Here is a 115,343-nt window from a genome sequence, read left to right as displayed (position 1 = left end):
TGAACTCGTTTATTCATAATGTACTCTTTAAACCCGATACCGAAGTGTTCCTTAAACATTCGGCTATAGTGGCATCGACTAACGAATATGTTTGCAGCAACCGTTTCTAGACAAAGATCGTTCTCGCATATGTTTTCCTCAATATATTCAATCGATTTGTACAAGAGAGGGGGCGGCTGCGAATTATCTGAGCCTGCTGCCGCCGGTTTAGAGAGGAGACCTACTGAATCGAGGAATGAATAGAATAAGAAAAGATCTAGCTTGCTAACCTTAAGCAAAATCATGATAGGGTTATCTAGCTTCAGATCATCGACTTTCCAAGACTGGGGGAGTGTATCTTCAAAGCTTAGCAGAACTATAAACTTATATTTGTTTGAGCGAATATGCTCGACTACTGCAGTAAAGTCATGTTGTGGCATAATAACCATGTTCGTGAACATGCGCTGAACGCGACGGTATTCATCTTCTTTCAACATATGACTGATAACCAGCAGTACATCCATTTGATACCAACCTCCCAGTTTTTTTATTCCAGGTAAGTTAATGGTACCAACGTCCTCTGTATTTCGATCTGTATCCGTTGTGCTTCAATAGGAGTTATTTGCTCATTTTACGAACATAAGTTCTTATGTTCCTATTTCTATAACTTAACTACTCAACGTCAGGCATTATAATTCAAGATCAGGGAAGCAGTCAGGCACTCTTCTCTGTTTCTTAGCTGTTTTATATCCCTCTCGATTCCTTTAAGGCCGTAATCTGTTACTTGTATCATTTGTAATTTCAAATATTTATTGCGAATCATTGCAGCTTGTCTTGCCACTTCGTTGAACTGTTGAATGAATGAGTAGTCCCGAATGTGACCTTCCTTCCATAGATAATGAACCCTTCGTGCCATTAAATTCTTATGATCGTACACGATATGCAGTGATCGGGCTACTTCAAATGATTCCTTGGATTCCATCACATATTCGGCCAACATGTCGTAGATGGGCATGCCGAATATGTACCGCTTATTTACATCCTTAATCAACTTATAATGGCGAGATGTATCTATCCCGTGCAAATACTCAGCAAGCAGCTCGAAACAATAGTCTGCATCGAACGTATATTGCCCCTTCTCATCACTACTGACACGCAGTAACTGCAGACCTTGAAAATCAGCATTATCATCCGAATAGGAGCTATAAAACCCCTGCTCCACTTGTGTAAACGGGATTTCATGATGTGCATAACGACCCTTTTGATAAAAATCAGCAGCATGAAACACACCTTTATGTTCGTCATATCCGAATATGAACATGTCATGAGGGAAGTGCGTCCGTTGATATACCTCGTACGGAGCTAGATAATAAACATCAATCGACAAATATACGTAGCTGCCGGTAGCTATGCTATTCATTATTAATTGGATGAGATCTATCCGATTATTAATTACTGTTCCTTTCGAAAATGTTTCTGTATCTATCAATGGATAGAGCCGGCGAGATACCGGCTCATAGAAACATAACCAAAGTGTATGGCTGTCATCATAATCGGCGTGCAATTGGATATGATTGTTGTACAACCAGGTTTCGTAACAAGAATGGTTAACGAGAATGGAGTTAACATTGGCGTGTTTGGGATAAGAGGTAATGATCGGAGAATGCATCGGCAAGATTATTGTCATCGCGGACTCCCTTGCTTGCCAGATAGCCGTAGATACTCACTCATATGACGGCAATCATGGATATTTTGGAGGGCATGTCATAGTTGGACTGCAATGCTAAAGCATCCTTCTTGGCATAACAATGCGAGGATAATCTTTCTTCGGAAGCGACCGGTAATATGCCAGTTCTTCTTCGGATAAATAATATGTTTTGACTTCCCCATTAGGAGAAGTCTTATCCTTATTATGATTTGGGATAACCGTACGTTTCATAACATGCATTTTGGCCATTGGACACCTCCTCTATTACACTTTCAAATCCTCAATGAGATAGCGCATATTTAGCGGTGTGCCGCTCACTTCATTAAGCAAAGCCGCCCAGTCTCTTAACGACCCTGGTTTAGCTAGCCTGTTACGCAGCCAGTCAAGCGAACACTTTGAGAATTCCGACTGGAATTGATCCTGCAAGGAATGCTGCAATTGCGAAGCCGCCGCTTCGCCCCACAGATAGTTGTAATAATAGACTGGCAGCGTCGTGAGATGCGCATTGGCAGCCCAATACGGGTAATCCCAGTTGTCTGGGCGGCGGATACGCTGAACATTTTCCAGAATGTACCACCACGTATCGTTTAGATGGGAAGTGGGGTTATGGTAGAGCTCCTTCTCGAACTCGACGATTGCAATTGTCGCGTACAATTTCATTAACAAATTCCGTCGCAGTTCTGCCTTCTGTAACGAATCATCGACTAGATCTGGGCTAACGACCCCGATCTCTTTCAACCATTCCGTTTCTACGGACATTCGCTCGAATAACAAAGCTACCGCTTCACTCAAAAAAGGATGCGCCGGCTGGCGCAAAATAAACGGCAACGACTCATCAAGCCCACATTCATAAAAGGCATGTCCAAGCTCATGCAGCAGCAGTCTTAGTCCTTCCGTATCACCCGACAAATTACACATTAATCGAATGTCCTTCTTGCGATCTACGTTCAAACAGCAGTTTGCCTGGCTTTTTCCGACCCTTCCTAGCAAGTCCGCTTTCGATATCAGTTGGTCGATTCCATCGCAGCTTGGCCGGAGCCAATTTACAATTCCAGTAATTATTTTATTTATATCCCAATTACACGCCGATTGCCGGGCAGGATATCTCTGCAGCATTAGGGCCTGATAGTGCCATGCCTCTATTTTCGATGAGGAAATGGTAAGCTTTTTCGCAACATTGGCATCCAGCTCGTCTTTCAATTGACGGTAACTCGGATCAAGTCCTTCTCTAAGCTTGACTATGCTCTCATCGAGTTCTTCCATTGCTATTCCTTGCAACTCCAGCTTCATCAGAAAATAGTTATCGAAGCCTTGTGCTCTTGCAACTTGATTGCGCAGGTTTACTAGCTCAAGAAGACCTGGCGCTATCTCTTCTCCTAACCGCATGCCCGCTTCCCAGATCCGTTTACGATAGGCTGAATCCCTCTGTGTATTCAGCAATGTCGAAATTTGTCTGTTCGAGAGGCTGGCACCGTCTATCGGGGCACGAAACGTTGAGATCCGATAATGAAGTCTATTCCATAGCTCTAATATTTGTTGTTCCAGAATAGGATCATTCCCGTACTCGCGCATCTCACGATTAAGAATGGTTAACTGACGGTGGATAATCTCGTCACTGGCTGCGGAATGCAGACCTTGAATTACATATTCCGTAAGCAAAGGTGTGGTAAGCCGATTTAAATATGTCTGTTCCCGTTCGGCATGTTCGTCCGCCCAATGCGCGTCACCCGTTATCATTACTTGCCATAAGGCATCCATCATTGAGGAAAAGTCTGTCGCTAATGCATTATTGATGATTTCTATATTAAGTTCGGTAAATCTAATATCATCATTGTGGTTCATGGGCCTTTCGCCGCCTCGGATTGCAGATCAATTATTACTTGCCCGATATGCTCCCTTGCATTCTCAACATCATAACAGCGGGCAATGTGACCATCGGGACGTATAATAAAGGTTTTACGCAATAGAGTATCTCCCGATCTAACGGCATTTTTAGTGTGTTCATTTATTGCGCCATACAGTTGAGCAGCTAAAAGCTCAGGATCAGATAATAAAAGAAACGGAAGACGGTTTTTAAGGGAGAAGAGCCGATGGGAGTCCATACGGTCAGGACTAATGCCGAGGATAATAACCTTATCGAGTTGATGACTATTCAGTTGAAAATCATCGTATCGATCGCGGAACTCACAGTTCTGCAAGGTGCATAACGGAGAGAAATTATAAGGATAAAAAAACAATACGACATACTGTCCAATAAATTCAGATAAGCGAACCAATCTCCTTCGCCCTAGCTCGATACCTTCCAACTCAAAGGAGGGCGCTGCATCTCCGGGCTGAAGTTGTATCATTTTAACCACCTCCTACCCCAATGATTACGTATGTTTATTTACCGACAATTGCACATACAACACCATTGACCATGAACGCAAGTTCTTCCCTCGTTGCACTCAGCGGCGGATAAAGAATTAATATTCCGTTAAACCAGTTGCCTAGTATGCCCTGATTATGCAATCTTGCGGATAATTGCTGCCCGAATTCATAATCTACAGGGGTCTTACTTATTCGATCGGCTACGAATTCGATTGCAAACATCATACCCTTGCCTCGAACATTGCCTACATTAGGATGATCGTTGAGCGAATTCAGAAGTGAAGAGATGACATAATCGCCTTTAGACCTAACACCCTCAACCAACTGGTTCAGTTCGAGATATTGGATGACAGCAAGAGCAGCGGAACAGCCTATAGGATGGCCACTCTGTGTTGATCCGTGCAAAAATATGCCTCCGCTATCAAATAACTGCGTTGAAATTGCTGATGAAACGACTGTAGCTCCCATTGGAAAATATCCACCTGTGAGTCCTTTGGATAACGCCAATAGATCAGGTTGAACCTCCAGTTCGTGGGATAAAATCCACCCGCCCGTTCGTCCGACTCCAGTGGCTACTTCATCCATGATAAGCAGTATTCCGTACCGAGAAGCCAAGCGCCGCACTTCTTGAACATAAAATTTGGGGATTTCTATAATCCCGTTAACGCCTTGAACTGGTTCAATCAGAATAGCTGCAATCTCATCCGGACCATTCTCAAAAATCGTCTCCTCCAGTAGGTCTAGACAATACTGAATGATTTGCTCCGCCGTTCCATCGATTGGAGGGCGATACATATTGGGTGCAGGAACGGCAAAACAATTCATAAGGGCCGGTCCGAACGACTCCGCAATTCCCATGTGCGTCACAGAGCCAGTCCCAAAAGTCGTACCATGATAGCTTCCTTCTAAGCTAATAAACTTTGTTCGTTTCTTTTGCCCCAATGAAAGGTAGTATTGGCGAGCAAGCCGCATTGCCGTTTCAATCGCGCCAGAACCGTCATTACTATAGAATACTTGGCCGAACGGAGAACCACACAATTCAATCAGTCGTTGTGATAGCTGCTCTACCAGTGGATGTGTTTGGCCGCAGGTTGACGCAAAGTGCAGCGTTTCGTACTGCTTGGCGATCTTCTCTGTAACATACGGGTTACACAAGCCAACCGAGGGAACGGCAGTAGTGGCGTAAATATAGCGGTTATCATGCTGATCATATATCCAAACTCCTTCGCCCCTGGTCAAGTAGGTATTGAAATGATGAAAACCCTGTGGAGTAAGCGTGGAAAAACCCGGCATGTAGGTAAAGGGATGAAGCGTGGCATACGGATTTAAGGAGTTCAATTGTCTCGCCTCCTGGTATGTTCGATTATTATTGCAATTCCAATATTATCGCTGTTAATAGTGAATATTCATTATTTTTCAGTTCCAATAATCCCCTTTCAATCCCCACTAAACATCTTATATCTTTACTGACATAAAACTTTAACATCTTATTTCTCAACAATAAGAATCCGTTATACAGTTCTTCATACCTTTGGATGTAATGAGCTATTTTTTTGCCGGAAAATGAAACAATATACTCTAAGCATTCAATTAATAACTCTTTATGTTCAACTAATAAATGAATAGAAATCATTAAATTATTAAAAATAATACTATCGTCACCATTCGTGAATTGTGCCAAATAACTTGCCACTGAATCGTAAGTATTTAATCCAAAAGAAATTTCAATCTTGGACTTTTTCTGCTGAAAAATATTATTATCCGGCGGTAGAGAATCACGATAAATATATAAACTCCGTATATACGTACTCAAATCAAAAGTGAAATTGATCTCTTCACGTTGAAGTTTCAAAAATTGCATTCTACTTTCAGTATTTTCGTAATCATACTCATTATCAAAATAGGAGGCAGAGAATTTGGAGAACGGAACTTCTCCGCGATGGAATGACCTATCTTTATTGAAGCTTGAATATAAAAATATCTCTTTACTAGTATCATATCCATGAATCATAATCATATGGTTGAAGTTCTCGTTGTTCAAATTGGCATATGAACCAAGAATATACTTTTCATTCACATAGGAAACAATGTACCGACCAGAGTTTAGTTCGTTTCTAATCATTTCAATCAAATCAATATTATTATCGAGAATAAACCTTCTTGATATCACTTCTCTTTCTATAAAAGGGTTTTTAATACCCCAGTTATCCCCATCTTGATCCGGCATATAAAATTGCAGGAAATAGTACTCACAGACTAAGTGTATATAATTCATATAAAACCACGACGCTTTTGTTTTTTGATCCTTTCCCGTAATTGCAAATTGGTATGCATGATGTAAATATGACTTTACTTTCGGTTCATATAAAGGTAATTCTATTATTTGCTTCATAACTCCCCCATTTCCCCTTCGTGACCTTAAGGAGTTGATGACAATAATGAACGACACTACATGACATTAATGATAACGTTGGATGAGCCGTTAAGGTGGACTTGTATCTATTTCATGGGTCTTGACAGACTTCACGTAGATATCAATGTTATAGAAAATAGAAGATCATACTAGATTACTTAAAAGAGTCTTCAACATTTCTGTCTCCTGAAGTGCTAAACTGGCTATTTTTGAGTTAATCCGTTGAAGTAACTTGATGTCCTTGGATACATTATATTTCATAGACATATTCCTTATTATTAGCACATTATTAACAAGCTCATCACAAGCATCTGCAAGTGAACTCTGATGAACCAACCCGTTCTCCATAAAGTACAAAATTCGGTCTTTCATTAGCTTTTTATGCTCCCATAATAAGTGGTAAATCCGAACATCCATTTCAAATTCAGGATGGTTTCCGATCCTTTCATTTTTTGTGATGATTTTATAATAAATATCAAGCCCATACACATCAATCGTTTTATAGAGATGCATCGTATAAGTCGGTTTTGAGAATAAGTATCTTTGAATAGACTCTATTACATAGTCCAAATTGATTGAATATCTATATTCTCTTTTGCGAAGCAAATTTATACTTGTAAGATGCGGGTTGTCACTATTCATCGACCAAAAAGCCTCTTCCATCTCGTCCAATCCGCACTCCGTATGAGTAAACTTGGCAAATTTTCCATCGGATAAATAATCCGCAAAATGAACCTTATTCTGGTCAACATCATACCCGAATATCAATAGCTCATGATCGTGATGCCTATTGTGATAAGCACTAGATGGCGGAAGATAGTATCGGTCCACATGACACCAAATATAATAATCATGAGAAATTGCATCAATAATAAAATCTTTAAATGTTCTCCATTTCACACTCATGAATTCACGACTTAATCCATGACTCTCAATCCAAGGGCATGTTGCAAATAGTACGTGGTGATTATCGAAAAATAAAACATCCCAATCCTCTACATATCTCAATTGTATAAAGTGGGTCATAATCCATGGTTGGATCTTCTTCAGATCATCCGAGATTATTGATAGTACACTCGCGTAAACACTCGATGTATTCAACATCGGTTCGGCCATGAACAACATTTTATTATTCAAATCTAACCCCCCCATTATCATGTTGATTCCTGCACTCATCTATACTCTTCTTCAAACCATATTTCCTGTGTCATCTTGTCCTTAATACTTGTAGCCCGTTTTTGCTTGTGATCTAATGTCACTTTAATCGAAAAGGCCCCTTTAATAATCGATACTATTTCTTCAGCAAGCTTCTGGTAGACAAATCTTTGGTAATGCGAGATATCATCCGTAAGATCATGGGGTGATTGTACATACTGGTTCACATCAACCGTAAATGTATTGCATACTGAGTTCGTGAATTGTTTTAACGTATTATTCATCAGTGTATGTCTCTGCACCCTCGTCTCCATTGGTACGTTATGCGGGGCTACTTCAGCACCATTCAACAAAATAAGCAACGTACTGGACGGGAGCTTCTCTCTTAACCAATATAGATTATTCATAAAATCCCTTTGGCTCGTTGGACCCAAAAAAACTGCCTTCTGATTAAACCATTCTAAAAATTGCGGATTTCTAGTTAACTGCGTGGAAGCATACTCTGGCAAAAATTTATGCTTGCTTAAGTCCGTAATAGGCAATTCGTTAGATCCATATACGACTCTTAATTGCTTGTCGCGATCATCATTTACAAACTCATATACCCCTAAACCATAATCAGAAATGACGCTATATACAACAACATCAATCTGTTTGTCAAACATATTTGTGTCATGCATATATTTATCGTAAAACGGAAGATGCTCATATAACCATTCCTTCTCTTCCTTAGGCAGACTCATTGTCTGCTTCACAATTTCTAGATGATCTCTTCGGATTTCACCTTTTTCGAAACTGTAGAAACAAAGCTCTCTAATTACGTTTATATTTTCGTAATAAAGATAATGAGATAGCTGCTCCAAGTCACATCCACCTCTAATAACGCAGTTAATGACAGACTTCATATTTGTCGCTGGATTCAAAGAATCCGTATCCGCTTCCTCGTTAACCCAATACGGACAGTATCCATCTGATAATTGAACCGCGACTTCCCCCGCTTCGGTTACCACAATTGGAGGAAACCCTAACTGTGCATATACCCACTGTTCTACTCCCATATTTAACAATCTGCAAGAGAAAACGAAATGCTCAAGTTTCCCGTCCCTTTTTGCATAAAAACCCGTGGTTCCATAGTCTCCATAACGATCCGTTACGGTAATGTATCTTGATTCTATATTAGGGTCAATTAATAAAAGCTGTAGTTGATCTATTGTTATTCTCTTCTTCGTAAAGTTAAGTTGGTTTGTGCGCTTAATTAGATCACTTATCTCACTAATACGATTTTCACAATCCGATGCTATTGAGACACAAATCTGGCTCTGCTTCAAAAAATCTTCGTTCGACTCCATCTTTACTTTTACTTCTTGTTTTTGCTCCAGAATTTTATATTGGTTTAATCGTTTATGAGCATGATCGCTCTTGCCCTGCATACAAGGAAGCGATAACAATGTGGGGAGTTCATTAACTGTAGCTGATTGAATAGCGGGGTTATAAAACGTTACTTCTCTGATATTATTGAAATCATCATCAATAAAGAGAATATTAGGAGGACGGAGATTTGAAAGTTCAACTATACTTTTAACTAGCATCCCTTTCGGCATCCATTTAATTTGGGGGAATATAAAATAGCCCCACATACCGAAATCTTCTAGAACACTCTTAACTTGCTGGAAATTGTTCTTTGAACATATGGAATTCATAATGCCTCTACTAACCAGGTCAATAACAATTTTACTATTGGATTGATTCCACTCCCAATCTCCCTCTGTCAGGGTACCATTCCAAAACGTATTGTCCAAATCCCATATAACAAGTTTAATGTCTTCTACAGCTTGACATCCATTAGTGTCCATATATAGCCCCCTCTCACTATTCCCATCATTATTGCAAATGCAGGATTTAAGCGCTCAGGTTTTGTTATGTCTTTATGAATAAACCTCCAACAAGCTAAACCGAGCTTAAACCTCTGATTAGAAATAGAATCAAAGTATTAGCCGCTTACTATTTATGTAAAGGACGCAACGAAATGAAAAGAAAACTATCAATAGAAGCAAACCCTGGATTCGCATTGGAGTGTTATCACAACTTTCGATTAAGTGTCGTTTTGTCAGTGAAAAGTAACATCTACTGGCTGCACAGTCATTTTATTAATTTAATGGTCACTCAGGTTGATAGCGACTTCCCAACTCTTCGATTTGAAGACCATCTTGATGTCTATTCTAATGTCATTGAGGAGGAATTGCATGTAGATACCGGAGATATCATACCCTTTATAAAATGCCAGCTAAACAAAGGGCATTATGTTCTTCTATATTTAGACTGGGCTTTAATACCAGATTCTCATTTCTACAATAAAAAACCAATGATTCATGAATGCCTTGTATATGGTTACAACGACGAAACGAATAAACTGAGCATACTTGCGTTCGAGGTCTCCAATACCACATTCGGAAGCATCGAGGTAGATTATCACACATGCACCCATGCATTTCATCAAGTATTGAAAAGGGAAAACTATGCACAAAAATGGTTTGCCTTTTATGGTTTCCCTCTTTCGGTTATTAAAGGGCTTCAAAATCATGATACTCGGCTGAATCGGCAAAAAATCTTCTTTGCTCTCGAAAAGGGGATGGCTTGTTCGAGCCATGTCAAATCCGGCTACTCATTAGGATATGGTGTGCCCCACATCTTGTCCTCTTTTTTCAAGGAGCGCATCAATGAAAATACAATAGATCCCTTCTATTTTCCTTATTGGAACATCATCAATCAAAAATTATTGTTACATAACAACATCGCACTTACTCGATTACAGCTTATTGAGCATGAAGACGGGCACAGTACTATGTTGCAAAAAATCCTCTCCATTTTCCAAGAGATTCGATCCATGTTAAAAAGCAATAAATTGAATTCGATTAACTTTCAAAAGAAACCTGAGACAGCATTATGCATAGAAATATCTAATGGCCTAAGAAAGATAGGCGAGAAAGAACGAAGAGCTAACACAATGTTACTTGAGTATTTTGTCTCTCAGCATATTGGCAAGTACATCCCACAATAAGAAAGAAGGTATTCCAGTGAACGCATTAGAACGCTACCAAGTTATTCAACAGTGTCTGCTACAAATCATGACCACTTCCCAGAACGAGCTTCCTGGCGACTATAACTTATTATCTATCGGGATGGATTCCATGCTCTATATAAGACTAGTTGTGGAATTGGAGGACCTTTTTAATATTGAGATTCATGATGATGATCTATTGCTAGACAACTTCTCAACGCCTGCATCTATTTTCGAACTGATTAATAAGTACTTCCCAGAATCCTAAGGGGGGCCGCTGATGAACCATTTGCCAAGCCATCCCACTCTTCTCTTCAATGACATTCTTCATTCCCCAACTGCTATTAATTGGCGCTATCAGGATCAGGCAGGTTTAAGCGACCGCTCGCTTGATTGTCTCCAACTTTGTACCAAAGAAGTACTACTCCGCCAGCATGTCGCAGCGAACGAACTCCTTCCCGTATTCCTTAATCCATTTGACTGCCATCTACTCGGAGAGTTTCATCTTAGGCGCAGTTTGCCGACATTGAACCACGGTTGGAAAGTAGGCAAGTACCCCTTGAACGATAAATCCGATATACGATCCTTCATAAAGTTAATACTTGAAGCTCATCGTTATGCGCTCATTTTTTATCAAGCAGATAAAGCTGCATTCTCAACCTATTACAAAAAACACTCTATCATTCATTGGGCGATAGTAGCTGATGTCACCGATTCTTCGCTGATACTAATAGACGACACACTTGTTAAAGATTTTTTAATCAATGGACAAGTTGGCATAATCCCTTGGTCACATTTGGATCAATGCCTTCGTTATTCCAATGAATTTGGTGTTGCGATTCTGGAGCGTCTCCCTGACTCATCCAATGAAACATGGGAAACTACCTTTCATCGAATTATAAGAGATTCCGTCCATGCCATGCTCCATTGTGGAGGACTAGCGCGTCTACAAACATTTATCAATCATTTATACAGTCTTTCGCACGAACAGTTAAACATATATTTGGAGCACTTGGAGTTTGATATTAACTACTATAGAAAGCTGCGTGAATTATGGCTGCTTGCTGTAGTTAAGAGACAAATACCACGCAGTCTCTTGCATGCCGACTGGGCGGAAGAACTCATCCCACTATGTAAAAGCTGGTCGCTAGTCATGGGCATACTTATGAAGTGGAAAAAGCAACCCGAACGTGACTACCGTTCAAAACTGAATGAATATCTCATTTATATGTATGATCTCGAAACTAAACTAATGAGAGGGCTCGAGCCCTTAACAGGAGACCTATGCCATTAAACACCAAAAAACTTGCCGATGCGATCGTCTCCAAGTCGTTGGCTGTCGCACCCCTGCAACGTGTCTTCATTGATGTTGTAGGTGAAGCTGACTCTTTAATAGATGAGCTTATTACGTCAATTTATTCATCCGGAGGCATTCCATTTTTACACACCGTAATGACAAAACACTTAAAAAGACTGTTGCAAGGCAGTCACCCACAACAAATTAAGCTAATGGCCAAGCAGCGTATCTACCAAATGAAAACAATGAATGCTTATATCGGAATACGATCAACACCTAACCTTTATGAGATGAATGACGTCGATGAAGAACGGTATAAACTATATATTAACGAGTACCTTCAGCCGATTCAGGCCACGATGGCATCTCTTGATCATTGGATACTTCTTCAATGGCCAACTGAAGGCGCTGCGCAGCTTGCCGGTATGAGTTTGGAGTCTTTTAAATCATTTTATTTTCAAGCGAGCAGTCTAGATTATGAGCAACTCCGTGAGAAGGCTGAACCGTTACAACACTTATTAGATCACACAGATAAGGTCAGAATCACGTCGCCCGGCACAGATCTAACGTTCTCGATTAACAATATCCCGAGTTTCCTTTGCATGGGAAAGTATAACTTGCCCGACGGCGAAATTTTCACCGCACCCGTACTGCACTCGACAGAAGGTTATATTCAGTTCAATATTCCTGGATATTATATGGGGAAGTTATTTCACAATGTATCCTTAGAGTTTCGTAAAGGCCGAGTCGTAAACGCCTCAAGCGATAATATGACCATGCTCAATTCCATACTGAATACAGATAATGGCGCCTGTTACCTGGGCGAATTTGGTATAGGGCTTAACCCCGCCATTATAAAACCTACAAATAGTTTAATTTTCGATGAGAAGATGAATGGAAGCATCCACCTAGCACTAGGGCAAGCCTATCCAATGGCTGATAACGGAAACAATTCCAGTATTCACTGGGACTTGGTCTTAATGCAAAGTAAGAATTACGGCGGCGGAGCACTTTATTTTGATGGGATCCTCATTCGAGAAGACGGACTCTTTATATTGCCGGAACTGAAACATTTGAATGAAGAATGAGATGGTGATGTCATGGCTCGAATTGCAATTGTTACTCAACGTCTTCAAGGTCATGTTCTACCTATTATTCAAATAGGCGTTCAACTGACCCGTCTCGGGCATGAGGTATGGCTATTGAGCCATCATTCTGTAAAATTTCTGGCGATTCAAAACCTTCTCCACTTCCATGCCATTGGGTGGGACCGTTTTCCCGAATATTTCATTGAAGAGATGCTGGAGGATGTTTCGCAATTTATCAACCTACAACCAATTGATCTGATAATTAATGATTCCTCTCTCTCTGCCCCTGCCATTGCCGCAGAGTTGTACTGCATCCCTTCCGTTAGTATTCAGACATCGCTTCCACTATCCGATAAGGCAGTTCCAGGAAGTCAGTCAGTGAACTTACGGTTAATGGCACGCTATCAAAGAAAGCTCGATCAAATCAGAGCCAATAACCATCTGCCACCTACTGTCCATCCGTTTCATTCTCGAGGTGATTTAGCTGGCCTTTCTTCCTTGCTTCACCTAGTTCTTGTCTATCCCGAACTAATCGATCTAGACTTCGTCATTAACCATCCTACTTTTCGATATGTAGGATCATGTCCTATGGCGGTTCCACCACAAAGTAATCATCTTTCAAAACCTAAACGGAAAGATGATAAGTTTGTCATTGTAGTATGCACTTCCTCAGTACCACGCGTAGAGCTTAAAGAAATAACTAATTTATATGTGAATACTTGCTCCACAGTATTTCGTCGCCCTGTTTTTGAAGTAATTATTAGCGGGAATCCACGACTCGCTTCCATCACTACACAGGAGCCCAGCATATCCTTCCCTACCCATCATGAAATTTTCCCTCAAGCGGACCTCGTAATTACACACGGTGGATGCGGAACTTTGCAAAGTTGTCTTCTGTATGGAATCCCCATGATTATTATTCCGCTTGGAGCAGACCATTCCATTCTGGCTGATCAATGCAGTAAGCTAGGCGTATCCAAAACACTAAACCCGGATGAAATACTTGAGTCAACTCTATACAACCATTTTCTGGAAATCCAGAGCGATCCGACATATCGGCTTAACGCTTTAGCGATTAGCAACAAAGTGAGAACCTATAATGCTCAACTGCAAAGCGCGAAACTAATAACAGAACTTTTAGAAGGGATGAAAAATGATGATTAGCATTGAAGAAATAATTTCGATTATTAAAAGACTTAATAATATTGGTGAGATTCTTGAGGACACTTTATTCGCCGAATTAGAACTTGATTCCACTCACATCGTGGAGTTGTTAGTTGAGATCGAAATAATGTTGAATATTGACGTACTTGACGATCAATTGAATCTCGATGAGCTGCTGACCATTAGAGATGTACACGAATACATATTGAGGTTTGCTTCGAACGATTCCGTACGATGATGAACAAAGATATGTTCTCAAGTAAAATTAAGCTTTTCCTTACCTATATTAAACCCTATAAGATCAGTTTCTCAATCATGTCGTTACTGTTGCTTGCGAACATAGTCATTCAAATCATACAACCTCAAATCACACGGTTCATTATCGACTCGGCGCTAAGTAACCAATCCTTTCGTTCCATTATTACCGCAGCTATGCTGTTCCTTCTCATTGTGCTTTTTAATCTTCTCATTAATGTGGTAATAGGCACTCTCGCAGAGACCATCGGATGGTCCACTACGAATGATATGAGGGTTTCTCTCTTTCGAATATGCCTAGGACAGGATATGGTATATCAGCAGAAAAGGACGCCCGGGGAGATGATAGAGCGTCTTGATGGGGATGTCAGTACTCTAGCTCGTTTTTTCTCCAACCTTTCTATTCAATTTATAGGAAACGCTCTGCTGCTAATTGGCATTCTTAGTATGATATTTATTGAGAATTGGCTGGTTGGTTTATGTTTTACTTGCTTTACGGTTGTGTTATTCGCGATATTCCGCAAGCTACGCTCCATATCTTCTCTACACTGGTTCAATTACATCCAAAGTTCTGCCAATTTCTCCGGATTTATTGGCGAAGCTGTTGCAGCAAAAGAAAATGTCACGGGAAATGCATCATTAAAATATATCATCATTAAATACACATTGCTTACAAGAAACTTGATTCGTAATCAAATGAAAGCCATGCTCATGGCAAACGGAATGTGGATGAGCAACATCCTTTTTACAGGGCTCGGCACTGCATTGATGTTTTTTTTGTCTCTCTTTCTCTGGAGGCAGGGAGCAACAACAGTCGGCGGCATTTACCTACTCATACATTACCAACAAATGCTCATGAATCCAATAAACACTTTGCGTAGTCAAATCGAGGAACTACAGCAAGTAGATGCTTCTTTCGCCAGGCTTTCCAGCCTAATTATCCCCTCAGCGTCGATAGTGGACGGCAATCGAAAACTTCCCGCAGGCGCATTGGATGTAAAATTCGATCAAGTAGACTTTGCGTACAATGATGAGAAAATGGTACTTAACCATATTTCTTTCCACTTACGTGCCGGAGAGACACTATGTGTACTTGGCCGAACAGGCAGCGGAAAATCCACCTTATCTAAGCTACTCCTTAGATTGTATGATCCTCTAAAAGGCAACATCTTTATCAACGATCTAGACATCGGGCTATACCAGATTGACTCCATACGCAGTCGTATTGGATACTTCAACCAGGATATCAAACTTTTCAACGCTTCGCTACGTGACAATATTACGCTATATGATCCCAGTATCACTGACGATCAACTTCTAACAATAATCGATCAATTGCAACTAGATTCATGGTTCCGTTCCCTCCCCCATGGTTTCGACACAATTATCTCCCAGAATGCGGGGCTGTCCGCCGGAGAAGAACAGCTTATTGCATTGGCTAGAATGTTTCTAAGAGATCCTGGAATGATAGTTTTGGATGAAGCTACCTCCAGACTTGATGATGCTACTGAATACGGGCTACAAAATATTCTGAAGGGACTTATTAATAAGCGTACAGCGATTATCGTTTCACACAAGTTATCTTCAATTCGATTAGCTAAATATGTAGCCATTATCGATAATCATACCATTGTGGAGTATGGAGAACGTGAAATACTCGAAAACGATAACAAGTCGCTCCTATATGAATTCATTCATTCTCAGGAAGGAGTGACTTTACAGTGACCCTAAAAGCATTCATAACAAGCATGATCAATTATAAAAGAAACACTTATTTTGCTAACATATTTTTTTGGGGCACTGTATATATCCTTCCTGCACTAACCGGCATCATTAACAAATCATTGTTCGACTTCCTCACAGGGACGCATTACAACGGAAATAGCACCACCTTACTTACCATTCTCATATTAACTTCTTTCGTGCAAATTCTTTGTATTTTTGCTGGGCTATTGCTCCATGTGTATCAGGATTTTTCATTCAGCTGCCTTATCCGTAAAAATCTACTGATTAGTTACCTCAAAAAACCCAATGTCCAAGGACGTAATCCATCAGTAGGTGAATTTATAAACAATCTGCAAGACGATGTCGGACAAGCTGTCGGTGTTCTTGGAATGCTGCAAGAGATTCCTGGCTATGCTTTATTCTCTGTATTCTCTTTCACCATACTATTTTATTTAGATCCTGTTATCACACTGACCATTATTGTTCCACTACTATTCATTCTTATCCTCAATAACTACTTAAAGTCCTATGTAACCTCCTATCATAAGACGAGTCGAGAAAAGACGTCGCTTGTCACTACTTTTATCGCAGAGATATTCAATTCGGTTCTTACCGTTAAATCTCTGCATGCAGAAAAAGATGTTACAGAGAAATTTAAACTTCTAGGCATTGAACGAAAAAAAGCAATGATTAAAGAGCGCATATTCCTGCTAATAATCGATTCTATATCCAATGGTACCGTTCAAATTGGAACTGGATTGATACTAATTGTTGCTAGTGCGGCCCTAGCAAAGGGGGATTTTACAGTTGGTGAATTTTCTATTTTTGTTTACTACATTCCATTCATTAACGAGTTTTTTTATAAAATCGGAAGATACTACGTCCAAACCAAGCAGGCGAAGATCTCAATAGAACGACTTGAGCAATTAAACTTGGATTGTGTATCATCTTTTACTGAACCAACTCCTCTTTACTTGCGGCACTCTTTCGACCCTCTACATCTCTCATTCAAGGAGCTTTCAATAGATACGCTTGGCTCATTAAAAACATTGGAACTTCAAAACTTAGGGTATTCCTTCAGTGATAACCGATGGGCGATCCGGCATATAAACTTCAGCATTGAGCCTGGCACCATTACCGTAATCGTAGGAAGAATTGGTTCAGGTAAATCCACTTTATTAAAATGTGTAGCAGGCCTGCTCCATTCCACGGAAGGTAATATAAATTGGAATGGTACCCCCGTTGTCTCTTCTGCGCTTCTTAACAGCAATAAGATTTCATATACGCCACAAACGCCCCAATTCTTTAATACAACGATTGAAGAAAACATTAAGTTGTTTCGAGAAGGCCCCCCCTCTGCAATAGACAGAGCGTTATATCTATCTCGATTGGACAGTGACATACCAAAATTTGAACAAGGACTACAAACATACATCGGTAATAACGGATCAGTAATTTCGGGAGGACAAAAGCAACGACTTGCTGCAGCGAGAATGTTCTTTGAAAACACCGATTTGTATATTATGGATGATATTTCTAACGGACTTGATAATCAGACCAAACAAGTGTTTTGGTCACGGATATCAGATTCGAACCATACGTTTCTAATATCCTCTAATCAGAAAGAAATACTATTACGCGCACATCAGATCGTTGTGCTTAAAAACGGTAGTATGGAAGCGGTAGGCCAACTGGAGGAACTATTAGTTACATCACCAGAAATGCGATTATTATGGTTGGAACAATTTAACGAGTAGAGGTGAGCGCTCCATGCATATTCTTGGACTTGGTGGAACAGGACATAGTTTTTCTGCGTGCATAGTAACGGACGGCACTATTCAAATTGCAGTAGAGGAAGAGCGATTGAATAAAGTTAAGCACTCCTTGCTGGATGAGAATGATAGAAAACTCGCTCGTTGTAAAGCGGGAGAGTATTGTTTAAACGAGCTAGGTATTCCTTTTAATCAAATTGAACTGGTAGTGACAAGCAATATAATAAACAAACTTTACTATTCAAGGTATGCTACTAAAACTATACTAATGCCTCATCATCTATCTCACGCAAGCAGCACTTATTACACATCACCTTATAGCGAGGCGGCCATCCTCGTCGTCGATGGTTGTGGAGGTATAATAGGAAGCAGTGGATTTCAAAAGCCGCTCGAAGTGGAAACCATTTCCACATTTTATGGACAAGACAAGTATATTACTGATGTGTCGAAGATCACCGGATCGTGGATGTCCAGCAGGTTTCCATACCATTCCATCGGTGAGTTTTACTTTTCTGTAACAGCGGCATTGGGTTTTTCTTTCTTAGAAGAAGGGAAAACAATGGGGCTTGCTCCTTACGGAACAGATGAGTATGTGAAAACATTTGAAGGCTTCTATTCTATCTCTGATGATGGGCAATTCATTAGAAATCAGGATCATGTGAATAGAATGGATCGATTCATGACTGAACAGCTACACTGGGCAAAGTTGAATGACGAACTATTCAAAGTTAAAGCAAATCTTGCCTATGCAGCGCAATTCCATATTGAGAATGTTCTCATCCAAGCCTGCAATACACTATATAAGAAAACACATTCTAAGAATTTATGCTTAGCTGGAGGAGTATTCTTAAACAGTTCAGCCAATTATCGAATACTTAAAGAAACACCTTTCGAAAATGTATATGTATTTCCGCAATCGGGGGACACAGGAATTGCCATTGGCAGTGCACTCTACGGATATCATATATATAAAGATAAACCATTGATCAAAACAAATCAGCCATTCTCACCCTACCTAGGAAGGAACGCAGCGCCATACGAGCTGGAACAAGCTATCCAAGAATATGAGGGGAAGCTGAAAGTTGAAACACCAACCAATATCTATAAGGAGGTTGCTAGACACATTGCTAAGGGTGCAATTATAGGCTGGTCAAATGGTAGATCGGAGGTTGGACCAAGGGCTTTAGGGAATCGAAGTATTCTTGCTGATCCTCGCTCCGAGAAAATGAAAGAAATTATTAACTCCAGAATTAAACATCGCGAATGGTTTCGTCCATTTGCACCTGTCGTACTAGCAGAAAGACAGCAAGAATACTTTGCCTTAGCTGAGCCCTCATACTATATGTTATTTGTTGCTCCTATACATGAGGAAAAACAAAAATATATTCCAGCGGTTACTCATGTTGACGGCACGGGACGAGTACAAACTGTTAGCAAAGAAAGCAATAAAGAGCTATATAACCTTCTACAGCATTTCTATGAATTAACTGGAGTTCCTGTACTTTTAAATACAAGCTTTAATGATAACGGTAAGCCTATTGTTGAAACACCTCATGATTCGATTAAAGCCTTTATGGAAATGGATCTGGATTATCTCGTTATTAATAATCAAATCTTAAGTAAAATACTCTAGTAATAATAAAAGCAAGGACCTTATCATTTTAGGTCTCTTGCTTTTATAGTTAACCCCGATTAGTCGATGACAGCAATTGCATCCATCTGGAGATAGAAGCCCAAGTCGCTTCCAAATATAGTTCTTGCCGGAAATCTCTTATTGAAGTACTCGGCATATATTTCATTAAATGTGTCGAAATCTGCACCGTGACCTAATATTACAGTGACTTTCACAACGTCATCAAAATCTGCTCCCGCTTCTTCAAGAATAGCTTTTAAATTCTCAAATGTTTTTCTAGTCTGCTCCTCTAGTGTACTGCCAACCAGCCCCCCTGTTATCGAATCGAATGGGCCTTGTCCAGCAACATAAACCGTATTATTCACTTTAATGGCTTGTGAATAAGGCATTACTCCTGGCTGCTGCGCATTTTCAGTCAAAACTACAGTCTTCATTATTAAGCCTCCCCAAAATAATTGATACACAATGTAATTTCGCCATTTATACAAAAAAGCCTTTTTTTTCAATTGTTTTTTCCTTCTATTTATAAAATGAAAGACAGAGGGGTTGTATCCTTGTCAATAATAAAACAGTTCGAAAGCATCGCTCAGCTACATCCGGAGAAAACAGCTATAATTTATGGTACGGAGCATATCACATATAAAAAACTGAATGAAAAAGCGAATCAAATCGCCGCTAATCTCATAAATACTGGAGTTCAGCCTGGAGAAGTTATCGGATTACTAATGGATCGCTCTATCGAAATAGTTGTCGGTCTATTGGGTATTTTAAAGTCGGGCAGTGCATTCTGCCCACTTGAACCATCCTTGCCTAAAAGCAGAATAAACTTAATGATCCAAGATTGTAAGATTCGAATCATTCTTACCACTTCAAGACAAGCATATAGTGAGTTTATAGGACATTTCATCCCGATTGATTTTATGTCTCTGCTTCGCGAATCCTCGCATAACCCTGATCTGCAGATTAATCAAAATTCTCTGGTATATGTTATTTATACATCCGGTACAACCGGCAAGCCAAAAGGCGTAATGATTGAACACCAATCTCTACAAAACTTATTTGATGGTCTGATTGAAAGCATAGATTTCGCCTCTGCAACTAATTTTCTTGCCTCAACATCCTTTTCGTTTGATATTTTTATGGTCGAAGTTTTATTTCCTCTTTACATAGGACGAACCGTTATACTCGCTGATGACAGGAGTATAAGAAATACACGTCTTTTATCTAAGTTAATTTCCACGCAAGCTGTTGATTTTGCACAATTTACACCTTCAAAATTATTTTGGCTATTAAGTGACCGAACAGCAGGTGCGGCAATTGATCATATTAAAATACTATTTGTTGGAGGAGAACCCTTTCCTCCACTATTACTAGAAACAACACTCGGTTGTACAAAGGCTAACATCTACAATATGTATGGACCGACCGAAACTACAATATGGTCCTCATACAAACGACTATCTAACCCCAGCGAAGCTATTACGATCGGTACCCCAATAAAAAACACAACGTTTATTGCTCTCAATACGGATGGTGAACCAATTATTACCGCCGGAAATGTCGGAGAACTCTGTATTTTGGGGAGAGGCGTAGCAAAGGGTTATATGAACGACCCCTCTCTTACAGCCAGCAAGTTCTCCAACGTCTCTGACGATCGAATGTATGTAACTGGTGATGTTGTTAAAATAATGGATAATGGCGAGTATCAGATAATAGGAAGAAAAGACCTAGAAGTTAAAATTAAAGGCCACCGTATTAATATACATGAAATAGAAGAAGCTATTGTACGGCTTACCCCTGCAACAGCAACCGTTGTCATACCTCATTTAGATATGGACGGTTTTAACCGATTGCATGCCTTCATAGTTGCAAATGTTGATGTGCATCATGTGTCATGGAGAACTCTACTTTCCCCTTATCTTCCGGATTATTTAATACCAAACTATTTTCATGTTATTAATAACATTCCCCTCCTGAGTAATGGAAAAACGGACCGCAAGCAACTCATTCAATTATTGTCTCTTTCCAATTAGTGCTCTCCAATAATAAAGACGAGGCGATTTGTTCGCCTCGTCTTTATTATTGGCCTTCTTTCTTATTTACTAAGCTGATTATTTCAGCCACACACTCCTTCTTTAGTCGTTCAAACTCATAAATCCGTTCTTTCTTATTTTTAATTGAATGCATGAGTGCATCAACGCTACTTTTTAATGAATTGGGGGATACATGTTCAAGGCTAATTATGCTGGCCCTTCCCGTTCTTTTACTATGCTCAGCATTTACAAAATGATCAAAGCCAAGAGGGATGACAAGTTGTGGGACTCCATAAGCAATCGCTCTTTGAATAGTCCCTAATCCACCATGCGTAATAATCACATCTGCAATCTGCATCAGCTTATGATGCATGGGATAATCGGTTACTATTAGCACACTCGGGGGCAAATTATTGAACACTGTGCTTGATTTCGCCATCGAAGGATCGATTGATATAATAACAAGGCATTCATCTTGTGCAAATGCCTGGAGGCTAGCTTCCACATATCGTAGCGAATCCGGCTTTAAGCTATCCAACGAAGGCGTACATACTAGTACTATCGGAACGTTTGGTGGCATATCTTCTAAGAATGCAATCTGCCGGTTGTCTACTGTCTCAAGATAGCAAGGTCCCGCTATTAAAGTTTTTGACGGAAAAACAGTATCCTCATCAATCATTTCAGGCATAATCATAACTAAATGTAACAAGGGTGACGTGACTTCTAAACTATCATGCTCCGACAACGAACGTAATCCGATTGCTTTGCGCGATTTATTAATACTTTGAATATATCCTCGTTTCATTTGCTCGTTAGAAAACGGCTCCTTACTTGAAATGAAAGTCTGATAGCTTACCCACGGAATGCCGCTTGCTTCAGCTACAAGAGCTGCCCCGGTACTTGCTTCACAGACTAATAGATCCAGTTGGTCACGCTGATATTGTACGGTTTCATATAATGCCTTTAACTCCTTCTCGAATTCGAAAAGCCTTCCTGTAAACCAAGGGAAGGAAAGGAACCGTAGTCCAATGCTTTCTATTAACGATTGATGTGCAGGATCCGTAGCAACCCATACTTCTACGCCTTGACTATTAAGTTCTTGTCCAAGTGATAGTATCGGATCAATATGTCCATATGCGGGGGAAGAAATGAATAGTATTCGCACGAGACACCTCTCATTATAAATGATGGCCGCTATATAAAATTGGGTTGAACTCGGTTATAGCATCGTTTCCCCACGTCAAATTTACAAAATAGCGTGATAGACTCTCCTGCCGATGTGAATTTGAACTGAACTCTATAATCTTCTCTGGGCTTTTAAAATAAGTAATCGCTAGCACCTCGCGTGTGCCATCAGTCGGATTTGGAGGAGCACCGTGTATGGTCCACCCACTATGAAAAGTAACATCCCCTGCTTTCATAGCACCATAAGTAACGAGGGGTAACTGCTTGCGATATGCGTCGCTAACTAACCGTTCGATGGATCGATTTATTGTCCCCATTAAATGAGAGCCTGTCATAAAGTGCAGTGATCCCACTTCATTGGGTATGTCTGTAAGTGGCATCCACATGGTAATTACTTTACTGGCGTCAACTACGAAAGGATCGATATGAATAGGAGTATGTCCGCCGCCAGACTGTTTGAATAGGACACAATCGTAATATAACCGAACTTCTTCAGTCCCAAGTAACCTTGCTGCCAAATACGCAAACCGTTTTGTAAATACAAAGCGTTTAACCAGATCACTACATCGCCATACATTCATGATTTGCAAAAAAGCCTTCCCATAGACGTCATTTCGGGTAGAGCGTATACGCATTTCCTTTTCTATAATCTTTAATAATTCAGCTCTTACTTCTAAAATTTCATCCTCCATTGCGACTTTAGGTAAGTAGAAGTGCCCATTTTTAATATATGAGCAAACGTCCGCTTCCGAGATTCTGTCCCGAATAGAATCCATTATGATTCCATGTAGACTAATGGAGTAAGTTCGCTTGCTGCAATGTCACCAGGTTTTAGACCCGGGAAGTATCTCTCTAAACCTTGTTGTGCGAAGCGATTGTCACCAGGATCTGATATTCGCGTATTATCTGCGAAATAACTCATAGCGATTACTTCTCTCATTCTCTTTGAGCGGTTTGGCGGAGCACTGTGCATGGTCCAACCATTATGGATGGTAACATCACCCAGTTCCAACACCCCGTAATTAACCTCTTTAACGCCACTTTTCATTTTTTTAAGTACTTCCTGTGTAGAAAGCCTGCTAATATCTCCCCATTTATGCGTTCCTGAATAGAATGTCATGGACCCTATGTCCTCCGTTAAATCTATCAATGGCATCCACATCCCTATTACTTTATCAGTTTCAAGCGACCATGACATTTGGTCTTGATGCATAGGCGTTGGTCCTCCCCCCGGTTCCTTAAAAATGGCCGTGTCTGCTCGTAAACGTACTCCATTCGCATCCAACAAATCACTTGCAATCCTGGCGAATCTTTTTGCCAAAACAAATTTTCTAACGACCATACTTTTACTCCATAAATTGGTAACTTCTATAAATGCTTTAGAGTAGGGGCTGCTCCTATCCTCGGATTCAACATAATGTGACCACATCGTATCCAGAATATAGGGCCTAAAATACTGTACTTCTTCTCGAGACGCGACCCCTTTCAAATGAATATGACCGTGTTCTTGAAAATACTTTTTCTGCTCATTTGATATAACATATTGCTCACTCAATGAGGGGAGTTCTGGAATATATATGTCATGTAACAAGCTATCATCTCCGACTTTTAAGATGGCCATACCAATGGATTTAATTCGGTAATCGCGAGATCTCCAGCTTTCAGTCCAGGGAGATAACGACGAAGATGTGTTTCTCTGATCAAATCACCTTTGCAATCAATTACTTCTACATGATCAGCCATATAAACAATGGTCATTACTTCTCTTGTTGTATCTGTAAAATTTGCAGGTGCTCCATGGAGTAACCAGCCAGCATGAAAAGTAGCATCTCCGACTTTCATGGGACCATAATTAACCACATTGCTTCGTGCTCGAACGGTCTTAATAGCCACTTTCTCAGTCATAGTACCAATATCACCCCAAAGATGAGTTCCTGAATAGAATGACATTGACCCCATTTTCTCAGAAAGATCAATAAGAGGCATCCACATGGTGATTGTTTTACTGGTACTGATTGGCCATACTCGTTGGTCCTGATGAAGTGGAGTATGTGGAGCTCCGGGCTCTTTGAACAATGCACAATCGTGTTTAATGTATACTTTATTCGCTCCTAGCAAGCGTGCGGCAACATTGGCAAATCTTCTTGCGAAGACAAATTTGCATATATCCGGGTGCCTTCTCCAAAGATTCATCCCCTGCAGAAGAGCATTGTCATAAACATAGCGCTCACTTTTGGGACGCCCCTCTTTGCTCAATCTATCCATCACTGATTTAATAGGCACGCGATATGCATTAACTTCTTCTTTTGTTGCCAATGAACGAACCATAACATGCCCTTCATTTCTATATTGCTTGATATCCTCATTACTAATGTCGTAAAGAGCTGATAAACTAGGAAGTTCGTTACTATCTCGCACGGTATCCCCCTCCTACGAATTTTTATTTCGCTTCTCGAATAAAACAATTCGATTATATAGCCTTCTTAATGAAGCAAGGTCGACATTTCCTGCTAACACCTTGTTTATTTCATCCCGAAAATTAACATACCTTTCATTATTTGAAGCAAGTATTTTTAGCAATGAAGTTGTGAATAGGTTTACGTCATTTTCTGAATAGGTTGGAGATACGTTGGTTTGATGTTTAATAAACTTCAACAAATGCTGCATTCCGTTATCCAGCCAATAGTTCCTACCTAGCGATTCAATTTGCATGTTACGCGAATACGGCGTAAATAATAATTTTAGTGGATGTTCTGCGCCATTAATGGTAGCCCGAATGACCTCAGCAATAATCGGTGCCATTAATATTCCGTTACGATATGTTCCTGTAGCCACCAACAACCCCTCTACTTCTGTTTCTCCAACGATAGGAAACCGGTCCAGCGTCGCTGGCCGGTAACCGTAATAACTATTTAAAATTACCGAACCCCTTAATTCGCTGCTTAACTGTTGTGTAGCGCCTTGGATTAAATAGTTAATTTCATCTAACGTGATATTTTCAGTATGACGGACAGACGATTTTGAGAGGATATTTCGATGAGTAGCACCAATGTAGATTTGACCATTATTACGAGGCACTAAATGTAGGCCACATGATTCTCTGTTAGGGGTACGAAGCGTGTACTGGATTGGTTTTGTAGTGGAAACTAATAAACTACTTCCTTTAATAGCCATAACTTCTGGAAGTCTCATTTTGTCTGTATGCTCAATTATATTTTGAGTACCCACACCAGCGCATAAAATGACGCGAGGAGCAAATAACTTTCTCTCATCAGAGAGCATAATTCCCTCTATCTTGCCGCTGGAAACAATCAAAGATTCTGTCTTACCCACTATCGAAACGATTCCCCTATTACGATTTGCCTGAATAAGAGACTCCATTAGATCGGTTGTATCTACAGCCCCCTCATTCCCTATAAGCAGAGCCTTATAAGCTATATAATCTTTATCTGGTTTATAATCAGCAAGTTGTTCAGGATCCACCCACTCGTACTTTTCGTTATGCCTTTCAAGTGCTACAGCAATTTTTTTTATTGAAGCTAAATCATTAACACCAGCACGATTTGCTACGATGAGTGTTCCTTGGCTATGAAAAATCGATCGATCTGCTGCCTCCTCAATATCCTTAAGCCAATTCGGATATTTCTTTGCTGCATGTATTCGATATTCCAACTCCACTTCATCCATCTCCGTGTCACGATCATAGGATACTTCCCCGAACGCCCCTAGCATTCCACCAGCGGCAGTAGAGGCCTTACCGTTTCCAGAACATTGGTCGTCGACTAAACCCACTCTGAGGCCATCTTCTGAGAAACTATAGGCAATCGCTTGTCCTATAACCCCTCCTCCAACAATAATGATGTCCATGCTCGTCATACGGTATCGCTCCTTTTCAAAAGATGTTGGTTTTGTATAATCTGTTCCAAATAAGTCTTGGAGCCACTCATAGTCTGATATAATTTAGTAGCATGATTCTCCATTTCAATCGTTACCCAACCAGCGTAATCGTTCAAAGCCAATAAATTAATTATGCCTGCATAGTCCAACTCTCCACTGCCTATTCTACAAAAATTAAAGCATCGCACACTTCCACCGTTAGAGTGATCCTGCATGCCTTTAATATTTGTTAAGACATCTTTCATATGAAAATTACTAATCCGACTTTTATATTTATCAATAAACTGCAATAAGCTTACTTGTGCTTCCGACAAGTGACCAATATCCACTACTAACTTTATGTCCTCTGCAATAGAATCAAACACTTCATCGATCTCTTTTTCCGTAAATATACTTGATCCAAAGTGTGGATGGATGCCCATTACAACATCATTATGGCGATAACGGCTTGCTATCTCATTAATCATGGTAATCATTTGAGAATAATATACCCGTCTATCTACTACGTTCATTCGAATGCCCGGCCCTATCACCACCTCCTTAATTCCGAAGTCACGGAGCAATCTTCCAATTCGATCGTGGTGAAAATACACCTCTCTCCTTCTTCTCCATTGATTGAAATGCCCCACCTCAAAAACAGCTGATATCTCCAATCTGAATTTTTGCATGATTTCAATATATTTGTTCTTTGCAGATTCAAATGAAGTTATAAAATTACTTCCAACTTCAATATGGCCAAAACCCATGGTGGAAAGCTCGCTTAATCCAATTTCAAATTGCTTTCCCCACGCTGATAAATGCCCAGCGATCTTCATATCTATTTCCATCCGTTTTTTTCATAATAATTAGCCTCTTTAAATGAAAATATAGACTTCTGGTTCTCTGATATTTTTGGAACTGCGTTTAGTCTTCTTCTCACGCGTTCTCCCTGTGCATTCAACAAATGATTGAAGTTTAGCGTTACCCTATCGCTGCTTTCTTTCATATAATGAATAATCATTGATCTCCTAAACTTGCTATCTGTTCTATTATCAGTCGACCCATGAATAACGTCGCCATGAAAGATCACAGCATCGCCGGGTCTGGTAGATATATACTTAACCTTACAATCCTCTGGAAGAGCAACCTCTTGTCCATAATCAGAGAAGGCCTCACTCACATTATCAAAAGAGGATTGTGGTGGAAAAAGTCCTTTTTTATGACTTCCGCTTGCAAATTTCAAGCCACCGTTTTCAGGCTCAGAGTCTTCCAGGCATATCCACATAGCACATGAACTGCCTGGTGAAACTCCTATAGCTGTATTATCCTGGTGCCATGGCAGTCCTGTAACTGAAGGAGCTTTAAAATAGAAATTGGTTGCTACAATTAGTACATCTTCTCCTACGATTGCGCGCATTATTTCGAAGAATACCTTATTTAAAATAAAGTTTTTAATCTCTGTATTCGATTGATGTGAATTGATAAATCGAGGAAATATACTTTCAATAGGTGCATCTTTTCTCTGCTGTATTTTTCCGTTAACCAACAAGTGAATCCAATGCTTATTAATAACAGATAGAATACTATCTATACTCTCTCTATTAATGACGTTAGGAATAATACAGTACCCATCTGTTTCATAATCCCGTTTATGCTGTTCTTGCACATTCATGTCTTTGCCCCCCAATTTCCACTAATGAACTCAATAGTTGTAATTAACTGATCCATTCCCGACGGGTGTTCATGATAATACGTTACATTTCTCAATACGCTGACGCTGCAGTTATTGCAATTTTCCAGATAACAAAGCAGTTCAAGATCCTTTTGTCCCACTACGACGTGCACGTTTTCACATTTATCTATTAATTTATACAGGTTCAATTGATCAATCTCTTGAATCATCTTGTATGATATGGACTGACCGTGTATATACAACAAGTGGGCGCCCAATCGTGATAAATATTTTACCTGCTTTGAATCAAAATCACTTAGTGTGTAATAATCAAATCCTGGCACTAATATTTGCGAATCTAATTTTCCTTTTGTCTTCAATTCATCCAGTACTCCTGGAGGAAACACTTTTGAACTATGGGGGAGCGATAATGGAGGGGATATCAATATAGGAATACTTGGAACTCCCCATTCTTGTTGACAATGATAGGAGGCCATCAGGGCAACGGCTGCCCCAAGCCCATTACCTACGATATATATGTTCGAATTGCTGATTCTACGTTCAATAACACTTACTAGTACCTTTAAAGTATCTTTCAACATTGAATCGATTGAAGCATCTCCAAGTTCCCCCAGGCTATCGCCATGCCCCATATAATCGAATTGAATCACTTGGGCCTCAACTAATGCCATTCGTTTTCTAAAGTTGGAGAATAAATAATTTTTTTCACTCATTGCTTGGCCCAACCCGGCAAGAGTGATAAATAATGGTGCATCCTTTACGGTTTCGGTAGGTTCTTCTAATATACCGACAATTGACCGATCATCTCCGAATCGAACCTGCTTCCACATCCCCCTCACCTCCATCAAGTCATCATTTGGCTTTGAATCCAATGAATCGATTTACTCAATAGCTGTTCTTCTAGCTGTTGAGATGTGAACAAATGTCCTCCCCCTTCTATAATCTCCAGATGGTTTCGCTCAGAAGGACGAAATAAACGTGTTTCATTGGTTTTCATAACCTCAAATTCTTCTATAATCAACGGATCGTCATCTCCATAAATAACCATAGAATTCCCTCGGTACCTATCAAGTTCTTGTTCTATTGAGATGTTATTCAAATCTCGATAAAAATCCATCCCTACCCATAGCCCCGCCCAAGGCATTACATAAGCATCCTTGTCCATAGGGTGCCGAATAAATCTCGGTTTTTTGTTACCTGGAAAGTTACCTCCTATCTCGTACAATAAAGGACTCCAAAGCAGGAGCCTGCTTATATTAGAGCGATTCGCTGCCATTACTGCGATTCTAGCCCCGTCACTAAAACCTAAGTATAGAAGCCTTTCATTATTTACTTGCATCCACTCATGAACGAAACGCTGTGCGGTTAGAACGTTTGATACCTTGGAAGAAGTAGTCATTTGGTAAAATACACCGTCACTCAGCCCTAACCCGAAGTAATCAAATCTTAAAAACCCGACCCCTATCTTATTGAGCCTCCTTGCTAAATTGACCGCTAATCGATGGACTTCAAATCGCTCTCCATTCTTACCAGGGCAATAAATAACAATGGGACAATTTGTATTATTATCAGGCAAGTGCAAAACACTAGCTAGTTTGCCCTGATCCTGTAGCTGAAGCAGTATTTCATACACTGGCATTTTCCTTTCTAGCAAGTATTAGGTTGGATCGAATGACAATTTTCTCATTCACATAACCAACCGCATTTATTTTAAATTCGCTATTAGAAGGAAATGACACCACATTCAACTCGAACAGGACAGTATCCCCAGGAAGAACCGGCCTAGTAAATCGCGTACTATTTTTAACCATATTCCATTGAAAAAGGCTTTGATCACCCGTAATGTTAACTAACAAACGCTCCGCGCCTTGTCGAATACATTCCACTAATAAAAGCCCTGGGTATATACTATATTGCGGAAAATGGCCTTGTAAAAAGTAATCACTCTCTGTTATTAACTTAATTAAGGTTGCAGAAGAATAATTCTTCGTGCAACTAAAACCGTCCACCATAACCCAAGGTTTTGGAGTCTCTGTCATTCTCCTCCCCCTTTCTGAAGGGTTGCCACAGATAGGAATAATGATGCAATTATAGTGCCGTTTTTTTTACTTATATTTCCCCTCATTAACGCTTTACGACTAACAAATCTAATTCCCTTTATGTCGAATAGGAATTCATCCTCCCATTCCACGGGAGTATCAAATTGGCATAAGTCCATATAACCTAGTACTGGCAATTCATTATCCTCCAATGGAAGCGTCATTAATTGCGTCAATATAATTGAACTCTGTGCAATTCCTTCATATAAAATAATCATTGGAACTCGTTTTAGCTTGGGATGTAATTCCTTTACCTTTGAAGGCGAAAAGGTAGCGGTGAGATATCCATTACCATCAGTATTGTAATAAATAATCTCATCTACGAACCGAAAAGGGGGGTGTTGTGGAATAAGCGATAGGAGTTGATCGGAATTCATTTTAGAACCCCTTTTTTGCCACAATTACTAATCTTGTGCTCGATAAATCCAGACGCTCTCTATAAAGTGATCCATACATGTCAATCAATTGAAACCCAGCTTCCGTCATCATTCTTTTTAACTCTGTTGCCGCATACAGTCTGACATTTAATGTCGCCGTCCTCTCTTCTCCACCAGCCTGCCATTTCATTCGTTCCTCCCACCGTCCAGTAGAAGCATCGAAGTTTCGTTCTGTATTTATGACAGTGCCATTCATACTGCTGTCATAAGTTTCAATAAAGTTTCTAATTTTATTATCCCTATTTTCCGTATCCAAGATAAAGATGCCCCCTGGTTTCAAGGCTCTATAAATATTTTTTATGATAGCACAGTCATCACTTTCCTCCGGAACATAACCGAATGCAGTGCCAATATTAATAATTGCATCAAACGATTCAAATTGATCCATAACTCGCATGTCAACTAACTCATAGTTAATATCTACCTTGGCATCAATGGCACGTTTATGTGCCTCCTCCAGCAGCACTGCTGAAGCATCGTAACCGAAAATCTTATATCCCAGTTTGGCAAGCGGGACAGCGATACGTCCTTGTCCGCACCCTAGATCCAAAATAGTTGACGATAAAGGAAGGTTTAACAAACTGCCGATGCCTTCCACTTCATTTAAAGTTCGTTCTGCCGAAAGAATATTCTCAGAGAATTTAATATAATCTGTACCAAAGAAATCAATCCAAGTATCTTTCACTACTGCATTCACCTTCCCCATATTCATCCGTTTGATACAAGATAAATCTATTTGTTTAAATTTCTCATCTCATCTTTAATTATTTGTATAAGAAACCGAACAGTCTTCTCCATAGAGAGCTCTAGAAATTCATCCGGAAACTCTATCTGTGCTCTCTCTTCAAGTAAGATGATCAATTCCATGAAACGTAAAGAATCGATGCCCAATTCGTCTAACCTTAGGTTTTCGTGTATTTCCTCTAACGGGTATACATCACAACAATCGCTTAAAGCCAACAGGACTATGCTCGAAGCATCCACAGGAGTGATTTCCCCTCCTTTCTAAGGTATGCATCTACAGTAGCAAGAACTTGAATCATAGTACTCTGCTTTTATTAAGGAATGACTCCAACGATATAGTTCACTTTTACGATTGAGCTAGGAACAATCCCAAAATAACCCATCCAATTGAGTAGGAGGGAGCGGCAAGCTCCCGTTCTCTCACACCACCGTACGTACCGTTCGGTATACGGCGGTTCATGGCCTATTCCGCAATAGCTTGTATCGATCAGTCGAACTCTGTAGCCCATTGGTTTTCCAGTATTGGTTGTTCAATGTATGGCTAAGAATCGGGCTGAGCGCTATTCGCCAATACTTCTTCCCCGTGTTCCCCCACTCGTACGCTTTATGCTTCAGTACTCCAAACGAGATCAGTTCTCTCGTTTTCGTCTTCGGCAGCTTCCATTGCTTCCACTTACACATTCGCAGTCGTCTTTTCGTCCATGCATCCAGCTCTTGAACCGCACTCCTCGTTTCGGCCAATGTAGTAACCGCACCAGCCCATCAGGTATTGATTGAGCTCCCTTATCTGTATCTCCATTGGGGTTGAGCGGCTCCGCGATGTCAGCGTTCTAATCTTTGCTTTCACTCGTTGCATCGATTGTTTCAGCTATCTTGATTCGCGGATTCTCTTTGTCCCAACCGAACGTAAAACCAAGGAATTTCCGCTTACACGGTCGATCTACCGCACTCTTTGCTTGGTTAATCTTTAACCTCAGCTTCCGTTCGGCGAACGAACTTACGGAGCTCATCACTCGCTGACCTGCCTTCCACGTTTTCACGTAGATATTGCAGTCGTCGGCAAAACGAACAAAACAGAGCTTCCGCTTCTCCAGTTCTTATCCAGTTCGTCGAGGACGATGTTAGATAACAGAGGACTCAGCGGCCCGCACTGGGGCGTTCCTTCTTCCGTTACTCGAACAAGTCCGTCAGCCATCGCACCTGCTTGCAGATAGGCACGTATAAGCTTCAACAACACTTTATCCTCAATTCGCTCTGCTAGTCGTGCCATTAGACGGTCATGACGGACGCAGTCGAAGAATTTCTCAAGATCGATGTCGACTACGATTCGGTGTCCCTCTCGCATATAGCTTCTTGCCTTCCTCACGGCGTCGTGACCACGTCTTTGTGGTCAAAAGCCATAGCTGTGCTCGGAGAATGTTGGGTCAAGCACAGGCGTCAGCACTTGCGCGATCGCTTGTTGAATGAGGCGGTCTGTCACGGTTGGTATCCCTAATGACCTCGTTCCGCCGTTCGGCTTCGACATTTCGACCCGATGAACTGGACTCGGCTCGCAGGTTCCGTTTCGTATACGTTCACGAATGGTTGGCCAGTTTTGTACGAGGTGTCCGCGTAACGATTTTACCGACATGCCATCTACGCCATGGCTTCCTTTATTCGCCTCGACTCTCGCTAGAGCCGTTAGCATATTTGCTCGTGACAACACGTCCTCGATCATGTTTCGATACACTCCTTACGTGAATGGTTCTTCTCTTTGTGCCGCCGATGGAATATGGCCTTCTGAGTCACCGCTGCTTTCCTCCCTAGAGATAGCGCCCATGCTGGGCGTATTAAAAAAGCCTCTCGGCATTCGCCGAGAGGCCTCTCTACATCACAACTACCTTACAAATCCAACCCCAAATCAAGCACAATATTCAGCATCCGCATAATGATCGTCACCGACTCATTGCGGGTAGCGGTAGCGTTCGGTGCGAACTTGCCGTCGCTGACACCGTTTACGATGCCTGCTTCGCTAAGCTGCTCGATACTGTCTGCTGCCCAATGCCCGCTAATATCGGAGAAGTTCGATCCTCCGTTAGCTGCACTCATGCTCAGCATACGCGCTAGGATGGCAGCCATTTCGGCGCGAGTGATCTCTTGATTCGGATTAAAGGAGCCATTGCCTGTACCGTTCACGATGCCTGCGCGATGCAAGGCGCGGATATAGGCATCCGCCCAGTGACCATTCGTGTCGGAGAAGGAACCGTCCTCACCTGTCGTATCGATACCTAATGCACGAACGATCATCGCAGTGAATTGAGCACGCGTTACATTATTCGAGCCTTTGAACTCACCGTTAGGATCGCCTTCGACAATCCCAAGCTGCGAAGCATATTGAATTGCTTTAGCAGCCCAATATGTCTTCGGTACGTCAGAGAAGCTGACGGCCGGATTCGCCTGCAGCAATTGCTGCAAGTTAGCCTTTAACCGCTCTGCGCTGCCGATGTTACTGTTCAGTACCGGCTTCTCCGAAGCTGGTGTCTGCCCCTCGCTACCAGAGCCTGTTCCCGAATCTGTTCCGGAATCCGTTCCCGTTGTGGAGCCAGGATCCGTTGGAGTTACAACAATCGGTGATGAGCTATTCGACTGCTTTCTCGTCACCGTGATCTTCAGATTCGCAGCCTCGCCCGCGCTGAATACGAAGGTCAGGACATCCCCATTCGAGAGCGTTCCCAGGTAGCTCTTCTTGATTGTAACGACTTGCTTGCCGTCCGAAGTTGCAGCAGCGAGGCTGTAGTCGGTGTCGGCGAGTGCAGTATCGCCCTTCTTGATTCCCGTAAGCGTGTTACCGTTTAATGTCACTGTTACCGCGATATCCGCTTTAGCATTCGCATAGAACGTTGCCGTCGCTGCCGAGAGCGTAGAATTCGCCGCAGACGCAGGCGCATCCGTATAGTAGAGGTTTGGCACCGGAAGCTGCATAGCCTGTACTTCATCGCGGATGTCCTCACCCAGGTAGAAGCTCAAATGCTCCGGCTGGTTGTACATCGCGTTCTGCGAGTTAGCCGCCATCCGGTACTCCGGATCGTGCATCAGCGTGTAAATCACATTGTCTGTCGGAATATCTGTCGTGTAGATTCTTAAGGAGTTATTGTCGCTTGTGCGAACAAGAACCTCATCACGCCAGTCTCCGAAAATATCGGCGATCAAGCTTGGATTCGCCTTTGTTCCGTTGTTGGAATAGGTACCGGTCAACGTCTGAAGCGTTGTAAGCTCACTGTTCCCGGTTTCAACATCATAATTGAACTTCGTGATGGATGGCGCACCTGTTGTGGTCAGATTATCCGGCCCGTCGAAGAACTCGCTGAGCAGGTCTCCGTCCCAATACAGGATGAAGTTAACAGGAGCCTTGTTAGCTACGCCAATGTCTCCGACATCGGATGTAATAACCTTGCCGCTCATAATATTGTACATAGGCGTCCCTACTGCCCAAACCTCGAAGCCCGGCAAAGGTGTAACATTCGCCGCAATACCACGCCCGACATCGCCCAGGTTTGCCGAATAACTCCACACAGGCTCACCTGTGGAACCATGAACCAAGGTTACGTTGTTCGGAGGACTGGATTCATGTGGCTGGAACACATAGATCTCATCGCTGTCAGGCACCATGGCGCCTACGTGCAGTGCGTCGCCGTGGCCCGCAGCTATTGTGCCCCGGGTTCCGTTGGTGCTCCACAAAAGCGTTCCATCTTGGTCAAGCGTAACGCCACCAAGTACAACCTCGGAATATCCATCATGATCTACATCGGCAATCTGTACATTGTGATTGCCCTGATTGCTGCCTGCGTTCCAATCTGCTAGCTTGAATGTCCAAATTTCTTCGATTTTACCGTTGATAAACTGATAGGCAGCTGCAAAATGCGGTCCGTAGTGACCACGTACCTCAATAACCGTAGGATAAGGCTCAGCGCCATTCACGCCACCCTTCGGCATGTAGGCCACTGCTCCGTTGAACCGGTCGCTGCGGTTATTGTTGGTGTCGCCCCAGTTGTCGGTTATGCTGTACGGCGCAAAATATTTATGCGTATCAATCGGTGCGCCTGTTTCCCCGTTAAATACCGTAATGGTTTCCGGTCCGGACGCAACTCGGCCAAGTGCCGTATTGTTGACTTGATTGTCGTTTGCCGGGTTCTGAAGGCCGCCTACCCATACCGCATTCGCGTCTCCCAATACCCAAGCTGGTTCGTCTGTCAGATCATTGATTGTACCATCTTCTTTAGGAAGATACCCTCTAGTTCCGTCAGCTGTCTTCACCGTGAACTCGGCTTTGCCGTCCTGATCCAGATCATAGAAGTTGAACGGACTGTGATGCGCACTGGACACGATATTGATGCCCAGGTTGATTCTCCACAGCAGCTTGCCTTCAAGCGTATAAGCATCGAATATCGTCTCGCCCGTGTGCCGGTTTGCAAGGCCCGGGTCCTGAGCCTGAGACGGATACCATTTTACGAGAATTTCATACTGTCCATCACCATCAACATCCGCTACCGAGGTGTCGTTAGCGCTGTAGGTAATAGGCTCCGCATTGGATGTCGCGCCGTAAGCAAGCGCCGGGTTTGGACGATCCGCCGGCTTCTGCAATGGAATATCAATGTAATTATTAGCCCATGCAGTTGCAGCCTTGCTCATTGCGCCGGTACTTACCGTCTCTACTTCGTATTGGTCTCCGGCTTTACCGTCCGCGTCGATATAATCGAGCGTAGCAACCGGTGACGTGTTGACCTTAACGCCGTTTCTGTACACGTTAAAGGTTAAGCCTTTGTTATATTCCGAAGCGAGCAAACGCCAGGTTACAAGTATGCCGTCTCCGCTGTTCTCTGGAACGGCTACTACACCTCTATCCAGCCACTCCATGGAGTACGGCTCGGAAGTGGTTTTTTCTTTAATGCGGTTCTCAATATAAAGCTTTGCTTTTACTCCCATTCGGTTGACCGCTACGTCAGGAACACTCGTAAGCGTGCCCACATAAGAGAATACGCCTTGCTTATTTGGGTCATAGACCAAGTCCACGTTCGATGTAGACCATGGGGCTTCTGTTAATTCCCATGTTACGCCTACCGTTTCGGTAGTGCCGCCCGCCACCTTAACCTCAACGGTTTCCGGCAGGTTAAGCCCTGCTTCGTCAGCCACATCTCCGATGTAAACGGTCTTATACCAGCTCTGCCATGTGTTGCTGTCCGCCGTAGCAGGACGCTCCGGTAAGAAGTCATATGGCAGCACTTCTGTTATCGTGTCGTCTGATAGCTGCTTGGTAAAGAAGTACAAGTTATCAACGCCATTATCTACGATGCCGACGTTATTCCCGCCTGCGCGCTCGCCTGTCAGAACGAATGAGCTGATCTGGCTTCCTTCGAACGGAATCGTCAGCACCGACGGCACCGCTTCGGCATTATCCCGCGGAACAAGGGATACCGTAGCGATCATCGTATCAAAGTCAAACTCCACGCCTACCGTATACCAGATATTAACCTCGTTATATGTAAACGCATGGTATCGGTCCGTGCTCCAAAAATTAGTCGGGTCAGTGCCTGTCGGCCCTGGTAAAGTCCCCGCAAACGCGCCTATTGTCCTTACGCCGCTCCATGTGCCTGTTCTTAAACTAAGCAGAACATTGGCTCCATCTTGGAAGCTGAGGTTAAACGTATTTTGCGTGGTAGTAACCGCTGGAACTTTCCAGTCTAAATTAACATATACCTTACTGCCGGAAACGGCGTACGGTAAATCTCCCTTACCACCGCGGTTGCCTGAACCCGACGCGTCAAATCTGAAATAATTATTCGTTTGAGGAACGTCTTCTCTAGCAAGCGTATGGTAGGTGCCGCCAGCGAATATCCACAGCGGAGTTGCCGCATCACTGGCAAAATTGCTTCCGAACTCCTGCGTATATCCTTCCGCTAATAGAGCGGAGAAGTCCGGCGTAGGTTCAGTGGCCAATGGGACGTATTTGACATTAATCGGCACGCTTGCCGTAATGGAACCATCCATATTGGATACAGCGGTAAGCGTGGCATCGCCTGCGCCAACCCCGGTTACCGTCACGCTGTTATCTTCGTTTACAGCTATAGTCGCAATGCTGTCGTTACTGATCGACCATGTAAACGTTCTGTCTGTTGCATTGATAGGCATAACAACCGCGCTGAACGTGGCGGAATGTTTGTCCGCAAGCGAACCTGCTCCATATTCCAGATCAGCGGAGGTTGGCGTTACCGTTATTTCACTTGGGTTAATAATCGGTTTAACTGCGTCGGACGAAGCAGCCTTGAATGCGATATTATCAACACGCATACCATAGGTGTCTTCATCCCAATCAACGCCCGTAACCGCGTTAAATCGTGCCCAGTTCTGCCCGCTTGAACGGCTCGCGCCTATGCTCAGGCTAGTCAGCTTATCGGAGCCGAGTGCGATTGGCTGTGGCGTGCTGTATGCCAATGAGCCGCCATCGGTAACGCTGATTGATGCCTCCTGTGCCAGAAGATCAACGTTTAGGGTTGCCGAAAGTTTGGTCAGGCGCGGCACATTGGTTAGTGCGTTAGTGGCAGTTCCGATTGCCGGAACGTTAGCTGCGGTCATATTGCCAGCGTAATAGGAGATGGTCGCCGGTGAGTTTGCATTCGTCCCGCCGCCCGAAGTCCGAAGCGTTACGACTTGATCCGTACCGTCGTTAAGACGGACATCAAGCGAGTTTGCACTAGGGCGGGTAATGTCAACCCACCAGTCAAAGGTTACTTCAACCTTATCTTTGCCGGTGAGGTCATATTCGCCGCTATCAAGGGGAAGCGTCCACCAATAACTTGCTTGTTTGGCTGCACTCGAATCGGCATCGATACCCGGAGGCTGGATGCGAAGTACTTTGGAATCAAAATCCGCTACCGTAATTGAACCAGAGCCAGTAGTCGCCGGAGCGCCGGTTACTGTACCTACTAGTTCGCCATTCTCAAAATCCAATACTTCGCCCACTTGTGTCAAAGCAGTAGATGTCGTGCCTCCGTCATCAGCTGATACGGATTGTGGTATAACCGGAACAATAAGTGAAAGAGACAATAATAGGGTCATTACTTTGGTGCTTAACTTGTTCTTTGCTGTCCTCTGTGCACTAGCAGGCATAGAGATATAACCTCCCTCGAGATGCTGTGTCATACTGCATGTTACATGTCTGATGAAGCGCTTACATGAAGCAATAGACGAACGGCAACCTCCTTATTCCCAGGATGATTGAACGCAACTAGATACACTGTGATCGTAAACGCATTCCATTTGAGTAACAATAAGACATTCTTGATTCGGTACAGGATGATCATTAATAAATGATAAGATCAAAATTGATCGATTCGAACAGCAAAAAGGATAGCTGAACAAATGTAATCCACCTGCTCAACTATCCTTCACTTACTGCTAGAATAAGATCCTATTTTCGTTCACCGTGATTTCGGCTTTAACGTCAGTTAATAGATTTAGCTGTCCGTTTCATCTATTGGGACTTGTTTATTTAACGTATTTGCTATTTTGGACAATGACCCGATGCTTGAAAATACGTTTACCGCTTCAGTCGGAACGAACAGGGTTGTCGCCTGTCCCTTCGATAGTTCTCCCAAAGCCTCTAAAGACTTATAGGCAAGAAACTGAGGATCTGCATCCGCGCTCTTGATTTTCTCGATCCTCATTTTTTCAGCTTCCGCTATAGTCTCAATCTTAAGCTTATCCGCGCCGGCTATAATTTTGATAGCCGCTCCCTTACCCTTCGCGTCCAATTCCTGTGATAATTGATTGCCCTCCGCTATTCGAATATTCGACTCCTTCTGCCCCTCGGCTTGCAGAATCATCGCTTGTTTCGCACCTTCGGCACGTAAAATTTCGGCCTGCTTCTCTCCATCCGCACGCAATACCGCAGCTTGTCTTTCCCCTTCAGCCTGCAAAATACTAGCCCGTTTCTCCCGCTCTGCCTTCATTTGCTTTTCCATTGCGTTATGAATTTCGAGTGGGGGATGGATATCGATGATCTCCACTCGCTCGATGCTTACTCCCCACTTTTCAGTTGCCGTTTCCAAAGAGTGTCTAAGGTATAAACTGATCTTTTCTCTTCCTGCCAGCGTTTCATCCAATTCCATATTGCCTACGACTTGACGAATATTCGCGGCCGTAATGTTTTGTACCCCTTTGACAAAATCATGGATGCTGTAGGTTGCTGCCATGGCATCATGAACGAAATAGAAGAAAACCGTATCAATCTTAATTTGAACATTATCTTTCGTAATCACCATCTGAGAAGGGACGTCTGCTTGCTGAATCCGCAAATCGTGCAGATGTCTCACCTTGTCGACGAATGGAATGATGAGATGAAAGCCAGGATTCAACACGCGAAGGTATTTGCCCAACCTTTCAACAACTGCGATTTTTTGCTGCGGGATAATCCGAATAGCATTCATAATGGCGAAAACAATAAATACACAACATGCTACCAGCACGATCAATTCAAAGATTCGTAGAATTGTGTCCATCTTATTCACTCTCCATGTTATTTCTTATGATTTATTATGTTTAAGATAAGCTTGCTCAGCGTCTCTTCCCCCATATAAGGAACCAAGCTGGTTAGGAAATCCGAGTCGATCTGGCTCGCTTCCATACTGGCAATCAAGATCTGAATATGTTCTTTGCTCAAAAAGGGGGCTAGATTTATGACTCTGCTAGTTGAAATTTTGCCGTTAACCCCCCTATTTACTAACTCGCCAAAGGTTTCTTTACTAATAAAAGGAGCTAACTCCCCAATTGCATCCCAATGCAAGCTGCCTTCTTCCATTCGTAGAACCGTTCGCTCCAGTCGCTCACGATCGAGAAACGACGCAAACTCCATTAATTGCTGAAAACTCAGCTTATCCCTTATCGTTTTATCCAATAGTTGATTCAAACAATGCCTACTTATATATGGGGCCAGATTAAGAATAGCCTTCCACTGCCATTCATCCTCCGGGATCTGCAAAACTAATGAATCTAACGCTTCCATTCCGAGAAATGGCGCCAAATTTTCAACCACGTCCAGATGAATCTGAGTCTGGTTCACGTTCTTCGTAACTTGTTGAAGCGTACTGGCCTTGACCAACGGTGCCAATTGTACGAGATCATCCATATAAATCTCTCCGAGATTAATCATATCGGCGACTAGACTCGGCTTGTTCTCGGCGATTCGCTCCACCATTTCACCGATTGGCTGCCCGGGCTGCTCTTGCTCTTGCCCCCCATTCAGTAAGGTATCCGTTGTAATCTGGAACCGTTTAGCAAGTTCCATTATCGTCCCTATATCCGGAAGCGATTGCCCGCGCTCCCAATTCGATACGGCTTGATGACTCACGTTTAACTGATCGGCAAGCTCCATTTGAGTCATATCTTTAAACTTTCGCAGCTTCGATATATAGGCCCCTATTTTTTTGATATCCAGCATCTCTAATCCCCCCTATAAGGAACCGTGTACAGTGCGCACTGTTTAGTTTAGGATAGCATAGATACTGGAAACGCCCTATCAAGTATTAGTTGAACAGCACGACTAACGCCATTCAAGCACCGCTTGAATTCAAAAACGAGGCCTAAACAGCAAATATCCACTACCTTATACGGCAGTGGATTTACATATTCGAATAAATAGATCAAATTCACCCATTAACGAAGTTACCTTTACGCTCTGATGATATGGCTGCTTATTGCTGTTCCAGCTCTCGCAGCGTGTTGCCAAAATGGCCGTTGCAAGCTAATAACCTTTCGGTGATTTCCTCAAGAGGAAGGCCGAATTTATGAATCAGAATCGCAATGCGTGCATCGCCATTCGCTTGTTGAACTAGATCTTGAGCCGTCCCTTCATCAACCTCAATGGCTTGCATCACAATATTTACAACACGATTTCGCAGCTTCTCATTGGTTGCCTGCACATTGACCATCAGATTGCGGTATACCTTGCCTAAACGAATCATCACCGTCGAAGAAATCATATTGACGACCATCTTTTGACTAGTTCCTGCCTTGAGTCTTGTAGAGCCCGCAATGATTTCAGGTCCGACTTCTATTTCAATCGGATAATCGGCTTCCTCTCCGAGCGGCGTTCCCGCGTTGCATACAATCGCGACCGTAAGTGCACCCATTCGTTTCGCTTCACTAATCGCACCCAGCACGTAAGGCGTTGTTCCGCTGGCGGCCAGCCCAACGAGTACATCCTTGTCTGTGAGCCGTTTCCCTGCATCAAGCTTACCGGCTTCCACATCATCCTCGGCGTCTTCAACGGCTTGGAACATGGCCCCCTGACCACCTGCTATGACAGCATTGAACAGCTCCTTATCAACGCCGAACGTCGGGGGACATTCCGTAGCATCAAGACTGCCGATACGACCGCTAGATCCTGCACCGAAATAATACAATTTTCCACCATTCTCTAGTCTCGAAACAATTTGTTCAATCGCTCTCTCTATACTAGGAAGCGCCCTGCTCACGCTTAAAGCTACGGTCTGATCCTCCTCATTCATGAGGCGGATGATTTCGCCTACGTGCAGCTGGTCCAGATGCAGGGACTTTCCATTGCTCTGTTCAGTCAATAACGATGACGTTTCTTGCTGCATCTTGGTTCCTCCTAAAGGTTATGACAGCTTAACTTCAGTATAAAATCCATATGACGAATAAAACTCCACTCACGAGTAAGAAGCTACTCTCTCAGCGAGTTTTCGATTGTTTTCCCAGTTGTCGGGCTGGCTAGTCCCGCTCCATGCAGCGCCAAATAATAAGCGCCAACAGCGGGCGGCAGCGTCAGCAGACGGCACTCGCCTGTCTTCCCCACATGCTGCCGCCAGGCTGATTGGAATGTTGAATAGAAGTAGGGAGCCGAGAACAGACCTCCTGCTGTGATTACAGGAAGGTTGTCATCCCCCAGCCTCTTTCGAACAGCACGGACCTGTTCAGTGAGCTCACCAACAGCATCAGCAACGATGGTCTCGCCTACGTGATCGCCGTTCCCCGCGGCATCCATGACAATATCGGACAATGCCGCCAGCTCTCGGCGCATGGCAGGATGACCATATAGCCAATCAATCAATTCCTCTGGTTGATTGAGGCCAAGCCTTGCAAGAACAGCCTCGGTCATAACGGTTGCCGGACCACGCCCATCATAATGACGTAAGACGGCTTGCAGTGCCTTCCGCGAAAGCTCAAAGCCGCTGCCTTCATCGCCGAGCAAATAGCCCCAACCTCCCGCCCTTTCCTCTCTACCTTCAGGAGAGAGACGGCCATAGGCGATGGAGCCAGTTCCGGCTATTAAGACGATACCCGGCTGTCCCCATGTACCGGCGGCCCATGCGGCGGTAGCGTCACTCTGCACATCAATTCGAGTTTCAGGTGAGAAGTATGGGACCATGAATTGCTTCATCGCAGCTTTGTCGCTCGGCCGGTGTCCGCCCGCCAAACACAGCGATAGACCGCGCACATTCCCCATCGATGCACCGCAGCGAGCCAGCGTATCCTCTAGCAAATGAAGCAGTACATCTTCCGTCTCTGCACGGGAACTTGACTTAACATTGGTAGCCCCACCATAACCCGCATGAATGACTTGACCACTAGCATCCCCGACGACGCAGCAAGTTTTAGAACCGCCGCCGTCAATGCCAATATATAAACTCCGCTCCGGTCTTGCCATGTTCCTGCACCTCTTTGCCGTACCTTTATTTATTCCGCCGAACAGCCTGCTTGGTGCGGTCTAGAGAAGCGATGCTTTCCTCATAGCTGCCCGAAACCATGCCGACGTACAAGATATCGATCACATTCAACTGTGCGATGCGTGAAGCCATCGCGCCATTCCGGAAATTCTGATCCAGCGTACTCGTGAAGAGCTGAATATCCGACATATCCGCAATTGGGCTATTGCCGAATTGGGTCAAGGATATGACTGCGGCACCATTCGCCTTGGCGACCTGAAGTGCGTATAGCACCTCTTCTGTACGACCAGAATGAGATATGCCGAGCACAACATCCTGATCGATTAGATTAGCGGCGATTATGGCCTGGCTATCCCCGCTCGCTCCAAGCTCGCACCATTTGTTAATACGCGATGCTTTAAGTTGAAAATCTTCAGCCACGAGCGCTGTCGGACCAATCCCGAACACGCCAATCTTCCTCGCCTGCAGCAGCTTATCGACAGCTTGTTCAACAGCTTCCGGTAATAAGACCGTAAGTGAATCCTGTACAGACCTCAGATTGCTGCCGCTTACCGAGGAGATAAGTTCCTCCGTCGAGCTGCCGACCTGAAACTGCTGGTATTCTTCCTGCTTCGTATCGGATAAGGCTAGATCAGCTGCAATGCGCAGCTTCAATTCCTTGAATCCCTTACACTTCAACGAACGAGACAGTCTCACAATGGTCGCTTCGCCGACCTTTGTCTTTTGCGCTAAGCTTTGAACAGAAATATCAACAACCTCATTCGGATGATCCAATATATATTTGGCTGCCTGCTTTTCCATGGATGACAAGGAATCGTAAGCGCCCTCTATGCTCATCAAGATGCCTTTTAGCACAACTCTTCCCCCTTCCTCTCACTACAATCATTAGCTTTTCATACCCGTTAGAGCAATCCCCTCTATGAAAAAACGCTGCAACAGCAAGAAAAGAACGACAAGCGGCAATAACGCCATAAAGGCTGCCGCCATCATCAGCGGGTATTCAGTCGAGAATTCACCAACGAAGCTAGCCACCGCCAATGACAACACGCGCATCTCATCCGAATTCGTCAGGATGAGCGGCCAAATGAAGTCGTTCCAAGACGCGATCAGAACGAAGATGGCCAGCGCCGTAAGACCGGAACGAGACAAGGGTAAATACAAACTCCAATAAATTCGGAAGTAAGAGCTGCCGTCAATCTGCGCTGCCTCACCCAGCTCCCGGGGAATAGATAGGAAAAACTGACGAAGCAGAAAAATCCCAAACGCGCTCGCAAGCCCCGGAACAATAAGAGCGTTATACGAGTCCAGCCATCCGAATTCCTTCATCAATACAAATGTAGGAATGATGACGATCTGGCTTGGCACCATCATATTGGAAAGGATTATAAAAAACAATGTATTCTTACCTGGGAAGGACATCGTAGCAAACGCAAATGCCGCAAGTGAGCAGAAGAATAACTGCCCTACTGTCTTGGACAGCGCCACTGCGATTGTATTGAAATAATAACGAATATAGTCGGTCTTTACGAACACCTCAACAAAGTTTGACCACTGGATAACATCAGGCAATAGCTTCGGAGGCGTCAGCATGGACTCCTCGAACGTCTTCAGCGCAGTATCAAACATCCATAAGAACGGAACAAACATGAGGAATGCACCCGCGATCAATACAATATGGAGCGTGATCTTACTTGCCATTCGGCTCATCTTGTCGCCTCCTTTCTATTGATAGTGAACCCATTTCTTCTGAAGCGCAAACTGTACAAGTGTGAAGATTAAAATAGCAGTGAACAGTACGACTGCCTGAGCCGATGCATAACCCATTCGGAATAAAACAAATCCTTGATCATAAATCGTATACACGATCGAACGGGTCGAATTGAGCAGCATTGGATTCGGTCCCGAAGTTCCTGTCGTACCGCCTGTCATAACGAAAACAAGGTCGAACAGCTGCAGACTGTTTATCAAAGCAATTAGTAGGACAAAAAACAAGCTTGGCGTCAGCAGCGGCAGTGTGATACGGAATAACTGATACCACTTCGACGCTCCATCCATTTCAGCAGCTTCGTAATAAGTTGCGGAGATACCCTGCAGACCCGCAATTAAAATAATCATATAGTATCCCACCGTCGACCAAATCGATACGATGACGATAGACAACATGGTCATCGACGGATCGGACAGCCAGTTCGGCTGCGGCAGATGAAGCAGCCCCAATACATAATTGACAGGTCCAAACTCCGCATTAAGCAGCCATTTCCAGATGAGTCCCACAGCTGTAGACATCGTAACCACAGGAACAAAATAAAGGGTACGGTAAACCGACTTTCCCCTTATTCGCTGATTCAGCAGGATCGAAGCTATTGTCGCTAGTCCAATCGATACCGGCACACTAATTGAAGTAAAATAAACAGTGTTTCGAATCGACTGGATAAATTCCTTGTCATGAACCAGCGCTTTAAAATTATCTAAACCTACGAAGTCAGGCTTTGTTAAACCATTCCATTCCGTGAAAGACAACACCATGGATGCAATTGCCGGAAACAAGTGGAACAAGGACAGCCCGATCAGCGCGGGCGCGATGAACAGATACGCCCATCTCATTTCTAGTTTACGTTTCATCTGCTCACCAACCTGATCAGAAACCGAAGGGACATCGATGCTCCTTCGGCTCCTTCAAATTTCATTGCTATTTATCTTTACTCAATATTTCGTTCATCTGTTGTGCCGCCGTGGTCATCGCCTCTTTCACCGGAACGGCCCCGGTCAATGCTTCCGTAATGGAGGCTGCCATTACCTTTTGCCATTCGGACGTATTCTGCGACACCGGATAAGCTACCGCATCTGGGAGTGATACGACGAATGCTTTCATGTCCAACGATGGAATCGACTGCGCCCACAGATCAACGTAATCGGTATAAGCCGGGAAGTTAATGGCATTTTTCGCAAGAAGCTCCTGACCCGCTTTACCTGTCAGCAGATTCAATAGCTCCCACGCCTCTTGCTGGTGCTTGGACTGCTTATTAATAACCCAACTGGAGCCGTGAACATAGAAGCCGCTCTGCTCTCCTTTTGGAAGAACCGTTACCCCTAACTTGTCACCGAGCAGCTTCTGTAGATTAAAGGCGTCGAATGAGCCACCCGGATACATGGCCGCGTTGCCCGAGCCGAAGATTTGCAGCGCCTCCGTCTCCAATTGCTGCTGTGCTGAAGGGGAAATGCCCTGATCCATCAAATCCTTCATGAATTGAATCGCATTGATCGTACCTTCAGAATCAAGTCCCGACGTCTTCTTATCGGCACTAATCACACTGCCGCCAGCTTGATGGATGAGTGGGTAATAGCCAACTTGGTCTGCATTTACCGCAATATACCCGTATTGTTTAGCTTCCTTGTTGGTTAATAGCGCTGCTTTCTCCTTCAGCGTCTCCCACGTCCAGCTTTCATCCGGATAAGGAACGCCTGCTTTATCGAACAGCTCCTTGTTATAGTACAGTCCAAGCGAACCGAGGTAGAACGGAATGCCATAAGCATGTCCATCCAGCTTGTACAGTTCATTGATGCCTTGCGGATAGACAGAGGTGTCAACTCCGTCTTTCTCAATGAGCGGTTGCAGGTCGGAAAGCAAGCCGAGCGAAGCGAATTTATTGAAGTTTGGTCCATTCATCATGAACAGATCAGGGCCCTTACCACCGACGAGACTCGCTTGCGTTTTGGTCCAATAATCCTTGACTGGCGTTACCGTAACTTGCACATCTGCCTCGGGATGATCCTGCTTATAAATCTCAATGACTTGATTGACGGTATCCTTCAGTTTCTCGTCCCAGATGGCTAGGTTCAGCACAAATTTCTCTTTGCTGCCCGTGTTCTCTTGGATTGCTTGCGTACTTGCCGATTCCGACTGATTCTTCTGTTCCTCATCGTTACTGCTGCCCGTCCCTCCGCATCCCGCCAGAATCACGCTGAGCATAGAAACCAGGAATACGATTGCTAGTGTCTTCTTCACTTTCATTCCCTCCATTAAGGTTCAGTTTCTTCAAGATCAGCCTCCAGCGGTCTGGTCAGCAAGGTTTGTTTTTGTTCGTAATAATGTTTCAGTTTATAAAATCAATAAAGAAACATTATTTCATTTTGGGTTAAAAAAATAGAAACACTCGCTTAATGAGTTTTATTCTATTCACACTTTACCAACCTGTCAAGTGTGAATTAATCGAGACCAATCATCCCTATATTAGCTATTCCGCCAACCACAGGTATCAATGGCGACGATAAAAAAAGGATGACTCCTGTTCAATACAGGAATCATCTCTTGTCGGCTGCCTAACAACCTTATTATCTAAGTGCCTGACATGGGGGCCCGTTCACTGTTTATTTTAGGAGCAATTCTCCCCTTATTGTTCACAGCTTAATCTGGATAGGGCTAGTGTTTGCGACCACTGCCAGCATTTTTTCGCCTTTGACCATTTCGGATTGGCATAGAGAGCATACGGGAGCGACGGAGAACACAAAGTTATCTCTCATCCATCCGTGACAGTTTTCTTCTGTACAAGACCATATGGCGGTTGATACTTTGGGGATATCCTCAAGCGGTCTTTTTCGAGAATAATACAATTGTGCATCCCTCTTTCTCTCCTTGAAATAGATGTAGCGATAAAAAATGCCCCAAACGAAATTTTCGTTCGGGGCTTGAGATTCTAACCTACAGTTTTACAACATTCTCGGCTTGTGGTCCGCGGTTGCCTTGCGTGATATTAAATTCAACGCGTTGGCCTTCATCCAAAGATTTAAAGCCATCGCCAGTAATTGCGCTGAAATGCACGAAGACATCGCTTCCGCCCTCTACTTCAATAAAACCGAAACCTTTTTCTGCATTGAACCATTTAACTGTACCTTGTACCAAATGAATTACCACCTTTTTTATCGTCACATGACCTTCTTATTCAAAAAGAAATAAAAAATTCACATATCATACAAGGTTACAGTCTGAATGAAATAACCCTCTACGCTATGTGAATTCAGTCACGAGTTTTATATATCCATCATATCACGAATCACCTTAAATCGCTAATATGCCTACAAACCTGATCCTTAACAGTAAGCTTGTCCTTAATTTATTCTAGAGCGCATCATTCGCTGCCCAGGTAAATTCAAATTCCAGGAGCATAGGGTTTCGGCTCATTCTTACCAATGGATCAGATCTACGAGGCTTTCGCTGAGCTGCAACGAGGGAATACGTAGTTGCTTACAAGAATTGAGATGGACAACCAAGGTCGCAAGGAATAATATGGTATTTAATAACGATTTTGACAGAATCGTCACTTTACCTTCCTTTGTTGTCGCCTCCCGGCGTGATCGGACGCTTAGTTGAGTATGACTTGCTCCAACAATCAGGACGTTTGTAAACGGTTTCACGCCTTGCGAATGAAAGGAGGTGAGATACAGGCTTTATGCGATGCAGCTTGTTATAGAACAATGAGTAAAGGAGAGCGATTCGTAAAACTTCATTGCAGACGGACAAACAATAAGAAGCCTATCTAAGGAGGAATTCATGTGATGAGAAAAAGGAAAATGTTCGGAGCAACCACGGTACTTATTGCCGCCATGCTCGGGGTGTTTCCCGCTGCAAGCGCACAGGCCGCTACTTCCCTTACAGACACGAATTTCAATGGCACCTCCGCCGGCTCCCAGCCTTCGGGCTTTACGATTTCAGAGGCAGGCGGAACGGTGCGGGCGGCTAACGTGCCGAGTTCTTCGAACCGGAGCGTATTTTTAAATGATACGAGCACAACTGCCTATTCCAGCTTGAAAAAAACATTCACCGTCCAAACGGGCAAGATCGATGCGGAGTTCAAATTTATGCAGCCGTCGCTTGTGAACAGCACGAAAATATTCCGCCTGCTCAGCGGGACGACCGCAGCTGTCTCGATTGAGAGCTACGGCGGCAACATTTCGTACCGCAATGCCGACAGCACTTACGTGACGCTCGTCAGCAGCTACTCGGCCAACGTCTGGTACAGCATTCGCATCGTCGCTGATCCGTCGACCGACAAAGCGGATGTGTATGTCAATGGGGTGAAAAAGGCGAGCGGCGTTGCCTTCTACACGACCGTCTCCAATCTGGACGGTTTTGAATCCTATACGCCGAATTCGACGGCAGGCTCGCATTATTTGGATGATATTCTGATCAAGGACGTGCCTACTGCTATCCCGTCAGGGGCACTTGTCGTCAGCGCGAGCGGCGGCACAGGTGTATACACCACAATACAGGCAGCCATCGATGCGATTCCAGCCAACAATACGACGCCGAAGACGATTTATGTGAAGAACGGCACTTATAATGAGAAGCTGACATTTCCTGCGAACAAGCCCTATATAACGCTCATTGGTGAAAGCGCAGCCGGAACGATCCTTTCCTGCGCAGATACAGCTAGCTCGGCGGGCAGCACAACGAATAGCTCGTGCACGTTTGTACGAGGGAGCGATTTTACGGCTCAAGATATTACGTTCCGCAATACTGCAGGAGCCTCGGCAGGACAGGCTGTCGCATTGTACGTATCCGGTGATCGTGCAGCTTTCCGCAATGTGAGAGTCCTCGGCAACCAGGATTCACTTTATGCAAACAACGGCCGGCAGTATTACCGCGATTCGTACATTGAAGGAACCGTCGATTATATTTTTGGCGGAGCGACGGCTGTGTTCGAGAGCTGCGAAATTAAGAGTTTAGGCGGGGGCTATGTAACAGCGGCATCGACAGCGCAATCGACAGCTTATGGCTACGTGTTTATTACGTCCAGCTTGACCCGTTCCGGCTCGCTGGATGATACAACTGCACTTGGCCGTCCGTGGCAGCCGTACAGTTCTGTTACCTACTTGTATACGTCAATGGACACGCACATTAAGCCAGCTGGCTGGGACAATTGGGGCAATACAGCTAATGAAAGCACCGCCCGCTATTCCGAATACGGCAACACAGGAGCAGGTGCTGCGACGTCAAGCCGGGTTAGCTGGGCGCACCAACTGACCGCTTCGCAAGCGGCGGCGATCAACACGCAAGAGGTTCTGGCTGGTAGCGACAACTGGGATCCGGCACATTAATACCTGTTGTTATTGCAATATGTATCCCTTTATTGCATTGTAAATAAACCAAAGGCACCTCCTATTATTGGAGGTGCCTTTAGTCTCTATCGCTACTGCTGCTTAAACCTTACTCGGCAGGGTTAAATCGCGTTGCTTCCGGATCGGTTGTATCATAGCCGAAAGCGTCAAGCGCCGGCCATAACTCAGCAGGAATCGGATAGTTCGCGAGCTCGATTGTCTGCGCTACCCGTTCCGGTTTGGTCATGCCGATAACGGTGCTCGCAATTCGCGGATCTCGAAGGGAAAACTGAAGCGCCGCAGCCGCCAGAGGCACATCATACTCCTGGCAAACCTTCGCGAACGCCCGCGCTCGTTCGATAACGATTGGCGGAGCTTCGCTATAGGCATACCGGGCGTATGCATCCGGACCTTTAGCCAATATGCCGCTGCCGTAAGGAGCGCCGTTAACGACCGCAACTCCCATGCGACTCGCGATTTCAAGCAATGGCTCGGCACATCGATTGAGCAGCGTATAGCGATTGTGAGTCTCTACAGCGCTGAACGCTCCCGTCTCTACATATCGAATCAGCATATCAATCGGTCCGCCAGAAATACCAATGTTATCGATAACTCTTTGGTCCTGAAAACTCCGCAATACTTCCAAAGCGCCCCCGGGTCCCATGATGTTCTCAAAGGTGGTGTGTTCAGGATCGTGAATGTACACGTATTGCAGACGATCAAGGCCTAAGCGTTCGAGACTTCCTTCGATCGAACGTTTGATCTGCTCGCCGCTGAAGTCGCCGGTCGTCAAGTCGCGGTCAGCTTTAGTCGCCAATACGTAACCTGCCGGAAGTCCGCCGTTTGCTTGAATGGCTTTGCCGATCCGTCGCTCGCTCTCGCCATTGCCATATGCTGCAGCCGTATCCAAGAAGTTAATCGAGCTCTCGAAAGCGGTACGCAGCGTGGTCAAGGCCTGTTCTTCCGGCACACCATATTGAAAGGTTTCCGGCATATCGCCAAGCGGAGCGGCTCCAATGCATAGCGGCGTTACGAGCAGGCCAGTACTGCCAAGCGGTCGTTTCGATAATAAATGGTTCGACATCGTGTGGTCCTCGCTTTCACTAGTATCTAAATTATAACGATACGCCCAAGAAGCCGCGCGTCATTTGGAAATCGATATTACCTTTCTGATAGAGACGCGGCACATACGTGTGCTCCAGAATCTGCTTGCTGCGCTCCAGAATTTGACTCACCCATAAGTCCGGGCTGCCCGAGAGTACCAAATCGATATCTTCCTGATGTTTCCGCAGCACCGCTTGCTCTGCTGTCATTTGCAGCATCGGTACGAACGGATGCGTCTGCATCGGACGGTTGCCGACCAGCGCAATCACTAATTCCACGCCTGTAGCGGCGAGTCCCGTAATCGTCTCCACCCAATGCGTTGTAGGCGTCTCCATAATGTGGAGGCCGTTGCGGCGAACATGTTCCCCATAGGCAATGGACGGCCGAACTTGCGAATCTATAAATAGATGTTGGCCGAATGCAGCCGCGGCAAGCAATCCGCTGTTCTCAGGAACGACAACCACGCCACCTGCGCCAACAATCATCTTAGTCAGCTGTGCCAACTGCTCACCGGCTTCGTCGGTAATGGCGCCGTCGCTTACGATCCCAATACGTAGTCCTTCCAGACCGACCGTGACCTTCTCTGCAGGCTCACCTGCTGCCAATCGATCGGCAAACCAAGCTTCGACCTTCTCGCTCACCTTGGCGATTCCTCCGTCTAGCTGAATGCTGGCATAACCGAGGCGGCTTGCATCGACGCCATGGACTTCCATCTGATGACGCATATAGTCGTTGTGCGTTTTCTCGCAGCCATGCTCCAGCAGCAAGCAATGCTCGACCATCGGATGCGTGATATAACCGATCATCGTACGGGCAAATAGCGATTCGGCAGGTCCTCCCGATGTACCGCAGCCCTCCGTGTGTGCCAATGTAACAAAGCGCGAGAGATCCGACTGCCCTGCTCCTTGCTTGTTCAGACGCTGCGTGATCATATTGGCTACCTGTCCGGCACATAGACTCGTCGGTACAATCAAGCCGATATTGTCGCTGGACTGCCGATCGCGATGCCGAGTAAAAGCAAATGCAATCGGGTTAGCCGTCGTAACCGCATCATCCTGAATTTCAATCGGCGCTCCTGTCGGTACGGGAGCATGCAGCAAGGTTTCCAGCTGGCCCGCATCGTTCTGCTGCCAGTTGCGCCAAATTTGTACTTGGGCATGGCCTGCCTTCTCGCCCACGCTTCGCTGACCGGAAGCAATTTCAATCGCAAGATCGAATACCTCTTGGCCCAGCTCATCCATCGACTTGCCTTCCAGGTATTGTCCCGCATTCACATCCATATCATTCGACAGCAATTCGAAGCGACGAGTCGTAGTGACTACTTTAACCGTCGGCACGTACGGGAAATTAGTGATCGAACCGTTACCCGTCGTAAAGAAGATCATATTGCAGCCTGCGGCCACCTGACCGGCGATGCTCTCCAGGTCATTGCCGGGACTGTCCATGAAATAGTAGCCGCCGTCCTTCATGAGCTCCCCATATTCGGTTGCATAGTCAATCCGCGTTACAGGGTCTTTCTTCATGGCTGCGCCTATCGATTTCAGATAGATGTTGTACAAACCGCGATACATGTTACCGCCGGATGGGTTACCTTCCGCGCTAGTGCCGTGCCACGACGTGCGTTCCTTAAACCGGTCTACAAGCTCAAGGAATTTGCGCGCGGTTTCCACATTGCGTACTTTCGAGAGGATATAAGGCTCCGCGCCGATCAATTCATCGGTCTCAGCAAGACTAGCCGCACCGCCGTATCGCACCAATTGTTCCGACACCCAGCCGAGCAGCGGATTCGCGGATACGCCGGAGAATGCATCCGAACCGCCGCACTGCAATCCGATTCGCAAGTGACGAATGGATTCTGGCGTCCGCTGCATCGCATTAACGATTGGCAGCCACTCCCGAACTAACGCTTCACCTTTAACTAACTCCTCGTCGAAGCTGTCCGTGAGCGACACGAACTTATGGAGCACATCATCGATTGGGTAGCCGTTCTCGCGCGCATAAGCCTCCACCATCTTGTTCGTGACCGATTCATTGCCATAATCGGCAACCAATACCGCACCGACGTTAGGGTTAGCGATAAACCCAGCTAGCGTCCGAAGAAGCAATTCCGTGTTATTCGGCTTCTCCGTGCCGCCTTCCGTATGCGCAGCAGGAACAATCCCGTCGATATTCGCATAGTTCTTGCATTCATCTTGCAGTCGAGCGGCAAGCTTCTTCACATAGCTGCCCGTGTGCGAAGTGGTGCCAAGCAGTACAACGTAGTTCCGGGTACCAACCCCGCGATCCGCATGGCGGCGATACCCCATAAATGTGCGCGTCTCCGTATACACTGGCGATGCCGGAGCCGGCTGGAAGTTCTCCTCGTCAAGGACATATGGATGAACTTGATCCGCAAAATTGGGCACAGGCGGCAACGCGAATGCCAGATTACGCACACTGAGCGCTTGCAGCACGGTTTCGTTGATCACATAGTGGCCGGGCTCAATCGGCTTAAGTGCCGCGCCGAAAGGCAATTGCCACGAAAGCAGCTCTTCGCCTGGAGCAATTGCTTTCACCGCAAATCGATGGCCTTCCATAACCGTATAATCCAAAGTGAAGGACTGGCCCTCAAACTGAATAACGGTCCCGGAGTCCAATTGGCGAATCGCAACAGCGCAGTTATCCCCTGGCAAGGGCAGTCTGGCCACTTCTTCAAATTGATAAACAACGTTCATTTATCATTGGCTCCTTTGTTGTGAATTTGCAATTCATAAACTCCTGTAATTATCATAACACCTATTCGGCACGATGTGTCCGAGAATTATAGGGATCACTTCCCTGTTCGTGTTAATCGCCTATTAACAAATCAAATTTATACTAAACGTATCACAACAAACCATCTCTTTTTCACAGAAAGGAATCCACAACATGGGTATCCATACGTATTTTCAATCGCTAACCGATTTAGAGCGTATTATTCGCTGCCCAGGTAAATTCAAATTCCAGGAGCACAGCGTTTCGGCGCATTCTTGGAAGGTCATTCAATACGCAAAGACGTTGGCCGATATCGAAGAAAGCAACGGAGTTGTCGTGAATTGGAAAAAGCTATACGAAATCACAAGCAGTCATGATTACGGCGAAATTTTTATCGGAGATATCAAGACGCCCGTGAAGCACTATTCGCTGGAACTCCGCGCCATGCTGCAAAAAGTAGAAGAGGGAATGGTCGAGCATTTCATCGAAGAGCATATTCCTGAGGACTTCAAGCACATCTTCCGCAGACAACTGCGCGAAGGAAAAGACGATTCGGTGGAAGGGCAAATATTAGAAGTTGCCGATAAAATGGATCAAATCTACGAGGCCTTCGCAGAGCTGCAACGCGGGAATACGGAAAAAGAATTTATCGTGATGTACCGAAATGCCCTTATCAAAATAAAAGGAATCAAACTTCATTGCGTAGAGTACTTTATGCGTAATATTTTACCCGACTTAGTTCGCGAAGGATCCAGATCTCCCATTGATATCGAAAAGATTACGAATGAAGCGTTGGCTGCCTAGCTTTGTTTCCCTTCGTTCCAAGCCTGTCCCCCTGCTCCGTACTCGACCGCAAAGCTATGTCCCCCTTAACTCAAAACATCGTTCCCTCTCTACTAGTTCCGGCTCATAAAAATGAACGAACCCCATCGTATGAATCGCACGAGGAGGTTCGTTTTTCGCTTGAGGCGATTTAGTTAGTGAGCATTTGCGGTGCCGGCAGGAGTCAATGTTTCGTTTCCATCAGGTTTGTTATGCTTGAATGCTTTACGCAATATCGGCATCAGGTAGTAATCCAATCCATAGCGTCCTGCGTTGGTGCCTGCAAAGAGTACGATTCCTCCTAGAAGAACAAGCCATGGGTTCGTGTTGAGCGTTCCGGCGAACATGAACATGAAGTTCATTAAGAGTCCGAAGAAGGCTGCCGCTGCCGTCAATCCCCCGAGAATCAATCCGGCGCCCACGAGGAATTCGCCGATCGGAATGATGTAGTTAAAGAGCTTTACGTTTGGCATCGCGAAGTGCTCGATGAAGTATACAAAGTTCGGATAAACCAATTCATTAGTCGTTTTATCGGCTATCGGGTTATCGATTGCGTTTCTCAGGAATCCCGCGGCATCGAATCCGCCCGTCAATTTGTGCCAGCCCCCTTCGATCCATTGATAACCGAGGTAGACACGAACGAAGATCATAAGAATTGCAACGTATTTATTAGTTCTTAGCCATGCTAACATGACAATCATCTCCGATTTCTATTGTGAATTTTTTCACGTATTATTTTAAAAAGATATCTAAGCTTCCCTCTTACTCGATAAACTAGGGTTCACAGAAAGACAAGATCGCTTGAACCAGGATAACCTTCGAATGTGGTTGTTCATGATACTCTCTTCCTTTCTTCTTGTTGCTATGTATTGCTTTCTCCTTGCACCTTTAATATAGCATACTCTGACGGATATGAATGTGAAAAAAATCACAATTATGTGAACCCTCAAAAGGATCTCAAGAAGAATCAGTAATCCGTACAGTTGATAAATCCATCATTCACGGGGGGATTGAACTTGGACCCGTAAGACGAACACTTGAATAAGCAACCTCTTACGGGTCTTTGTTTCATTATTTCGTTGTAAATTCAAGCGTAAATCCATGATTGATATTTCCTACATCATCTCGAAACTCACCATCTCCAATGATGAGTTGATACTTCTGTCCTGATTCAATGACTTCATCTAAAGCATTCATGAGATCATAATCAGGGAAGTATATGAGCTTATTCCCCTTTATTTCAGCTGTCATTCCCACATGACCATCTTCCGATTCAATTGGCGCGTTCGCTTTAAATAGCATTGTATCGAGATTATTAGTAGTTGGTTTTATTTTTCTGCCAAAATCAATTTCTATTCCTTTCTGCAAATCAACCCCTGCAGCGCCATTCATAGGGGATAGGTGTATGGCTGTAAACTCACCAACCTTGTAATTAAAAACCGTTGTTCCTGTATCCAGAATGGGGATAAATCCCAATTCCTTCAAGTGTTCTACAAGAATTCGTACAATGAAGCCCTCTGCGAAGTAAAAGCTCTGATTTATAAACAGCCAGAACCCCGATCTCTTGCGGTCGGGGTTAATGATGGTGGGGGCGAAGCGTGGCTGTGTAAAACCACAACTCGCAGGACTGTTTGACCCCTCACAATGGAGAAGGTATCCTTTATTAGATGCCTATCTTACTAAGGATTTGAATGAAGTCATTATCCAATCATTCCCCTTCTTAGTCATCTCAGTTATAATTTCGTTTCTATTGTTACCCCACGAATCATAAAAAGAAGCTGTATATTGAGTATAGCTACTATTCCACTGAATCTCCTTATCCATGAGACCATGCAGGTTAATAAGGAATTTATTCCATTCTCTCTTCTGGGTACCGTGCATCTCATCAAGCGCTTTTGTAGCAAACTTTATTGCTTGTTCATCTGTTAATGGATAAGCCCGAACTTCAATGTGCTCAGAAGTTCCTGTCATAGTAGATTTATTCCATTTAATATAATCGTTCGGATAGAAGAAGTTACTCAAAGCTTTAAATTGAACATGCACTTTCCCACTGATCAGCAATGCTCCATTACCCACAGTAGCAGTTAAAGTTTTTCCATCTTTAGTTAGTGAAGCAGTATTAGTTTCCTGATTCCAGCTTACTTCTGCGCCAAGCTTCTCTCCTGTTATACGGAGAGGAGCATATAATCTCCCCTCAGAAAGGATACCCTTTAAACTTATTGTAGCGACATCATCATTTGCAGCATATGAACTCCCTGGACCAACCATTAAAGCAGCACTTATTAAACCTACTAATACTATTTTCTTCATTTTAACCCCCAATATTTTTGCCATTAAAGTGAAAGTTTAATTATTTTAAAAATATTAACGTCTATTCGTACACAATGTAAGTGAGAAAATTCTAACTTAATGACGCTTCAGGAGGCAAAACAGCTGTTCGCGTCATAGTAGCAGAGAGCTTCTCTCCTAGTCAAAGTTCGTTCATTCAATGCCCCCGCACCGCGCTTCCGTGTCCGGTCAATCTTTTTCAAAGAACTGCCCTGCTTCCAAAACAGCAAAAATCCACTACCTCATGCGGTAGTGGATTTACATGGTGGAGGCGAGGGGATTTGAACCCCTGTCCAGAGACAACGCCACACAGGCTTCTACGGGTGTAGTCACGGTATTGATGTCACCCGAGCGTCGTCCCGTAACCGACTACGCGTTGGGTCAGCCTGATTATCTTCTTCCGTCGACCCCAGGCGGAGACCGAACGGCGTATCCCACTACTTGTTAGCCCCTAGTCTAGTCACATGGGCGATGCTAGGTAGGAGCACGCTCACAGGTTATTAAGCTGCGAAAGCGTAAGTTTGTTGTTGTTTGCCATTTAATTGGCTTTAGCGTTGATGAAGCGGACGCTCCCCACTACCCGCGACCCATGCTCGAACTATCCCCGTCGAATCCATAAACGCCCCCAAAATATCGGCATAATCGGATCGTCACTTAAGCGAACCGTTAGCCCTGCAGGCGACTCGAATGGGTTGGCACATTGCTGCGCCTTCATCCAGAGCACGAATGCTTACTACTTGTCTTGCTGGTGAACTCAGTATAACATGTCTTCCACGTCGAATGTCTAGTTGGTTGCTGGCAGCAATAACGACTACCAACCAGTCTGTCCAATTATGCGTGTTAGAGTTTAATTGTAGCAATTCAGCTTGCGGAAAGCAAGCTATTGACGCTCGTCCTATGCGACACCGGAACCCTTAAGCTGATCTCGAGCAATTGAATTACTTCTATTGAGGGCACAGTTGCAAAGATCACCTATTAAAGCAATAATGAAAACAAATAAACACGGAGGTTCATATGCAAAAATTAGGAAGGAACGACTCTTGCCATTGCGGCAGCGGCTTGAAATATAAAAAATGCTGTTTAAACAAGGATGAGGATTTTCGAGTTACCCGGCTTGTCGCTTCACAGCCTCTATCTCTGACCGATACGATTGATCATGAGATGGAGTGGCCGAATGAGCTGCATCGATTGATTGCTCATCATTTTCTTAACCATACGATTGACGTTTATAAACAGGAACAAATCGCAGGCCTTATTCTGGCTTGGAATAGGTTCGCGAGCGACACCCAGCCGGTCTCGAAGAAGCTTGGCGTATACCCCGCGGCACTGGAATATGTTCTCTGTCTGATTTTCGCGCATCCCACAACCCAAAGCGAGCTCGCCAAGAAGTACGATGTTTCTGTTGCAACATTATCTCAACGAGCTAACCAGCTCTTCGATTACATCGAGGAGCATGACGATTTATCTAACGAGCTAGCCGCACGGCAGCTATCGGTTCCAGACGGCTCAAATTCGTCTATCGTGATGGAGCAGGAGATGGCTCGTCTACACGCTCTTCTTGATCAGCAAAATTTCAACTCCATTGATGAAATCAATGATTTCCTTGCGCACAATATGAACAACAAGCCCGTAAGAGGCAAGAAGGCTAACAAGGAGGAGCAGGCCTCCGAGCTCCTGTACGCAGCCTGGAATGAGCCGAACCCGCATCGCAAAATGCAGCTCGCCCAAGAAGCTCTTCAGCTCGACCCTCAAAGCGGTGACGCTTACAACATCCTTGCCGAGGGCGCAGCATCTCCTAAAGAAATGGCCTACTTTTACAAGCAAGGGATGCTCGTGGAAGAGAAGCGCTTAGGACAGGCCTGCTTCAAGGAGAACAAAGGACACTTCTGGATGTACCCGCCGACCAGGCCATATATGAGAGCTAAGAAAGGGTATGCGGAGATCTGCGCTCAATTAGATAAAATGCCCGAAGCGATTCAACATTATCGCGAGCTGCTCGAGCTTAATCCGAACGATAATCAAGGAGTTCGCGATCTGCTCCTCCCTGCTTACATTGAGACAAAGGATTGGCATGCCGCAGAGCAGCTCATTCGCCAATATGATGAGGACGGCAGTGCCTCCTTCAAATACGCCCGTGTAATAGTCGAGTACGGGATAAATGGACGATCCCCTAAGCTGCAATCGCTAATTAAGACAGCGGTCGAGCATAATCCTTTCGTCCCAACCTATTTGAAAGGGAAGAAACGGCTCCCTCGCACCATGCCTGATTACATGGGTTACGGCGATGACCGCGAGGCCATCGTCTATGCGCTGCTAAATCGTCATCTATGGCTGACTCATCCTGAATTGCTGCAGCTTCTTCCTGAGCAAAGAAAATAGTGCTGCTGCAGTGAATTGCGGACAAGCAACAGCTACTTGCAAGTGCGCAAGAAATAAACAAGCAGCTCAAGCTGAACAATCAGCGAGAGCTGCTTATCCATTAGATTTGTTCATACCATCGCAGCAATTCACGCATTTCATCCTGCGGTTGCGCATATTCCGCTTCCTCTTGCTTTATTTTCATACAATGAGCGGTCGTCTCTTCAGTCGTGCACGCGTGCGCCCGTTCGCAAGTATAACAGAATTGAACCAGATACTTCGTCGTCAGTTGGTCTTGGTCCTCTTTGTTTATGTTCATCATGAGTGATCACTCCTTGCGTCCCCTTGTTATGATTTAATTGTAATATAACGATTCAGCATTGTATGTGATTAATTTCACAATATTTACGCCATTTATGTCTCATACAAAAACCCTCCAGCAGACAGCGATTCAATCGCGTCTCTGGAGGGTTCTATCATTTCTATATTCGATTACCGTGCGACCTTCTGCTTCTCGCGCAGCGCCCGTTGTATGTCACGCTGAGCGTCGCGTTTGGCTGCCGTATCGCGTTTATCGTAGTTCTTCTTACCTTTGCCAAGACCGATCAGCAGCTTAGCATAACCGTTGCGCACATAAATCTTCAGCGGCACAATCGTGTAGCCTTCTTGCTTGGACAGCCCGAGCAGCTTATGAATCTGCACCTTGTGCAGCAGCAGCTTGCGCGCGCGTGTCGGATCGGTTGGGTTATATCGATTGCCCTGTTCAAAAGGGCTGATGTGCATGTTATTCACGAACATCTCGCCGTTGCGAATCGTCGCAAATGCGTCGTTAATGTTCGCCCGACCGTTGCGGACCGACTTGATCTCCGTACCTGTCAGCACGATGCCCGCTTCATACGTCTCCTCGATGAAGTAGTCATGCGATGCTTTTTTGTTCTGAGCAAGCGGCTTGTTTTCTTGATTTTTCTTCGGAGCCATACGCCTTCACCTTCTCCTCGTCTGAAACGTGTTCATCGCCCAATGGGCCAGTTAGACATTATTAGACATTAATTGTAGCAACATTCGGTTACCAATTCAAGGTGTAGTAAGCCAAGCTGCCAGCCACCGCATAATCGCCTGCCCGCAAGGACATACCAATATAGCTGAAGAACAACCACCAAGAGGAGGCATCACATCATCATGTCACGCAGAGACCAGAAAAACTCCCGTAGAGACAGCGCCAAGAAGCAGCAAGGCCACGGCAGTCAGAATACTCATTCCAAAACCGGCGATACAAAAGATTCAACCGGCGACTAACGCCAGCAGCCTGAATAGACAAATGCAGCAACATATAGCTTAAACTGCAGCCTCTCGCGAATCGATGGATGGACGTCCCGATTCGCCTGAGGCTTTGCGCATTTATGTACACCGCTCAGTTCCATTCGGGTTCGGCTGTGCAAAATAAGAAGGGCATGCAGCTTTCCACCATTTCGGCTGACAGCTGTATGCCCTTCTTTATCTAATGCTTATTTTCGATTCTTTCTTACGAAAGCAGCCGTTGCGTTACCGCCGCCGCCTTTTTTCTTCTTGCGCGGCTTACCGCCGCCACCTGGGTTACCACCCTCGCTGCCACTAGACAGACGGCTGCCACCGCCACCGTTGCCAGCGTTCATGCTGCCGCCCTGACCCGGACGCTTACGGCCGCTGGATGAGCGTCCGCCTTGTGCGCCAAATCCGCCACCGCCGCCTGGCGCTCCGCCTGATCGGCGATTGCCGCCGCTGCGTCGACCGTTGCCCGGCTGGTAGGTGCCATCGTCGCGCTCGCCGCCGTCATCTCGGCGTGGATTATTGCTTGTCGGAACCGGCAAGCCCCACATATCAAGCTTTGGCTTGCGCTCCTTACGTGGTGGGCGCGTGCTCCATACCGCACCTGCATCATGATCGATTGGTGCGTCGAACACTTCATTGCCTGCTGGCGCTTCCGTGCGGAGCGCTGCTCCGCCCTGCTCGCCGCCGTCGCCTCTACGGCCGCGACGTCCGCGGCCCGCTCCGCCGCTCACGGCTTCGCCTGCGCCCCACGTGCCGCGCTCGCCCGCGCCCAGCGCGTACTCGCCGCCGCCGCTTCGGCCGCCGCGCCGTCCGCGGCCTGCTCCTCCGCTCGCCGCTTCGCCAGCGCCATGCGCACCGCCGCGTCCGCCTGCGCTCGGCGCACCGCCGCCCGCTCCGCGCTTGCCGCGTCCCGGGCCGCCGCCTTGCGCGCCGCCACCGCCGCGTGCCGCCGGGCCGCGCCCTGGCCGCTCATCGCGGCCAAATCCGCCGCGTGCGCGCTTCGCCGCCGCACCGCTGCGTCCGCCATTGCCGCCGAAGTCGGCGAAGCCGCGGAAACCGCCGCTGCTGCGCGGCTTCATGTCGACCATCTCGAAGTCGATGGTCAGCTCATCCATGTTCACATCCGCGATGCGGATCTTCACTTCATCACCGATCCGGTATACCTTCGACGTCCGTTCCCCGATCAGCACCATGTGCAGCTCGTGGAAATGATAATAATCATCCGTCAGCTGGCTGAGTCGGATCAAGCCGTCAACCGTATTGTCCAGCTCCACGAACATACCAAAGCTCGTGATACTGCTGACGATGCCGTCGAACTCCTCGCCGACCTTATCGAGCATGTACTCGCACTTCTTCAGCTTGTCGGTATCCCGCTCCGCATCTACAGCGACGCGCTCTCGCTCCGACGACTGCTGAGCGATGTCCTGCATGCGTGGAGCCAGCGCTTCCACCCTCTCCTCCGGCATCGCCCCGCCGTTCTCGAGCACCTCGCGCATAACGCGGTGAATGACAAGGTCCGGATAACGCCGGATTGGCGACGTGAAGTGGGAGTAGAACTCCGCCGCAAGCCCGAAGTGACCCAAGCATTCCGCATCGTATTTCGCCTGCTTCATCGAGCGAAGCATCATCGTCGAGATGACCGTCTGCTCCTTCGTGCCTTGAATCTCCTCCAGCAGCGTCTGCAGGGCACGCGGATGAACCGAATTCCCTTTGCCTTTGACTACATAGCCGAAGTTCGAAACGATCTGCATGAAGTGCAGCAGCTTCTCACCGTCTGGATCTTCGTGGATCCGGTACAGGAACGGTACGCGCAGCCAGTGGAAATGCTCCGCGACCGTCTCGTTCGCCGCCAACATGAACTCCTCAATGATCATCTCTGCGATTGAGCGTTCACGCTTCACGATATCCACCGGTTTACCCTCTGAATCCACGATAACCTTCGACTCTTGGAAGTCGAAGTCGATCGCGCCGCGCTTCATCCGTTTGCGGCGAAGCTTCATCGCCAGCTCTTCCATCAGCGAGAACATGTCCAGCAGCCCCGCATAGCGTTCCTTGAGCTCCAGCTCCGGCTCTTCTTCCGTTGCCGTCAGAATACGCTTCACGTTCGTATACGTCATCCGTTCCGTCGTCCGGATTACGCTCGTGAACACCTCATGACGCACCCGCTTCATCGTGTTCGGATCAAATTCCATCTCGCACGACATCGTTAACCGATCTACCTGCGGGTTAAGCGAGCAAATGCCGTTCGACAGCCGATGCGGCAGCATCGGAATAACGCGGTCTACAAGGTAGACGCTGCAGCCGCGACGGTACGCTTCTTGATCAAGCGCCGAGCGCTCGCGTACATAGTAGCCAACGTCTGCAATATGAACGCCCAGCTTATAGTTGCCGTTCTCCAGACGTACGACATGGACCGCATCGTCCAAGTCCTTCGCATCTTCACCGTCGATCGTGACGATCGTCTCATTCCGCAGATCGCGGCGACCTTGCTTCACGATCTCTTCCTCGGTAATCGAATCCGGCGCTGCTTCCGCTTCCGCCATCACATCGTCCGGGAACCCTTCCGGTAATTGATGCTTGCGGATAATCGACAGAATATCGACGCCCGGATCATCCTTATGACCGAGCACCTCGATAACCTCGCCTTGCGCTGCAGCGCGTCCTTCTGGATAGGCGGTAATGCGCACGACGACCTTTTGCCCCGAGACCGCACCACCGAACTGCCCTCTAGGGACGAAAATATCGCGGTTAATCCGCTTGTCGTCCGGCAGTACGAACCCGTACGCCTCATGGTTGTCGAATGTGCCGACTACCTGCGTCACGGCGCGCGTCACAACGCGGACAACCTCGCCCTCCATACGTCCGCCGCCTTCGCTCTGGGACGTGATTCGAACGAGCACGATATCGCCATTCATCGCACTCTTCAGATCGTTCGCATGCAAATATACATCCGGCTGATCCTTCTCCTCCGGAATGAGGAAAGCGAATCCCTTCGCATGCGCCTGCACGCGGCCGCGCACGAGATTCATCCGTTCAATTACACCGTAGCGATCATTGCGCGTACGGACAATTTGGCCCGACTCTTCGAGCTCATTCAGCAGCTTGAGGAATGCGCGGAAATCCGACGCATCTTCGATTCCGAAGTGCTGCTCCAACTCCTGATAGGTCATCGGCTTATATGCCGTTTCTTTCATAAAATCAAGCAAGTCCTGCTCTAAGCTCATGATTCCTCCGCCCCCGACTCTACACTACCGGGTCCCTTGTAGTTCGACAAATAAGGATATATTTTCATATACCATTCAGTATACACGAAACAGCCGTCCTTCATCCGCTTCCTGATGAAAAATAGCGCCGTCTCCCCTCTCTTCTGCCGCACTGCTGAACCGTTCGACCCATGATTTATTGTATTCGCAGCCAGCCGATCTTGTCCGAGGCCTTTCGACTTACGCATTCGATTGATTTTCGAAACTAATTTCGCTCATTAATCTCTAACGTTCTATACGTCTTTCGCTCACGCTCTTTGCATTGATCGAAATATTAATAGGTGAACAATTCGAACGCTGCGAAGCATACCGCAATTGCTCCTGCAGCCCTCTATTTACGCGGCTCATCCACCCTTACAATAAAAATGTAAGCGTTATCCAGCTGCCCCCTCAGCTGAGAACTCGCTAATCCATTACTGTAAGGAGGACTATTATGTTTCGCTCTATGAGCACGACTTGGCACAAGCCGATGCGCAAGCTGATGACCGCGGCAATGGCCGCATTGATCGCCCTTCCGCTGCTTCCGCAGCACCCTGATTCCGCCTATGCCGCATCAGCGCGGCAAATGGAGTTTCTTAACCGCGGGCTAGTCGCTGTCAAAGTCAGCAACGGCGTCTACTTAAGCTGGCGCCTGCTCGGCACGGAAGCCGCCTCCACCAGTTTCAACGTTTACCGCAACGGCACCTTGATTACCTCAACACCGATCACGAATAGTACGAACTACGTCGATACAGCGGGCACAGCCAGCAACACCTACACCGTCGCAGCCGTGGTTAATAGTGCAGTGCAAGCACAATCCACCTCGGCTTCCGTGTGGAGTAACAATTACAAGGACATCCCGATTCAAAAGCCTGCCGGAGGCACGACGCCGGACGGCGTCAGCTACACGTACAGCGCGAACGACGCGAGCGTCGGCGACTTGGACGGCGATGGCGATTACGAAATTGTACTCAAATGGGACCCGTCCAATTCCAAGGACAATTCGCAATCCGGCTATACGGGCAACGTGTATCTCGATGCCTATGAACTGGATGGCACGCGGCTGTGGCGCATCGATCTTGGCAAAAACATTCGCGCTGGCGCACACTATACGCAATTCCTCGTCTATGATCTCGACGGTGACGGCAAAGCCGAAGTTGTCTGCAAGACAGCAGACGGAACGACGGACGGCACAGGCACGGTTATCGGCAGCTCGACGGCTGATTATCGCAACTCCAGCGGTTACGTTCTGAGCGGATCGGAGTACCTCACCGTGTTCGCAGGCAGCAATGGTAAAATCCTCAACACATCCAGTTACGAGCCCGCACGCGGAACAGTCTCCAGCTGGGGAGACAGCTATGGCAACCGGGTTGACCGCTTCCTCGCAGGCGTCGCCTACCTCGATGGCGTTCGTCCAAGCTTCATTATGGCACGCGGCTATTACACACGAACTGTTCTTGTCGCATATGACTGGCGCGATGGCACGCTGACGAAGCGCTGGACGTTCGATTCGAGCACTTCAGGCAACAGCTCCTACGCCGGCCAGGGCAACCATCAGCTGAGTATCGCGGATGTTGACAGCGATGGCAAAGATGAAATTATTTATGGCGCAATGGCACTTAATGACGACGGTTCTAAGCAGTATACGACGGGCCTTGGCCATGGTGATGCGCTGCATGTCGGAGATTTGAACCCGGATCGTCCAGGGCTCGAAGTATTCGATGTTCACGAGAGCACCAGTGCGACTTATGGGGCGGAAGTGCATGATGCGGCAACAGGCGAGATTTTGTGGGGGCAATATACAGGCACGGATACCGGCCGAGGCTTGTCTGCGGATATCGATCCACGCTATAAAGGCGAGGAACAGTGGGCGTCCGGCGTCGGCGTTCACTCCGTCACGGGCACAACCATTACATCCTCCACGCCTTCGATAAACTTCGCGATCTGGTGGGACGGCGATCTGCTGCGCGAGCTGCTTGACCATACGTACGACTCCAGCATCAGCGCTGGTGTTGGCAAGATCGATAAGTGGGATTACACGAACAGCAAATCCACGAACCTACTGACGGCAACAGGCACGCTTTCCAACAACACGACAAAGGGTACGCCAAGCCTGCAAGCGGACCTGCTCGGCGATTGGCGCGAGGAAGTCATCTGGCGCACAACGGACAGCAGTGCGCTTCGCCTCTACACGACGACTGCCGTTACGACATACAAGCTGCCTACGCTGATGCATGACGCCGTCTATCGTCTTGGCGTAGCATGGCAGAACGTCGCATACAACCAACCGCCGCATACGAGCTTCTACTTAGGCGATAGTATGGCGACACCAGCGCAGCCGAACATTTACACGGTCGGCGGAACGACAACACCCGTTGTGACCGTCCCTGGCTCCTTCACAGTAACCGGTACAGCAGGAACCGCACAGGCGACGCTGTCGTGGACAGCATCCTCTGATGCCGTGTCTTATAAGGTGCAGCGCTCGACGTCCAGCAGCAGCGGCTTCGCTGATCTAAGCGGAAGTTTAACGGCATTAACGTACACGGATACGACAGCGGCAGGTGGCACGACTTACTACTACCGTGTTGTTGCGACCAATACGTCAGGCACTACTACGTCGAATACAGTCTCCGTCACCCCTACTTCGGCTTCTACTGGCGGCGGTACGACGACGGGTCTTGCGGTCCAATATCGCCCTAACGACACGGATACAGCCAACAGCTCGGCAGCACCACAGTTCATGATTACGAACAGCGGAACAAGCGCCGTAGACATGAGCACGCTGAAGGTGCGCTACTACTTCACGAAGGACAATGCAACGGCCTTCAACTTCTTCTGCGACTGGGCGCAAATCGGCAGCGACAACGTCCAAGCACAATTCGTCTCCATGCCGACGGCAACAGCAACAGCCGATACGTATCTCGAATTGACGTTCAAGTCGGGAGCTGGCTCCATCGCCGCAGGCGGCAACAGCGGTCAGATTCAAACCCGCTTCAGCAAGACCGACTGGTCCAACTTCTCCGAGTCGAATGACTACTCGTTCAGCACGGCGAGCACCAGCTTCGTCAATAACAGCAAGGTTACGCTCTACGTCAACGGAACGCTCGCTTGGGGCGTCGAACCGTCCTAATAAGCAGCAGGAAGGGCCTGATCAACGTCAATCGACGCGGATCAGGCCCTTCCTGCTGCTCAGCGGCGCTATCCCTTTAGTATAGCTAGCTGCTCAATAAGCTCGGTTTCTTCTTCTCTCAAACTTCTCAAGCTTGTTTCAAGCTCCTTGATTTTTGAGAAACAATTTGCTGAAGACGAACTTCTAGCTGTTGAATACAGCTACTGTGACACATCCACCGTTCCACGTCTGCTTCCCTGCCCTGCACGCAGCATGGACAGAACCGTTGCGAACAACATAAGAACAGCCATGAACCAGAACACTTCATGCAAACCTGTAATGAACGGCTTCAACTCATCGGCCGATTCGCCCATACCGACCTGTGTACCGGAGAAAATAGCCAGCATCGCTTCATGCGGAATGCTGTGCGTAATGATCGGCATCGAGAAGGCGATGCTCAGCATCATGCCGACATTCGTTGTCAGCGAGCGAATGCCCGAAGCTTCGCCGCGGAATTTTGGCCCCGCAGCATTCATCAGGCTGCTTGAGTTCGGCGAGTTGAACAGGCCCGAGCCGATGCTGATCAACGTCATCCACAGTCCCATTTGCCAATAAGGCGTTGTGATGCCCGTATCGAGCGCCAGTCCGACCAGCCCCAGCATACTGATGAACAACCCTACAGTCGCTGGCATTGTCTCGCCGAAACGGTCGCCGAGCCAGCCTGCTACCGGCGAGAAAATCAGCATACCCGCTGCAAGCGGAATCGTCAGAATGCCCGCTTCCAATGCATCATACGACTGCGCACCTTGGAAGTAGAAGATGAGCATGAACATAACCGCCATACGCGCGATTGCATTCAGCGATGCGGAGAAGATACCGAGCGAGAAGATCCGATTGAAGAATAGCGGCAGATGCAGAATGGCCGCCGGGTGCTTTTTCTCAATCATCAAGAACACCGGGAAGCAGAGAACGAACACAATGCCAGATATCCATACGACCGGCGACGTCCAGCTCTGAATGGCCCCCCAGGTTAGCGCGATGAGCAGTCCCGTAACGGACAAGGAATACATGACGATACCGCCAAGATCGACCTTGCTGCTCTTAGCCTTCACCTTCTCGTCCTTCATCCCCATTGCCCACAAGCCCCACAGCACGGCGACGACACCGAACGGTACGTTGAACCAGAACGTCCACTGCCAGCCGTAATCGGTCGTGAGCCAACCGCCGAGCACTGGACCAATGATCTGACCGACAGCAACGACCATGATGTTGATACCAAGCGCGCGGCCCAGCTCCTCCTTCGGAAAAGCGTCGGCCACAATCGCCGTACTGTTCGCCATCACCATAGCGCCGCCGATGCCCTGTAGAATCCTTAAGATGATTAACCATGGCGCGTCCGCCGCGAAGCCTGAGATCAACGATACAATCGTAAACAGCACCATCCCCCAGATATACAACCGCTTGCGCCCGAACCGGTCTGCCAGACTGCCCGCCATCAGCACGACGACCGTCTGAGCCACCATGTACGAGAGCATGATCCACATCGCCTGCAGCAGCGTCGAATGGAGCCCTGTGATGAGATCCGGCAGTGCGATAATTAAGGTGCTGAAATTAAGTGCCGACAATAAAGAACCTAAACTCGTAACCGATAACACCCACCATTTGCGATTATGAGACGGCATGATGGTCCCTTCCTCCTCGAAATTGTCCGATTGGAAATAAATAGCTTACTCATTATAAACGATAACTTACGCTTACGTAATGTTATGTTATATAAATTTTTCCTGTTGAACGCCAAAAAGCCTCCCGCCTTTATTGTGTAGAATTAGGCATGAGGCTTGTTCATTATTTTTTATAGATAATAGCGTCTTGTGAGCCAGGTCAATGAATCTGCTAGCTGCCTTGCGGTGCGCCGGTTTCCTTCAGTTTCTTCACGCGATCAAGCCGTTGTTGGAACCCTTGGCGAAGCTGCTGAAGCTTATCGAGCCTTGAATCAATTTGGTCAATGAAGCGCTGCAGCTCTTGCTCGCCTCGATCGAGAATTTTCGTCTTCTCCTCGGCCTTGTCCTCTTGGCGATAGGCACCGCGGATCTGTTCCAGCTTGGCCTCCAGCTCTACGATCGTCTTCACCTCTTGGAGCGAGATGCCGAGCACTTCCTTCAGCCGAATAATTTGCTCCAGCTGGACAATAATTCGCTCATCGTAATACCGATGGCCGCCTTCGGTTCTCGGAACATCGTTTAATAGGCCGATTTCTTCATAGTAATGCAGCGTACGCGCGGTTACGCCATAACGCTCGCAGACCTCTTCAACCGAATATCTTTCCTTCATCGTTAACCTCCTACAATCCGGCGAACCAAAAATGGTTCGATAACCCATTATAATCGATATCCGATGGCGGCATAAGATGTACCGATCAATTTTTTACGATGTCTTAATGTTTCGTTCCGCTTGAGAAGCGCCCCTAGCGTGGTAATATATAGAAAATTCATGAGCGATGAGGTGTACCTAACTTGTACGGAATGGATATGGCCGTCATTGCTTCCGTCGTCGCAGCGCTGGTCGTCCTGACATGGAGGAGATTGTCCCAATCACGCTGGATCCAGACCGCTATTCCGGTCATACTGCTCGTCCTTAACCTCATTCGCCTGTTATCGAAGCCGTTCGTGTGGACGATACTGCCTGCTGTTATCGTGTCTAGCTGCATGATGCTTTACTGCCTTAACCTTATTCGCAAAAGCTATCGTTCCCCTCATGCGCACACGAATCTCAGACGCAGATTATCCTTCGTTCGTAAACTAGGCGTAGGCGTACTAGCGGTCCTTCTGATCGTCATTGCCGCTGCGCCGCCAATCCTGCTGCCCGTCTTCTCGCTGGAGGAGCCGGAAGGCAGCTATGCGATCGGGACGTCCTTATACCATTGGTCCGACGAGTCCCGCGCGGAGCCGATGACGGACGATCCTTCTGACCATCGGGAGCTTACGGTACAAATATGGTACCCCGCTGACTCCGAGGCCGTTGCCGGACTTCCGCATGCCTCTTATTTGCCGGAATGGGGCGCTATGGCACCTGCCCTTGCGAAACGGTATCATATCCCCTCGTTTCTGCTATCGCATTTGAAACAAATCCAATCGCATGGCTATGCGGATGCTCCTATCTCGTCCAGCCAAGCCCGTTATCCTGTCATCCTGTTCTCGCATGGACTTCCTGGCCTGTATGCCACAGATACATTCTTGTTCGAAGCGCTCGCCAGCAGCGGCTATATTGTCGTATCGATTAATCACACCTATTACTCCATCGCATCCGAGCTTGAGGACGGATCGGTGACGACGATGCACTCCGACTCCTTCCCATCGCCTGCCGACTGGGATTCCAACGATTCATTGATCGCGGATGTATGGGCCAAGGATGCTTCTTTCGTGCTTAATCATCTAGCGCAGCTGGACAGGACAGGAGCAGACTCAAGCTTCCTACTCGCCGGTCATCTAGATTTGGCGCATGTCGGTATGGCGGGCCATTCGTTCGGTGGAGCAAATGCGGTAGAAATGCTCTACACCGACGATCGCATACAGGCAGCCGTCAACATGGATGGCACGATGTTCGGCACAGGGGCAAGAAGCACCCCACTTGATAAACCGCTGCTGCTGCTTCAATCGAAACGTACAGAAACCGATGAGGAACCAAGCGATTCGGAGCTTCGGTCCGCCGGGCTCACGAGAGCCCAATACGATAAACTTACGACGGAGATTCCTATGCGGGAAGCTAACGCACTCGCCGCACCGGGCTCCCGTGCCGTTGTGATCCCTGGCGCTGATCACCTTGCTTTTACCGACCTGTACCGTGCATCTCCCCTGCTTCCGCTTATGAACGGGGTCAGCGATTTGAATGATATCCACCGTCGTATAGCAGCGGAGGTCGTTAATTTCTTCAACGTGCAGTTGAAATCATAGTTCAGCATAAGAGTAGGTAGGCATGGCTGCACACAAAAAAGAAGCAGGACGCAATGTCCTGCTTCTTCTCTGCGCTTTCGCGCTTATGTCGTTAGCTATCAACCTAGCTAATATTTAACGAGTTTAGTTCTTAATGAACTTAGTTCTTAACGAAGTAAGATACGACCAGCGCCAGAATGAAGAAGCTAGCTGCGAAGCCGATCGTCAGACGCTGCAAGAACAGGTCAAGACCACGTGCTTTTTGTTTGCCGAACAAGTGCTCCGCTCCGCCGGAGATGGCGCCGGACAAACCTGCACTCTTACCTTTCTGAAGAAGCACGACAGAGATCAAACCAAGTGCCGCAATGATAAGCAAGATTTTGAATAAAATGTCCACTTTCCCACCTCCTAACAGCAATTTTCTTACTTCCTGACACTACTGCCTGTAAGTAAATTGCTGCCTTCGTAAGCATACGCTAGTGTCAAAGCCTTGAACGGAACAAACGCCCGTTAGTTTCAGGCCAAGCCTAAAAACAGTAATTTTATTGTATCACAACAGCGATTGCCGCACAATACCGACTATTGCTGCCACTCTTTTCATTTGGACGCGGTGCTCGTATGATGGGAATGAATAACGCCAAGGAGGTGCATTCGCCATGAGGCGGATTTTATATATTGAAGATGATCTGGATATCGGCGGCATCGTTCAAAACCATCTGACCGGAAGAGGCTTCGCAGTCGATTGGCTGCGCTCCGGAGATGGCGCCACCCAGCGAGTGGCCGACGCCGATCTCGTAATTCTCGACGTGATGCTGCCCGGACTCGATGGTTTCACCGTCGGTCAGCGGCTGAAGCGCGTCGCGCCAGACAAACCGATTCTGATGCTCTCTGCCCGCTCCACAATCGACGATAAGCTGGAGGGGCTTCAATTCGCTGATGACTATATGACGAAGCCTTTCCACCCCGAAGAGCTTACCGCCAGGATCGAGGTGCTGCTGCGGCGCAATGGCAAGGCTGACAATCAAGGACAGCTCAAGCTCGGCCATCTGGCCATTGACCTATCGAAGCCGATGTTTATCGATGAGCGAAGCGGCGATGAAATCATTTTGACAGGCAAACAGCTTCACATCTTCCTCTACCTGCTGCGCCATCCGAATCAAATTCTGACCAAGGAGCAGATCTATGAGGCGGTCTGGGGCGAGCCCAGCTGGGACGGCGACAAAACGCTGAACGTTCATATTCGCTATCTTCGGGAAAAAATCGAAATCAATCCGAGCGTGCCTGCCATCATCGAGACGATTCGCGGCATCGGCTTCCGGGTGAAGCAATGAAGCGATTGTGGAACTGGCTGTCGGACGCCCGCCGTTCGCTCGTCTCTCGCTATGTGATCCTCATGTCCGTTGCGGTCATTCTTATCCCTCTGGCCCTTATCCTTGTCGTCACGATTCTGTTTCTGATTTATCCGCCTTACGAGAAGGAGCATGCGATATACGGCGGTGCCATCGAACTCGAGAACAAATGGCATAACGAAGCGAAGGCACTTGGAGGCAAATCGGAGGAAGCCATCCAGAAGAGGCTGGAGGAGCTCTACAAGCGTTATAGCAAAGCGACCATCTACTGGGTTGATCCAGCTGGCGACACTCGCCTGCAACTGCCTAAGGATGCAAAGATCCAGCAGCATTGGACCGCCGCCGATGCCATGCAGTTCATGAAGGAGCGGCGCAGCGGCGGCGATGAGCTGTTTACCATCGTTGCCTTCATTGGCGATCAACCGTCCAGTGGGTTCATTATTTTGGAAGTGCCGCGCTCGATTATTACACCCACTTTTAAAAATACAACGTTTGCGAAGTATTGGTCCTACGCCTTCCCCGCGCTGCTGCTGATCATTCTCTTCCTGTTCATTGGCGCTTCCTGGTTGTTCTTCTACCGGATCTCCCGCAGGCTGCTGCACATGCAGAAGGCGATGACTTCAAGCGCTGCCGCCTTCCCTGGCATTCCGGGGCGTATTACGGTCGGCAAGCAGGACGAGATTGGCCGACTGGAGTTCGCATTCAATACGATGATCGAACAACTGGAGCACGGCCGACTGCGCGAGACAGAAGAGGAGCAGCTGCGCAGACAGCTGATCGCCAACCTGTCCCACGATTTGCGTACACCGCTCACGGCCATTCGCGGCCATGCGTTTCAGCTTAACGAAGAGCCGCTCAGCAGTCGCGGACGTGAGTCGCTGCAGGTGATCGATCGAAAAGTCGACTTCCTCAGCCGATTGATCGACAACCTGCTCTCCTATACGCTGCTCTCCGCAGGCCGATACCCTTATCGCCCCGAGGTGATCGATATGAATCGACTGCTGCGCCAGCTGTGCGCGAACTGGTACGCTGCCTTCGAGCAGCAAGGTATCGAACTGGAGCTGGACGCGCCGGATCATGGCTTCCGATGGGAGATCGACCCGCAGTGGATGGAACGGATCGCGGATAATTTGTTCCAGAACATCCTTCGGCATGCCCGCGATGGCGGTTACGCACTCGTCCGGCTGTATGTGCGCAACGGCAGCGGCTATATCTCATTCGTCGATCAAGGTCCCGGGATGGACAGCGAATCTGGTGAGAGAGGCTCGGGCATCGGCCTAAGCATCGTCTCACTGATGGCGAAGGAAATGGGACTGCAGCTTACGATCGACAGCTCCACGGCAGGTACCCGCATTACACTGCAAGGTTTAAACCAAATTTAAACTTCACCCTCCCGTTTGTTTAACCTTCACGCGCTACAATGGGTTTCGAGGTGATCGAATCCTATGAAAACGAATAACGAATGGGTAATTGAAACTTCCGGTCTGACCAAAGCCATTGGGCGCAAGGCGCTCGTCCAAGATTTGAATTTGCGCGTGGGCCGTGGTGAAATATATGGCTTCCTCGGTCCGAACGGCGCCGGCAAAACAACTACGATCCGCATGCTGCTCGGATTAATTCGTCCAACTCGAGGCTCGGTTAAACTGTTCGGACAGGAGCTGAAGAGCAATCGCATCGAGGTGCTTCGCCGCGTCGGCTCGCTTGTCGAGTACCCGTCCTACTATGGCCATCTGACCGGACGCGAGAACCTAGAGGCTGTCCGCCGCATCCTCGGCGTCCCTGTAGGGCGTATTGACGAGGTATTGTCGATTGTAAGGCTGACGAAGGACGCTGGCCGCCCTGTCAAAGGCTATTCGCTTGGCATGAAGCAGCGGCTTGGCATCGCGACTGCGCTGCTCGGCAACCCCGAGCTGCTCATTCTCGATGAACCGACGAACGGCCTTGATCCATCCGGCATTCTTGAGATGCGCGAGCTGATCAAGAGCATGCCTCAGCAGCATGGCATTACAATCGTCGTGTCCAGCCACCTGCTCTCGGAGATCGAACAGATGGCGACGCAGGTCGGCATTATCGCGCAGGGCAGGCTTATCGCGCAAGAATCGATCGAGTCACTGAGAGGCCGTTCGAAGGGACGCTTATCACTGCGGGTTGGTGCTGTTCCTCAAGCGACTAAGGTACTCTCTGCTATTGGCGTTCGTGCCGAATCTGCGGCAGCAGCGGAGACGCCGCGAGCCGGGGCCGCGTACGATGAGGGCGCCAATCGCATTCTGGTCGATTCGGTGGATGACGAGATCGCCGCCTATTATGTTCGAACGCTGGTGGAGAGCGGCATTGAGGTGTACCGCGTCGAGGAAGTTCGGCAATCGCTTGAGGACTTATTCCTGAAGCTGACCGACGGAGAGGAGAGCTTATGATGCTGCTCCAGCTGCTTGCCGTCGAACGGCTCAAAATCCGCCGCAAGGCGATATGGCCGCTAATCGCAGCCGGAGGCTTCGGCGTCGTCCTGCTGCAAGCTGCCAACTATGCGCTTCGGTACGACTATCTGATGAAGCTCAATGCCGACAACCCTTGGGGCCATATGCTAAGCGAAATGCATTTTCTCGCGGTACCCTCGCTCATTATGGGCTTAGCCATTATCGCTTCGATGATCGCTGGCGTTGAGCATGCGACGAACTCGTGGAAACAGACGTTGGCGCTGCCGCTGTCCCGCCTATCCGTGTACGCCGCTAAGTTCGTGCTGCTTATGGGGCTAATGTTTGCCGCATGCACCATGCTGGCGGTTGGCACTGTCGTGCTCGGATTATGTTTATCCCTCGGGACTGACATCCCTTATACCGAGCTGCTGCGAGTCAGCTATCTCCCGCTGCTAGCAGCACTGCCGATCGGGGCCGTGCAGCTGTGGTTGTCCGTCTCGCTGGCGAATCAAGCGATTCCGCTTACGGTCGGCGTCCTGGGAACGGTCGTCTCCATGTTCGGCATGACGCTCGGAGACTTCGTCCCCTACAAATGGCCGATGCTCGACAATCAGTGGAATGAACCGCTCATCCCTGCTGCGCTCGGCTTGACTGTTGGACTCTTGATTTACGTTGCAGGAAGCGTCCATTTCGTTAGAAAGGACGTGAAATGACATGTGGGCTGTCTTACGTTCCGAATGGATCAAATGGCGCAAGTCGCCGATTCTGTGGTTAATATTCGTTAGTCCTGCTCTTTGTTCTCTAATTGGGTTGCTCGAAAGCGATGACATGAGCGGCGGCAATCAGTGGGATGAGCTGCTGCATACGATGGGCATCATGCATGCGCTGCTGCTGATGCCTCTGCTCGCAGGCGTGTTCTCCGCGTCAGTATGTCGCCTGGAGCACGCCGGCGGCGGTTGGAAGCAGCTGCTTGCGCTGCCGGTCAGCCGAGGTGCGGTGTACATCGGCAAGTTCGTTTCGGTCATGCTGCTCCTGCTTGCCACGCAGGCTGTGTTCCTCGGCGCGCTGCTTCTTGTTGGAACGATCAAGGGCTATACGGACCCGATTCAATGGCCGGGTCTGTTGTTCAGCTTGATCGGCAGCTGGCTCGCATGCATGCCGCTGGCCTCCCTGCAGATGGGCGTATCCGTCGCATGGGCCAGCTTCGCAGCGCCGCTCGCGATTAACGCGATCTTCACGCTGCCGAACATCATTATCGCGAACTCGGAGCGCTTTGCACCGTACTATCCGTGGGACCAGCCGGTGCTCGTCATGCTGTCTCAGCAGCTTGATGACGGACCTGATGCCTTCCATCTGTCGATGACGACACTGTGTTCGGTCATAAGTGTGAGTTTTGTTCTATTCTTTGTGGTGGGGCAAATGTATTTCCGGCGGAAACCGATTTGACCACCCTCCTGAGTCCTCCCTGCTAGGGAGGATTTCAGGGGCTACGCCCCTTGGACCCCGTTTGTACACCTGCAACTCTAGGGGCTCTGCCCCTGACCCCGATATTTCAACATTTCTACCCAACAACATTTCTACCCAACCAAACCCTCCCTGCTAGGGAGGGCCCCATGGGACTCCCGTCCCCTGGCCCCCGGAAGGGGTTGGTAGCGGGACAGAGACGCGGATGAGATGATGCGAGCTGGGTGTCGCATGCCCCTTTCGGGGCACAGCTTTTGTTCGAGCTTTCGTTTGAGTTACTCTGACTGCCAGTTTCTCGCCTGGCACTCACTCTATTGCTGTGACGGACATTGAGCCGCTAATGGACACAGCTATTGTTCGAGTTTCGTTCCAGTCTCTCCGCCTGCCTTGCTACTCGCTTGTTCCTCACTCTATTACTGTAACGGACCACAGAAGCGCTAATTACTGTTGAATAGCTCGTTTTGAGATGTAACGGACTACACAAGCTCTATTTGTGTGGAGTATGGGCTTCATACGAGAAAAACCATCATATAAGCGCACCTGAGTCCGCTAGAATCTGAAGTGTTTGATTTGGTGCAAATAGCGTCGGTTCAGTCCGTTAGAGCAGCGGGGACGACAGGTAGGTGCGCACTTGTCAGCTTCCCTGCCAGGGAGGCTCCTATGGGACTAGGTATGCTTCCGAAGTAGCTTCCTACGGAAACTTTATACCTGGACCCCGGAAGGTGGCGGTTGCGGACAGAGTCGCGAGTGGGATGCTGCGTGCTGAGAGTCGCGTGCCCCTTTGGGGGCACAGCTTTTGTTCGAACGGGGTGGTGTGTTGTGGTCGAACAGAAATAAGAGCTCTGCTAGTTTCGCGCTTATTTTTGTCCGGGCTATATAGTTGGAGGATTAAGTAATGTTAAGCATTACTTAATGGATTATGTGGTGTAGATATTCGTACTGAGAGCCGCATTAGGCGCGGTTTTACAGCACTTATTGGTTGTTGAAGATGCGATATCGTGGAATAAGTATAGTTTTACTACACTTATCCTATCAACGAGCATGAGGTTGACTACGGTCACGGCCACGTACCGTTCCGTCACGCTTCGCGCGGCTCCCTGCGTGAGACGCCGACAACAAAGGGCTGTTCGTGCTAGGACGAAGTCTGCTGCGACTTCGACTGCGCGAACAGCCCTTTTTGACAACTATGAATGGGATTGTTTCGCAGCCGCTAATCCGAGGGCTAGTGCGCCGCACAGACCGGCGTTGTCGCCGAGGCCTGGTTGGACGATATAGCTGTCGATGTCATCTGTCAGTTGGGAGGCACTTACGTAGCCGTTCAACAGACGTTTTACTTCGGCTCGGATGATTGGGAACAGCTGCTGTTGGTGCATAACGCCGCCGCCGAGAATGACCTTTTGCGGGGACAGCATAAGCACGCTATTGGCCACCGCTTGCCCAATGTAGAATGCCTCCATTGCCCATGCCGGATGGTCTACGGTCAGCTCGCTGCCTTTGATTCCCCATCGCTTCTCGATTGCAGGGCCAGCCGCCATTCCTTCCAAGCAGTCGCCGTGGTAAGGGCAGCAGCCTGCAAAGGTATCCTCAGGATGCCGGCGTGTCAACACATGGCCTCCCTCCGGATGAACAAGGCCGTGCACGAGACGACCTTCCGCATAGACGCCCACTCCGACGCCTGTGCCAATCGTGTAGTAGACGCAGCTGTTCAGCCCCTGCGCTGCTCCCCACACCGACTCGCCGTATGCCGCTGCATTCACATCCGTATCCCAGCCGTATGGGACATCGAAACGTTTCTTCATCGTACCGAGGAAATCGAATCCGGACCAGCCCGGCTTCGGAGTCGTCGTTACGTGCCCGTAATCTGCGCTCGCAGGGTTGACGCCGATCGGCCCGAATGAACCAATGCCAATGGCCTCTACGCCCTTCCCTTCAAAAAACGCCAACACTCGCTCCAATGTTACTTCTGGTTGATTCGTCGGAAAGCTTGTCCGCTCATGAATCGCCCCTGTCTCATCGCCGATGCCGCATACAAACTTCGTGCCGCCCGCTTCTATCGCGCCAATTCGCATGTTCGATACTCTCCTCGCTCTCATACAGCAAGAGGACGGCCGCTCATTCGCGAACCGTCCCACTTGTCATTGCTATTTATTATAGCGATTAATATCCACGTTGTCTGAAGTATTCCAAGCAAATCTTCGCGCTTTCCAGCGACGAGACTTGGAATTGCTCCTGCTCGACGATGAAGTATTCGATGCCTGCTTGCTCCGCAACCGCCAATACCGGCTCGAAATCTACAACGCCGCGGCCGATTTCCGTATCCTTCGTGCCATCGCCGAAGTCTTTGAAGTGCGCCAGCGGCACACGACCCGCATAACGGTTGATATAGTCTACCGGAACTGCGCCGCCCATGTGTACCCAACCGAGGTCGAACTCCGCGATCAACTCTTCTGGCGAAAGCTGCGTCAGCAGATGATCCATCACCGTCACGCCGTCTACTTGCTTCAGTTCAAAATCATGGTTGTGGTAGCCATAGATGAAACCAGCTTCACGCGCCAGCTCGGATGCACGCTTCAGCACTGCGGCCAGCTTGTTCACGTCTTCGATCGTTGGCACTTCCGGCATTGGCGCCCAAGGTGTAACGATATAAGTCAGACCGATTTCTTTCGCAAATACGAGTGCTTCTTCATAGGCTGCCCACATCTTGTCTTCTGGTTCGGACCATTGCATCGGCACGTGTGCCGAAGGCGCTTTCAAGCCTGTCTCATCCAATACCTTGCGGACCTCAGCTGCCGAGTGGCCGAAGAAGCCGGCGAATTCGACAGCCTCATAACCCAGTTCAGCTACCTTGCGAATGGTTCCGAGCAAATCTGTTTCCGTAACATCACGAAGTGTATACAATTGAATGCCGATAAGCGGTTTTGTCATATTAATAAGCACCACCTTGATTGGATTGGACAAGCTATGCTTCTACCTCTGATGATAAGCGCTGCGCTTCTCAGTTGCTATGTCGGTTTGTGCACGGATTATTTGTATTTTTGTCATTCATGCATACAAATCAATGATATTGTTCTGTTCATCTGTGCTAGAGGAGAACGAAAGTTAGGAGTGATCTCCCTTATGAAAAATGAAAAAAAGCTCTCCCTTAGCCTCGGACGCTAAGGGAGAGCTTCGATAACCGCTATGACGAGCGGTTATTATTATTATTTGTTGAAGTTTTTCAGGTTGTAGAACGCGCTTGCGCCTGCGTATTGAGCCGTAGCACCCAGTTGGTCCTCGATGCGGAGCAATTGGTTGTACTTCGCTACGCGGTCCGTACGGGAAGGAGCACCCGTTTTGATTTGGCCAGCGTTCGTTGCAACTGCGATGTCAGCGATCGTGCTGTCTTCGGACTCACCGGAACGGTGGGAGATAACAGCCGTGTAGCCAGCGCGTTTAGCCATTTCGATCGCGTCGAACGTTTCCGTCAGCGAGCCGATTTGGTTAACTTTAACGAGGATCGAGTTACCTACGCCTTGATCGATACCGTCTTTGAGGCGAACCGTGTTCGTTACGAACAGGTCGTCACCAACGAGCTGTACTTTGCCGCCGAGTTTGTCCGTGAGAAGTTTCCAACCTTCCCAGTCGTCTTCAGAGCAGCCGTCTTCGATCGTGATGATTGGGTATTTGTCAGCCCACGAAGCGAGCAGGTCCACGAACTCAGCGGACGTGTAGGACTTGCCTTCGCCTTCGAGGTGGTATTTGCCGTCTTTGTAGAACTCAGTCGATGCAACGTCCATACCGAGGAATACGTCAACGCCTGGCTTGTAGCCTGCGCGCTCGATAGCGGAGATGATCGTCGTGATTGCTTCTTCGTTCGTACCGAAGTTAGGTGCGAAGCCGCCTTCGTCGCCTACTGCCGTGTTCAGGCCTTTGTCATGCAGAACAGCTTTCAGGTTGTGGAAGATTTCAGCGCCTACGCGCAGAGCTTCTTTGAACGTTGGAGCGCCAACTGGCAGAACCATGAACTCTTGTACGTCAACGTTGTTGTCAGCGTGAGCGCCGCCGTTAACGATGTTCATCATTGGAACTGGCAGTACTTTCGCGTTGAAGCCGCCGAGGTACGTGTACAGGGAAACGTCGAGTGCGTCAGCAGCAGCGCGAGCTACAGCCATCGAAACAGCGAGGATCGCGTTAGCGCCCAGCTTGCCTTTGTTGTCCGTGCCGTCGAGCTCGATCATTTTGCGGTCGATCGCTACTTGATCAAGAGCGTCCAGACCGATGATTTCAGGCGCGATGATGGAGTTAACGTTGTCAACTGCTTTGATTACGCCTTTGCCCAGGTAACGGCTTTTGTCGCCGTCGCGCAGTTCTACTGCTTCGTACGCGCCAGTCGATGCGCCGGATGGTACGATTGCGCGGCCTTTACCGCCGGATTCAAGAGTTACTTCAACTTCAACAGTTGGGTTACCGCGGGAGTCGAGGACTTCGCGTGCATATACGTCAGCAATGATAGACATGGATGTAACACTCCTTCTTATTCATTAAGTTGTAATGGTTGCCAAACTCTTCGAAACCAACATTCCTATGGTATACGAAAATCGCTCCGAATGCACGTCCTAGCCGCGCAGTCTGACATTATTTTCGAAAAATTTAGAACGTCCCTGCGCTGGTCAGCAGTCTATCTAAACGAGTCTCTCCACCCGCCGCCGATCCATACGCATCTTGGACCTGTATCGTCTTACTTAACGATCGATTCGCCTGTCATTTCAGCTGGTTGTTTCAGCTCAAGGAACTTCAGGATCGTTGGTGCGATGTCAGCGAGAATACCGCCTTCACGCAGCTCAGCGCCTTGTTTCGTCACGATGAACGGAACCGGATTCGTCGTATGCGCCGTGAACGGACGACCGTTCTCGTCGATAACCATATCCGCGTTGCCGTGGTCAGCCGTGATGAGAGCTACGCCGCCTTTGGCCAGAACCGCTTCAACTACTTTGCCCAGGCACTCATCTGTCGCTTCTACTGCCTTGATCGTAGGCTCCAGCATACCGGAGTGGCCGACCATGTCAGGGTTTGCGAAGTTGAGGATGATCGCATCGTGTTTGTCTGCTTCGATCTCAGCGACCGCTGCAGCAGCTACTTCATAAGCGCTCATCTCAGGCTGCAGGTCATACGTTGCAACCTTCGGCGAGTTGATCAGGATACGCGTTTCGCCTTCCAGCTCAACATCGCGTCCGCCGCTGAAGAAGAATGTAACGTGCGGGTATTTCTCTGTCTCAGCAATACGCAGCTGCTTTTTGCCGTTCTGCACGAGCACTTCGCCCAGCGTATTGTCGAGGTTTTTCGGCGAGTAAGCCACGTAGCCGCCAACCGTCTCGCTGAACAGCGTCAGGCAGACGAAGTGCAGGTTGCGCGGGCATTTGTCGCCACGGTCGAAACCGCGGAAATCTTCGTTCGTGAACACTTGCGACAGCTGGATCGCACGGTCAGGACGGAAGTTGAAGAACACAACCGAATCTCCCGATTCAACGAGTCCTACAGGCTTGCCGTTCTCAACGATAACCGTCGGCATAACGAATTCGTCCATGACCGACTTCTCGTACGATTCCTTCACTGCTTGCAGCGCGTCCGTATATTGAGGACCATCGCCGTATACCATTGCGCGGTACGATTTCTCCGTACGCTCCCAACGCTTGTCGCGGTCCATTGCGTAGTAGCGGCCTTGAACAGTCGCGATTTTGCCTACGCCAACTTCTGCGATTTTCGCTTGGAGCTGCTCCAGATAACCAACTGCGCTGTCTGGCGATACGTCGCGGCCATCAAGGAATGCATGAATGAACACATCGTTCATTTCTTCCTTCTTCGCCAGCTCAAGCAGAGCGAACAGGTGCGCGATGTGGCTGTGTACGCCGCCGTCGGACAGCAGGCCGTACAGGTGAAGCTTCTTGCCGTTGTTCTTCGCGTTGCGCACCGCTGCTACGAGCGTTTCGTTATCGAAGAAATCACGGTCGCGGATCGACTTGCTGATGCGAGTCAAATCCTGGTATACGATACGGCCAGCGCCGATGTTCAAGTGGCCAACTTCGGAGTTGCCCATTTGACCCTCTGGCAGACCTACCGCTTCGCCGCATGCCGTCAGCGTCGTGTGGGGATACGTCGCCCAGTAGCGGTCGTAGTTCGGTTTGTTTGCTTGCGCAACTGCGTTACCAACAACGTCGTTGCGAAGACCAAAGCCGTCAAGGATGATCAGTGCTACAGGTTTAGGAGCCGTCATCTTACTTCGCTCCTTCAACCAGCGCGATGTACGATGCTGGCTCGAGGCTTGCGCCGCCTACCAGTGCGCCGTCGATGTTCGCTTGGCCGAGGTACTCCGTAACATTGTTTGGCTTAACGCTGCCGCCGTATTGGATGCGAACTGCGTTTGCCGTTGCTTCGCCGTACAGGCCAGCTACGATGCCGCGGATATAAGCGATAACGTCCTCAGCGTCAGCCGCTGTCGACGATTTGCCCGTTCCGATAGCCCAGATTGGCTCATATGCGATAACAACTTGTGCTGCTTGCTCAGCGGACAGGCCTTGGAAGGCAGCTTCTGTTTGTACTTTGCACACTTCTTTCGTTTGGTCAGCTTCACGCTCTTCGAGCTTCTCGCCTACGCAAACGATTGGCGTCAAGCCATGCTTGAATGCCGCGTGCGTTTTTTTGTTTACGATCTCGTCGGACTCAGCGAAGTACGCACGACGCTCGGAGTGGCCGATGATCACATATTTCACGCCGAGGTCAGCCAGCATTACGCCGCTGATTTCGCCTGTGAATGCACCGTTGTCTTCGAAGTGAAGGTTTTGTGCGCCGATCGCGATGTTCGTGCCTTTAGCAGCTTCAACGAGTGCTGGAAGCGCCGTGAACGGAGCGCAGATTACGCTCTCTACGCCTTCAACCTCCGCTTTGCCTTTCACTTCGGAGAAGAACGATTGTGCTTCGCTAACCGTTTTGAACATTTTCCAGTTGCCTGCAATGATTGGTTTTCTGCTCATGTCAGAAATCTCCCTTCTAATGCATTTATTTATTTAGAAACCCGCAAGCTATTCAGCACCGAGGATATTGCTTTTAGATTGAAGCCTCATATGTCTACGAAGCAGCTTTTAATGACGTAAAAGCTGGGAGCAGCGTCATGCAGTCGGACCTGCATGACGCTGCAAGGTTTCCGGAGAGACCTTCATCGCAAACCTCCATGCTTCTAATGACGTAGAAGCATGGAGCAGCTTAGCCCTAGAGCTAATGCAAGATTCGATGCCGAATATGCTTCAAAGCGTTACTTCGTGATCAACGGTCTGTAAGACCGTTCAGCACCGAGAAGGTTGCATTAGATCGAAGAGCGAGTAGCGGAATGTAGGCTAACCCTACATGAGCAACGGAGCTCGAGAGCTAATGCAAGATTCGATGCCGAATATGCTTCTAAGCGTTACTTCGTGATCAACGGTCTGTAAGACCGTTCAGCACCGAGAAGGTTGCATTAGATCGAAGAGCGAGTAGCGGAATGTAGGCTAACCCTACATGAGCAACGGAGCTCGAGAGCTAATGCAAGATTCGATGCCGAATATGCTTCTAAGCGTTACTTCGTGATCAACGGTCTTACTTGTCGTTGAGGGCTACTACGCCTGGAAGGGCCTTGCCTTCCATAAACTCGAGGGAAGCGCCGCCGCCCGTCGAGATATGGTCCATACGGTCAGCCAGGTGGAATTTCTCAGCTGCTGCAGCCGAGTCGCCGCCGCCGATTACCGTGTAACCAGCCGTCTCTGCGCATGCTTGTGCAACTGCACGCGTACCATGGGAGAATGGCTCGATTTCGAATACGCCCATTGGTCCGTTCCATACAACGAGCTTCGAGTTCTTGATAACGTCAGCGTAAATTTCACGCGTTTTCGGACCGATGTCGATGCCTTCCCATTCAGCAGGGATGCCGTCTACGCCAACGATTTGCGTGTTAGCGTCTGCGCTGAAGTCGTCTGTTACAACGATATCAACTGGCAGGTACAGGTTCTTGCCCAGTTTTTTCGCTTTTTCGATGAACTCAAGCGTCAGGTCGAGCTTGCTGTTATCAAGCAGCGATTTGCCAACTTCATTGCCTTGTGCTTTCAGGAACGTATACGACAGACCGCCACCGATGAGAATGTTGTCTGCGATCTCGATCATTTTGTTGATAACGTCGATTTTGTCCTTAACTTTCGAACCGCCAACGATTGCCGTGAAAGGACGCTCTGGGTTGTTCAGCGCTTTGCCGAGAACATCGAGCTCTTTCTCTACGAGCAGACCGGATACAGCTGGAAGCAGGTGAGCGATGCCTTCTGTCGAAGCGTGTGCACGGTGAGCAGCACCAAATGCATCGTTTACGAACAGGTCAGCCAGCTCAGCGAGTTGTTTCGCGAGTGCTGGATCGTTCTTTTCTTCGCCTGCTTCAAAACGAACGTTCTCGAGCAGGAGCACGTCGCCAGCTTGCAGTGCAGCTACTTGCGCTTTTACCGCTTCGCCTACAACTTCGTTTGCTTTAACAACTGGCTTGCCGAGCAGCTCGGAGAGGCGCTCTGCAGCCGGCGTCAGACGCAGCTCTTCCACAACTTGACCAGCAGGACGGCCAAGGTGCGATGCGAGGATAACTTTCGCGCCGCCTTCGATCAGGAACTTGATCGTAGGGAGCGTTTCACGGATACGCGTGTCATCCGTAATTTTGCCATTTTCGAGTGGTACGTTGAAATCGACGCGAACGAATACGCGTTTACCTGCGACTTCGACGTCGCGAACACTTTTCTTGTTCATTGAGAAAGCCTCCTTTGGAATAGGCGAAGATGAAATAAAAGAATCCGTCGCGCAGCGACGCGGCTCGCTTTAGCGAGCTGCCATCGAAGCTTTACCCCACGCGTGCCGCTTTAGCGGTACGCCCTCGAAGCATCACGTCCAGTGTGTCCGCTGCAAGCGGTCGACACGCCCTCGGAGCGTTACCCACATGCGGATCGCTTTAGCGAACTGCCTTCGAAGCACCCGCTATAATAAAAAAACGTTCCTTCACAATGAAGGAACGTTAAAACCTGGTTCAGCCCCATAACGGGGCGCGAACCAAGGGCCAGGCTCCGCAAAGGAGCCGCAGCCCCCCGGTCCCGCCGGAACGGCGCCATCCCTTCCGTTGCACGGGAGCGCCGCAGCCAAAGCGTGTCCGTCAGGACTAAAGCGTTCCTAGCACAATCCCCTGCAGGTGCGCCGACTGTACCTCCCACGCTGCATTAGAACGGGAGTCCAGAGGGCAGCGCCCTTTGGGGCCCCCTTTGTAGACCAAAGGGGGTTTGGGGGATTAGAAATCCTTACAGGCCTTTGCTTGCAACGTATGCAGCGAGGTCAACTACGCGGTTCGAGTAGCCCCACTCGTTGTCGTACCAAGAAACAACTTTAACCATGTTGCCTTCAACAACCATCGTCGACAGAGCGTCAACCGTGGAGGAAGCTGGGTCGCCGTTGTAGTCGCTCGATACGAGCGGCTCTTCGGAGTAGTTAAGGATGCCTTTGAGCGAAGTTTCGGAAGCTGCTTTCAGAGCTGCGTTAACTTCTTCAACCGTTACGTTAACTTTCAGTTCAGCAACGAGGTCCGTTACCGATACGTTAGGCGTAGGAACGCGCATAGCCATGCCGTTCAGTTTGCCTTTCAGTTCTGGCAGTACGAGGGATACTGCTTTAGCAGCGCCCGTCGACGAAGGGATGATGTTTTCTGCAGCAGCGCGAGCGCGGCGCAGGTCTTTGTGAGGTACGTCCAGAACGGATTGGTCGTTCGTGTACGAGTGAACCGTCGTCATCATACCTTTTACGATGCCGAATTTATCGTTAAGAACTTTCGCGAATGGCGCGAGGCAGTTCGTTGTGCAAGAAGCGTTGGAGATAACCGTGTGAGCGGAAGCGTCGTACTTGTCTTCGTTAACGCCCATAACGATCGTGATGTCTTCGTTCGTAGCTGGAGCGGAGATAATAACTTTCTTAGCGCCGCCTTTAAGGTGGAGCTCAGCTTTTTCTTTAGCTGTGAAGATACCTGTCGATTCAACGACGATTTCAGCACCTACGGATGCCCAAGGGAGGTTTTCAGGGTTGCGCTCAGCAAATACTTTGATTTCTTTGCCGTTAACGATCAGCGCGCCTTCTTTCGCTTCAACCGTACCTTCAAGCTTGCCGTGCGTCGTATCATATTTAAGCAGGTGAGCCAGCGTTTTCGTGTCCGTCAGGTCGTTTACTGCTACGATTTCAACTGCAGGGTTGTTCAGCGCTGCGCGGAACACGTTACGGCCGATACGGCCAAATCCGTTAATACCAACTTTAACCATTTGGAAATTCCTCCTAGACAATAAGTGATATATATACTCAAGACGGTGTACGGCTCGGATTCCGAGTCGCGAGGCCGTCAAGATATCCTCTTTAAAAACGCACCTTATTAAGCATTGCCCAAATCGGCCTCATCAATAATCCTGACTATGACTTGCGCTGCCGCCTCGTCGGTAACAAGCACATCATCGTGACCGAATTTCATAACCGCCGCAATTGCCTCGCCCTTGCTAACGCCTCCGGCTACCGCAATAACGACCTCCGTCGCAACAATGTCCTCGAGCCTAAGGCCCGCGGTATGCATTTTGTGAACGACAGCCCCATTCCGGTCAAAATAATACCCGAACGACTCTGCCAGCGCCCCTTCGGTTCTCATCGCATCGACGGATGCCTGATCAACCTTGCGGCGTCTTGCCATAACCATCGCGTCCCCAATGCCATGGACAACGATTCTAGCCTTGCGGATCACATTCACGATTTCCTGAATGTTCGGTTCTTGCATGAGGGTGACATACGCTTCTTCTCCCAAATGATCGGGTACATGAAGCAGTCGGTACTGCGCTCCAGTTCGCTTCGCCATCATAGAAGCAATCGTGTTCGCTTGGTAGTCCAAGCTCTCCCCGAGTCCGCCTCGTGCGGGTACGAACCAGTTCGTCGGCAGCGGCACAGGCACTGTCAGATGGTTAGCCACCTGAGCCATTGTCGTTCCGCCAGTGACTGCAACGACATCGTCCTTGTTAAGCAGCCTGGTCAATGCTTGGCTGGCTGCCCGGCCGAGCTCCCTCTTCGCTGTCTTGGACGTATCAGAGTCCCCTGGTACGATGTAAACTCGCTTTAGTCCGTAATGGCGCCGAATCTTATCTTCCATTTCCGATAAGCCGAACCATTCCTTGAACATCGGTTCCATCTCTGCAAGCAGCATGCGTCCTTGCTCACTGATGCGCATACCAGAAGCATGAATCTCCAGCAGACCTTGCGCTTTCAAATAATCTGTCTCGGCTCGAAGCACGCGTTCTGTCATCCCGAGGGCTCCAGCCAACGCGCGCCGTCCGACAGAATCAGACAGCATAACTTGATGCAGGATGAAGTAACGTTTCCTCATGACTTCCAATAAATCCGGCACAAGCTGCTGCTGCAGTTCGATCATAGGTCGCATCTTGCGCATTCACTCCACTACAGCCGAATTCTTGCTTCAACATATGAAGAAACTTTGATGGGCTTCTATATGAGTTGGACGTTTCGCGTCCCGCATACTCATTTTAAGTCCCACCACTATTTTATCGAATAGCGGAAAAGACTGCAAGTTCCTTTTCGCCCATGTAACCGTTTTCCGACACGTATCAGACAACTTTTATTTTTCTCAGAGTCCAACACTTGCAATCCTATGGAAAATAAGGTATGATAACTCTCGTTCCGCTTTTTTGCGCCCGTGGTCCAATGGATATGACGTAGGCCTCCGGAGCCTGAGATCTAGGTTCGATTCCTAGCGGGCGCGCCAACTTTATACAACGAATAGAAACCGACTGATGAGGTCGGTTTTTTTGTGTTTATTTTGCTGCCTCTATTGCGGTGGAAGCATTCATTCTACTTGCTAGCGTAACCTCTCTGCGCAGTTTTTACTTTTGCAACAAGCAGGCCTATCAGCATTTCGGTTGATCTTAGCTGTTCGATCTTCGCTTCGCTAGCCCATCCGCGCCTTTAGCGCTTTTCCTTTAGAACCTGTCCAACCCTTGCCACCACTCCATTCGTTACGGTTAAATGACCGGCCGTACCTTGTTTGACTTTCTTTGACTTTTACTGATCAATCCGCTATTATAAAACTCATCAGCAGCACTTACGCATCACTAATGTCACTGGACCTGCACAATACTTTCTCCAGCAACATTCGAGTTCGAGCGTTTGCAGCGTACCGCATCTGACGATGCTAGTGCTGAAGCTATACTACATTTCCTATTCGGGAGGGACTTTCATGGATATGAACTATGTGCCAATGGTCATTGAGCAGAATAACCGCGGCGAGCGTGCGTATGACATTTACTCGCGGTTGCTGAAAGATCGCATTATTTTTCTCGGGACGCCGGTGAACGACCTGGTCGCCAACTCTATCATCGCGCAGTTGTTGTTCCTTGCGGCAGACGATCCAGAGAAGGACATCTCCCTGTACATTAATAGCCCAGGCGGCTCGATCTCGGCCGGTCTCGCAATCTTTGACACGATGCAATTCATTAAACCAGACGTATCCACGATCTGTGTAGGTATGGCTGCATCGATGGGCGCTTTCCTGCTTAATGCCGGAGCAAAAGGTAAACGCTATGCGCTTCCGAACGCCGAAGTCATGATTCACCAGCCGCTTGGCGGCGCAGAAGGTCAAGCGAGCGATATCGAGATTCGCGCTCGCCGCATCCTGAAGACGCGCGACAAGCTGAATCGCATCATGGCAGAGCGCACCGGTCAATCGTTTGAACAAATCGAGCGCGATACGGACCGTGATAACTTCATGAGCGCCGAAGAAGCACGCCAATACGGCCTGATCGACAAAGTCATCGACAAGCTGTAAGGCGCTTCTCGACTAACGCACGACAGCAAGCCCCACATTCCTTATTGGGATGTGGGGCTTCTTTGTGCTTTGCGTAACCGTCCTCTATTGCAGGATGGCTATGAATGCCTTCGCTGCCGTCGACAAGGGTACATCCTTCAACGTTGCAATACCGATTCGCCTAGGCGGAATCGGGGGATCAATCGTCAGTTCCACCAGTTCTCCTTCAGCCAACTCGCCTTCGACGAAATTTTTGACCACACAGGCAATCCCAAACCCCGTTCGTGTAAACTCGCTAAGCAAATCCAGACTGCCTAGCTCCATACTTGGCGATAGCGCGACACCGTTCTTGGCGGCAACTTTATCAAGGTATGCTCGAGTTCCGCTGCCTCTCTCCAACAGCAGCAGCTCGTATCGATCTAAGTCCTCCCACCTGACAGTCGATGGCCGCTCGTCTGCCTGCCATTTATGATAAGTACCCGCCACGACGAAACAGTCCTGTACCAGCATCCCCTCTTGAATATGCAGCCTTGGATCCTCCAAGGGCAGATTCACAATACCAAAGTCAATCGCACCTTCCTTCAGCAGCTTCACCGTCTCCTGCGACGTCCGATTCGTAACTTGAAACTGAATGCCGGGATACTGCTCGTGAAACTGTCGCATACGCGGCAGCAAATAGTGCTTGCATAACGTATCGCCCGCCCCGATGCGCATCTCCCCTGCCGTTAGCGCATGCCGCTCCGCCAGTCTCCGTTCGCCTGCATGTATGAAATTGAATGCCTGCCCGATATGCTGGAACAGCATCTCTCCCTCCGATGTCAGTTTGACGCCCTTCGATGTGCGGAAGAATAGCTGACTGCCTAGCTGCGACTCCAGCTGCTTAATCGCATGCGTGACGGCTGGCTGTGTAATATACAGCCGCTCCGCAGCCCCAGACAGACTTCCAACCTTCGCTGTCCAATAGAATGCCCGATACCATTCCATATTCGTCACATGCTCACTCACGTGATATTAACTCCTTTTATATCAAGCATTACTTATATTCATTTCATTAATATTATTATCGCACTTATAATCAATTCTGGAAATCCAACAATGAATGAGGAGTGATCGGAATGAGCGTAACAGCTGTGGTAGGAGCCAATTGGGGAGATGAAGGGAAGGGAAAAATTACAGATCTCTTAGCTGAGCAGTATCGCTGTATCGTCCGCTACCAAGGCGGCAGCAATGCGGGGCATACGATTATTAATGCATACGGCAAGTTCGCACTGCATTTGCTTCCTTCAGGCGTGTTCACACCTGGCACATTGAACATCATCGGTCCGGGCGTCGCCTTTAACCCCGAAGACTTCCTGCGAGAGTACGACAACCTGCTAAGCCGCGGCATTCCTGCACCAGACATTCATATCTCAGACCGCGCGCAGCTTGTGCTCCCTTATCATATAGAACTCGATACACGCGAAGAGGAACGGCTTGGCGCCCAGAGTTTCGGATCGACCCGCTCCGGCATTGCCCCCTTCTACGCCGACAAAGCGCTTAAAATCGGCATCCCGCTCAGTACATTGTTCGGCGATGAGGCGCAGCTCCGGTGCCGCATCCAATCTGCATCGGAAGCCAAAAATACGCTGCTGCAGCATCTCTATCATGCAGCGCCAATCGATTCAAATCAGATCGCAGACCGTTTGCTAGCATTGAAGAGTCGTCTGGCACCATTCATCACGAACACGACCATTCTTCTTCATGACTCGTTAGCTGCGGGCGGATCCATTCTTGTCGAAGGTCAGCTCGGCGCACTCCGCGATCCTGACCATGGCATTTTCCCTTATGTAACTTCGTCCTCGACAATCGCTGGCTACGCTGCCATTGGGGCAGGCGTTCCGCCCCATGCCATCAATCGTATCATCGCCGTAACTAAAGCCTATTCCAGCTGCGTAGGTGCCGGACCGTTCGTAACGGAACTGACAGGCGATGCTGCTGAGCATTTGCGTCGACTTGGTGGCGATGCAGGCGAATATGGCGTGAAGACCGGACGACCACGCCGTGTCGGCTGGTTCGACGCCGTAGCTACACGCTACGGCTGCATGGTGCAGGGAGCTACCGAAGTGGCACTAACCAATCTGGACGTACTCGGCTATTTGGACGAAATCCCAGTGTGCACGGGCTACCGACTAAACGGTCAGGTGACAACGGACTTCCTTACAGCTGATCAGCTAGCACTAGCCGAGCCTGTTCTCGATACGCTTCCCGGCTGGCGCTGCGACATCTCGCACATTCGCTCGTTCGACCAACTCCCTCTACAAGTCCAGCAATACGTACAGTGGATCGAACAAATCATCGGCGTCCCCATCCGTATCGTCTCCGTCGGCCCAGATCGGGAGCAAACAATCTATCGCTAATTCTACCCACCTAAAAGATTTCATAAAGAAAAGACCCCTTAAGGGGTCTTTCCTTACTCGCCATATTAGACGATTATTGGTTTTCGAGCTCTTCTTTGCTTACGAGATTGACTAAAGCGGTTACAGCCTGATCAGCGTCAGAACCTTCAGCGCTAATGTGAATTTCCGTGCCAGAGCTGATTGCAAGGCTCATAATGCCCATAATCGATTTGGCATTCACTTTCTTGTCGTCTTTCTCCACGAATACTTCAGACGAAAATTTATTAGCTTCCTGAACGAATAGAGCTGCTGGTCTTGCGTGCAGACCTGTTTTCAGACGAACGACAACGGGATGTCTTGTCATGGAAACCATACCCCCTACACATATTTCTATTGACATGAAAAGTAATCAGTCGTAATTCAGCGCAAAACGGCCTCTAAGCTGATGAAATCGCCGCAAATGCGGCATTTTGTTAATTATTATATCATTATCGCGCTTGTAGCACTAGGGAAAACGTCAACCGTTACGTATTTTTTCAGCCAATTCATCAATTTTCCTTAGCCGATGGTTAACACCTGACTTGCTGACCTTCCCTTTGAGCAATTCGCCGACTTCAGTCAAATTCATATCGGGGTGCATCAGCCGAATTTCCGCGACTTCACGCAGCTTATCTGGCAGCTGATCGAGCCCGAGCTCCTTTTGCAGCAGCTTAATATTATCGATTTGCCGTACGGCTGCGCCAATCGTTTTGTTCAAATTCGCCGTTTCGCAGTTAACGATCCGATTGACGGAGTTACGCATGTCGCGCATAATGCGAACGTCTTCAAACTTGAACAACGCTTGGTGAGCACCGATAATGTTGAGCAGCTCAATGATTTTCTCGCCCTCTTTGATGTAGAAAATGAACCCCTTCTTCCGCTCAATGCAGCGGGCGTTCAATTCGAACTTATTCGCTAGGTCCGCGAGCGCTTGGCAGTGCTCCTCGTACATCGAAGCGATCTCCAGATGGTAGGACGAGCCCTCCGGATTGTTAACGGATCCTCCTGCAAGGAAGGCACCACGAAGGTATGACCGTTTGCAGCATGACTTCTTAATAATCTCTTTGTCGATTCCTTGTTGAAAAAGAAAACCGTCCGAGACAATGCTTAGCTGCTTCAGTATTTCCTGAACTTTCGTTGGTATACGCACGATGTACACATTATTTTTCTTCAACCGCATCTTCTTCTGCACGAGCAGCTCGGTATGCACATCGAATTTCTTCTTGATGAGACTGTAGATCCGTCTAGCGATCGCCGCATTCTCCGTTGAGATGTCGAGTATCACTTTGCGGTTCGACAACGATACGGAGCCATTCATGCGGATCAGTGCGGACAGCTCGGCCTTCTCACAGCATGCGTCCGTTTCAATCATCGTCAATTCTTTTTTCGTTTGCGCCGCAAAGGACATGTCGATTCACCTCTTCCGTGTCATCCAGTCGTCTACTAGTTGATAAATATGCTGACTAAGCCGTTCGGCATCGTGCCGCAAATACGTACGGAACAACACAAGCCGGTCAGCAATAACTTTGTAACCACGTTTCTTCACTTCTTCTAGGTCGAGATGGACTGCTTTCGCACCCTTCTCTGCATACTTGCTTTGAACCTGTGGTGGAATCTCACCGTCATTAACGATAACATAATCGAATAAATGATAGCCAATGTGATTGTGAATTGCGTTAAGATGGTCGCCCACCGAATAATTATCCGTCTCGCCTGGCTGGGTCATGACGTTGCAGACGAACATCTTGAGCGCTTCTGACGAAACAATCGCCTCAGCAAGCTTTGGTACAATCAAATTCGGGATAATGCTCGTGTACAAGCTGCCTGGACCGATTAGAATGGCATCTGCCTCTTGGATCGCCTCGACCGCTTCAGCAAGCGGCTCGACGTTCGCTGGCTCGATGAATACACGCTTAATCGCCTTGCCCGCTTTCGGAATCATCGATTCGCCGGTCACGATCGAGCCGTCCATCATCTCGCCCTTCAGCACAATCGCTTGGCCTGCTGCCGGAAGTACACGCCCACGAACCGCAAGAACGCGGCTAAGTTCTCTGACGCCCGATACAAAATCGCCGGATATATCCGTAATGGCTGCCAGCATCAAGTTGCCGAGGCTGTGGCCTGCAAGGCCCGTGCCGCTGTTGAATCGATAGTTAAGTAGATTCGACAGCAGCGGCTCTACATCGGCAAGTGCAAGCAGCACGTTGCGGATATCGCCCGGCGGAGGGATTTGAAGCTCGTTGCGCAGGATGCCGGAGCTTCCTCCGTCATCCGCTACCGTTACGATTGCCGTTATGTCGAGCGGCTTCTCCTTAAGCCCGCGCAGCATAACCGACAATCCAGTCCCACCGCCAATGACGACGATCTTAGGGCGCACGGATGCCGATTGTTTACTGCCTTTCATTCACGCACCCCATTTAATGCCGATCCCGGTCGGAGTCACGATGGCTGACGCGCACCGTCTCTGTATCACTACTTCCGAGCATTCGGCCCAAGTATTCGGCAATCGCCACAGAGCGATGCTTACCGCCTGTACATCCGATACCTACGACAACCTGGCTCTTGCCTTCCTTCCGGTACAACGGGATAAGAAAGTTTAGCATATCGAGCAGCTTGGTCAGGAAAACTTGCGTTTCCGGCCATTTCATAACATATTCATATACATCAGGATTTTGCCCTGTGTTCGGGCGCAAATGCTCAATGTAGTGCGGATTCGGCAGAAAACGAACATCATAGATCAAATCCGCGTCGATCGGAATGCCGTACTTAAAGCCGAACGAGGTAACATTCACGTTAATACCCGTACGCTCCGTGTTCGTGAACCGCGACACGATTCGTTCCTTCAGCTGTGCTGGCTTCAGGCTGCTCGTATCGATAACCTGCGTCGCCATCCCTTTGAGATCCTCCAGCATCCGGCGCTCAAGACCGATACCGTCGAGCGGCATGCCATCTGGTGCGAGCGGATGTCTGCGGCGGCTTTCTTTGTACCGCTGTACGAGTACCGCATCCGTCGCATCCAGGAACAGAATCTCGCAGCTGATCGTGTAATGCTCCTTAATGTAGTTGAGCGATTCCGACAGTGCTGTGAAGAACTCACGGCCACGCAAGTCAATAACGAGCGCAACCTTGCCAATCTTGCCGTTCGATTGCTCAATAAGCTCCGCGAACTTCGGAATGAGAACGGGCGGCAAATTATCGACGCAGAAAAATCCGAGATCCTCCATGCTCTGCACTGCGATGGTTTTGCCCGCTCCCGACATACCCGTTATAATAACGAGCTTTGCCACTTGCACCGATTCATTGTCCATGCCAGGTCACTCCTCTCCCAGGCCAAGCCGATAATGGCCCTATCACGGACAAACCCGCCGGTTAGGGCGGGTCAGCCTTCTCTCTGTTTGTGTCTGCCCGTTGGCCGACGATCCCTTCCAACTACGAGCGCAGAATCAATCCTGCCGCTCCTACGACACCTGCATCATTGCCGAGAGTAGCCGCTACGATCTCTACGTTCTCAGCAATCGCATCTGGCGTGTACTTGCGGAATTCTTGACGAATTTGCTCGAATAGGAACTCGCCTGCCTTCGATACACCACCGCCGACGATAAAGCGCTGCGGGTTCAATACGACCGCTACCGATGCCATCGACTTACCCAAGTAATAAGCAGCACGATTCACGATGCGGGAAGCGACCTCGTCGCCTGCTTTCGCAGCATCGATGACTTCCTTCGCCATAATATGTTCGACAAGCGACAGAGACGTACGGTCCCCGCGCTCGACAGCGTCTTTTGCCATACGAATGATGCCCGTTGCCGACGATACCGTCTCCAGACATCCCATTTTACCGCAACCGCACTGAATCGCTTCAAGATCCGGTACGATCTGCATATGTCCGAGTTCACCGGCCATGCCGTTGAAGCCTTCATAGATTTTGCCGTTTACAATGATACCGCCGCCGACACCCGTTCCGAGCGTATAGCATACGCAATGGTCGACGCCTTTGCCTGCACCCGCCCACACTTCGCCGAGCGCTGCAACATTGGCATCATTATTAATACGCACCGTCTTGTTCAAGTGCTCTTCCAAGTAATCTTTCAGCCGTACATCTCGCAGACCAAGATTAGGAGAGAACTTAACAAAACCGTTCGGAATGTCCAAGAAGCCGGCGATTCCTACGCCTACGCCCCCGACCTGTTCCCATTCATATGGCGATTGCTCAACAATCCGCTTCGCATAAGTTGCAATGTTGTGCAGGATGACGTCCGTTCCCTTGTCGCTTTCGGTCGGTCCTTCATACGTATGGAGCAGATCGCCGCTCTGGTTGCAAATACCTACCTTAATGGCGGTGCCGCCGATATCGACTCCTACGTAGATTTGCTCAGACATTACTAGGCCACCTCGTTCACAAAGTTAAACTTCTTCTGTTACCAACTATAAGCGAAGCCTTCTAATAGGTCAAGGCACGCAAATGTGGAACAGTTGGAAGGGGCTTCGCCCCTTTTTTACCCTTTGTTTTCTATAGAAATCTACCCCTTTAAATGAAAATTTCTACCTAATGAAATTAGTATTTCTACCCACCTAAATCAAAACTTCTACCCACCTAAATCAGCATTTCTACCCACCTAAATCCTCCCTGCTAGGGAGGACCCCCGGGGTTTCCCAACCCCGGGACCCCGGAAGGAGAAACGTATGGATGGACAGAGGCGCGCTTGCAAACATGTGGCGTAAGAATCGCGTGCCCCTTGGGCATAGCTTACTGTTGTACATGATAAGGCGTCCTGTTAGACGCCTATTATAGTTGAACTATATAGTAGAAAGATTAAAAATTGCTAATCCAATCTCCATCTCGTTAGCAGCATCCGTTCAATGAAAAACGTCCCTCCTGCGCCATATTCTAACGCAAGAGGGACGTCTAAAGTCTAGTTCAATTACAGCGAGACGCTCCAGTCCTGGGTGATGTGACCGTCCAGGAATTTCTCTGCTTCCAGCGCGGCCATACAGCCGCTTCCCGCTGCCGTAATCGCTTGGCGATACTTCGTATCTTGTACGTCGCCGCATGCGAATACGCCTGGAACATTGGTCTCCGTCGTGCCCGGCTTCACCTTAATGTAGCCATGCTCGTCCGTATCGATCTGACCGCCGAGGAAGCCTGTATTCGGTGTATGACCGATGGCTACGAAAATACCGCTCGTCTCGAGCAGCTCTTCCTCGCCTGTCTCGTTGTCACGCACCTTTAGCGCTGTAACACCCATGCCGTTCGCCACAACTTCAACCGGCGTCTTGTTGAGGCTCCAGCTGATTTTCTCGTTCTCGCGTGCACGGTCCTGCATGATCTTCGAGGCACGAAGCTCATCACGGCGGTGCACCAGTTCGACCTCAGTTGCGAAGCGAGTCAGGAAGTTCGCTTCTTCCATTGCCGAGTCGCCGCCGCCAACAACGATAATTTTCTTCCCGCGGAAGAAAAATCCGTCGCATGTGGCACAAGTGCTGACACCGCGGCCTACATTGTCCTTCTCGCCTGGGATGCCGATGTACTTAGCCGAAGCCCCCGTCGAGATAATAAGCGTCTCCGCTACCAGTTCGCCTTGGCCTTCAACCTGTATCTTGAAAGGACGCTGCGTTACATCAACGCTGTTGACCCAGCCCGTCCGGAATTCAGCGCCGAAACGCTCCGCCTGCTTCCGCATGTTCGCCATCAACTCAGGTCCCATAATGCCTTCCGGGAAGCCTGGGAAGTTCTCCACTTCCGTCGTAGTCGTCAATTGTCCGCCTGGCTCCGGTCCTTCGATAACGAGAGGTTTCATGTTCGCGCGCGCCAGATAGATGGCAGCCGTCAGTCCCGATGGACCCGTTCCGATAATAATGGATTTGTACATAGTAAGCCCTCCTGATCGACCGCCGGGCCGCCTGGCGCCATCAAGCGCGCAAGCAGCCCGTTATGCGATGCTATTCCACCATAGAATACCCTTGGCCGAGCAGCGTCAATCATGCTCCTTCATGTGGATATGATGCGTCTGCAGCAGCGCATTCGTCGAACGCATTTTGTCCCGAATGCCGCATACCTCGTCAATCCGCTTCGCATGCCGGCTAACCGTCGCTGCAGACGTCTCGTACTTCTTAGACACTTCCTCGAACGAAATCGTGCGGCTGTGCATCTTTGCCGTCCAATACTCCAGCGCTGCCGCCCAGCCCTGCACCTTGCCAAGCTTCGGCACATCGGGATACAGACGTGATAAGAAATCAATCCACAACGTCAGCAGGTCATGCTGCTGTACGAGATCATATCCTGTTGTCCGCATGCGGCTGAGCGCTTCATCCAAGACTGCCTGCCAGCTCGTTTCCCATACAGGCAAGCGCGTTGGCATTTGCTGCGGCTCAATAACAGTAGCCTCATTGCCGAAGACCGCTTCAATGGGTGCCGTCTCACCTAATGAGCGCAGCACGAGCAAGGCGATCCGCTTCAGATCGTCTTCTTCGCCCGCTTCTTTCATGAACGCCCGCAGCGCTTCCTTCACTTCATCATCGCCGATGATGCCAAGCGCTTGAATAACCTGCAGCTTCGTCTGCCGATCACCGTGACGCAGTGCCCAGAAGAAGGAAGAGCGGACGAGCGGATCTTTCTTGAATCGTTCGGGCACAATTTCACCAGGCAGTCGCTCCCACAGCTTCATTTGCTCCTCGAAGGGCAGGTGATAATGATAGCTGATTGGTGCTGGCTGGCCGCCGCTTGCTCGAACTCCCGCCAAGTAATCCAGATAATACGGCGCGACCTCAGATTGAGGATCAAAACCACGGCACTGCTGCCATAGGCGTTCTGCATCCGCAAGCCGTCCCGTCTGGCAAGCCGCTACAGCGGCATAATGATAAACGCTGGCATCCGCAGATCCACTCGTACGGACCAGTCGAACGAACTGTCGGTAAGCTCCTTCATGCTCGCCAAGAATGCCGAGTGTCGTGGCCAGCTTGAATGAGTGCTCCTGATGAAACGGAAACGTTTTACGAAGTAGTCCCAGCAGCTCCGCCAGCTTCTCTTTCTCTCCAAGATGCTGATAGAAGATAGCCAAGTTGCACAGCGCATGCAAGTTGCCTTCATCGAGCTCCAGTACCTTAAGGATCGTCGCCATGGCTTTGTCGAATTGCCCCATATAATAATAGGCAAGCGCCAAATTATTACGTGCCGAGGAGAAATCCTCGTAACGCTGCACAATATCCTCAAGTACCTTAACCGCTTGAGCGAACTTCCCTTCTTCGAGCAGCATCCGCGCACGATCATGCTCGCGCATACCGCCAAGCGATTTGACGTTTGCCTGCTTTGTCGGACGTGCGAGCTCAAACGTAAGCAGCTCCATCATTTCATCCGCTTCGTCTATGAAATGGCCTTCGTCGTCTTCCTCCAAGTACTGGACAAGCGAATCTTCAGCCGCCTCATACATCTCCATGTTGGCATAGTTGTTTGCCATATAGAAATGGCACTCCGTCATCGTGGGGTCGAGCTCATCGACGATCCATTTCAGAATTCGGTTCGATTCCTCGTAGTTGCCAAGCTCTGATAAAATGCCGGCCATATTGCAATGATTCACTGGATTATCAGGCTCAAACTGCGCTGCGCGGCGAAAGTTTTTCAGTGCCTTGTCATAATGATAGCGATCCAGCGAACGAACTGCCCGCTCGAAGAAGTACGTCGCGTCCCATTGAATGGGGATTATTTTTGCTAGCCTGCCGGAAACCACCGCACGCTGCTTCTTTGTCATAATGCAAGGCACCTCCCGTAGTCCTTTAATGTTGCTACGATTATATCATAGCACCGCCTATCCTTACAGGCTGGAAAAACCGGAAAAATCGCGAGCGCATGGAGCGGCCCGCGATTTTTCGGCTGGTTGCCAGCTTATACGCCAGCGTTCTTGAAGAGGGTACTAATCGATCCGCCCTCAATAATGATTCGAGTTGCTTCCGCCAGCATAGGTGCGACGGACAGTACGCGGTAACGCTCTGGACGATGCGCCGGAAGGGCGATCGAGTCCGTTACAACGACTTCTTTAATATTCGGGTGATCCAAACGCTGCAGGGCGTTGCCAGAGAACAGCGGATGCGTAGCGCATACGTAGACGTCTTCCGCTCCACGTTCCTTCAGTCCCTCAACGACATTAATAATCGTGCTACCCGTATCAATCAAGTCCTCAATGATGATTGGCGTTTTGCCTTCTACATCACCGATAACGTGCGTAATGACTGACTCGTTATGCGCTGGACGCTTCTTGATCATCATCGCGAATGGGCAGTCCAGATAGTTAGCCAGCATCTCCGCAGTCGATGCCCGGCCGGCATCCGGCGAAACAACGATTGGGTTCTTGATTTGTTTATTTTTCAGGTAGTTGCTGATCAAGTCGAGCGCCGTCAGGTGATCAACCGGAATGTTGAAGAAGCCTTGAATCGCCGGTGCGTGCAGATCGATCGTCACAACGCGGTTAGCGCCCACGGTCGTCAGAACGTCTGCCACCATTTTCGCCGAGATCGGCTCACGCGGTGCAGCTTTGCGCTCTTGGCGCGCATAGCCGTAGTGTGGCATGATGATGTTGATCGTCCGTGCGGAAGCCCGCTTCGCTGCATCAATCATAATGAGCAGCTCGACAAAATGGTCGTTAATCGGATGCGAAAGAGACTGTACAAGAAATACGTCGCAGTTCCGGATCCCTTCTTCGTAGTTGACATAGATCTCGCCGCCTTTGAACCGGGACAGCTTGATGGCGCCGAGCTTGAGCCCTAGCTCCTCCGCAATCTTCTCGGCCAATTTCGGGTTCGAGGAACCCGAAAAAATACGCAACTTGTCGCTTAACATGATACCCTCCTGAGCGTTTGAACCACTATAATTTTACGTACACTGCTTGTTCGACAATATTCATTATACATCGATTACAGCAGAATTCAAAAATCGACCATCGTTCTAATTCGGCGCTCAAACGTCGCCAGCTGTGTAAAACCTGCTTCTTTCAACCGCGCTCGCGCTTGATCCAAGTATTCGGCCAATCTAGCGGGCTGATGCGCATCCGAGCCGATTGTAATCGGAATGTCGAGTTGTCTTGCATAATCGAGCATCCGTTTGCCTGGGAACATCTCTGCGCATGCATGACGAAGTCCCGATGCGTTCAGTTCAATCGCTAGGTCGTTCCTGCGTACAGCCTCCAGCGCAGCATTCTCCAGATGGGTTACGTCACCCGCTGGTTTGAAGCCGAAGCGCTTGATTACATCGATATGACCGATATAATCGTAGAACCCTGTATTCGCTGCCTTGATGACTGCATCATAATACTGCTCGTACACCTGCATCGGATCGCGGCCTTCCCAGCCGTGCGTCTGACGGAAGTCCGTAATATCCCATGTTCCTAGAAAATGAACCGAGCCAATCACGTAATCCCACGGATACGCATTCACGATTGTCTCGATCTGTTCCTCGGAACCTTCGATATAATCGCCTTCCAAGCCGACGCGGACATCGATCTGTCCCTTATACTTGTCCTTCAGCGCGAACGCTTCTTCGACATAACGGGGCAGTTCATCCATCGGCATCGCCATCTCTGGGTAGTACTCGTCAGGATTGACGTGCAGCAGCGGCATATGGTCCGATACTCCGATTTGCTGCAGGCCGATCGCGATGCCCTGCTGGATGTATTCCTCCAGCTTGCCGACCGCATGGCCGCACCGCTCATGGTGCGTATGGTAATCGATTAGCATGTGCTCGGTTTCCCCTTCCGTGCTTCCGTGCTTTCGTGCTTTCATACGGTTGAACACCATTAACGATTCATTTTGTTCGTCGTTGGTTTATTATGGCGCTTGCCGAGCTCTGCCATAACCTCATCGAGCGAAATACCACGTTCTCGAAGCAATACCATCAGGTGGAACAGCAGATCGCTCGTTTCACTGCGGAGCTCTTCGTTGTCACCATTTTTCGCTGCAATGACGACTTCGATCGACTCTTCGCCGAATTTTTTTAAAATTTTGTCCAGACCCTTCTCGAACAGGTACGTCGTGTAAGCACCCTCCGGCCGCTCTGCATAACGCTTCGAGATAATCGCTTCCAGCTCGTTGAGCATACGGAAGCGGTCGCCTTGTGCCGCATCGGACTCGACTGCTGGCGCATCTTCAACAATCGGGTTGAAAAAGCAGGAGTAACGGCCCGTATGGCAGGCTGCGCCGTTTTGATCGACCCGCACGAGCAAGGTGTCTGCATCACAGTCATAATGTATGGAACGGATTGGCTGCGTATGACCGCTTGTTGCGCCTTTGTGCCACAGTTCGCTGCGCGAACGGCTCCAGAACCATGTCTCGCCGCTCTCGATCGACAGCTTGAGCGATTCTGCGTTCATGTAAGCCAGCATGACCACTTCTTTGCTTACCGCATCCTGCACGATAGCCGCTACGAGACCATCCTTATCCCACTTGATCTTCTGCTGCAGCTCTTCGTAAGGCAGCACTGCTGTGTTCGTGTTGCCGCTCATCGTACTTCCACTCCCTTGCGCCGCAAATCGTCCTTCACTTCTTGAATCGTCATTTCTTTATAGTGGAAAATGGTCGCTGCAAGGCCTGCATCAGCCTTGCCCTCCGCGAATACGTCGTGGAAATGCTCAACACGGCCCGCACCGCCGGATGCGATAACCGGAATGCTCACGAGCTCCGATACCGCTCTGGTCAGCTTCACGTCGAAGCCGTCCTTCGTTCCGTCTGCGTCCATGCTCGTCAGCAAAATTTCACCCGCGCCAAGACGCTCCGCTTCGCGCGCCCACTCCAGCGCTTTGATGCCCGTACCATTGCGGCCGCCGTGCGTGAACACTTCCCACTCGCCCCACTCTGGGTTGAACTTCGCGTCAATTGCTACGACGATGCACTGCGAGCCGAACTTGTGCGCGCCGTCTGCAATAAGCTGCGGGTTACGGATTGCTGCTGTATTAATGCCGATTTTGTCCGCGCCTGCGCGCAGCAGCCGCTTCATATCGTCGACATGCGAGATGCCTCCGCCAACGGTGAATGGAATCGTAATTTCGCCAGCCGTCCGCTTAACGACCTCGACCATCGTTGCCCGTCCTTCGACGGAAGCCGAGATATCGAGGAACACGAGCTCGTCTGCGCCTTCGCGGTCATACGTTGCCGCCAGCTCGACGGGGTCGCCAGCATCGCGAAGATTAACGAAGTTGACACCCTTCACGACGCGGCCGTCCTTCACATCGAGGCACGGAATAATTCTTTTGGCCAACATGCTGATCTCTCCTCTCCGGTTTATCTATTGTATGAAATGCGATATTCGGTTCTTATACGGATGCCGCTACCGTCAGCTTAAGGAAGTTGCCAAGCAGCTGCATGCCGAGATCGCCGCTTTTCTCCGGGTGGAACTGCATGCCGTACACATTCTTGCGTCCGACGATGGCAGTCACTTGCTGATGATAATCAACGGTTGCGAGCAAATCGCTTGCAAGCTCCGGTTTCACATGATACGAGTGGACAAAATAGACATGCCCTTCTTCAAGACCTTCGAACAACGGCGAAGATTGATTGAACGAGAGCTTGTTCCAGCCCATGTGCGGAACCTTGTAGTCGCCTTGGAAACGTACGACGCGGCCCGGCAGCAGATCCAGCCCTTTGTGGTTTCCGTACTCCTCGCTCTCGCTGAACAGCAGCTGCATGCCGAGGCAGATGCCGAGCAGCGGCTTGCCCGTTGCGATGAACTGCTTCGTAACCTCATCCATCCCCGTCTCACGGAGATTGTCCATCGCGTCGCCGAAAGCGCCAACGCCAGGAAGAATCGCACCGTCTGCCGCGAGAATCTGATCAGGGTCAGCCGTGATGACGAAGTCGAAGCCGAGACGTTCGACCGCTTTGCTTACGCTGTGCAGGTTGCCCATGCCATAATCGATAATGGCGATCATCGGTTACAGCACCCCTTTCGTCGAAGGCACTCCTTGTACGCGTGGATCAATGCTAGTTGCTTCGTCCAGTGCGCGTCCAAGCGCTTTGAAGACGGCTTCGATCATGTGGTGCGTGTTCTTACCGTAGTGAACGATGACGTGCAGCGTCATACGTGCTTCAAGCGCGAACTTCCAGAGGAACTCTTCTACAAGCTCGGTGGAGAAGCTGCCCACTTGCTGCGATGGATATTCTGCACGGTATTCAAAATGCGGACGGTTGCTCAAGTCGATCACAACCTGTGCCAGCGCCTCGTCCATTGGGACGAATACACTCGCGTAACGTTTGATGCCGCGCTTGTCGCCAAGTGCCGTTGCCAGCGTCTGGCCGAGGCAGATGCCGATGTCTTCGACGGTGTGGTGATCGTCGATCTCTACGTCTCCGCGTGCATCGACCGTCAAGTCGAACTGGCCGTGCTTCGCGAACAGGTCGAGCATATGGTTAAGGAAAGGCACGTCGGTTTCGAGGTTGACTTGGCCACTGCCGTCGACGCCCAGAGAAAGTTTAATATCAGTTTCGTTGGTTTTGCGCGCCACTTGGGCTGCGCGTTGTACGATTTCGGACATTTTTTTGACCTCACTTTGATTAAAGATATATTAGTTTATAATTCGTTATTTTTGAGTTCGAACCCGCTCCGAGCGCGGATCACTCCTACGATCGCTGTTGTCCTCGGATTGTTCTGAACTTATAAATTCAGATAGGGTGACAATCCGAGTGACAAAGGCGAGCACTACGTTTCTCCGGAGTGATTCCGCACTCTCCGCTCTTGTTCGCGGTGGTGCATACGTCTGGCTCAGCACTTTTTATATAGGTTTGGTGCGCTTGGCACGCATAGCTCGCCGCGCGGAAGCACCTGATGGTACTGGCTGTACCCATCAGTGGTCAGCTTATGAGCTGCTGTGTGCCAGTGTCGGCGCAAGCTAAAGTGCAAGTGCAAGTACAAGTGCAAGTGAAGCCAGTGGCTTCTTACTTGCCGCCTTCTCTTTCAAGGCGGATTTCGATGGCGCGGGCGTGGCCTTCGAGGCCTTCGTGGCGGGCGAGCGTCATGATTTTGCTGCCGTTGGCGAGAAGCGCCTCTTTGCTGTAGTAGATCAGGCTCGACTTCTTGAGGAAGTCGTCGACGTTGACTGGCGATGAGAACCGTGCCGTGCCGTTCGTCGGCAGGATGTGGTTCGGGCCGGCGAAGTAATCGCCCACTGGCTCCGAGCTGTATGGTCCCAGGAAGATCGCGCCTGCGTTCTCGATACGCGCGAGCAGCGCCATTGGGTCAGCCGTGAGCACCTCCAAGTGCTCTGGCGCCATACGGTTGATGATGTCGATGCCTGCATCGAGCGAATCGACGAGCAGCACTGCACCGTAGTTGTCGATCGAGCTGCGAGCGATCGCTTCGCGTGGCAGCAGTGCGAGCTGACGCTCTACTTCAGCAGCAACGGCTTCAGCGAGTGTCTCCGAAGCTGTAACGAGTACAGCAGAAGCCATCTCATCATGCTCGGCTTGCGAGAGAAGGTCAGCCGCTACATAAGAAGCGTCTGCCGAGTCATCTGCGAGGACGGCTATTTCACTTGGCCCTGCGATGCTGTCGATGTCGACAACGCCGAACACGGCACGCTTCGCGAGTGCAACGTAGATGTTGCCTGGTCCTGTAATTTTGTCGACTGGCGCAATCGTATCCGTTCCGTATGCCAATGCGGCTACCGCTTGCGCCCCGCCGATCCGATACATTTCCTTCACGCCAGCTTCCGCTGCTGCGACCAGAATGTACGGGTTAATGCCTTCCTGACCACCCGTTGCCGGAGGTGTTACCATGACGATCTCAGGTACCCCTGCAACTTGAGCTGGAATCACGTTCATGAGTACCGACGAAGGGTATGCCGCTTTGCCGCCTGGTACGTATACGCCGACACGCTTAAGCGGACGCAGTACCTGGCCGAGCATCGTGCCGTCTGGCTGCATATCGATCCACGAATTGCGCATTTGCTTCTCATGGAATGTACGCACGTTTGCCGCAGCTTCGCGAATGGCAACGAGAAAATCAGCGTCGACCTTATCGTACGCTGCTTGAATTTCAGCTTCAGTTACGCGAAGCGAGGACGCATCCAGCTTCACGCGGTCGAACTGCTCCGTCAGACGCAGCAGCGCTGCATCACCTTCGGTTCGAATCGCTTCAACGATCGATTTGACCGCTTCATTTTGCTCAGGAGTGCCGTATTCGACCTGCCGATCAATATTGAACTGCTCTGCACGCATAATCCGCATTGCTTCCATCCCCCAATCAATCGCCTAATCAAGGGCAGGCCTGATAGTCCCCAATCAAGCCATCCTCAATAAGCCTTTAAATTATCCGTTCGTTCTATCCGTCCGTCTACACTCTTGCAGCGAGTGTCTGCTGCAGCAGATCACACAGCTTCTGAATCGGCTCGTTCTTCATCCGATAGCTCACGCGGTTCGCAATGAGGCGGCTCGTAATCCCGAAGATCGACTCCATCTCAACGAGACCGTTTTCCTTCAGCGTCTGGCCGGTTTCGACCATATCGACGATGCGGTCTGCCAAGCCGATCAGCGGTGCCAGCTCGATCGAACCGTTCAGCTTAATAACCTCTACTTGCTGGCCCAGCTCGCGGAAATACTGCGAAGCTACGTTCGGATATTTCGTCGCGACACGCGGATTAATAACCGGCTTCCAATCCGGAAGTCCGATAACGGACATCCGGCATTTCGCGATACCAAGATCGAGCAGCTCGTAGACATCCTTATTTTCTTCCATCAGCACGTCTTTACCGACGATACCGATATCCGCTACACCGTACTCAACATAAGTTGGCACGTCGACCGGCTTCGCCATAATGAACTCCATCTTCGCATCAGGAACTTCAATAATCAGCTTGCGCGAATCGTCGAAATCGACTGGAATCGGCAGTCCCGCTTCACGGAACAGCTTCGACGCTTGCTTATAAATCCGGCCCTTCGGCATTGCTACCTTCAAAATCTCCTGCTGTCCGCTCACTTCGATTGCTCTCCCTTCGATCCGACAAACGAGATAAATGTAGCATATCCGTCTCTGTCTGCAGAATTCGTAATCTGCTGTCCTGCTTCCACTCGCTCCGTTACAACGCTGACACCTTCACCACGAAGGCGCTGTGCTTCTTCAAGCGCCGCCGCGCGGCCCTTCGCATCATAGCTGATCAGCACACGCTCTGGCTGTGCCTCTTCCACGCCATCAAGCAGCTCCAGTACGCGCGTCGTCTTGATTGCAAAGCCCGTAGCCGGCGCTGGACGGCCGAATTGCGTGAGCAGATTGTCATAGCGTCCACCGCTAACGACAGGGAATCCGAGATCCGCTGCATAGCCCTCAAACGTCATCCCTGTATAATAGGAGAAATCGCCGATCATCGTCAGGTCGATCAGTACATTCTCGCATACACCGTACGCTTTCAGCACATCCCAAATCTCGCATAGATGCTGAATAGACGCCTTCGCCGTTGCCGTACCGCTCAGCTGCAGCGCTTGATCGCAAATTTCTTGTCCGCCGCGCAGACGAAGAATGCCTTCAAGCTCCTTCAGCACTGGCTCTGACAGCGACAGGCTGCGCAGCAGCTCACGATAGCCGACGTAGTCGCGGCCGAGGAGGCAAGCCTTCAGCGCTTCTTGTGCCTCTGGACGACCTGGCAGCGTCTCCTCGAACAGACCGTTCAAGAAGCCAACGTGGCCAATTGCGATTTTGAACCGTTCAACACCTGCAGCCTTAAGCGATGCAATCGCCAGTGCGACAACCTCAGCATCGGCTTCAGCGGACGGGTCACCAACAAGCTCTACACCCGTCTGGAAAAATTCCGCGTCGCGGCCCGCTTCTTCCTCAATCGCGCGGAACACGTTCGCATGGTACGACAGACGCAGCGGGAATGGCGTTTCCTTCAATAAAGACGATACAACGCGCGCGATTGGCGCGGTCATATCCGAACGCAGTACGAGCGTCGTACCGCGGTTGTTGAGCAGCTTGAACAGCTTCTGATCAGACGTGGAGCTCGCCACGCCGACCGTATCGTAGAACTCCATTGTTGGCGTAATGATCTGCTCATAGCCCCAACGGTTCATGCACTCGAGCGTCTGACGCTCAATCCGGCGCAGCTTCGCAACAGCATGCGGCAAATAATCTTTGACTCCGATCGGTTTCTCGAACACTTTAGGTTTCGACATACGGATTCACCTTCTTAGCAATTGTTATAAGACTTAATTTCTATGTTGTTGTTCCATCGTTCTTCTAGTTTTGTTCCAGCTCTTCAAACTCATCACTTCCAGCATCACTTTAACACATTAAAGCACTACCATGTTACCATGCTACCAAAACAAAGGATTAGACGTAATATTACCATGCTAAGCACGCAATCGTCAAGGGACATCGCCCTGCCTGCAAGTGCATACAAAAGGCCAGGCTCCACATAAGAGTCTGGCCTTCCTTATTGACCTGATCTGCGCAGCTCCTGCAGCGGATTGCCTCCGACGAACGCCCCAGCTGGTACATCGCGATGCACAACGGAGCCCGCCGCTACTACGGCGCCATCACCAATCGTGACTCCCGGCAGGACCGTCGTATTCGCGCCGATCATAACGCTGTTGCCAATTACGATCTTGCCAGTCCGATACTCGCCGATCAAATACTCATGCGTAAGCAGCGTACTATTGTAGCCGATAATGCAGTTGTCACCGACCTCAATCTTCTCTGGGAAAAATACATCGACCATCACCATCAGCGCGAACGCTGTCTCTCGCCCGACCTTCATGCCGAGCACACGGCGATAAATCGCATTTTTCACTGGCAGCGAAGGACAATAACGTGCGATTTGAATCGCTATGAAATTACGTACCGCCTTGAATCGGCTCACCGTACGGTAAACCTGCCACAGCGCATTCGGGCCTTCCATCTTGAAACGTTCTACGTTACGTCCCATTCTCGCACCCGCTCCTGTTAGACGTTAGACGAACCTCAGCAAATCCCGCATATCGTGAATGATATGCTGCGCGCCACTCTCGCGAAGCTTCTGCTCGCCCTTCAGCGACCAAGCAACGCCAACTGGAATAGCACCTGCTGCTACCGCCGATTCCATATCGACAGCACTATCTCCAACCATCATCGTTGTCGCCGGATCAGCGCCAAGCTCCTCGATCGCACGAAGCACTGGTTCTGGATGAGGCTTCGGATTCGTTACATCATCAACCGATACGATACTGCTCATATATTCGCCGATGCCAACAAACTTCAGCCCGCGCTCTGTTGTGAGTCGCATTTTGGTCGTCACTACGCCCATCTGGATGCCGCGATCATGCAATGTCTTCAGCACTTCATTCACATTAGGAAAAGCACATACATAATCATCGTGTACCCGCAAGTTGAACTCACGATATTTGGCCAGCAGATCTGCGACATCTTCTCTGCCTGAGAACTGTTGAAGCTGTACAACGAGCGGCAATCCCATCGATGGAATAATGCGCGCTGCTCCGAACCCGGGCTCCACAATACCGTCTAACGCATGAATGAAAGACTGAATAATAAGCTCATTTGTATCAAGTACCGTACCGTCCAAATCAAACAACATTGTTTTAATGCGCTGCTGCGTCACTTCAAAAATCCCCTTCCTGCTTAATCGGCTCCGCTGTCAGCCAGTTGATGGCCAACAGTCGGAGCCGATTGTGTACCTTTATCTCACTGTCCACTAACAACAGTTCTTCTTAGCTGTTCGCTACATCCGAGGAACCGATGTTATTATCGGAAGCCTTCGGCTTACTCGAAACAAGAGGGTCCAAGTAATGTACAGGCTGCACGATCGTTACACGTCTTGCAACTACGAATACAATTGCCGCTAGCAGAAGAACAACGCTAACGAGCTGCGATACACGTACGTTTCCTTCTAACGCGATGTTCAAGTAACCTGCATGGAAGCCCATCCATTCCATAGGCGTCCACAGTCCATTCATGAATGATGCGAGCCAATCCGGACCTGCGAATGCCAAGCTATCGGTGCGGAGTCCTTCAATATAGAAGCGACCCAATGCGTACCAGAAGAAGTACGTGCACAGCAACTCGCCCGCTCGGAGGAACTTCTGGCGGCGCAGAACGAATAAAATAATGATGCCGACCACATTCCAGAGCGATTCATACAGGAACGTTGGATGGTGGAAGACACCTTCTACATTCATTTGATCCACGATCCAGCCTGGCAGGTGAAGCTTGTCCCGCAGAAACGATTCTTCTACTGGACCGCCATAGGCCTCCTGGTTAACGAAGTTACCCCAACGACCAATCAATTGGCCCGCGATTAACGAAGGCGCACAAATATCTGCAATTCGCAGGAAGTTATAGCCCTTATAACGCGCATACAGGATCCCGCATATAAAAGCACCGATTAACGCTCCATAGATTGCGATGCCGCCCTCCCAAATTTTAAAGACGGACAGGAAATCGCCCTTATAACGGTTCCATTCAAACGCGACATAGTAAATCCGTGCTGCGATAACGGCAGATGGAACGCCCATTAGCAGCAGATCCATGAAGAAATCTGGAGAAATGCCGAAGCGTTTGCCCTCTTGAACGGCAAGCAGCAAACCGACCAGTGCACCCAAGCCAAGGATGATTCCGTACCAGTGTACCGTGATCGGTCCAAGATCGAATGCGATTGGATTAAGACGAAGCGTTTCCAACATAATAGGGCCGAGTCTCCTTTATTTTATTTGTCATTTCAATAGACGACCGGCTCATGAGAGCCGGCATCGTTTATTACTCATAATCATCCATATCGTCAGCAATCGTCTCTGTCAGTTTGTTCGTGAATTGCAGCGCTGCGTTATAACCCATTCGTTTCAAACGGTAGTTCATCGCTGCTACTTCAATAATAACCGCTAAGTTGCGGCCAGGACGCACGGGAACTGTAACGAGCGGCACATCCGTATCGATAATGCGAGTCGTTTCCTCATCCAGACCAAGACGGTCATACTGCTTGTCCGGCTGCCAGTTTTCTAATCGAATAACAAGCTCAATCCGTTTGTTGTTGCGAATTGCACCTGCTCCGAACAATGTCATAACATTAATAATGCCTAGACCGCGAATTTCTAGCAAATGACGAATAAGTTCCGGTGCAGAACCATGCAGCTGATTATCAGACGTCTGGCGGATCTCTACCGCATCATCAGCAACTAATCGGTGACCGCGCTTCACGAGCTCAAGCGCTGTTTCACTCTTACCGATACCGCTGCCACCTGTAATGAGCATCCCTATGCCATATACGTCGACCAGTACACCGTGAATCGTTGCTGTTGGTGCAAGCTTGCGTTCCAAGAAGTTCGTCACTCGGCTCTGCAAGATCGTAGTCGCCATACCGCTTCGAAGTATAGGTACATTCGCGAGCTTTGACTGCTCGAGCAATTCAGCCGGCGCCTCTAGACCACGTGTAATAATGATACATGGCGCTTCATCATTGCACAGTCTCTCCATCCGCTCGGAACGGGATTGCGCACTAAGCGTCTGGAGGAACGTCAGCTCTGTTTTACCGAGTATTTGCACCCGCTCACGCGGATGGTAATGAAAATAGCCAGCCATCTCAAGCCCTGGCCGATATAAGTCATCTGTTGTTATCGTACGGCGCAGCCCTTCCTCGCCGGACAAAATCTCAAACTGGAACTGCTGCACGAGCTCCGATACTTTCACCTTTTTGGGCATCAATGTTTCCTCCCCTTGCCGTTTTTCCAATGTCTTCATCGTAAATGAAAAACGGACCAAACGCAACGTCTGGCCCGTCTCATCTCTACTCTTCCTACATAATTGGTTATAAAATCTACTACTTTGCACATTAGTAATCGAGATTTCTTTATCGAAACGGTAATTTTACCTGCTGAAATACGTATTTCGGGTACTCCTCCAGCCCATACATTAGCGGTTGTTAACACTCAGCCTATCGGATGGATCATGGGCATTCGACTCCTTAGCTGCCTCGGGCTCATCCATTATTACCTCTAGCGGTGCATATCGGTAATCTCCCGATTCCATATACACGCCTACCTACAAAAAACAGCCTCTGAGCTGAATGCTCAGAGGCTGTTCATTTATTACGAATCGATTAGTTCTCGAATACGTTTTGTTCGGACTCTTTATCGAAGATATGAGCTTTGTTCATATCGATAGCGAGTTTAACGTTTTGACCTTCGCGCAGCGTCGAACGACCGTCTACACGTGCCGTTACCGCTTGCGTACCGATACCGTTCATGTAGAGAATCATTTCGTGGCCGAGGTTCTCAGCTACGTCGATATGAGCCGATACGATCGTGTTAGGCGAAGCTTCCATGAACACAGGCTCTTCGTGGAAATCGTCTGGACGAATACCGAGAATAACTTCTTTGTTAGCATAGCCTTTGTCACGAAGAATTTTAGCTTTGCCTTCTGGCATAACAACGTCAATGCCGTCAGCTTTGAAGCGAAGCTCTCCGCCTTTGTCCGTCAGCGAGCCTGCGATGAAGTTCATCGAAGGAGCACCGATGAAGCCCGCAACGAAAATGTTCGTTGGGTGGTTGTACAGCTCTTCAGGAGAAGCTGCTTGTTGGATGATACCGTCTTTCATAACGACGATACGGTCACCCATCGTCATTGCTTCGACCTGGTCATGTGTTACGTAGATAACAGTCGTTTCAAGACGTTTAGCCAGTTTGGAGATTTCCGCGCGCATTTGACCACGGAGTTTAGCGTCCAAGTTGGAAAGTGGTTCGTCCATCAAGAATACTTGTGGTTCACGAACGATAGCACGGCCGAGTGCTACACGCTGACGTTGACCACCGGACAGAGCCTTAGGCTTACGGTCGAGCAAGTGCTCGATATCGAGAATTTTAGCAGCTTCACGAACACGTTTGTCGATGTCTGCTTTTTTGAATTTACGAAGTTTCAGACCAAACGCCATGTTTTGGTACACGTTCATGTGTGGGTACAGGGCGTAGGATTGGAATACCATCGCGATGTCGCGATCTTTAGGTGCAACGTCATTCACCAGACGGTCGCCGATGAAAAGTTTACCTTCGGAAATTTCTTCAAGGCCGGCAATCATCCGAAGTGTCGTCGATTTACCGCAACCCGATGGGCCGACGAGTACGAGGAATTCTTTATCCTTAATGTCGAGATTGATATCTTTAACGGATGCGAGATCGGAACCTGGATACTTTTTGTACACATGCTCTAAGCGTACGCCTGCCATGAGTCATTTCCCCCTAAACAATTGTATGATTCGTTTCGTTATGTTTCTATATTAACTCAGTGCATCTCATATGACTATGCACATTCCTTACAAAAAATTTAGGTCCTTTTCGTAACTTTGTACAATAGCAAAATGATCTTCATTAATACAGCGTCTCGAAACACCCGTACATCCAATCCGGATTCTTGTTTTAACTTATCTAATCGGTACAATAATGTATTCCGATGGATATACAGCTTCTTCGCCGTTTCACTGACATTACAATCGAGTGCGAAAAACGTCTCAAGCGTTGATAACGTCTCCGGCTCCATAAATACATCCGATCTGCCAAATGCCTGCTCCACATACCGCATACGCACATTTTCTGGAATGCTAATGAGCAGCCGCTCGAGATGCATATTCCATGGAAGGTGAATATTCGAACCCATCTCAAATATCCGTCCAAGTTCAATTGTTTCCTGAAGCAGCATAACCGATTGAACAATTGACTTCACCGGTTTCATCGGACGCCCTACTGCCAGATGACACTCACCAATCCACTCGCTCGCCAGCATCTCCTGCAGACCTGAACCAATAGAAGCCAAGCTGTCTTCCAGCATCTCGGTCTGATCATCACGTTCCTCTAACGTATCCCGCGTCAGTGATACCGGGGCAAGAACAAGCCATTCCTGTGCTTTGAGAGGAATTACAATAACTTCTTCATCTAAGAAAGAAGCGAGCAGCTTCTGCAGCTCGCTGAAAGCCGAAGCCTCTGCTGCATGATCTGTTTCTAATAAGAAAGGAATCATTTCCGCATACAATCGTCCATCAGTAGCTAAACTACCGGGTACCGTCTCAGTACCCCCAATAGCAGCTTGCTGTACAATCCAGTCCCCTAATGCGCGAGACTTTCGCTCACCGTCTGACTTACTATCTGTTTCAAATGTACCTGCTGAACCTTGTCCAACCTGTTGTGTGACTGCCCATTGCACCAATGCTTTCTCAGTATCAGTCCACGTGCTTCGTTTAATCGTCAATTGTCGTAACGTACGATGGTCCACACGCCAAATCGCCTTTAATGATTCAGCTTGATCCATGATTACCGTACCCGGCTCTAAGCTTGTCCATTCTGAATGATCCGACACTAACAAATCCTCAGCAATGATCGGGCATTTCAAAATGTGCTGCAGCTGTTCCCAATCCGACATGCTCATTCCTTATCCCCTATCCCTGAAAGCCTTTTTCTTTTACGTCATTGTATCATAAAACGCTTGCCACCTAAATCTTTCCGCCGGAGAAGACCCTAAGGCTCGAAACCCTAACGTTCGTATCGAGGTCTGATCAACTCTTTATATACAAAAAAACCACAGACAGTTGTCTGTGGTACTTGTTTGTTAAAATAAATGGTGAGCCATGTAGGACTCGAACCTACGACACCCTGATTAAAAGTCAGGTGCTCTACCAACTGAGCTAATGGCTCTTGATGTAAGAAAAAAATGGTGGAGGATGATGGATTCGAACCACCGAACTCAGAGAGAGCAGATTTACAGTCTGCCGTGTTTAGCCACTTCACTAATCCTCCGTATTGAACCTTCCGCGCCATTGCATCAGGAATCAAATGGTGGCTCGGGACGGAATCGAACCGCCGACACGAGGATTTTCAGTCCTCTGCTCTACCAACTGAGCTACCGAGCCATATTCAATTATCAAGTATTTCTCTTCACAGATGTTTAGAGAAATGGCGGAGCCGACGGGATTCGAACCCGCGGTCTCCTGCGTGACAGGCAGGCATGTTAGGCCTCTACACCACGGCTCCGCGTTTGTATAGATGGTGGAGGCTGACGGGATCGAACCGCCGACCCTCTGCTTGTAAGGCAGATGCTCTCCCAGCTGAGCTAAGCCTCCATGGGAATTAAGGTAGTGGTAGCGGCGAAGGGACTCGAACCCCCGACCCTCCGGGTATGAACCGAATGCTCTAGCCAGCTGAGCTACACCGCCACACTTGTCCATTGTTACGGTAATGGAAACCTTCAGGAGTACAGCGCGACCAAGCGCTGCGTGTAAGCCTTAACCATTCGATACACTTGTCATCAAACAATCAGTGATTACACCCTGAAAACTGGATGCGAATGTTGAATCCTTAGCTTAGGTAATGCTTTTAGGATAAGCCCTCGACCTATTAGTACTCGTCAGCTGCACGCATTGCTGCGCTTCCACCCCGAGCCTATCAACCTGGTCGTCTTCCAGGGGTCT

The 115,343-nt window shown here is 48.3% G+C and carries 97 protein-coding genes, 7 tRNA genes, 1 rRNA gene, 1 other RNA gene and 1 pseudogene (1 of these 107 running past the window's edge); 22 read left to right on the top strand and 85 right to left on the bottom strand.

Going from position 1 to position 115,343, the window contains the following annotated elements; translation table 11 throughout:
* The 9 genes from DFQ01_RS11915 to DFQ01_RS11880 all read right to left on the bottom strand — a co-directional run.
* Nucleotides 1-503, bottom strand: the 5' portion of a protein-coding gene (locus DFQ01_RS11915) for a helix-turn-helix transcriptional regulator (RefSeq protein ID WP_110044110.1). 166 nt of this gene lie to the left of the window's left edge; the window shows 503 of its 669 coding nt (coding positions 1-503); the start codon lies at nucleotides 501-503; its stop codon lies beyond the left edge, outside the window.
* 158 nt (nucleotides 504-661) lie between these two features.
* Nucleotides 662-1,666, bottom strand: a complete 1,005-nt coding sequence (locus tag DFQ01_RS11910) for a cysteine peptidase family C39 domain-containing protein (RefSeq protein ID WP_110044109.1) — start codon at nucleotides 1,664-1,666, stop codon at nucleotides 662-664.
* Nucleotides 1,667-1,762: 96 nt separating this feature from the next.
* Nucleotides 1,763-1,936 (bottom strand): hypothetical protein, encoded by a 174-nt coding sequence (locus DFQ01_RS31060; RefSeq protein WP_174812488.1) that lies wholly within the window; start codon nucleotides 1,934-1,936, stop codon nucleotides 1,763-1,765.
* Between the two features lie 15 nt (nucleotides 1,937-1,951).
* On the bottom strand, nucleotides 1,952-3,529 hold the full coding sequence (locus DFQ01_RS11905; RefSeq protein ID WP_110044108.1) for a M2 family metallopeptidase: 1,578 nt from the start codon (nucleotides 3,527-3,529) through the stop codon (nucleotides 1,952-1,954).
* Nucleotides 3,526-4,035, bottom strand: coding sequence for a peroxiredoxin (locus DFQ01_RS11900; protein WP_110044107.1), 510 nt, complete (start codon nucleotides 4,033-4,035; stop codon nucleotides 3,526-3,528). Before DFQ01_RS11900 ends, DFQ01_RS11905 begins: the two co-directional genes overlap by 4 nt.
* A gap of 34 nt (nucleotides 4,036-4,069) precedes the next feature.
* On the bottom strand, nucleotides 4,070-5,395 hold the full coding sequence (locus tag DFQ01_RS11895; RefSeq protein WP_245946636.1) for an aminotransferase family protein: 1,326 nt from the start codon (nucleotides 5,393-5,395) through the stop codon (nucleotides 4,070-4,072).
* Nucleotides 5,396-5,423: 28 nt separating this feature from the next.
* Nucleotides 5,424-6,449: a hypothetical protein gene (locus DFQ01_RS11890; protein WP_110044106.1), complete on the bottom strand. Its 1,026-nt coding sequence runs from the start codon at nucleotides 6,447-6,449 to the stop codon at nucleotides 5,424-5,426.
* Between the two features lie 165 nt (nucleotides 6,450-6,614).
* The gene (locus DFQ01_RS11885) at nucleotides 6,615-7,646 is read right to left on the bottom strand and encodes a cysteine peptidase family C39 domain-containing protein (protein WP_110044105.1); all 1,032 of its coding nucleotides are present in this window, start codon (nucleotides 7,644-7,646) and stop codon (nucleotides 6,615-6,617) included.
* Entirely contained in the window at nucleotides 7,643-9,478 is a 1,836-nt protein-coding gene (locus DFQ01_RS11880; protein WP_110044104.1) for a hypothetical protein, read from the bottom strand. The genes DFQ01_RS11885 and DFQ01_RS11880 overlap by 4 nt, the downstream gene beginning before the upstream one ends.
* A 173-nt stretch (nucleotides 9,479-9,651) precedes the next feature.
* On the opposite strand from DFQ01_RS11880, the gene DFQ01_RS11875 reads away from it, so the two are divergent.
* From DFQ01_RS11875 to DFQ01_RS11835, 8 genes are all read left to right on the top strand, one after another.
* Entirely contained in the window at nucleotides 9,652-10,683 is a 1,032-nt protein-coding gene (locus tag DFQ01_RS11875) for a hypothetical protein (protein ID WP_110044103.1), read from the top strand.
* Nucleotides 10,684-10,699: 16 nt separating this feature from the next.
* Nucleotides 10,700-10,951, top strand: a complete 252-nt coding sequence (locus tag DFQ01_RS11870) for an acyl carrier protein (protein WP_110044102.1) — start codon at nucleotides 10,700-10,702, stop codon at nucleotides 10,949-10,951.
* 12 nt (nucleotides 10,952-10,963) lie between these two features.
* Nucleotides 10,964-11,977 (top strand): hypothetical protein, encoded by a 1,014-nt coding sequence (locus tag DFQ01_RS11865; protein WP_110044101.1) that lies wholly within the window; start codon nucleotides 10,964-10,966, stop codon nucleotides 11,975-11,977.
* Nucleotides 11,968-13,068, top strand: a complete 1,101-nt coding sequence (locus DFQ01_RS11860) for an aminopeptidase (RefSeq protein ID WP_110044100.1) — start codon at nucleotides 11,968-11,970, stop codon at nucleotides 13,066-13,068. The genes DFQ01_RS11865 and DFQ01_RS11860 overlap by 10 nt, the downstream gene beginning before the upstream one ends.
* Before the next feature lie 12 nt (nucleotides 13,069-13,080).
* Entirely contained in the window at nucleotides 13,081-14,232 is a 1,152-nt protein-coding gene (locus tag DFQ01_RS11855; RefSeq protein ID WP_110044099.1) for a glycosyltransferase, read from the top strand.
* Between the two features lie 234 nt (nucleotides 14,233-14,466).
* Nucleotides 14,467-16,212 (top strand): ABC transporter ATP-binding protein, encoded by a 1,746-nt coding sequence (locus tag DFQ01_RS11845; protein WP_110044097.1) that lies wholly within the window; start codon nucleotides 14,467-14,469, stop codon nucleotides 16,210-16,212.
* The gene (locus tag DFQ01_RS11840) at nucleotides 16,209-17,969 is read left to right on the top strand and encodes an ATP-binding cassette domain-containing protein (RefSeq protein WP_110044096.1); all 1,761 of its coding nucleotides are present in this window, start codon (nucleotides 16,209-16,211) and stop codon (nucleotides 17,967-17,969) included. The genes DFQ01_RS11845 and DFQ01_RS11840 overlap by 4 nt, the downstream gene beginning before the upstream one ends.
* Nucleotides 17,970-17,982: 13 nt before the next feature.
* Nucleotides 17,983-19,617 (top strand): carbamoyltransferase family protein, encoded by a 1,635-nt coding sequence (locus DFQ01_RS11835; RefSeq protein ID WP_110044095.1) that lies wholly within the window; start codon nucleotides 17,983-17,985, stop codon nucleotides 19,615-19,617.
* 59 nt (nucleotides 19,618-19,676) lie between these two features.
* On the opposite strand, the gene DFQ01_RS11830 is transcribed toward DFQ01_RS11835, so the two are convergent.
* Nucleotides 19,677-20,051, bottom strand: coding sequence for a Rid family detoxifying hydrolase (locus DFQ01_RS11830; protein WP_110044210.1), 375 nt, complete (start codon nucleotides 20,049-20,051; stop codon nucleotides 19,677-19,679).
* A 120-nt stretch (nucleotides 20,052-20,171) separates the two neighbouring features.
* On the opposite strand from DFQ01_RS11830, the gene DFQ01_RS11825 reads away from it, so the two are divergent.
* Nucleotides 20,172-21,650 carry an amino acid adenylation domain-containing protein gene (locus tag DFQ01_RS11825; RefSeq protein ID WP_174812487.1) on the top strand — a complete coding sequence of 493 codons (1,479 nt, stop codon included), beginning with the start codon at nucleotides 20,172-20,174 and terminating at the stop codon, nucleotides 21,648-21,650.
* Between the two features lie 46 nt (nucleotides 21,651-21,696).
* Here the strand turns inward: DFQ01_RS11825 and DFQ01_RS11820 are convergent, their stop codons facing one another.
* The 25 genes and pseudogenes from DFQ01_RS11820 to DFQ01_RS11700 all read right to left on the bottom strand — a co-directional run bounded on the left by DFQ01_RS11820 (nucleotide 21,697) and on the right by DFQ01_RS11700 (nucleotide 48,304).
* Nucleotides 21,697-22,815 (bottom strand): glycosyltransferase, encoded by a 1,119-nt coding sequence (locus tag DFQ01_RS11820; RefSeq protein ID WP_110044093.1) that lies wholly within the window; start codon nucleotides 22,813-22,815, stop codon nucleotides 21,697-21,699.
* Nucleotides 22,816-22,828: 13 nt separating this feature from the next.
* Nucleotides 22,829-23,611: a phytanoyl-CoA dioxygenase family protein gene (locus DFQ01_RS11815; RefSeq protein WP_110044092.1), complete on the bottom strand. Its 783-nt coding sequence runs from the start codon at nucleotides 23,609-23,611 to the stop codon at nucleotides 22,829-22,831.
* Nucleotides 23,611-24,426 carry a phytanoyl-CoA dioxygenase family protein gene (locus DFQ01_RS11810; RefSeq protein WP_174812486.1) on the bottom strand — a complete coding sequence of 272 codons (816 nt, stop codon included), beginning with the start codon at nucleotides 24,424-24,426 and terminating at the stop codon, nucleotides 23,611-23,613. The genes DFQ01_RS11815 and DFQ01_RS11810 overlap by 1 nt, the downstream gene beginning before the upstream one ends.
* Before the next feature lie 17 nt (nucleotides 24,427-24,443).
* The gene (locus DFQ01_RS11805) at nucleotides 24,444-25,253 is read right to left on the bottom strand and encodes a phytanoyl-CoA dioxygenase family protein (protein ID WP_110044090.1); all 810 of its coding nucleotides are present in this window, start codon (nucleotides 25,251-25,253) and stop codon (nucleotides 24,444-24,446) included.
* 12 nt (nucleotides 25,254-25,265) lie between these two features.
* Entirely contained in the window at nucleotides 25,266-26,711 is a 1,446-nt protein-coding gene (locus DFQ01_RS11800; protein ID WP_110044089.1) for an FAD-dependent oxidoreductase, read from the bottom strand.
* Entirely contained in the window at nucleotides 26,708-27,559 is an 852-nt protein-coding gene (locus tag DFQ01_RS11795) for a sugar phosphate isomerase/epimerase family protein (protein ID WP_110044088.1), read from the bottom strand. Before DFQ01_RS11795 ends, DFQ01_RS11800 begins: the two co-directional genes overlap by 4 nt.
* Nucleotides 27,550-28,383 carry a phytanoyl-CoA dioxygenase family protein gene (locus tag DFQ01_RS11790; RefSeq protein WP_110044087.1) on the bottom strand — a complete coding sequence of 278 codons (834 nt, stop codon included), beginning with the start codon at nucleotides 28,381-28,383 and terminating at the stop codon, nucleotides 27,550-27,552. Before DFQ01_RS11790 ends, DFQ01_RS11795 begins: the two co-directional genes overlap by 10 nt.
* Complete coding sequence (locus DFQ01_RS11785) at nucleotides 28,380-29,234, bottom strand: alpha/beta hydrolase family protein (protein WP_174812485.1); 855 nt, start codon at nucleotides 29,232-29,234, stop codon at nucleotides 28,380-28,382. Before DFQ01_RS11785 ends, DFQ01_RS11790 begins: the two co-directional genes overlap by 4 nt.
* A 14-nt stretch (nucleotides 29,235-29,248) precedes the next feature.
* Nucleotides 29,249-30,037, bottom strand: coding sequence for an alpha/beta hydrolase family protein (locus tag DFQ01_RS11780; protein ID WP_425452386.1), 789 nt, complete (start codon nucleotides 30,035-30,037; stop codon nucleotides 29,249-29,251).
* Entirely contained in the window at nucleotides 30,030-30,443 is a 414-nt protein-coding gene (locus tag DFQ01_RS11775; RefSeq protein ID WP_110044084.1) for an ApeI family dehydratase, read from the bottom strand. The genes DFQ01_RS11780 and DFQ01_RS11775 overlap by 8 nt, the downstream gene beginning before the upstream one ends.
* Entirely contained in the window at nucleotides 30,440-30,880 is a 441-nt protein-coding gene (locus tag DFQ01_RS11770; protein ID WP_110044083.1) for a hotdog family protein, read from the bottom strand. Before DFQ01_RS11770 ends, DFQ01_RS11775 begins: the two co-directional genes overlap by 4 nt.
* 1 nt (nucleotide 30,881) lies before the next feature.
* The gene (locus DFQ01_RS11765) at nucleotides 30,882-31,625 is read right to left on the bottom strand and encodes a class I SAM-dependent methyltransferase (RefSeq protein WP_174812484.1); all 744 of its coding nucleotides are present in this window, start codon (nucleotides 31,623-31,625) and stop codon (nucleotides 30,882-30,884) included.
* 47 nt (nucleotides 31,626-31,672) lie between these two features.
* Nucleotides 31,673-31,924 (bottom strand): acyl carrier protein, encoded by a 252-nt coding sequence (locus DFQ01_RS32125; protein ID WP_174812483.1) that lies wholly within the window; start codon nucleotides 31,922-31,924, stop codon nucleotides 31,673-31,675.
* A gap of 216 nt (nucleotides 31,925-32,140) precedes the next feature.
* Nucleotides 32,141-33,401: pseudogene (gene ltrA, locus DFQ01_RS11755) on the bottom strand (group II intron reverse transcriptase/maturase).
* Between the two features lie 164 nt (nucleotides 33,402-33,565).
* Complete coding sequence (locus tag DFQ01_RS11750; RefSeq protein ID WP_174812482.1) at nucleotides 33,566-38,827, bottom strand: rhamnogalacturonan lyase family protein; 5,262 nt, start codon at nucleotides 38,825-38,827, stop codon at nucleotides 33,566-33,568.
* Nucleotides 38,828-39,174: 347 nt separating this feature from the next.
* Entirely contained in the window at nucleotides 39,175-40,182 is a 1,008-nt protein-coding gene (locus DFQ01_RS11745; RefSeq protein ID WP_425452390.1) for an SPFH domain-containing protein, read from the bottom strand.
* Nucleotides 40,183-40,235: 53 nt separating this feature from the next.
* Nucleotides 40,236-41,156 (bottom strand): helix-turn-helix domain-containing protein, encoded by a 921-nt coding sequence (locus tag DFQ01_RS11740; RefSeq protein ID WP_110044078.1) that lies wholly within the window; start codon nucleotides 41,154-41,156, stop codon nucleotides 40,236-40,238.
* A gap of 253 nt (nucleotides 41,157-41,409) precedes the next feature.
* Complete coding sequence (gene murQ, locus DFQ01_RS11735) at nucleotides 41,410-42,318, bottom strand: N-acetylmuramic acid 6-phosphate etherase (RefSeq protein WP_110044077.1); 909 nt, start codon at nucleotides 42,316-42,318, stop codon at nucleotides 41,410-41,412.
* Between the two features lie 83 nt (nucleotides 42,319-42,401).
* Nucleotides 42,402-43,385: an N-acetylglucosamine kinase gene (locus DFQ01_RS11730; protein ID WP_110044076.1), complete on the bottom strand. Its 984-nt coding sequence runs from the start codon at nucleotides 43,383-43,385 to the stop codon at nucleotides 42,402-42,404.
* A gap of 25 nt (nucleotides 43,386-43,410) precedes the next feature.
* Complete coding sequence (locus DFQ01_RS11725) at nucleotides 43,411-44,259, bottom strand: MurR/RpiR family transcriptional regulator (RefSeq protein ID WP_110044075.1); 849 nt, start codon at nucleotides 44,257-44,259, stop codon at nucleotides 43,411-43,413.
* Between the two features lie 30 nt (nucleotides 44,260-44,289).
* Nucleotides 44,290-45,111 (bottom strand): carbohydrate ABC transporter permease, encoded by an 822-nt coding sequence (locus tag DFQ01_RS11720; RefSeq protein WP_110044074.1) that lies wholly within the window; start codon nucleotides 45,109-45,111, stop codon nucleotides 44,290-44,292.
* A 15-nt stretch (nucleotides 45,112-45,126) separates the two neighbouring features.
* Nucleotides 45,127-46,026, bottom strand: a complete 900-nt coding sequence (locus DFQ01_RS11715; protein WP_110044073.1) for a carbohydrate ABC transporter permease — start codon at nucleotides 46,024-46,026, stop codon at nucleotides 45,127-45,129.
* A gap of 67 nt (nucleotides 46,027-46,093) precedes the next feature.
* Nucleotides 46,094-47,410 (bottom strand): ABC transporter substrate-binding protein, encoded by a 1,317-nt coding sequence (locus DFQ01_RS11710; RefSeq protein ID WP_245946635.1) that lies wholly within the window; start codon nucleotides 47,408-47,410, stop codon nucleotides 46,094-46,096.
* A gap of 392 nt (nucleotides 47,411-47,802) precedes the next feature.
* A complete protein-coding gene (locus tag DFQ01_RS11705) occupies nucleotides 47,803-48,015 on the bottom strand; it encodes a cold-shock protein (RefSeq protein ID WP_110044072.1) in 213 nt (70 codons plus the stop codon).
* Between the two features lie 88 nt (nucleotides 48,016-48,103).
* Nucleotides 48,104-48,304 carry a cold-shock protein gene (locus DFQ01_RS11700; RefSeq protein ID WP_110044071.1) on the bottom strand — a complete coding sequence of 67 codons (201 nt, stop codon included), beginning with the start codon at nucleotides 48,302-48,304 and terminating at the stop codon, nucleotides 48,104-48,106.
* Between the two features lie 653 nt (nucleotides 48,305-48,957).
* On the opposite strand from DFQ01_RS11700, the gene DFQ01_RS11690 reads away from it, so the two are divergent.
* Nucleotides 48,958-50,499: a pectinesterase family protein gene (locus tag DFQ01_RS11690; protein ID WP_245946634.1), complete on the top strand. Its 1,542-nt coding sequence runs from the start codon at nucleotides 48,958-48,960 to the stop codon at nucleotides 50,497-50,499.
* Between the two features lie 109 nt (nucleotides 50,500-50,608).
* On the opposite strand, the gene DFQ01_RS11685 is transcribed toward DFQ01_RS11690, so the two are convergent.
* Together DFQ01_RS11685 and DFQ01_RS11680 are read right to left on the bottom strand one after the other, a co-directional pair.
* Complete coding sequence (locus tag DFQ01_RS11685) at nucleotides 50,609-51,583, bottom strand: aldo/keto reductase (RefSeq protein WP_110044070.1); 975 nt, start codon at nucleotides 51,581-51,583, stop codon at nucleotides 50,609-50,611.
* 31 nt (nucleotides 51,584-51,614) lie between these two features.
* A complete protein-coding gene (locus DFQ01_RS11680; RefSeq protein ID WP_110044069.1) occupies nucleotides 51,615-54,317 on the bottom strand; it encodes a UxaA family hydrolase in 2,703 nt (900 codons plus the stop codon).
* A 193-nt stretch (nucleotides 54,318-54,510) separates the two neighbouring features.
* Between DFQ01_RS11680 and DFQ01_RS11675 the strand changes: the two genes are divergently transcribed.
* The gene (locus DFQ01_RS11675; RefSeq protein WP_110044068.1) at nucleotides 54,511-55,140 is read left to right on the top strand and encodes a YfbR-like 5'-deoxynucleotidase; all 630 of its coding nucleotides are present in this window, start codon (nucleotides 54,511-54,513) and stop codon (nucleotides 55,138-55,140) included.
* Nucleotides 55,141-55,313: 173 nt separating this feature from the next.
* On the opposite strand, the gene DFQ01_RS11670 is transcribed toward DFQ01_RS11675, so the two are convergent.
* The 4 genes from DFQ01_RS11670 to ssrA all read right to left on the bottom strand — a co-directional run bounded on the left by DFQ01_RS11670 (nucleotide 55,314) and on the right by ssrA (nucleotide 58,113).
* A complete protein-coding gene (locus tag DFQ01_RS11670) occupies nucleotides 55,314-55,850 on the bottom strand; it encodes a DoxX family protein (RefSeq protein WP_110044067.1) in 537 nt (178 codons plus the stop codon).
* Nucleotides 55,851-56,229: 379 nt separating this feature from the next.
* On the bottom strand, nucleotides 56,230-56,643 hold the full coding sequence (locus tag DFQ01_RS11665; protein WP_110044066.1) for an Ig-like domain-containing domain: 414 nt from the start codon (nucleotides 56,641-56,643) through the stop codon (nucleotides 56,230-56,232).
* A gap of 186 nt (nucleotides 56,644-56,829) precedes the next feature.
* Nucleotides 56,830-57,468, bottom strand: coding sequence for a copper amine oxidase N-terminal domain-containing protein (locus tag DFQ01_RS11660; protein WP_174812481.1), 639 nt, complete (start codon nucleotides 57,466-57,468; stop codon nucleotides 56,830-56,832).
* A gap of 281 nt (nucleotides 57,469-57,749) precedes the next feature.
* Nucleotides 57,750-58,113: a transfer-messenger RNA gene (gene ssrA / locus DFQ01_RS11655) on the bottom strand.
* 387 nt (nucleotides 58,114-58,500) lie between these two features.
* Here ssrA and DFQ01_RS11650 point away from each other — a divergent pair.
* Nucleotides 58,501-59,865 (top strand): SEC-C metal-binding domain-containing protein, encoded by a 1,365-nt coding sequence (locus DFQ01_RS11650; protein ID WP_110044064.1) that lies wholly within the window; start codon nucleotides 58,501-58,503, stop codon nucleotides 59,863-59,865.
* 100 nt (nucleotides 59,866-59,965) lie between these two features.
* Here the strand turns inward: DFQ01_RS11650 and DFQ01_RS11645 are convergent, their stop codons facing one another.
* The 3 genes from DFQ01_RS11645 to rnr form a co-directional block, all read right to left on the bottom strand.
* Nucleotides 59,966-60,166: a hypothetical protein gene (locus tag DFQ01_RS11645; protein WP_245946633.1), complete on the bottom strand. Its 201-nt coding sequence runs from the start codon at nucleotides 60,164-60,166 to the stop codon at nucleotides 59,966-59,968.
* A 170-nt stretch (nucleotides 60,167-60,336) separates the two neighbouring features.
* Entirely contained in the window at nucleotides 60,337-60,822 is a 486-nt protein-coding gene (gene smpB, locus DFQ01_RS11640; protein ID WP_110044063.1) for an SsrA-binding protein SmpB, read from the bottom strand.
* A gap of 527 nt (nucleotides 60,823-61,349) precedes the next feature.
* Nucleotides 61,350-64,376 carry a ribonuclease R gene (gene rnr, locus DFQ01_RS11635; protein WP_110044062.1) on the bottom strand — a complete coding sequence of 1,009 codons (3,027 nt, stop codon included), beginning with the start codon at nucleotides 64,374-64,376 and terminating at the stop codon, nucleotides 61,350-61,352.
* Nucleotides 64,377-64,908: 532 nt separating this feature from the next.
* Here rnr and DFQ01_RS11625 point away from each other — a divergent pair.
* Nucleotides 64,909-67,524 (top strand): rhamnogalacturonan lyase family protein, encoded by a 2,616-nt coding sequence (locus DFQ01_RS11625; protein ID WP_425452389.1) that lies wholly within the window; start codon nucleotides 64,909-64,911, stop codon nucleotides 67,522-67,524.
* A 200-nt stretch (nucleotides 67,525-67,724) separates the two neighbouring features.
* Here the strand turns inward: DFQ01_RS11625 and DFQ01_RS11620 are convergent, their stop codons facing one another.
* Nucleotides 67,725-69,185 carry an MFS transporter gene (locus DFQ01_RS11620; protein WP_110044059.1) on the bottom strand — a complete coding sequence of 487 codons (1,461 nt, stop codon included), beginning with the start codon at nucleotides 69,183-69,185 and terminating at the stop codon, nucleotides 67,725-67,727.
* Between the two features lie 211 nt (nucleotides 69,186-69,396).
* The gene (locus tag DFQ01_RS11615) at nucleotides 69,397-69,834 is read right to left on the bottom strand and encodes a helix-turn-helix domain-containing protein (RefSeq protein ID WP_174812480.1); all 438 of its coding nucleotides are present in this window, start codon (nucleotides 69,832-69,834) and stop codon (nucleotides 69,397-69,399) included.
* Between the two features lie 191 nt (nucleotides 69,835-70,025).
* Between DFQ01_RS11615 and DFQ01_RS11610 the strand changes: the two genes are divergently transcribed.
* Nucleotides 70,026-71,453: an alpha/beta hydrolase family protein gene (locus DFQ01_RS11610; RefSeq protein WP_245946649.1), complete on the top strand. Its 1,428-nt coding sequence runs from the start codon at nucleotides 70,026-70,028 to the stop codon at nucleotides 71,451-71,453.
* Nucleotides 71,454-71,592: 139 nt separating this feature from the next.
* Here DFQ01_RS11610 and secG read toward each other — a convergent pair whose 3' ends face one another.
* Nucleotides 71,593-71,829 (bottom strand): preprotein translocase subunit SecG, encoded by a 237-nt coding sequence (gene secG / locus DFQ01_RS11605; protein WP_006039580.1) that lies wholly within the window; start codon nucleotides 71,827-71,829, stop codon nucleotides 71,593-71,595.
* A gap of 259 nt (nucleotides 71,830-72,088) precedes the next feature.
* Here secG and DFQ01_RS11600 point away from each other — a divergent pair, with 259 nt between their 5' ends.
* The 5 genes from DFQ01_RS11600 to DFQ01_RS11580 all read left to right on the top strand — a co-directional run bounded on the left by DFQ01_RS11600 (nucleotide 72,089) and on the right by DFQ01_RS11580 (nucleotide 76,641).
* A complete protein-coding gene (locus tag DFQ01_RS11600; RefSeq protein WP_110044056.1) occupies nucleotides 72,089-72,763 on the top strand; it encodes a response regulator transcription factor in 675 nt (224 codons plus the stop codon).
* Entirely contained in the window at nucleotides 72,760-74,163 is a 1,404-nt protein-coding gene (locus DFQ01_RS11595) for a sensor histidine kinase (protein ID WP_110044055.1), read from the top strand. Before DFQ01_RS11600 ends, DFQ01_RS11595 begins: the two co-directional genes overlap by 4 nt.
* Nucleotides 74,164-74,226: 63 nt before the next feature.
* Entirely contained in the window at nucleotides 74,227-75,195 is a 969-nt protein-coding gene (locus DFQ01_RS11590) for an ABC transporter ATP-binding protein (protein ID WP_110044054.1), read from the top strand.
* Nucleotides 75,192-75,908 (top strand): ABC transporter permease, encoded by a 717-nt coding sequence (locus tag DFQ01_RS11585; RefSeq protein ID WP_245946632.1) that lies wholly within the window; start codon nucleotides 75,192-75,194, stop codon nucleotides 75,906-75,908. Before DFQ01_RS11590 ends, DFQ01_RS11585 begins: the two co-directional genes overlap by 4 nt.
* A gap of 1 nt (nucleotide 75,909) precedes the next feature.
* The gene (locus DFQ01_RS11580; RefSeq protein ID WP_110044052.1) at nucleotides 75,910-76,641 is read left to right on the top strand and encodes an ABC transporter permease; all 732 of its coding nucleotides are present in this window, start codon (nucleotides 75,910-75,912) and stop codon (nucleotides 76,639-76,641) included.
* A gap of 1,202 nt (nucleotides 76,642-77,843) precedes the next feature.
* On the opposite strand, the gene DFQ01_RS11575 is transcribed toward DFQ01_RS11580, so the two are convergent.
* From DFQ01_RS11575 to DFQ01_RS11540, 8 genes are all read right to left on the bottom strand, one after another.
* The gene (locus DFQ01_RS11575) at nucleotides 77,844-78,728 is read right to left on the bottom strand and encodes an ROK family protein (protein WP_110044051.1); all 885 of its coding nucleotides are present in this window, start codon (nucleotides 78,726-78,728) and stop codon (nucleotides 77,844-77,846) included.
* Nucleotides 78,729-78,816: 88 nt separating this feature from the next.
* The gene (locus tag DFQ01_RS11570) at nucleotides 78,817-79,584 is read right to left on the bottom strand and encodes a sugar phosphate isomerase/epimerase family protein (RefSeq protein ID WP_110044050.1); all 768 of its coding nucleotides are present in this window, start codon (nucleotides 79,582-79,584) and stop codon (nucleotides 78,817-78,819) included.
* Between the two features lie 275 nt (nucleotides 79,585-79,859).
* Nucleotides 79,860-81,155: a phosphopyruvate hydratase gene (gene eno / locus DFQ01_RS11565; RefSeq protein ID WP_110044049.1), complete on the bottom strand. Its 1,296-nt coding sequence runs from the start codon at nucleotides 81,153-81,155 to the stop codon at nucleotides 79,860-79,862.
* A gap of 221 nt (nucleotides 81,156-81,376) precedes the next feature.
* Nucleotides 81,377-82,909 (bottom strand): 2,3-bisphosphoglycerate-independent phosphoglycerate mutase, encoded by a 1,533-nt coding sequence (gene gpmI, locus DFQ01_RS11560; protein WP_110044048.1) that lies wholly within the window; start codon nucleotides 82,907-82,909, stop codon nucleotides 81,377-81,379.
* A 1-nt stretch (nucleotide 82,910) separates the two neighbouring features.
* Nucleotides 82,911-83,666: a triose-phosphate isomerase gene (tpiA, locus tag DFQ01_RS11555; RefSeq protein WP_110044047.1), complete on the bottom strand. Its 756-nt coding sequence runs from the start codon at nucleotides 83,664-83,666 to the stop codon at nucleotides 82,911-82,913.
* A gap of 598 nt (nucleotides 83,667-84,264) precedes the next feature.
* Complete coding sequence (locus DFQ01_RS11550) at nucleotides 84,265-85,446, bottom strand: phosphoglycerate kinase (protein ID WP_110044046.1); 1,182 nt, start codon at nucleotides 85,444-85,446, stop codon at nucleotides 84,265-84,267.
* 539 nt (nucleotides 85,447-85,985) lie between these two features.
* Entirely contained in the window at nucleotides 85,986-86,990 is a 1,005-nt protein-coding gene (gene gap / locus DFQ01_RS11545; protein ID WP_110044045.1) for a type I glyceraldehyde-3-phosphate dehydrogenase, read from the bottom strand.
* A gap of 107 nt (nucleotides 86,991-87,097) precedes the next feature.
* Nucleotides 87,098-88,144 carry a sugar-binding transcriptional regulator gene (locus DFQ01_RS11540; protein ID WP_110044044.1) on the bottom strand — a complete coding sequence of 349 codons (1,047 nt, stop codon included), beginning with the start codon at nucleotides 88,142-88,144 and terminating at the stop codon, nucleotides 87,098-87,100.
* 267 nt (nucleotides 88,145-88,411) lie between these two features.
* Here DFQ01_RS11540 and DFQ01_RS11535 point away from each other — a divergent pair.
* Nucleotides 88,412-88,486, top strand: a tRNA-Arg gene (locus DFQ01_RS11535).
* Nucleotides 88,487-88,963: 477 nt separating this feature from the next.
* Nucleotides 88,964-89,545, top strand: coding sequence for an ATP-dependent Clp endopeptidase proteolytic subunit ClpP (gene clpP, locus DFQ01_RS11530; RefSeq protein ID WP_174812725.1), 582 nt, complete (start codon nucleotides 88,964-88,966; stop codon nucleotides 89,543-89,545).
* Between the two features lie 84 nt (nucleotides 89,546-89,629).
* Here the strand turns inward: clpP and DFQ01_RS11525 are convergent, their stop codons facing one another.
* Entirely contained in the window at nucleotides 89,630-90,529 is a 900-nt protein-coding gene (locus DFQ01_RS11525; RefSeq protein WP_245946631.1) for a LysR family transcriptional regulator, read from the bottom strand.
* A 110-nt stretch (nucleotides 90,530-90,639) separates the two neighbouring features.
* On the opposite strand from DFQ01_RS11525, the gene DFQ01_RS11520 reads away from it, so the two are divergent.
* Nucleotides 90,640-91,920 (top strand): adenylosuccinate synthase, encoded by a 1,281-nt coding sequence (locus DFQ01_RS11520; RefSeq protein WP_110044042.1) that lies wholly within the window; start codon nucleotides 90,640-90,642, stop codon nucleotides 91,918-91,920.
* Nucleotides 91,921-91,993: 73 nt separating this feature from the next.
* On the opposite strand, the gene DFQ01_RS11515 is transcribed toward DFQ01_RS11520, so the two are convergent.
* The 29 genes from DFQ01_RS11515 to DFQ01_RS11375 form a co-directional block, all read right to left on the bottom strand.
* Complete coding sequence (locus tag DFQ01_RS11515) at nucleotides 91,994-92,263, bottom strand: HPr family phosphocarrier protein (protein WP_110044041.1); 270 nt, start codon at nucleotides 92,261-92,263, stop codon at nucleotides 91,994-91,996.
* Nucleotides 92,264-92,416: 153 nt separating this feature from the next.
* Entirely contained in the window at nucleotides 92,417-93,346 is a 930-nt protein-coding gene (whiA, locus tag DFQ01_RS11510; protein WP_110044040.1) for a DNA-binding protein WhiA, read from the bottom strand.
* 6 nt (nucleotides 93,347-93,352) lie between these two features.
* Nucleotides 93,353-94,342, bottom strand: coding sequence for a gluconeogenesis factor YvcK family protein (locus DFQ01_RS11505; RefSeq protein WP_110044039.1), 990 nt, complete (start codon nucleotides 94,340-94,342; stop codon nucleotides 93,353-93,355).
* 13 nt (nucleotides 94,343-94,355) lie between these two features.
* Nucleotides 94,356-95,246 carry an RNase adapter RapZ gene (gene rapZ, locus DFQ01_RS11500; RefSeq protein ID WP_110044038.1) on the bottom strand — a complete coding sequence of 297 codons (891 nt, stop codon included), beginning with the start codon at nucleotides 95,244-95,246 and terminating at the stop codon, nucleotides 94,356-94,358.
* A 121-nt stretch (nucleotides 95,247-95,367) separates the two neighbouring features.
* Nucleotides 95,368-96,318 (bottom strand): ROK family glucokinase, encoded by a 951-nt coding sequence (locus tag DFQ01_RS11495; RefSeq protein WP_110044037.1) that lies wholly within the window; start codon nucleotides 96,316-96,318, stop codon nucleotides 95,368-95,370.
* A gap of 542 nt (nucleotides 96,319-96,860) precedes the next feature.
* Nucleotides 96,861-97,808, bottom strand: a complete 948-nt coding sequence (gene trxB, locus DFQ01_RS11490) for a thioredoxin-disulfide reductase (protein WP_110044036.1) — start codon at nucleotides 97,806-97,808, stop codon at nucleotides 96,861-96,863.
* 105 nt (nucleotides 97,809-97,913) lie between these two features.
* The gene (locus tag DFQ01_RS11485; RefSeq protein WP_110044035.1) at nucleotides 97,914-99,683 is read right to left on the bottom strand and encodes a tetratricopeptide repeat protein; all 1,770 of its coding nucleotides are present in this window, start codon (nucleotides 99,681-99,683) and stop codon (nucleotides 97,914-97,916) included.
* A 134-nt stretch (nucleotides 99,684-99,817) separates the two neighbouring features.
* On the bottom strand, nucleotides 99,818-100,768 hold the full coding sequence (locus DFQ01_RS11480) for a ribose-phosphate diphosphokinase (RefSeq protein ID WP_110044034.1): 951 nt from the start codon (nucleotides 100,766-100,768) through the stop codon (nucleotides 99,818-99,820).
* Nucleotides 100,769-100,854: 86 nt separating this feature from the next.
* On the bottom strand, nucleotides 100,855-101,661 hold the full coding sequence (gene hisJ / locus DFQ01_RS11475) for a histidinol-phosphatase HisJ (RefSeq protein WP_110044204.1): 807 nt from the start codon (nucleotides 101,659-101,661) through the stop codon (nucleotides 100,855-100,857).
* Between the two features lie 59 nt (nucleotides 101,662-101,720).
* The gene (gene hisIE / locus DFQ01_RS11470; protein ID WP_110044033.1) at nucleotides 101,721-102,425 is read right to left on the bottom strand and encodes a bifunctional phosphoribosyl-AMP cyclohydrolase/phosphoribosyl-ATP diphosphatase HisIE; all 705 of its coding nucleotides are present in this window, start codon (nucleotides 102,423-102,425) and stop codon (nucleotides 101,721-101,723) included.
* Nucleotides 102,422-103,180: an imidazole glycerol phosphate synthase subunit HisF gene (gene hisF, locus DFQ01_RS11465; protein WP_110044032.1), complete on the bottom strand. Its 759-nt coding sequence runs from the start codon at nucleotides 103,178-103,180 to the stop codon at nucleotides 102,422-102,424. The genes hisIE and hisF overlap by 4 nt, the downstream gene beginning before the upstream one ends.
* A 52-nt stretch (nucleotides 103,181-103,232) precedes the next feature.
* Nucleotides 103,233-103,847 (bottom strand): imidazole glycerol phosphate synthase subunit HisH, encoded by a 615-nt coding sequence (gene hisH / locus DFQ01_RS11460; RefSeq protein WP_110044031.1) that lies wholly within the window; start codon nucleotides 103,845-103,847, stop codon nucleotides 103,233-103,235.
* Nucleotides 103,848-103,850: 3 nt separating this feature from the next.
* Nucleotides 103,851-104,450: an imidazoleglycerol-phosphate dehydratase HisB gene (hisB, locus tag DFQ01_RS11455; RefSeq protein ID WP_110044030.1), complete on the bottom strand. Its 600-nt coding sequence runs from the start codon at nucleotides 104,448-104,450 to the stop codon at nucleotides 103,851-103,853.
* 400 nt (nucleotides 104,451-104,850) lie between these two features.
* Nucleotides 104,851-106,140, bottom strand: a complete 1,290-nt coding sequence (gene hisD, locus DFQ01_RS11450) for a histidinol dehydrogenase (protein WP_110044029.1) — start codon at nucleotides 106,138-106,140, stop codon at nucleotides 104,851-104,853.
* A 106-nt stretch (nucleotides 106,141-106,246) separates the two neighbouring features.
* Complete coding sequence (gene hisG, locus DFQ01_RS11445; RefSeq protein ID WP_217490350.1) at nucleotides 106,247-106,855, bottom strand: ATP phosphoribosyltransferase; 609 nt, start codon at nucleotides 106,853-106,855, stop codon at nucleotides 106,247-106,249.
* A gap of 29 nt (nucleotides 106,856-106,884) precedes the next feature.
* Nucleotides 106,885-108,078 (bottom strand): ATP phosphoribosyltransferase regulatory subunit, encoded by a 1,194-nt coding sequence (locus DFQ01_RS11440; protein WP_110044027.1) that lies wholly within the window; start codon nucleotides 108,076-108,078, stop codon nucleotides 106,885-106,887.
* A gap of 260 nt (nucleotides 108,079-108,338) precedes the next feature.
* Nucleotides 108,339-108,830, bottom strand: a complete 492-nt coding sequence (locus tag DFQ01_RS11435; protein ID WP_110044026.1) for an acyltransferase — start codon at nucleotides 108,828-108,830, stop codon at nucleotides 108,339-108,341.
* A 24-nt stretch (nucleotides 108,831-108,854) separates the two neighbouring features.
* Nucleotides 108,855-109,475, bottom strand: a complete 621-nt coding sequence (locus DFQ01_RS11430) for an HAD-IA family hydrolase (RefSeq protein WP_110044203.1) — start codon at nucleotides 109,473-109,475, stop codon at nucleotides 108,855-108,857.
* A 133-nt stretch (nucleotides 109,476-109,608) separates the two neighbouring features.
* Nucleotides 109,609-110,580, bottom strand: a complete 972-nt coding sequence (lgt, locus tag DFQ01_RS11425; RefSeq protein ID WP_110044025.1) for a prolipoprotein diacylglyceryl transferase — start codon at nucleotides 110,578-110,580, stop codon at nucleotides 109,609-109,611.
* Between the two features lie 73 nt (nucleotides 110,581-110,653).
* Nucleotides 110,654-111,592: an HPr(Ser) kinase/phosphatase gene (hprK, locus tag DFQ01_RS11420; RefSeq protein ID WP_110044024.1), complete on the bottom strand. Its 939-nt coding sequence runs from the start codon at nucleotides 111,590-111,592 to the stop codon at nucleotides 110,654-110,656.
* A gap of 397 nt (nucleotides 111,593-111,989) precedes the next feature.
* Nucleotides 111,990-113,111, bottom strand: a complete 1,122-nt coding sequence (locus tag DFQ01_RS11415) for an ABC transporter ATP-binding protein (protein ID WP_110044023.1) — start codon at nucleotides 113,109-113,111, stop codon at nucleotides 111,990-111,992.
* A 98-nt stretch (nucleotides 113,112-113,209) separates the two neighbouring features.
* Nucleotides 113,210-114,304 carry a PucR family transcriptional regulator gene (locus tag DFQ01_RS11410; RefSeq protein ID WP_245946630.1) on the bottom strand — a complete coding sequence of 365 codons (1,095 nt, stop codon included), beginning with the start codon at nucleotides 114,302-114,304 and terminating at the stop codon, nucleotides 113,210-113,212.
* Nucleotides 114,305-114,494: 190 nt separating this feature from the next.
* Nucleotides 114,495-114,570, bottom strand: a tRNA-Lys gene (locus DFQ01_RS11405).
* A 17-nt stretch (nucleotides 114,571-114,587) separates the two neighbouring features.
* Nucleotides 114,588-114,672, bottom strand: a tRNA-Tyr gene (locus tag DFQ01_RS11400).
* Nucleotides 114,673-114,709: 37 nt separating this feature from the next.
* A tRNA-Phe gene (locus DFQ01_RS11395) sits at nucleotides 114,710-114,785 on the bottom strand.
* Nucleotides 114,786-114,829: 44 nt separating this feature from the next.
* Nucleotides 114,830-114,906: transfer RNA gene (locus DFQ01_RS11390), tRNA-Asp, on the bottom strand.
* Nucleotides 114,907-114,919: 13 nt separating this feature from the next.
* Nucleotides 114,920-114,995, bottom strand: a tRNA-Val gene (locus DFQ01_RS11385).
* A gap of 16 nt (nucleotides 114,996-115,011) precedes the next feature.
* Nucleotides 115,012-115,088: transfer RNA gene (locus tag DFQ01_RS11380), tRNA-Met, on the bottom strand.
* 161 nt (nucleotides 115,089-115,249) lie between these two features.
* Nucleotides 115,250-115,343 (bottom strand): 23S ribosomal RNA (locus tag DFQ01_RS11375); the annotation flags it as partial.

The organism is Paenibacillus cellulosilyticus, from assembly GCF_003182255.1.
Taxonomy (GTDB): domain Bacteria; phylum Bacillota; class Bacilli; order Paenibacillales; family Paenibacillaceae; genus Paenibacillus_T; species Paenibacillus_T cellulosilyticus.
This window is presented reverse-complemented; position numbering and strand designations above follow the sequence as displayed.

What these genes read in the sequence shown, in the direction of transcription:
- DFQ01_RS11785 (WP_174812485.1), bottom strand. Translation starts at nt 29,234, where the DNA reads ATGTGGAAGCAGGTTCGATTCGGAGATGATCGGTCAATTGTCGGTATA.
- eno (WP_110044049.1), bottom strand. Translation starts at nt 81,155, where the DNA reads ATGTCTATCATTGCTGACGTATATGCACGCGAAGTCCTCGACTCCCGC.
- DFQ01_RS11540 (WP_110044044.1), bottom strand. Translation starts at nt 88,144, where the DNA reads ATGCGACCTATGATCGAACTGCAGCAGCAGCTTGTGCCGGATTTATTG.
- DFQ01_RS11750 (WP_174812482.1), bottom strand. Translation starts at nt 38,827, where the DNA reads ATGCCTGCTAGTGCACAGAGGACAGCAAAGAACAAGTTAAGCACCAAA.
- trxB (WP_110044036.1), bottom strand. Translation starts at nt 97,808, where the DNA reads ATGTACAAATCCATTATTATCGGAACGGGTCCATCGGGACTGACGGCT.
- DFQ01_RS11690 (WP_245946634.1), top strand. Translation starts at nt 48,958, where the DNA reads ATGAGAAAAAGGAAAATGTTCGGAGCAACCACGGTACTTATTGCCGCC.
- DFQ01_RS11790 (WP_110044087.1), bottom strand. Translation starts at nt 28,383, where the DNA reads ATGAATGTGCAAGAACAGCATAAACGGGATTATGAAACAGATGGGTAC.
- DFQ01_RS11600 (WP_110044056.1), top strand. Translation starts at nt 72,089, where the DNA reads ATGAGGCGGATTTTATATATTGAAGATGATCTGGATATCGGCGGCATC.
- DFQ01_RS11615 (WP_174812480.1), bottom strand. Translation starts at nt 69,834, where the DNA reads ATGAAGGAAAGATATTCGGTTGAAGAGGTCTGCGAGCGTTATGGCGTA.
- DFQ01_RS11415 (WP_110044023.1), bottom strand. Translation starts at nt 113,111, where the DNA reads ATGGCAGGCGTACGCTTAGAGCATGTGTACAAAAAGTATCCAGGTTCC.
- DFQ01_RS11720 (WP_110044074.1), bottom strand. Translation starts at nt 45,111, where the DNA reads ATGAGCCGAATGGCAAGTAAGATCACGCTCCATATTGTATTGATCGCG.
- tpiA (WP_110044047.1), bottom strand. Translation starts at nt 83,666, where the DNA reads ATGAGCAGAAAACCAATCATTGCAGGCAACTGGAAAATGTTCAAAACG.
- DFQ01_RS11610 (WP_245946649.1), top strand. Translation starts at nt 70,026, where the DNA reads ATGGATATGGCCGTCATTGCTTCCGTCGTCGCAGCGCTGGTCGTCCTG.
- hprK (WP_110044024.1), bottom strand. Translation starts at nt 111,592, where the DNA reads ATGCCCAAAAAGGTGAAAGTATCGGAGCTCGTGCAGCAGTTCCAGTTT.
- DFQ01_RS11685 (WP_110044070.1), bottom strand. Translation starts at nt 51,583, where the DNA reads ATGTCGAACCATTTATTATCGAAACGACCGCTTGGCAGTACTGGCCTG.
- DFQ01_RS31060 (WP_174812488.1), bottom strand. Translation starts at nt 1,936, where the DNA reads ATGGCCAAAATGCATGTTATGAAACGTACGGTTATCCCAAATCATAAT.
- DFQ01_RS11775 (WP_110044084.1), bottom strand. Translation starts at nt 30,443, where the DNA reads ATGACAGAGACTCCAAAACCTTGGGTTATGGTGGACGGTTTTAGTTGC.
- DFQ01_RS11795 (WP_110044088.1), bottom strand. Translation starts at nt 27,559, where the DNA reads ATGGAAATAGATATGAAGATCGCTGGGCATTTATCAGCGTGGGGAAAG.
- DFQ01_RS11505 (WP_110044039.1), bottom strand. Translation starts at nt 94,342, where the DNA reads ATGAAAGGCAGTAAACAATCGGCATCCGTGCGCCCTAAGATCGTCGTC.
- DFQ01_RS11485 (WP_110044035.1), bottom strand. Translation starts at nt 99,683, where the DNA reads ATGACAAAGAAGCAGCGTGCGGTGGTTTCCGGCAGGCTAGCAAAAATA.
- gap (WP_110044045.1), bottom strand. Translation starts at nt 86,990, where the DNA reads ATGGTTAAAGTTGGTATTAACGGATTTGGCCGTATCGGCCGTAACGTG.
- DFQ01_RS11835 (WP_110044095.1), top strand. Translation starts at nt 17,983, where the DNA reads ATGCATATTCTTGGACTTGGTGGAACAGGACATAGTTTTTCTGCGTGC.
- hisJ (WP_110044204.1), bottom strand. Translation starts at nt 101,661, where the DNA reads ATGCTAATCGATTACCATACGCACCATGAGCGGTGCGGCCATGCGGTC.
- hisD (WP_110044029.1), bottom strand. Translation starts at nt 106,140, where the DNA reads ATGCGGATTATGCGTGCAGAGCAGTTCAATATTGATCGGCAGGTCGAA.
- DFQ01_RS11585 (WP_245946632.1), top strand. Translation starts at nt 75,192, where the DNA reads ATGATGCTGCTCCAGCTGCTTGCCGTCGAACGGCTCAAAATCCGCCGC.
- DFQ01_RS11520 (WP_110044042.1), top strand. Translation starts at nt 90,640, where the DNA reads ATGAGCGTAACAGCTGTGGTAGGAGCCAATTGGGGAGATGAAGGGAAG.
- DFQ01_RS11515 (WP_110044041.1), bottom strand. Translation starts at nt 92,263, where the DNA reads ATGACAAGACATCCCGTTGTCGTTCGTCTGAAAACAGGTCTGCACGCA.
- DFQ01_RS11430 (WP_110044203.1), bottom strand. Translation starts at nt 109,475, where the DNA reads ATGTTGTTTGATTTGGACGGTACGGTACTTGATACAAATGAGCTTATT.
- DFQ01_RS11480 (WP_110044034.1), bottom strand. Translation starts at nt 100,768, where the DNA reads ATGTTAAGCGACAAGTTGCGTATTTTTTCGGGTTCCTCGAACCCGAAA.
- whiA (WP_110044040.1), bottom strand. Translation starts at nt 93,346, where the DNA reads ATGTCCTTTGCGGCGCAAACGAAAAAAGAATTGACGATGATTGAAACG.
- DFQ01_RS11670 (WP_110044067.1), bottom strand. Translation starts at nt 55,850, where the DNA reads ATGTTAGCATGGCTAAGAACTAATAAATACGTTGCAATTCTTATGATC.
- hisG (WP_217490350.1), bottom strand. Translation starts at nt 106,855, where the DNA reads ATGCCGAAGGGCCGGATTTATAAGCAAGCGTCGAAGCTGTTCCGTGAA.
- DFQ01_RS11645 (WP_245946633.1), bottom strand. Translation starts at nt 60,166, where the DNA reads ATGATGAACATAAACAAAGAGGACCAAGACCAACTGACGACGAAGTAT.
- DFQ01_RS11865 (WP_110044101.1), top strand. Translation starts at nt 10,964, where the DNA reads ATGAACCATTTGCCAAGCCATCCCACTCTTCTCTTCAATGACATTCTT.
- DFQ01_RS11855 (WP_110044099.1), top strand. Translation starts at nt 13,081, where the DNA reads ATGGCTCGAATTGCAATTGTTACTCAACGTCTTCAAGGTCATGTTCTA.
- DFQ01_RS11410 (WP_245946630.1), bottom strand. Translation starts at nt 114,304, where the DNA reads ATGAGCATGTCGGATTGGGAACAGCTGCAGCACATTTTGAAATGCCCG.
- DFQ01_RS11910 (WP_110044109.1), bottom strand. Translation starts at nt 1,666, where the DNA reads ATGACAATAATCTTGCCGATGCATTCTCCGATCATTACCTCTTATCCC.
- DFQ01_RS11595 (WP_110044055.1), top strand. Translation starts at nt 72,760, where the DNA reads ATGAAGCGATTGTGGAACTGGCTGTCGGACGCCCGCCGTTCGCTCGTC.
- DFQ01_RS11800 (WP_110044089.1), bottom strand. Translation starts at nt 26,711, where the DNA reads ATGACGAGCATGGACATCATTATTGTTGGAGGAGGGGTTATAGGACAA.
- DFQ01_RS11875 (WP_110044103.1), top strand. Translation starts at nt 9,652, where the DNA reads ATGAAAAGAAAACTATCAATAGAAGCAAACCCTGGATTCGCATTGGAG.
- DFQ01_RS11495 (WP_110044037.1), bottom strand. Translation starts at nt 96,318, where the DNA reads ATGTCTGAGCAAATCTACGTAGGAGTCGATATCGGCGGCACCGCCATT.
- DFQ01_RS11570 (WP_110044050.1), bottom strand. Translation starts at nt 79,584, where the DNA reads ATGACAAAACCGCTTATCGGCATTCAATTGTATACACTTCGTGATGTT.
- DFQ01_RS11900 (WP_110044107.1), bottom strand. Translation starts at nt 4,035, where the DNA reads ATGATACAACTTCAGCCCGGAGATGCAGCGCCCTCCTTTGAGTTGGAA.
- DFQ01_RS11730 (WP_110044076.1), bottom strand. Translation starts at nt 43,385, where the DNA reads ATGGCAAGACCGGAGCGGAGTTTATATATTGGCATTGACGGCGGCGGT.
- DFQ01_RS11620 (WP_110044059.1), bottom strand. Translation starts at nt 69,185, where the DNA reads ATGCCGTCTCATAATCGCAAATGGTGGGTGTTATCGGTTACGAGTTTA.
- lgt (WP_110044025.1), bottom strand. Translation starts at nt 110,580, where the DNA reads ATGTTGGAAACGCTTCGTCTTAATCCAATCGCATTCGATCTTGGACCG.
- hisH (WP_110044031.1), bottom strand. Translation starts at nt 103,847, where the DNA reads ATGATCGCCATTATCGATTATGGCATGGGCAACCTGCACAGCGTAAGC.
- DFQ01_RS11845 (WP_110044097.1), top strand. Translation starts at nt 14,467, where the DNA reads ATGATGAACAAAGATATGTTCTCAAGTAAAATTAAGCTTTTCCTTACC.
- DFQ01_RS11815 (WP_110044092.1), bottom strand. Translation starts at nt 23,611, where the DNA reads ATGGATTCTATTCGGGACAGAATCTCGGAAGCGGACGTTTGCTCATAT.
- gpmI (WP_110044048.1), bottom strand. Translation starts at nt 82,909, where the DNA reads ATGACGGCTCCTAAACCTGTAGCACTGATCATCCTTGACGGCTTTGGT.
- DFQ01_RS11885 (WP_110044105.1), bottom strand. Translation starts at nt 7,646, where the DNA reads ATGAGTGCAGGAATCAACATGATAATGGGGGGGTTAGATTTGAATAAT.
- hisIE (WP_110044033.1), bottom strand. Translation starts at nt 102,425, where the DNA reads ATGAGCGGCAACACGAACACAGCAGTGCTGCCTTACGAAGAGCTGCAG.
- DFQ01_RS11905 (WP_110044108.1), bottom strand. Translation starts at nt 3,529, where the DNA reads ATGAACCACAATGATGATATTAGATTTACCGAACTTAATATAGAAATC.
- smpB (WP_110044063.1), bottom strand. Translation starts at nt 60,822, where the DNA reads ATGGCTCCGAAGAAAAATCAAGAAAACAAGCCGCTTGCTCAGAACAAA.
- DFQ01_RS11830 (WP_110044210.1), bottom strand. Translation starts at nt 20,051, where the DNA reads ATGAAGACTGTAGTTTTGACTGAAAATGCGCAGCAGCCAGGAGTAATG.
- hisF (WP_110044032.1), bottom strand. Translation starts at nt 103,180, where the DNA reads ATGTTGGCCAAAAGAATTATTCCGTGCCTCGATGTGAAGGACGGCCGC.
- DFQ01_RS11740 (WP_110044078.1), bottom strand. Translation starts at nt 41,156, where the DNA reads ATGCTGGATATCAAAAAAATAGGGGCCTATATATCGAAGCTGCGAAAG.
- DFQ01_RS11550 (WP_110044046.1), bottom strand. Translation starts at nt 85,446, where the DNA reads ATGAACAAGAAAAGTGTTCGCGACGTCGAAGTCGCAGGTAAACGCGTA.
- DFQ01_RS11660 (WP_174812481.1), bottom strand. Translation starts at nt 57,468, where the DNA reads ATGAAGAAAATAGTATTAGTAGGTTTAATAAGTGCTGCTTTAATGGTT.
- DFQ01_RS11675 (WP_110044068.1), top strand. Translation starts at nt 54,511, where the DNA reads ATGGGTATCCATACGTATTTTCAATCGCTAACCGATTTAGAGCGTATT.
- DFQ01_RS11575 (WP_110044051.1), bottom strand. Translation starts at nt 78,728, where the DNA reads ATGCGAATTGGCGCGATAGAAGCGGGCGGCACGAAGTTTGTATGCGGC.
- DFQ01_RS11680 (WP_110044069.1), bottom strand. Translation starts at nt 54,317, where the DNA reads ATGAACGTTGTTTATCAATTTGAAGAAGTGGCCAGACTGCCCTTGCCA.
- DFQ01_RS11590 (WP_110044054.1), top strand. Translation starts at nt 74,227, where the DNA reads ATGAAAACGAATAACGAATGGGTAATTGAAACTTCCGGTCTGACCAAA.
- DFQ01_RS11715 (WP_110044073.1), bottom strand. Translation starts at nt 46,026, where the DNA reads ATGAAACGTAAACTAGAAATGAGATGGGCGTATCTGTTCATCGCGCCC.
- DFQ01_RS11650 (WP_110044064.1), top strand. Translation starts at nt 58,501, where the DNA reads ATGCAAAAATTAGGAAGGAACGACTCTTGCCATTGCGGCAGCGGCTTG.
- DFQ01_RS11770 (WP_110044083.1), bottom strand. Translation starts at nt 30,880, where the DNA reads ATGAATTCCGATCAACTCCTATCGCTTATTCCACAACACCCCCCTTTT.
- clpP (WP_174812725.1), top strand. Translation starts at nt 88,964, where the DNA reads ATGAACTATGTGCCAATGGTCATTGAGCAGAATAACCGCGGCGAGCGT.
- DFQ01_RS11860 (WP_110044100.1), top strand. Translation starts at nt 11,968, where the DNA reads ATGCCATTAAACACCAAAAAACTTGCCGATGCGATCGTCTCCAAGTCG.
- rnr (WP_110044062.1), bottom strand. Translation starts at nt 64,376, where the DNA reads ATGAGCTTAGAGCAGGACTTGCTTGATTTTATGAAAGAAACGGCATAT.
- DFQ01_RS11440 (WP_110044027.1), bottom strand. Translation starts at nt 108,078, where the DNA reads ATGTCGAAACCTAAAGTGTTCGAGAAACCGATCGGAGTCAAAGATTAT.
- DFQ01_RS11890 (WP_110044106.1), bottom strand. Translation starts at nt 6,449, where the DNA reads ATGAAGCAAATAATAGAATTACCTTTATATGAACCGAAAGTAAAGTCA.
- DFQ01_RS11435 (WP_110044026.1), bottom strand. Translation starts at nt 108,830, where the DNA reads ATGGGACGTAACGTAGAACGTTTCAAGATGGAAGGCCCGAATGCGCTG.
- hisB (WP_110044030.1), bottom strand. Translation starts at nt 104,450, where the DNA reads ATGTCCGAAATCGTACAACGCGCAGCCCAAGTGGCGCGCAAAACCAAC.
- murQ (WP_110044077.1), bottom strand. Translation starts at nt 42,318, where the DNA reads ATGCAGCAAGAAACGTCATCGTTATTGACTGAACAGAGCAATGGAAAG.
- DFQ01_RS11625 (WP_425452389.1), top strand. Translation starts at nt 64,909, where the DNA reads ATGGCCGCATTGATCGCCCTTCCGCTGCTTCCGCAGCACCCTGATTCC.
- rapZ (WP_110044038.1), bottom strand. Translation starts at nt 95,246, where the DNA reads ATGGACAATGAATCGGTGCAAGTGGCAAAGCTCGTTATTATAACGGGT.
- DFQ01_RS11580 (WP_110044052.1), top strand. Translation starts at nt 75,910, where the DNA reads ATGTGGGCTGTCTTACGTTCCGAATGGATCAAATGGCGCAAGTCGCCG.
- DFQ01_RS11880 (WP_110044104.1), bottom strand. Translation starts at nt 9,478, where the DNA reads ATGGACACTAATGGATGTCAAGCTGTAGAAGACATTAAACTTGTTATA.